This window comes from Pedobacter sp., assembly GCF_031119335.1.
Taxonomy (GTDB): Bacteria; Bacteroidota; Bacteroidia; order Sphingobacteriales; family Sphingobacteriaceae; genus Pedobacter.
Window position 1 is genome coordinate 115344 of sequence record NZ_JAVHXT010000003.1, and the last position, 115343, is coordinate 230686.

Consider the following 115343-nt stretch of genomic DNA (forward strand, 5'->3'; position numbering starts at 1 on the left):
TTGTGCCTGCAGCAAAGCTTCTGTAGCGTTGTCTATGCGCTTGTCAATAAAAGCTAAGCAAAGCTGATATAGTTGGTGTTTCAAGATTTGGTTAATTGTTGAATTGTGGAATTGGTTAATTGATGTTGGATTGCTAAACTGTTAGATTGTTTAATTGTTGGAATGCTACCGCCAACTGAAAACTGCCAACTGTTAACTGAAAACTGCTAACTGTTCATCCACTTCACCTTCTCACTCATTGGTGTACGTTTGGCTTCTCTCGGTTCTGCGCTGTGGTATCCCATGTAAAACAGACCGTAACATTTTTCATTTTCGCTCAAACCTAAGAAATCTCCCAAATGGTCAATCAAAGGAGGAGAACTCCAATAAGCACCAATGTTTAAGGCCTCAGCAGTTAAAGCCATATTTTGAACCGCACAGCCTACCGCAGCAATTTCTTCCCAATTTGGCACTTTATCTTCGTGAAACTGAATACAAATCGCAATAATTACATCGGCTTGTGAGGTTTTCTGAGCAAAACTATCATACTTTTTCTGCAAAAACTTCTCCGCTGGAATAACCCTTTTGTAAATATTACCCAGCTCGGCACCTAACTTTGCTTTGGCATCTTTTCTAATTACTGTAAAACGCCAAGGTTGCGTTAATTTATGTGTAGGTGCATAATTTGCACTTTCTAAAATTTCTTCAATAATAGTCGTCGGGATTTCTTCTTGCGTATAACTTTCAGGAAAAATACTTCTTCTGTTCTTAATAATTTCTGATAGGGTTTCTGCTTTCGTACTCATATTCCAAAAGTAAGGTTTAAGTATTGTTTTAATGTTGTGTGCTTGTAAAATTGGAACTAGATTTTAATCATGACTATTAAATATTTAATATAAAACAAAATAAATTTATTGTTTATCAATAAATATTTGGCAGCTATATATCAGTTGGGACAAGGTATATTTTAAATATTTATCTTGACTAATTGTTTGTAATTCAGTATATTTACATAATGCAAAAAACAAAAAATCTACTTTGTAACAAAAGTGTTACAAAACTATAATAAATTATATTTTATAGTTGTTACCTTTGCTAAGGAATTCAGAAACAGAAAAGACCTGAATAATCACTGATAAGCTAAGTCCATCTAGCCTACTGTACAACCGCTTCAAACGGAGTTACAATGATTATCCAAGTCCATCGGCGAAGATTTAATCTGGATTTAAAAAATGTGTATCGGTGTTACGCGTAAGTTAATGAGATTTACGATTTACCGAAACTCTAATGTGATCGTAAGCATTCAACTACTTACTACACACTTTGTAAAACAATGAAATACGCTCGCTTCCAACGGGCTTTTTTCATTTCTGAACGCTAAGCTAATAAAATATTGAAACATTTTTGTTATTATAACAGACTCATTTTGAGTCTGTTACGAAATTAACACTCAATATCCTCTATATCAGACAAATAAAGTTTAAAATAATTTTGTCCCATTAAGTTATTAATTTTATATTTGTCTTATAAACAAGGAGGCAATATGGCAACTCAATTTAAAAACCTAATTCAAGTACTAGATTTCTTCAAGGAAGAAACAACATGCAAAGAGTATTTAGCTGCTATGAGGTGGGGAACAGAGCCTGCTTGCCCTCATTGTGGAACGGTTGGCGCTTATGTAACTAATAGAGGTTATAAATGTAAATCAAAGGAATGCGCTAAGAAATTTACGGTTACTACCGGAACTGTTTTTGAGAACACTAAGATTTCATTACGTTATTGGTTTGCTGCAATGTATCTGTGTACTGCTCACAAAAAAGGTATTTCTAGCTTACAGTTAAGCCGTGATTTGAATGTTACCCAAAAAACAGCTTGGTTCTTGCTGCACCGTATCCGTGAAATGTTAAAGCAAAACAACGACAAGAAATTAAACGGCGTTGTTGAGGTTGACGAAACTTATGTAGGTGGCAAAAATATCAATAGACACGAAGCAAAGAAGCTTAAAGGTACTCATGGAGGCAGCGGCAAAACTATGGTAGTGGGAGCAGTTGAAAGGGACGGAAATATAAAGACTTTTATTGTTCCGTGTGCTGATGCAAACGTATTGGAGGCTGTTATGGTAGATGCAATTGACGAAAGAGCTACTTTGGTTTCTGACGGATGGGCTGGATATAAAGGTGTTTCTAAGCATGTATCTAAGCACGTTTCTGTTAAACATGGTCGTGGCACAAAGAAATACATTACTTATGGCGATGCTCATACTAATAACATAGAGGGGTTTTGGTCGCACCTTAAAAGAGGTATTGTTGGTATTTACCATTACGTAAGTCCTAAGCATTTGCATAGATATTGTGATGAGTTCGCATTCAGGTACAACACCAGAAAGATAGAAGATGTAGTGCGTTTTGATGATGCAATTAGATTGTGTGATAACAAGCGTTTGAGATATTCTGATTTAATTTCATAATTTTGATAAAATGGCAAAAGAAAAAAAGAAGAAACCGCCTAAAGAACGGTCAGATAAATATGAAGAAAAGGTAAGATTTGAAGGGACTTTAGAGGAAATGATACAGATTGGTGTCAATACTCCAGTTCCAAAGAAGAATACCGATAATAAATAGAAATTGTACTGATTTCGGAGTGCTGCCCTAAATTACCACTTTAACTGCATGCACACATTCGATACACGAGTACGTCTGTAAAGGCGTGGCTGTATCTTTTGTGTGCATAGGCTGTGGTAAGCCTGGGGTAGCAGAAGATTTTCGGTCACGCTTATTTTTTAACCCTTAATTACCACAAACATGGAGATACTTGACAATCTTTTTGCAATTCCAATATTAATTTTAGTTGGAGTTATCTATTTTCTTCCTACTATTATAGGATGGAAAAAACACAATATAGCTTCGATTATGCTTCTTAACCTATTCCTTGGATGGACTTTTATAGGCTGGGTCGTAGCTATAGTCTGGGCTGCTAGTCACGAAAGACCGTATAGATAAAATTAAGCCGACTAAATGTCGGCTTTTCTTATTTTTACACTTGTCCCAACTCGTATATAGCTGCCAAATATTTATTTATAATTGCATATCAAATTAATTATAATGGAAAAGCAAAACAAAACACAGCTTATATTGAAAATCATGAATGTATTATTCTGGATCGTTTTTATAGGTTTATGTATTAAAACAGGAACAAGCATTTTTGCATTGTATACTATAGTTACAAATGATGGGTTACATGAAGTTGTGCATATAGGGTCAAATCCTTTTGAAAAACTAAATTTAAGTATACCTTATTTTATGCCAATAGGAATAATCTATATTATCATAGCATTGCTTAAAACTTATATCGCTTATTTAGTTATAAAAATATCTACTGGATTTAGCATATCATCTCCATTTACTACAACAACATCTAGATTGATAACAAAAATTAGTCATGTAGCCTTAGCAGCAGGTATTTTTCAGCTAAGCGTCCACTCCTACTACGCAAGTTTATTCGATGATGAGCAAAAGGCAACAATTTTAGCAAATCATTTTGGTGAAGGTGGAGAGCTTTTATTTTTAGCTGGAATAATCTTTATCATTGCACAAGTTTTTAAAAGAGGATTAGAAATTCAGTCAGAAAACGAGTTAACGATATAATTATGCCAATAGTAGTAAATTTAGATGTGATGATGGCCAAACGTAAGATGTCGTTAAACGAACTTTCGCAAAAAGTAGACTTAACTTTATCTAATCTTTCTATCTTAAAAACTGGAAAGGCAAAAGCCATTCGTTTTGGCACCTTAGAAGCAATTTGTAAAGCGCTGAATTGCCAACCGGGCGATATTTTGGAATTTGTGGAAGAGTGAGATTGCCACAGATGCACAGATATTAATCTGTATAGTAATTAATTTATTGAATACGCCTTATTTAAGCTAAAACATAGTAAAAATTCCATCATAGTAAATAAACAAGCATCACAGAACTATTGACTATATCATACTTTGGAGATTATACTACAATCAAAATCTGTGTATCTGTGGCTAGCACTATCTACTTTTCAGTTGCTTTCTGATCTGTTTTACTTTGCCAAAAAATGCGACACTTTCCTTGTCTACCAAATAATCCATGGTTTGTGTTAGCTCGTCTTTAATCCAAGGATGTTTTTGGCAAAAGTTAGCAAGAATATTTAAACAGTGTGATTTAACAGCAACTGGAACTTCTTCATCAATTAACCATGCAAAAGTAGTTTCTACAAGTTGGTCTGTATTATAATTTTCTAGAATAGCTTTAATTTCTGAAGGTGCGGTCTTTTTAGTTAGGAGTGCAAGAATTTTTCCGTAGTGTCTACGAGCAGATAGATTATTTTGGCGATGAAAATTATCTAAAAAATAGCTTACAAAAGGAACAAAATTTTGAGGATTATTAGTATAAACGTTCTCTAAAATCCATGCTGCCCTGAAAGCAATCTTCTCGTCTATATGAAATGTTAGGTCGATAATGTCTTTTACAGCATTGGCTTGTTTGGCTGCAATTTGCGCTAATAGTTCTACTTTACTTTTCGATAAAGTGGTTTTGATATCTTCTACAAGCTGTTCTTTCATATTTTCATCGAAATTAATGATTTATTTCAACTAAAGCTTTAAAATGAAACCACATACACACATAGAAATAATTATGTGTCAATGTGCTTATAAAGAAAAGCAAGTTTCGGATTTTTTAATCGCTAGGCTTAACGGATATTTGCTTAAATTTAAGCTTATGAACACGCAGGAGGAATTGAATTACGAGCGGATTGCTAGAGCAATTGACTATATTAAAACCAACTTTAAAAGCCAGCCTAATTTAGATGAAGTGGCAGAAAAAGTGAATTTAAGTCCCTTTCATTTTCAGCGTTTATTTACAGAATGGGCGGGCACAAGTCCGAAAAAGTTTTTGCAGTATGTGAGTGTAAATTACGCCAAAAAGTTACTGCAAACCGAGCAAGCTAATTTGTTTGATGTCGCTTTTGAAACGGGTCTTTCGGGCACGAGTAGATTACACGATTTATTTGTAAATATTGAAGGAATGACACCTGCAGAATACAAAAATGGTGGTATTGAACTAACAATTAATTATCAATTTTCAACCACTCATTTTGGCTCATTATTAACCGCTTCTACGGCAAAGGGAGTTTGTTACATGGCTTTTTATGAGGATGAAACAATTGCCCTGCAACTATTAAAAGCAAAATTTCCTAGTGCTAAATATTTAGAAAAATCGGATGATTTACAACAAAACGCAATGTCTATTTTCCGGAGTGATTGGTCAGAACTGAAGGAGGTTAAACTACATTTAAAAGGTACAGATTTTCAATTGAAGGTTTGGGAGGCGCTGTTAAAAATCCCAATGGGAAAACTTTCTACCTACGGAAAATTAGCGAATGAGATAGGCAATCCGAGTGCATCTAGAGCTGTTGGAACCGCCATTGGTAGTAACCCAATTGCTTTTTTAATTCCTTGCCACAGAGTGATACAAAGCGGTGGAACTTTTGGTGGTTATATGTGGGGCAACACTCGCAAAACTGCAATTATTGGCTGGGAACAAGCATTTATAAACGAAAATCTGTAAAATAACATGGATCTGTTTGGTAATATGTTTAATGCTTCCACCAACTTACTTCCCAAAGATGGAACTGTAAACTACTACGGTAAGGTTTTTAGCAAAGCTGATGCTGATTTTTACTACGATAAATTGCTAAATGGTATTGCTTGGGAAAACGACCAAGCTCTGATATTTGGAAAACTAATTGTTACCAAAAGAAAAGTAGCTTGGTACGGAGAAAAGTCTTTTGAATACACCTACTCTAATATTACAAAGACTGCCCTACCTTGGACTGAAGAACTTTTAGCACTAAAACTAAAAGCAGAAGAACTATCTGGCGAAACATTCAATTCTTGCTTGCTCAACCTTTACCATAAGGGTGATGAAGGTATGGCTTGGCACAGCGATGGAGAAAAAGATTTAAAGAAAAATGGTGCTATTGCTTCATTGAGTTTTGGAGCAGAACGGAAATTCGCATTTAAACACAAAGTGGATAAAAATACCGTTTCGCTACAATTAGCTCATGGCAGTTTGCTAATCATGAAAGACACAACACAAACGCATTGGCTGCATCGCCTGCCGCCTACTAAACTGGTTTCTACACCAAGGATAAACCTAACTTTTAGAACAATTGTTGGATAAGATACCGATTACCAATTCCAAGGATTTTCTATCTTTAAATCATCGATACCTACAAAATCATCTACATTTCGAGTGAGTAAGGTGAAGTCGTTTATAATTGCAGTGGCAGCTAACAACGCATCTGGCAACTTTATCTTTTTTGTTTTTCTAATTGATATTGTCTTGGTAATAGACCACCAATATATTCTATGAGTACATTTGTGTCGATTAAATATCTCTTTCCCATTCCTGCCTACTTTTTCTAACATTTTGTAAAAGTTTGTTAGCTGCTTCTTTGGAAATAGCACCTGCATAATCTGACGGTTTCTTGGCAGTTGAAATGCTTTTTTCATAAGACACCCCAAATTGTTTTAATATCTGCTTAATCAGGGCACTTTTTTCTTCTGGGATATTTATAATCAAAGTTTCCATACTCAATCAAATATAAATAAAATTCTTGGTTTTACCCGTGTTTCTTCTGCTTGTTCATTTTCGCTTTTTCGCCACTGCTATAATTAGTGGTTTTAGCATTGCTTTCTTTTTTCGGCTGAAAAGCTGCATTTCTAAACGCTTCCTCTTCGGCCTGCTCACGCTCTAACTCTTTTGCTCTCTTGCTTTTTTGTTTAGTTGCTTTGTTCAAATCTTCAATTAACAAATCTTCAGGCAACTCAGCTTCTTCAATTTTTTGTCCAATGGCTTGTTCAATTTTCTTTAGTTGCGGCAGTTCCAAATCTGTAATAAAGTTTAGCGCAACAAAATCTACCTCATCCGTTTTTATTACCCTGTTAATGTAAACCATTTTATCTTCTGGCAATTCAAAATGAAATACAAATGGAATATTATTTAAATGTTCTTCCTCAAAATTCTCATTGGCAATAATCAATACCCTAGCTTTATCGTTAATCTTGAAAGCCTCTAAACTTTCGAAACCTGCTTCATCGAAAAACAAAGGTTTATAAACGAAAATATCATCGGCCTTGCCATCAAATAAATCTCTAGAAAGCGTTTGTGCAGTTAAACGGGTATTTACAAAAACAACCACCTTGTCAAAAACCTCAACATCACTTAAAAGCAAGTTCAGTAAGTTAAGTTTTGTACGAAAATTAGGTAAATGATAATTAAGTTGATGTTGTGTTTCTACAATGGTTTCAGACAGTTCGTCTACTTCTATCGTTGCAGGCATCAACATAAAATCCTCGATCATCTTCTCCAATTTATCGTGCATAACTTCTGTAAACACCAAATGCTGGCACTTTTGAATACTCCTAGCCAACTCATTAATAGGCAACTGCAAACCTTGTTTAACCATATCGGCAGCATCGTCAACCACCATCATTTGGATTTTATTGGTATTTAAACCCAGCTTCAAATAAATAGCTCTGGCTCTCGATGGAATTGCAACAACGATATCTACCCCATCAGTTAAATCTTCAACCTGCGTATCAATTGGATCATCAGCGTGGATACCTACAATTCTAAAAGTATCATTTCTGTTCAGCAGTTTAAAACGCTCTAAAACTTCTAATACTTTCTCTTTGGTTGGCACTAAAATCAAAGCTCTTGGCGCATCACCACCGCCAGTTTTTAAGCGCATTAATGTAGCTACCACATAAGTCGTCGTTTTACCACATCCCTCTGGACCAATGGCAATCACATCTTGTCCACCCAAAATTCTAGACATGGTTCTCAACTGTATTTCTTTTGGCGATAAACATCCCAATGCACTCATGGCCGAAACCAATGGCTTACTTAATTTTAACTGCTCTAACGACACGCTTTTTACTTTAATGAAGCTGCAAATTTACAGAAATAAAAAAGAATGCCTTAATTTTTAAATCTTTGTAGCGTTTGCCATGCCATTGCCGTATTAAGTAGTAGTGAAAAGAGCAAGATCAAATTATTTATAACGTTATTGATTTAATTAGATAACGAATGCCGGACAACCAGAGCCTTGTTGAGCTCATTGCTTCTTGTAAAAAAGGTGATTTACGCCAACAGGAATTGCTCTATAAGCAGTTCTATGGCTATGCTTTGGGTATTTGCGTTCGTTATTTAGGTAATAGAGATGATGCTTTAGAGGCTGCCAACGACAGCTTTATCAAAGTTTTTAAATCAATTAACAGCTTTAACGAAAATAACGACTTTAAACCTTGGTTCAGAAAGGTATTGGTAAACACTTCGCTCGACTATAAACGCAGATCGATGCGATTTAGTGAAGCTGTTGAGCTAACCGATACAGTTCAACAAACTACACATACATCTGCCATCGATAAATTGAACGCTCAAGATATTTTATCATTAATGAAGCAGTTAAATGAAATGCAGCGAACGGTTTTCAACCTTTATGAAATTGACGGCTACTCGCATAAAGAGATAGGAAGCATGTTAAATATCCCAGAAAGTTCATCTAGAACTTATTTAACCAGGGCAAAACAGGCTTTACAACAATTATTAACCACCCACTCTATATACACAAAGTAGATATGAAAAAGAGTGAAGAAGACTTGGTACAGCAAATAAAATCTGTTTTCGACGACTATAATGATGGTTTGAGCGACCAGGGCTGGAATGAGCTACGTAAAAAATTTCCAGAAAAGGAAAGTAAAAAGCTGCCAATTTGGTGGCTAAGTGGCATTGCTGCAACATTACTTGTAGTTGCAGGTTTATATTTTTATAATGGTTCGGGTAATGAAAAAGTGATTTTAAGAGCAAATAATACTCAAAAAGACAGCTCTTCGCAAAAAGGCAAAGCCGATGACTTTAAAGTGGAAACTGATATTGCCAATGCAGCAAAACCAACTAACACAATAGAAAACAACGAGAAGGTTGCACCAACTGAAAGCAAAGATTTTAGGAATGCCGTGCAGGACGTAAACAATGGCTTAAAAGTGCTTACCACTGAAAAGTTGATTGCAATACAGCCAAAGCCAGTTATTGCCAGCAAAGATAAAACAGAAACCCTAGGGAATGGCATAACACAAGGTCAGTTGAAAACTAGTACTATAATTGATGAAAATACAATTATCGCATCTGCACAAACAAATACCGACCAAGGTGTTAAAAAGCCAATTGACAACAATGCTACAGCGCTAGAAAAAGACGCAAAATCTAATACAGAAACCAAAAACACCAAATTAACAACTGAAGAATTTTTAACTGAACAAAGCAAAATTTTAGCGGCTAATGATAATACGAAGGACATTCAAAAAAACAGTTCTTCTAAAACAACCTTCGATGTTTTTACTGGAACTTTCTTCAATTATCATGATAATAACGAGGCAAAGTTAAGCGCTGGCGTAGGTTTAAATGCAAATGTAAAAGTTACCAAAAATGTGGTTTTAAGTTTCGGTGCAGGCATTAGTCAAAACAAAGTAAGTTACGAAAACAGCGTTCCAACGGAGATTTCACAAGCAATGTTTGCATCTAAGGACAATGCTTTAAATTCGGCACCAGTTAGCGGCATGGCTTACTCTGCCACAGCTACCAACGACGTAAGTTTCAACGGCAGGTTATTAAGTGTAGATTTACCCATGGTTGTGAAGTTTTTTCCATCTAAAAAGCAAGATTTTTATATATCCACAGGAATTAATTCTAGTACTTATCTTTCCCAAAAATACACTTATAACTACAGCTGGAGCAATTTTGGTTACAGAAATGGCGAAGCACAAACACAGCAACAAACCGATGAAAGTAGTTTAAAAGGTTTTGATTTTGCCAATAGCGCAATCATTGCTATCGGAATTAACCAAAACTTAGGAAAAAACGTATTGATTTTCGAGCCTTATTATAGACCTGCCCTAAGCACCATGGGTGATAAAAATTTAAGGATTAGCTCAGCAGGATTAAATTTGAAATTTAATTTTAATGGCAACTCGAAAAAATAGTTTTAGATATCTTTGCAGTACTAAGCTTCTCCAAAATTTTTGATACAAAAAGCTAAAGTCAATTTCAATATGTAAGTTTATATCATCAATTAAACTTACATATTGAAATGAAACCATGCCGACCTATCGGCATAGCTTCATCTCCATTAAAAAACAAATTATAACAGATGAAAAAAGTTATACTTAACCTATTATTGGTTGGTTTAGGTGGAAGCGTTTTAGCTCAAGATGCTGTAACGTACCAAACGCCTCCAAAAGTAATGGCAGATTTGCTTTTAGCTAAACCTACTCCTGGCGTTAGCATAGATGGCAAGGCCGAGTGGATTTTGTTCAGCGACCGCAATCCGTATCCTTCTATTGAAGAATTGGCGATGCCAGAATACAAATTGGCAGGCATGCGTATCAACCCTAACAATTACTCACCTAGTAGACAAACTTATGTAAACAGTTTTAGCCTAAAGAATATAAAAACGGGCAAAACGAGTACAGTTACAGGTTTGCCTGCTACATTATTTGCTGGCAATGTTCGTTGGAACCCTAGCGAAACCAAAATCGCTTTTACGCAAACAGCTCAAGATAGAATTGACTTATACGTAATTGACGTAGCTACTGCAAAAGCTACAAAAATCAACAAACAACCTTTAAATGCTATTTTAGGTGCAGGTTTAATGTGGGTTGATGACAATACCCTAATTTATCAAGTAGCTACAAAACCAGCTACCGCAGCACCGAAACGTCCATTAGCACCAAAAGGCCCAACTATTCAAGAGAATTTAGGTAAAGTTGCCCCTAGTGCTACTATCCAAGATTTAATTAAATCCCCATACGACGAGCAATTATTTGAATTTTTCGCTACCTCGCAGTTGGTACAAAACAAAGCAGGTGTAGAAACTCCGATTGGCGCACCAGCTATTTACAGTACCATCAGCTTATCTCCAGATAAAAATTATTTGATGGTGCGTACCATTAAAAAACCTTTCTCTTACTTGGTATCTGCTTATGGTTTCCCTTCTACGGTAAAAATTATCGACAGAACTGGCAAAACCGTTAAAGTACTGGCAGAATTGCCTTCTTCAGAAGTTCGTCCTTCTGGTTACGATAACGTACAGAACGTACCTCGTGGTTTCGATTGGAGAGACGACGAAGCGGCAAGCGTAGTTTGGGCACAGCCATTAGACAGTGGTCTAATTAAAAAAGATGTTGAATTTCACGACGGTGTTTACGAACTAAAAGCACCATTTACCGGAGCTAGCAAAGAGTTATTCAAAACTAAAACTCGTTATGCTGGCGTAAGCTGGGGTAACGCAAATTTAGCTTTGGTTAGAGAAATGTCTAGAGCTAAACAAAGTGCCAAAGTAAGCAGATTTAACCCTTCTACTGGCGCTTTAGAAACTCTTTATGAGCTAAACACTACCGATGCTTACAACAATCCCGGTCAGCCTGTTACGGAGAAAAACAAATTCGGTCGCCAAGTAATTTTAACTACCGATAACGGCACCAAACTATTGTTAAACAATACCACAGGTGCTTCTCCAAAAGGCGATTTACCTTTCATCGCTAAATTTGATTTGAACACTAAAAAGAATGAAGTAATTTGGCGTTGTCAAGAAGGCACTTTCGAAGTGGTGACTGATGTTTTAGATCCTCAAAAGTTGGTTTTGTTAACTCGCAGAGAAAGTAAAACTGAAGTTCCTAACTACTTTGTAAAGAACCTAGTACTTCGCGTTGCGGATAAACAAATCACCAATTTTACCAATCCTTATACAGCAATGGATGGTGTAACTAAACAAAAAATCACTTACAAACGTGCCGACGGCGTTGATTTAACAGGCGATCTTTACCTACCCAAAGGTTACAACAAAGAAAAAGACGGACCACTTCCAACCTTGATTTGGGCTTACCCTCGTGAGTTTAACTCGGCTAGCGATGCAGCACAAATTAGAGGTTCCGAAAATAAATTTATCACCATCAGTTCTGGTGGACCTATTTTCTACGTTACTCAAGGTTACGCCGTTTTAGATAATGCCGAAATGCCAATCGTTGCAAAAGAAGGCAAACGTCCTAACGATTCTTTTGTAGAGCAATTGAAATTAAACGCAGAAGCTGCAATTGGAAAATTAAGCGAAATGGGCGTTGGCGATAAAAATCGTATGGCAGTTGGTGGTCACAGCTACGGCGCTTTCATGACTGCAAACTTATTGGCACATACCAACTTATTTAAAGCCGGTATTGCCCGCAGTGGTGCCTACAACAGAACCTTAACGCCGTTTGGTTTCCAAAACGAAGATCGTACGTATTGGCAAGCTCCTCAGTTATATTACGACATGAGCCCATTCAGCTATGCTAATAAAATCAAAACCCCTATCCTATTAATCCACGGCGAAATGGACGATAACCAAGGTACATTCCCAATTAATAGTGAGCGTTTGTTCAATGCTATTAAAGGTCACGGTGGTACAACTCGTTTCGTTTACCTGCCTTACGAAGCGCATGGCTACAGGGCAAAAGAAAACATCTTGCACATGCTTTGGGAAACCAATACATGGTTAGATACTTATGTTAAAAATGCGAAGCCAACAGCAGCTAAGTAGATTTTAATTGAGGTTATAGCAGTTATCAAACATCCGATGGATTTAATTATTCATCGGATGTTTTTTTTATGTTGGTTGCAATTCCCCTCTTAAAGAAGGGTGGTCGAAGACCGGGGTGTTATAAAAATTGACCATATAAGGCTTAATCATCGAACTTAGATGATTAGAAAATCAATTACACTTCTACATTGGCTAAGCTAGTCTTGCTTTCTGCTTTAGTCCCGATATATCCTATCGTGTGGACACAACTATTAGCAAATGTCATTTTCCTCCCCCTGCCCCCTCGAAGAGGGGGATATGCAAAATGCTTAAGCGCTGCGTGTCCCCCTTTGGAGGGGGATTCAAGGGGGAGGAACGAGATGTGTCCACACGATAGGATATATCGGAAGCTATCGCTGCCAATCAAGTTTAAAATGCAAAAACAGTAATCCTTTTGAAGAGTTACATTGCGCCTAAACTATTAATGGTTCTTTTTCTTCCGATCAATCGGTGTCTCATCGACCGATATAAAACTGCTCTTCGAGATTTGTAATCCCGAAGCATTATCCACCGATTTGTAATCCGCTTTAAAACAGGATTAAAAACCGAGCATAGCGAGTTCATGAAATAATCCTGAGATACGGAGTTCGACATTACAAATATCGAACAGCGAATTGCAATGGAACCTAAACATAACACCTCCTAAAACTATCGAACAAATATCCTATCTTAACATCTCAATTAACCACATTATGAACCTCTTATCTAAAAGCATCTTATTTTTAACACTGAGCTGCTTCACCTTAACAGCACAAGCTCAAAAACCAAAATTCAAGGTTATTGCATTTTTTACCGGAAAAAGCGACATGGCTCATGTCAGTTTTGTAAAAGAAGCAAATGAATGGTTTCCAAAAATGGCACAAAAAAACCATTTCAGTTACGACACTACAAGCAATTGGGCAAACATGAATGCCGATTTTCTTTCCAAATATCAAGTGGTGTTGTTTTTGGACACCAGGCCAGAAGATCCAGCACAGCGTACAGCTTTCGAAAACTATGTGAAAAACGGTGGCGCTTGGATGGGATTTCATTTCGCTGCCTTCGCATTAACGCCATCTGCCTTTACACAAAACTGGGATTGGTACCACAATGAATTTCTAGGTTCTGGTCAGTACAGTGGCAATACATGGCGTCCAACATCAGCTATTTTAAATGTAAACAAAAAACATCCAGCTACTAAAAAACTTCCTCAAACCTTGAAATCGCAACCCAACGAGTGGTATAAATGGGAAAAAGATTTAAGCAAAAATCCTGACATCGATATTTTGTTAAGCATCCATCCTTCTAGCTTTCCCCTGGGCACGGGACCAAAAGCTCACGAAATTTGGCACCAGGGAGATTATCCAGTAGTTTGGAGTAATAAAAACTATAAAATGATTTACGTAAACATGGGACACAACGATATGGATTATGAGCGTAAACATGGAAAAGAAATTAAAGCGCTCTCACAAACTTTTGATAACGAATTACAGAACAAAATGATAATTGATGCTTTGCTTTGGCTAGGAAATACTAAAAAAGCGAAGTAATGTCGTAGATAGCATTATTAGTAAATACGTCATTGCCAGCTTGACAGGCAATCGCAGTGCGATAAATGTCAGCCAAAATACTGCTCTTCGGGATTTGTAATCCGTTTTAAAATAGGATTAAAAATTAGGATTGTTCGAAACCTTAACTTAATGTGAATTTGAAATAAAAATAATGTCACCACTTCGTGGTTTATAATTATCTCAACTCATATTTCTATAAAAATATCAGTTCTTCGGACTTTCGATAAACCATTACTGAGTTCTACATTGCAAATGTCGAACAGCAGATGACCTTTCAAACTAAATTCTACTTAAAGATAGCTTTCGTGAAAAACGAGAGCTATCTTTGTTTCATGGATAAAATATTCGAAGTAATTAGAGCAAGCCGTAAAGCATTGTTAACTTTGGTCGAGGATTTAACCACCGAGCAACTTAACAAAATACCAACCGGATTTAGCAATAATTTAGCTTGGCAAATGGGTCATTTAGTGGTTAGCCAACAAGTACTATGCTACAAACTATCTAACAACGAATTGGTCATAGATCCAACTTTGGTAGACAAGTATAGAAATGGCTCTAAACCCGAAAGTTTTATTTCGGCAGAAGAAATAGTGCAAATCAAAGCTTATTTACTAGACACTATTGACCAATTAGAAAAAGATGTAGCTGCGAATAAATTTGATAACTATACACCTTACACCATCAGCACTTATAAAGGTTATAGACTAGAAAAAATTGAAGATGCTATTAAATTTATCGTATCCCACGATGGATTGCATTACGGTTGCAGCTTAATGATGAAAAAATTCATTTAGTTTAAGATGCGCTATTTTTTTCATATTGGTTACAATGGTCACACCTATAATGGTTGGCAGCGGCATCCAAAAGCACACAGCGTGCAAGAAGCCATTGAAAGCAAACTGAGTTCAATATTCAAAATGCCCATTGCCATAAACGGTTGTGGGCGTACAGATACGAGTGTACACGCCAGCCAGTATTTTTTTCACGTAGATATTGAGCGGGAAATTGATTTCGATCTGTTTTTCATCATCAACAGAATTTTGCCCCACAACATTGCTGTATTTGATATCATCCCGATGGATGGAAAACAACATGCCCGTTTTGATGCCGTACAACGAAAATACGATTACTACCTTCATACCTATAAAAATCCGTTTCTAGGTCAGCTGAGCTCTTATTACAACGTAACAAATCTTAATACGCAAGAGATGAAAAAAGCGGTAGCATTATTACCAAAATACAAAGATTACCGAGCTTTTTGTACCGCACCCGATAAAAATGAGCACACCATTTGCAATGTAATGGAAGCTAAGCTTTACTGTTCTGCCGACGAACAACATTTCCGTTTCCACATCGCTTCTAACCGTTTTTTAAGTAAAATGATAAGGATATTGACTGGGAATTTATTGAAAATTGGCAAAAACGAACTCAGTGTAGATCAATTTGAGCATCACCTCTCTTCCCTAGAAATTCCAACGCAGTTCGATATTGCAAAACCAACTGGGCTTTACCTCTCAAAAGTAACCTACCCCTATCTCAATTTAGAACCAAGAACAGAGTTTAACAACTTCTCAAAAAGCGATTGGATAGAAATTTAGCGTTTTAGTATACCTAGCTATTTCTACTAAAAATCTTATTTTTAAAAAAATTAAGATGATGAGCTTTGAAATTGATATCCAAACCTACCAAGATCTAAATATCTTTCAGAGTAGTAGAACTGAATTTTCTGTATATGGCTTGTTCAATAAATGTAAAACTGTAGCTGGCAATCAAAAAATTCAAGAAATGATGCGCAGTCCAACAAACGACTTGGACCTACTTGAAAAACGAACAGCTGCATTCAATTTCCTATCTGAAAATGTTTTCCACCTGGATATCTCAAATGAGCAATTAGATCTAATTTTGCATTACCTGAACTATGGAAAAAAGTTAAAAGGCAACTTGATAGATGCTCTCGCTGTCTTTATCAAAAATAAATTTCACGAAACGCAAGACTATTACGTTGTTAAAATAGGCTTAAAATATCTTCTACATCTAGTTAAAAGCTGTTTTTCATTATACGATTATCTACAGCAACCTCAAGCTCCCATACATTTAAAAGATATAGGTAAAGAAATAGAAGATATTATCGAGAAACTACCCATTGATAAAAAGACAGCATTTTCTATAAAACCAATTAAATTTTACGAGCTGAGCAGATTAGATTCGCTTATAAGAACTAGAGAAAACATTATTTTATTACATCATCTTCTTGATTGTATCTATAGAATTGATGCGCTGCAAACTATTGCAAGCATGTGTTCAGAAAAAAAATTCACTTTGCCAAAATACATTACTGGAACAAACAAATTGAGTGTAAATATCGAAGGAATTTACCACCCTGCAATTCCATCTCCTGTAAATAACAATGTCACTATAAACAACGAGAACCATCTAACTTTTTTAAGTGGCTCAAACATGGCTGGAAAATCATCTTTGTTGAAATCACTCGGTATTGCCATTTATCTGGCTCACATTGGATTTCCCATTCCTGCATCATCTATGCGAACGACTATTTTTAACGGGTTGGCAACCACAATAAACATTGCCGACAATGTGCAAAATGGACTAAGCCATTATTTAAGTGAAGTGCTAAGAGTTAAGTACCTATTAAATATGCTTGTCGAAAGGCAGAAAATATTTGTCATATTAGACGAACTGTTCAAAGGCACCAATGCAAAAGATGCTTCTGAAGCAACCGAAATTGTTGTCGATGGTTTTTCAAGAATTAAAAACTCAGCATTTATAATTTCAAGTCATATTACCGAATTAGCTGATAAATTCGAAAGGTCTAATATTTCTTTGATGCATATGGAACATCTCATGGTGAATGGCCAGCCAATTTTCACCTACCAAATTAAAAAAGGTGTAACTAAAGACGGAATTGGGATGTTTTTTATACATAACGAAAATATTCCAGCACTTCTTGCTGATGCAGAGAAGGTAACATTAAACCATTTGAACTAAAATAACATTTCCAGCAATCTAAGAACATTATCCATTTCCCGTTTGTTATTCATCAAACAATAAACCTAAAAAGATGAACATCACAGGAAACACAAAAGGTGGCAAACCAGAGAAAAATGAACCCGATGTAAATAAACCAGTAAATTCGGTAAAGGAAGATATTGAAGAGGGCAACATAAAGCCAGTTAAAAATCCTAATCCAGCTAAACAGCGAGAACAAAGCGAGCAGCCAGTTCATCCTGTTAAGAAAGCACCAAAGGAATAAAAAAGCCTCAATAGCACAATACTATTGAGGCTTTCTGTGCTCCCGACGAGATTCGAACTCATATCGATGGTACCGGAAACCATAATTCTATCCATTGAACTACGGGAGCAAAGTGTGCAAACTTAGATAAATTCCTTTTGATGTGCAATTTAATTGCTTTACACATCAAAAGGAATTTTCGATCTCTCCTCAACAGATAAGATTATTTACCTAATAGCCAAAATATGGCTAAACAACTTTTGTTCCCTAAATTCAAATCATCAAGAATTTAAACTCCTACTTTCCAAACTATTACCTTCTTAAAAAATGCCGAAAGCAACTTTATTTTTCCTGTTTTTACCAAATAACTGATTAATGCGGCTATCAACATACCTACCTATTTTACAATGCCTGCAAATCGTTGGTAAAACACCGTCGGACTGTTCTCATTCTTAGGCGCATATTTTCCAGCGATAATAGGGATATAAATCACACGTCTTCTACTTCTCTCGCCAGTAACTTCAGATTGTGCCACTCGGTGCCACAACCTACCGTCGTGAATGGTTAAATCGCCCGCTTCTGGGGTAATTGCAATTTCAGATGGGTCTGCTTTATGGTCTAAAAAGTACTTCTTTCTAAACAACATTTGATAAATGCTCTGCTTGTGTGTACCAGGTAATATCTTCAGTCCACCATTTTTTACATCTAGTGTATCTAAATGCACACCAACATTTAACATTGGATTTAACTTCTGTCCGTAAAAGATATCACGTAAACCATCGGTATGCCATCCCATTTTGGTAAACTTACTATCAGGTCCATTCACATAGTGATTAAAAACCATTCCGTCCTTTTCCTCCGTTCCTAACCTCGCTCCTTCTCCAGCCAGCTCTAAAAGCGAGTCAAATCTTGGGTCTAACGTCAAACCGCTTAAAGCTTGGTGATGTTGGTTGATAAACGCAAAACGCTGTACAATAGCAGAGCCGTCTAAATCCGTTCCGTACTTAATAGGTACGCCATTTATCTTTTTAACATCATTGGCCAACCATTGCTCTTGTACCTGCTGCGAAGCCTGTATAATCGCCTTAATGGCGTGAGTATCTAAAAAATTCTTAAAATGCAGAAAGCCATATTTATGAAAAAAGAATTTCTGTTCTTCGGTAAGTTGGTCGGCAAGTGTAAAGGTGCTGTATGAATTAATCATGATAAAAAATTGGTTAAGAAGGTTTAGGAATTTGATTGAAAAGCTATAGTTTACTACATGCAACAGCACATCGGCATTCGATGTGAAAAAGTGATATATTGCATTTTTAACGACATTATCTATAGATTTAGTAGTATTTATTACAAACGTAATATTTTCAGTCAATTAGTGCAAATATTTTATGAAATAAATTTAGAAATCCTTTTAAATTGACGCAGATACTGCATCAATTATCATTACTTCTTTTTATATTTATCACTATTGAGTTTCTCAAAAATCTACCTAGGTTAAATATACCTGTGAATAGATAGGTTAACATTCACTCATAAACCATACAGAAATCATCAAAGATATTATCAGGAAATGCCGCTTAAAAGAGAACTGATATACATTAACGAAATAGACAAGACGAATGAAATTGAAAAATATTCGTATAGAGATGACAGATGTGTTGTTATTTTTAAAAACAGTCCTAAAGAGTTTTCTTATAGTAAGAATAAAGTAAAAATTATCGCAACTGCAGTAAGTAGTGACAGAGCATTTAACGTATTCAATTATTTAAAAGAGATAGCAAACACCGTTGGTTTAAAAACCGAAGAGGGAGACAATATACTTGCAAGAAGTTACGACAGCATTTCCGAAATCCCTACATACTGTATTCTTACAAGTCTTTTAAACGGCTCTTCATCTACAGGAAATGATAATTTCCCAAATCCAGATTTTTTTCCGTTTGGATTTAATTTAAGTCAGAGAAAAGCGGTTAACATTGCGTTCTCTAACAATTTAAGTGTAATTGAAGGTCCTCCTGGAACAGGCAAAACACAAACTATTCTCAATATCATTGCTAATGCTGTTTTAAATGGGCAAAGTGTTGCTGTTGTTTCTAGTAATAACTCTGCGACAAAAAATGTTTACGAAAAACTTGAAAAAAATGGTGTTGAATTTTTAGCAGCACTTCTTGGAAATTCTCAAAACAAGAAAGAATTTATTGATTCTCAAAAAGAAATACCAGATTTATCAAAATTCAATTTAACTGATATTGAAAAGGAAGAGATAAAAACTAAGTCTGTTACACTGATTAATCTACTTTCTGAAAACCTTGATAAGAAAAATGAATTGGCATCTTTGAAAGTACAAATTGACGGCATTGAAACTGAATATGAGCATTTTAAAGAAACATATAAAGGGCGAATAGGAAAAAGCATCGAGCTCAAAAAAAACATCACGGCCGAAAAAATACTTGAATTTTGGGTTTCTCTTGAAACACTTGGGAAAAGACAGAAGAAAATAGGCTTCATTAGAAGATTTATTTACCTACTGAAATATGGAATTATAGATAAATCATTTTATGAAAATCCGCTTGATGAAATGATTTTTATGTGCCAATTAAAGTACTACCCAACTAAAATACATGAACTGAGCAATAGAATAGCATTATTGGAAAATGGCTTAAAAAATTTCGCATTTGATGAAAAAATGAGAGAGTATACTTCAATGTCAATGCAATTACTCAAAGCGGAACTGTGCAAAAGATATAATCAACAAAAGCGAGAACCATACACAATTTCAGAACTCAAGAGAAATTCTGAAAAGTTCATCAAAGATTATCCTGTTATAATGAGCACAACATACTCGTTAAGGCAGAGCTTGTCAGAAAACCTTTTTTATGATTATGTTATTATTGATGAAGCTTCGCAAGTTGATTTAGCAACAGGAGCGCTTGCTTTATCTTGCGCAAAGTGTGCTGTAATTGTTGGGGATGTTAAACAATTGCCAAATGTAGTTGACGCCGATATGCAATTAAAAACGGATTTAGTTTTTGATGCTTACGACCTGAAAAAGCCTTATCGCTATTCAAATCATAGTTTATTATCTTCCATTGTTGAACTAATACAAGATATTCCAAAGACACTTTTGAGAGAACATTACCGCTGCCATCCAAAAATCATAGAATTTTGTAACAAAAAGTTTTACGATAATCAACTTATCGTTCATACAGAGTATACAGATAATCGCCAACCTCTTCTTGTCTATAAAACATCACAAGGAAATCATGCAAGAGAGCGTATGAACCAAAGGCAAATAGATATTATAAAACAAGAAATTATTCCAAATGAAAAACTTGAAAATGTAGATTTAGGCATTGTAACGCCATATCGTAATCAGACAAGTGAATTGCAAAAGACATTTCTAGGAACAACAATAAAAGCAGATACCGTTGACAAATTTCAAGGCAGAGAAAACGAAGTTATCATACTTTCGACTGTTGACAACGAAATTTCTGACTTTACAGACAACCCTAATCGGTTAAATGTTGCTGTTTCCAGAGCCGTTAAACAACTGATATTAGTTGTTAATGGAAACGAAAATCAAAAAGACAATAACATTTCTGATTTGATACAGTATATTGAATATAATAACTTTTCAATTATTCAAAGTGAATTAAATTCAATTTTTGACCTGTTGTATAAAGGTTACGAAGAAGAACGGTCAAAAATCATACTTAAATCTGGCAAAATATCATCGTTTGACAGTGAAAATTTAATGTATGGATTAATCAAGCAAGTTCTGACAGATGAACAGTTTTTGAAATATGACGTTCTTTCGCATTTCCCGATTAGACTACTTATTAAAGATTTTTCTAAGCTAGATGAACAAGAATTAAAATACGCTTCAAATTCGTTAACACACTTAGACTTTTTGATTTATAATAAACTTGGCAAAGTTCCTGTTCTAGGAATAGAGGTTGATGGTTTCGAATTCCATAAAGACGGAACACGGCAAGCAGAAAGAGATAAAATGAAAGATAAAATTTTAGAAAAATATAATTTTCCTCTTTTGCGGTTCAAGACAAATGAGAGCAATGAAAAAGAAAAATTAATGAAAAAGTTAGATGAATTGCAGACAACAAAAGAGAAACTGGGCGAACAGCGAACAAGGGTTTGGCAAATAAAGGCCAACTAAAAAAGCTCCATCCCCCCTAAACCTTATAAATCCCCGCAGCAGTTTTCTCCAAAAACCTCTTCGCTAAAAGCCTAGCGGCAAAAGCTCCAATTTTATTACTAAACCCTGGTATCACTTCCGTTTTTCGCTTAAACATCGCTTTCACGGCCATTTCAGCTACTTCCGCAGGTTGCATATTAAACTTTTGCGCCATTTTATCTAAAGCATTCATTCCTGCCCTACTAGCAAAATTAGTTTCAACAGGTCCTGGACAAATACAAGTAACGCCAACCGAAGTATTTCTCAACTCGTAATTTATCGCCCTGCTAAAAGAAAGTACAAAAGATTTAGATGCTGCATAAATGGCCAAAGTTGGCAAAGCCTGATAAGCCGCAGTGCTAGAAATATTGAGAATGTAAGCAGCCTTTTGAACCTTCAACATCGGTGTAAACAAATGGCAAAGCTTCACCAAAGTGCTCACATTCACATCCACCATTTGCATTTGCGCTGCTAAAGTTAAATCGGCAAAAGCACCCCAAGCGCCAAAACCAGCATTATTTACTAAAATGCTAACCTGATAATTCTTTCCCTCTACCCAATTAAAAACCTGTGCTGCAGAATCTGCCAAGGTCAAATCTATAGCAAAAATGTCAATCTTAACATTGTACTTTTCTCTAATTTCTGCAGCAGTTTGTATCAGCTCTGCTTCGTTTCTCGCCATCAACAGCAAATGATTTCCCCTACTCGCCAGTGCCAATGCAATAGCTTTTCCAATTCCTTTGCTACCACCGGTAACCAACGCATAAACTTCTGGGGTTTTTATCATAACTATAACTTAATAAACATAATACTTACAAAAGTGTTAATTTGAAAGGAGAAAACGCTTCTTGTATAACCGCAATTTCAAAATAAAAACGCAACTTTACACGCCTTTAAAGTATACACCACCAAAATCCAACGCGTATGGAAGAACTGCAAGTAGATGAAGTATTAAATTTGTTGGAAAACGAAAACGATAGACAGTTAAAGGTTTATCTCAACGAACTCAACATATCAGACGTAGAAGAACTGATAGATGAACTTCCTCAACATGCAGTTAAATTTATCGAGACACTATCTATCAAACGTGCAGTAAACGTATTCCGTATTCTCGATTTCCCTACGCAGGAGCGTATCATTAAGAAATTACAGGCCAATAAACTTACCGAAATCATCAGGCAGTTGCCTCCAGATGATAGAACGGCACTTTTTGGTGAACTACAGGGCGAGGCAGTTAAAAAATTGCTTGTGTTACTGCCAGACAACGACCGCAAGGAAGCTTTGAACCTTCTAGGTTACGAAGAAGACAGTGTGGGCCGTATGATGACGCCCGATTTCATCGCAGTGAAAACAGATTGGACAGTGCAACGGGTACTTTCGCACATCCGTCGCTACGGCAAAAACTCCGAAACCATCGATGTGGTGTACGTAATCGACAAAGACGGGGTGCTCTTAGACGATATCCGTATCCGAGAAATACTCCTTTCAGATCCTGAAGCAAAAATTGGGGATCTAACAGATAATCGACTGATTTCCTTGAATGTAAACGACCCACAAGAGGAAGCTATTAACGTCTTCAGAATGAACAATCGAGTGGCACTTCCTGTGGTAGACGATAAAGATATCTTGCTAGGAATTGTTACCGTAGATGATATTTTATGGATTGCCCACGAAGAGTACACCGAAGATATGCACAAAATGGGTGGTACGCAGGCACTCGATGAGCCTTATTTAGACGTTCCCGTTTTCCAGCTCTATAAAAAACGTGTGGTTTGGCTAATTGTACTCTTTTTTGGTGAATTGCTCACTATTGCAGCCATGTCTGGTTTCGAAGATCAAATCGCAAAAGTGGTAATTCTTGCTACATTCATCCCATTAATCATATCCAGTGGTGGCAACAGCGGTTCGCAAGCCGCAACCCTCATTATCCAAGCAATGGCCTTGGGCGAAGTCACCATCCGCGATTGGTGGAACGTGATGCGCCGCGAAATATTCTCAGGTATTTTCCTTGGCACAACACTCTGCCTGCTAAGTTTTTGCGTTATTGGCGCTTGGCACATTTTAATGCCAGGTTTTAGCGAACACTACGTACTTATTGGCTTAGTTGTAGGTTGCTCGCTATTAGGTGTAGTGCTTTGGGGTACGTTAATGGGTTCTATGTTACCGCTGTTACTAAAAAGACTAGGTGCCGATCCGGCTGCTTCTTCTACCCCATTCGTTGCTACGTTGGTAGACGTAACGGGGCTCATCATTTACTTCTCTTTTGCCCTACTATTTTTAGGCGGCGTTTTGTTGTAAAAATTTAGAAAAGCAATATCCGTAGTACTTCGGTCACGAAAGTCCTGCTTTCACTTTTAGTCCTCTCCCGAGGCAAGCTCGGGGATGCGGGCTAAGCCGTTCAATCAGGTTTATTAAACTAAAAACTGTGCATAAAACGCTCCTATCTAAAGCCAAAAACAAAGGTTTTATAGGTTTCACAACTAACGCACAATAAAAAAACTACCTTTGTATTTTCAATACCGATAAATGATAACAATAGGCAAATACAATAAACTGCGAGTAGCGGCAAAAAACAGTCAGGGGTTAAGTTTAACAGATGGACAAAACGAAGTGCTTTTGCCCTATTTGGAAGTACCAAAAAACGTAGAACTCGGCGACGATGTAGATGCCTTCGTTTATCTCAATAAAGATGGTAGCACTGTTGCAACATTGAAAGAAGTTTTGGCAACTGCCGATGAATTTGCTTTACTGACTGTTGTTAGCGTAAATGACGATGGTGCATTTGTAGATATTGGTGTAGATAAAGATGTTTTTATTCCTCGCAGAGAGCAAAAAAAACCAATGGAACTTGGCGAGAGCTATGTTGTTTTTGTTTTCCTAGATGAACAATCTAACCGATTATTGGCTTCGTCTAAAATAGATGATTTTGTAGCTCACGATGGCTTCGGTTTTGATGAAGGTGACACCGTTGACTTATTGATTGTAGATAAATCGGATTTAGGTTACAATGCCATCATTAACGATGAATTTATTGGCTTGCTGTACCACAACGAGGTTTTCTCTAATGTAGAACCCGGACAAAGAACTACCGGCTGGATTAAAACCATAAGAGTAGACGGCAAAATAGATTTAACATTACAGCCATCGGGTTTTGGGCACATATTAGAAACTAAGGACTATATTTTAGAAGAACTGAAAGTAGTTGGCGAGATTAATTTAGGCGATAAAAGTACACCAGAAGAGATTTATAATAGATTCCAGGTAAGTAAAAGTGCGTTTAAAAAAGCAATTGGTGGTTTGTACAAAGAGCGTTTAATTACACTTTCCGACCATCATATTAAACTAGTAAAGTAAAAAACGTGAAACGTTCATCTTCCGTCATCTCGAACGAGGAACGAGGAGAGATCTCGCAACATGCAAATTTTAATACCAGATTTTATGTTGTGTTGTTACAACTTACTTTATTACCCGGAATGTATTATACTTTTTTCAATTTGAAAAACATAACATTCTTACCTATAAGTATTTAAACAAATTAACCACTTTTATTGAACACCCCGGTCTTCGACCACCCCTCTGAAAGAGGGGAATTTCGTTCTCCATTCCCTTCTTTGGAGGGGTGCCTAAAAGGCGGGGTGGTTATTTTGATATTGATTTCATTTTATGGTAATGCACTACGGGTTTTATTAAATTGAACTAGAACAATTACTTCTAATTCATTACTTTTATAGCCTCAAAATTTTCATCTGCCAATGATTGTTAAAAAGACTATTTCCCTAAAAGGCATTTTCGAATTTGCGGGCCATCACTTCTATTGGCTAAGCTGTTACATGCTCATCATCGCAGTTTTGTACAAAATTGTCGGTTGGCATTGGATTTCTATCCCATGGCTACCGGTATCTCTTGTAGGTACTGCAGTTGCTTTTTATGTAGGTTTCAAAAATAACCAGTCTTATGATAGGGTTTGGGAAGCCCGTAAAATTTGGGGCGCTATTGTAAACAGCAGCCGAAGCTGGGGCACTTTGGTAAACAGTTATGTCCGTAGCAGCCAACATCCCGCAGAAGAAATTAAAGCCATACAACATCAACTAATTTACCGCCACATTGCATGGCTGTATGTATTACGAGAGCAGCTGCTTGTACCAACCCAATGGGAACATGTAAGTTTAAAACACCTATTTGGAAAAATTGCAGCAAAACGTAGGGAAAAGATAGGAATTGGGCGGTTTAAAGATTTTTTAAACGAGCATCAAACCCAAAAATATTTTACCGGTAGAGCGCTTTGGGAGAATGCGGCCAACCCTGCTACACAAATTATTCACCAACAGGGACAAGAATTGGCAGCTTTGGAAGAAAGAGAGATGTTGCACATGCGCAAGCAAATTGAAATGCAGAGCGTATTGAATGATTTTTATGACCACCAAGGCAGAGCAGAACGCATCAAGAAATTTCCAATACCGAGACAATATGCCAATATGAGTTTTATTTTCAACTGCATATTTATTGGTTTGTTACCACTGGGTATTGTTGCAGAGTTTGCCAAACTTGGCGAGGCGGGCGTTTGGTTAATGATACCTTTTGGCGTAATAGTTGGCTGGATTTACGTCGTAATGGAACTAATTGGCGACTACTCGGAAAATCCATTTGAAGGCTTAGGCACTGATATCCCAATGCTTTCTATTTGCAGAACCATTGAAATTGACTTATTGCAAATGTTGGGAGAAACGGATATTCCAAAACCAATACAACCTGTCAACGATATTTTGATGTAAGCGAAACGGCTTGTTTATAGCGTTGGTATTCCCTATCCCAACGTGTAAATATTTTTGCTAAATTTATACTAGCCACAAAAACCAAACAACCATTTATTAAAAACATTCTTTCCTAATGCATACCTATTTACCGCTTTTTTTAGCCATGATAGCCGCTATTGTGCTGCTAAACATGTGGGCTACTAAACTTAGAATTGCCTATCCTATCTTATTGGTCATTGCTGGCTTATTGGTCAGCTTTATACCTGGCTTACAAGTTATCAGGGTTAATCCCGATTTAATATTTTTCATATTCTTGCCGCCACTGTTATTTGAAGCTTCATGGGCGGTTTCTTTTAAAGAGATGAAGAAGTGGTGGCGAATTATTGGAAGCTTTGCATTTTTGGTGGTGTTTTTCACTGCTTTATCGGTTGCGCTGGTTACCAATCATCTTATCCCCGGTTTTACTATCGCTTTAGGCTTTTTACTAGGCGGAATTGTTTCTCCGCCAGATGCGGTAAGTACAGGCGCTATTATGAAATTCGTTAAAATCCCCAAATCAACTGCTACCATTTTAGAGGGGGAAAGTTTACTGAATGATGCTTCTTCATTAATTATCTTCCGCTTTGCGTTAGTAGCCGTAGGTACCGGGCAGTTCGTATGGCAAGAGGCGGCATTAAGCTTTTTATGGATGGTAATTGGTGGCTCAGCCATAGGCTTAGTATTGGCTTGGCTATTTGTGCAGGCTCATAAGCGTTTACCTACAGATGCACCTTCGGATATTGCCTTGCTATTAATAGAACCTTATATCATGTATTGGGTGGCCGAGCAGTTACATAGCTCTGGCGTAATGGCAGTAGTTAGTGGCGGTTTATTGATGTCTATGAAGCGCTTAACGTATTTAAATAGTGCCAGCAGAATTAAGGGCTACAGCGTTTGGGAAAGTTTCGTATTTATTTTAAACGGCATTGTCTTTCTAATTATTGGCTTGGAACTGCCCGAAATTGTGGAAGGAATTAGAGCACAGGGTATACCATTAAGCACTGCAATTGGCTACGGAGTATTGGTTACGGCCGTACTCATCGGCGCCAGAATGATTAGTTCTTATGCAGCAATGATTGCAACTTTCCTTTTCAGGCGAAGTGTAATGCCACAGGCCTCATCAAACCGAAGGCGCTGGCTGATGCCTTTAATTTTAGGTTGGACGGGAATGCGTGGCGTGGTTTCGTTAGCTGCAGCCTTGGCAATTCCGGTAGTTTACGATGGAGTTCCCATTCCTCATCGAAACCTTATCCTGTTTATCACTTTTGTGGTTATTTTACTGACCTTGGTAATTCAAGGGCTTACGTTGCCTTACATTATACAACGCAATAGCTTTTTTAAGGAAGCTACTAACGCCCACGATGAGCACGCAGCCAGACAAAAAATGAAGCAGGGATTGATGCAACACGTTTATATTACCCTAAAAGAAAAATATGAAAATGAGCATTTAGGGAATGTTGAGATTGAAAAAGTGCTGAAACAATGGGAAGAAAGAGCTAAAGCAACAGATTATAGCATGATGAGCGAGCAAAACAAAGCCATTTTTGTAGAGTTGTTAGAAAGTCAACGGGAATACTTATCGGAGCTGAATAAAGACCCAAAAATAGATGAAGAAATTATTCGTCAGCAGTTGTATCAAATTGATTTGGAAGAGGAGCGGTTGAAGATAATTTAGGATGAATTGAGGATCTTTTTCCGTCATTGCGAGGCACGAAGCAATCCTACAACTATTGTCAGGCAACAAAACTATCGCTTAAAGATTGCTTCGTACCTCGCAATGACGTAGTGCATAAAAAAGGAGCAAATTGATTTTGCTCCTTTTTTATTTAATGTCAACTAAAAAATGCTAACTGCCTAACGCTTGTTCAATATCCTTCAAAATATCATCGATATGCTCTAAACCAATAGATAAACGGATAGAACCTTGTTCAATTCCAACAATATTACGTTCTTCTTCAGTTAACTTGCTGTGCGTACTCGTAGCGGGATGCGTAGCGATAGACCTTGTATCTGCTAAATTTGCAGAAATAGAAAATAGCTGCAAGCCATCCATAAATTTACGGGCAGCTTCAATTCCACCATCAACAACGATGGTTACAATACCTCCACCCTGTTTCATCTGCTTTTTGGCAATTTCATACTGCGGGTGCGACGGCAAAAACGGGTATTTCACCAACTTAATTTTCGGATGTTTCTCCAAGTACTCCGCAACTTTCAAGGCATTTTCGCAGTGTCTATCCATACGAACCGCCAACGTTTCTAAGCTTTTCGATAAAATCCACGCATTAAACGGAGAAAGAGAAGGTCCACTGTGACGAGCAAAAGCAACTACATCAGCAATTAAAGCTTTGCTTCCTAAAATAATTCCACCTAAAGCACGCCCCTGTCCATCAATATATTTAGTTGCCGAGTGGATAGAAATATGTGCCCCTAATTTGATAGGTTGCTGTAAATAGGGAGTAGCAAAACAGTTATCAACCACTAATAAAGTATTGTATTTCTTTGCCAAACCACCCAAAAACTCCAAATCAATAATATCTATACCCGGGTTAGAGGGTGTTTCTACAAAGATGATTTTCGTGTTTGGCTTAATTAAAGCTTCCCAATCTTCAGGTTTATCTAAATCCGCATAATCGAAAGTTACACCCCATTTAGCAAAAACGTTAGTTAGCAATTGATGTGTAGATCCAAAAACCGAGCGACTAGAAACAATATGATCGCCACTTTTTAGGAATGCAGCAAAAGTGGTAAAAATTGCCGCCATACCTGTAGCCGTTGCAAAACCATCTTCCGCACCTTCCAACAAAGCCATTTTCTCAATAAACTCAGAAGTATTTGGATTAGAATAACGACTGTAAACGTTCCCCTCCTTTTCGTTAGCGAACAAAGCACGCATTTCTTCTGCATCGTCAAACTTGTAGCTCGATGTTAAATAAATAGGCGCAGAATGTTCTTTGTGCGAACTTCTTTCGGTTTGAGTGCGTATAGCGATGGTTTCGAAATTATCAGACATTTTTTAGTATTGAGATATGAGTATTGAGATATGAGACAAGGAGCAAGATAAACCTCATGCCCTAAACCTTAACCTCAACCTTATTAATGATATATGTAAAATTTATAGTTGCCGATCTGCCCAAAATGTTTGAAACAGAACAGTATTTATCAAAAGTCATTTGCAGGGCACGTTCTACTTTTTGAACGCTCAAATCGCCGAAAAGGTTAAATTGGATATCAATTACATCGAAAATTGCAGGTACTTCCTCTTCTTTTCTCGTAGCCTTAATATTGATTTTAATATCGCTAGGTTCTTCTTTTTGTTTAGTAAGGATATTTACCATATCGATACCGCTGCATCCGCCTAAGCCAATCAACAACATCTCCATAGGGCGAAAGCCTTTACCTTCTCCACCTATAGCTGGTTTTGCATCTAACTCAACGGTAAAGCCGCTTTCATTTTCCGCTTCAAAATTAAATTTTCCGCTTTTGCGGATGAGGTTGATTTCCATATTCTTTTTTACCACTAAGGCACGGAGGACACAAAGACATACTTAGTGCACTTTGTGTCTTTGTGGTTAAAACATATTTAAACTCCGTAAAAAACTAAATTATCTTTCTCCAATTCTGGCAGTTTTACTTCTTTTTCAAATATTGCAAATACCGACGAGCCACTGCCGCTCATTAAGGCAAATTTAGCGTCTGCCTGGTAAAGCTTTGTTTTTATTTCGTCAATTTGCGGATATTTTGCGAAAACAGAAGGCTCAAAATCGTTAAGAATATGAGCTGGCCAATCTTGTAGCGGCAAATGTATCAAATCTTTTAAAGAATTGGAAGGTTGTTTTACGTTTACTTTACTGTAAGCCTCTGCGGTTGAAACGTGTACCGAAGGCTTTACCAATACCAAATAGTAGGCAGAAAGGTCAACATTTAGTTCTTCAAATTCATCGCCTTTGGCAAAAGCATAAGTAGGTTGATTTTTAATGAAGAACGCACAGTCTGCACCTAAGGGTCTGGCGTAAGCTTCCATCCGTTCATCTGTTAAACCTAATTCAAATTTCTGATTAACCAGTTTGATAAGAAAAGCAGCATCGGCACTGCCACCGCCTAAACCTGCGCCAACTGGTATATTTTTTAAAAGTACAATCTGCTGATTGGGTAAATTGAAATCTCTTTGCAGTGTCTCGAAAGCTTTGAAACAAATATTATCGGTAGTATCCCCAGGAATATCAATACCTTTAATCAGCATCGATGTCTCTTCGGCATCTACCAATTCTACCACATCATTTATCTTGATGGGATAAAAAACAGTTTGTAGATTATGGTAACCGTCAGCACGTTTTTCGGTAAGGAATAAGCCTAAATTTATTTTTGCGTTGGCAAATGTTAACATCTTTTGATTTACGAAGTACGATTTTAGAATTAATTAAACACAAAGGCACGAAGAGCACTAAGTTTTATCTGCATGAACAAAGTCCGCTTTAGGGGATTTAGGGGTTTATCTTATAAGTATAATGCCCAATAATTTTCCAAGCGAATAGAATATCTTCTGCTACTTGCCCGCCTCCAATGTTATGCACCAGTAAATAACGCTTTCCATCTGCCGATTTTTTATTGATGACCAAACCAATATGCAACTGCCTGCCATTTAAATCCCAACACACAATATCGCCGGGCAAATAATCTGCAGCATTTTTAGTCATTGGTTTTTTAGTACCTTTTCTGCCAAAGAAAACCATCAAATTAGGCACACGTCTATGGTCTATATTTCTATCTGTAGATTTACGGCCCCAGTTTTTAGGATACAACTTGAAATTAGCTTTCATATCTTCATGTACTTCCTTTTGCAAATCAGTTCCTAACTTGCGGTAAGCTCTGATTACCACATCCGTACAAACGCCTGTACCCTCTGGCACATCACCGTTAGGATAAGCTATGCTAACATAAGCAGGGTCGTAAACTATTCTGCTATTGATAATTGAAATTCCGGCATCAGAAAGTTTCAAAGCCGTTACCGACTGCGCAAAGCTAGTAGCAGCAAACCATCCGTTAATTAAAATCGAAAAGATTATTTTTCTAAACATCATCGTGTAGCAAATCTAACGGATTTTCAAGAGAATTTCTTGATTTACAACATAGAAATCTAACAATCATCAACACTGTTGAAAAACAGAAATACAAGGTTGGTTTTTAATGGTTAGATTTGTGTTTCACATTAAAAAGCCCCTTTAGGGGTTTGGGGTTATGAAACAATATTTAGATTTAATGCAGCATGTGCTGGATAACGGCACACAAAAACACGATAGAACGGGAACGGGCACCATCAGCGTATTTGGCTACCAAATGCGTTTCAATTTGCAAGAAGGTTTCCCAATGGTAACCACTAAAAAACTGCATTTAAAATCTATCATCCACGAGTTGATTTGGTTTTTGCAGGGCGACACCAACATCAAATACCTAAAAGATAACGGCGTACGTATTTGGGATGAGTGGGCAGATGAAAATGGAAACCTCGGACCAGTTTATGGCTCGCAGTGGAGAAGCTGGCCAACACCAAACGGTGGTCATATTGACCAGATTACCCAAATCATCAATACGATTAAAACCAACCCCGACAGCAGACGTATTATTGTTTCTGCTTGGAACGTTGCTGAGATTGAGAACATGGCTTTGCCTCCGTGTCACGCTTTTTTCCAATTTTATGTAGCTGATGGAAAGTTGAGCTGTCAATTATATCAACGCAGTGCGGATATCTTTTTAGGCGTACCTTTTAATATTGCTTCTTACGCATTGTTAACAATGATGGTAGCGCAAGTTTGTGGCTTAGAGGCTGGAGATTTCATCCATACTTTTGGCGATGCGCATATTTATAACAACCATTTAGAGCAGGTTAATTTGCAATTAAGCAGAGACCCAAAACCTTTGCCAACCATGAAAATTAATCCAGCCGTTAAGGATATCTTCGATTTTAAGTTTGAAGATTTTGAATTAACAAACTACGAAGCACATCCGCATATTAAAGGAGTAGTAGCAGTTTAAATTATATCGTCATTGCGAGGCACGAAGCAATCTATTTAGCTTTAAGATTGCTTCGTGCCTCGCAATGACGCAAATTCTAAAAAATGAACCAAATAACTATAGTAGTAGCTATTTCCGAGAACAATGCTATTGGCAAAAACAACCAATTACTTTGGCATTTACCTGCCGATTTAAAACATTTCAAGAGCATCACCTCTGGTCATACCATTATTATGGGCCGTAAAACCTATGATTCTATAGGCAAACCGCTTCCAAACAGAAGAAACATTGTAATTACCCGTCAAGAAGGCCTACAGTTAGAAGGCGTAGAAGTAGTTAACTCTCTAGATGAGGCACTAGCGCTTTGTAAAGAAGAAAATCAGGTCTTTATCATTGGTGGTGCCGAAATATACAGACAGGCCATCTCGTTTTGCGATAAAATTGAATTGACACGCGTACACCAAGAATTTGATGCTGATGCTTTTTTCCCAGAGTTAGATAATGAAATTTGGAAAGAGATTTGGAAAGAAGATCATTTACCCGATGAAAAGAACAAATTTGCTTACACTTTTTCAACTTTAGAGCGTAGATAAAGTTTTCTAGCCACAGATACACAGATTTAATATTTCAAAAATCAGTTAAAATCATTTGTGCATCTGTGGCTTAATATATTTCTTATCCCAATAAAATTACAATTAGAGGTTCTATTATTTAAAAAAATAATTAGATTTGCCGACTTGTTAAAAAACAGCTTATTATAAAATAGATTAAACAAACAATGCAAGGTAAAGGTTTTATAAAATTTATGGCGATCCTTTTAGGTATCGTCTGTCTGTATTCACTTTCTTTCAACATCATTACTTACAACGTAGAGAAAAAGGCTAAGGAATTTGCAAAAGGCGATGAAGCAAAAGAGAAAGCATACCTAGACTCAATGGCTACCGAAAAGGTATATCCAGTATTGGGCCTTACCTACCAACAAGTAAAAGGCAAAGAAATTAACTTAGGTCTAGATCTAAAAGGTGGTATGAATGTTACCATGGAAATTTCTTTAGCCGAGTTGACAAAATCATTAGCAGGTAACACTTCTGATGATAATTTCAACAAAGCACTTTCAAATGCACAAACGCAAATGAATGCTGGTGGAAAAGATTTCATTGCATTATTTGTAAGCGAATATGAGAAATTAGTTCCTAATGGTAAATTGGTAGATTTTTTTGCTAACCAAGATAATACGGCACAGTTAAAGGCTAACGCTAGCAACAACGAAGTAAAATCTTATTTGAGTAAAGAAGCTAACAGTGCGATAGATCGTTCATTCATCATCTTACGTAGTCGTATTGATGGTTTCGGTGTAGTTAGCCCTAACATGCAGAAACAAGAAGGTTCTAACAGGATCTTTATTGAGATGCCGGGTATCCAAGATAAAGAACGTGTTCGTAAATTATTACAAGGGTCTGCAGAATTACAATTCTGGCAAGTATACCAGTCGCAAGAGGTATATCCTGTGTTAGATAACATCAACAAAACACTTGCTACAACTTTAAAAGATACAGTAGCTAAAACTGCTGCTGCAGATACTACTGTAAAAGGCGGTAAATTAGCTGGTTTAACAAAAGGCGCTACTACCAAACCTGCAGACACTTCGGCTGATGCTAAAACAGCAGAAGCTCAAAAAGCAAATCCATTATTTGCTGTATTACAACTTCCAGTAGGTTTAGATGCTAACGGACAACAACAGTTTATTCCTGGGCCGGTAGTAGGTAACGCATTGCAAAAAGACACTGCAAAAGTAAATAACTACTTAAGCAAACCAGAAATCAAATCTTTGATCCCAACTAGCATGAAATTCATGTGGGGATTAAAACCTAGAACTGGCACTAAAGTTTTCGAACTTTATGCCATCAAAGTTGCTTCGTTAGATGGCCGTCCAGATTTAAGTGGTGATGCGGTAGCTAACGCTCGTGATGGTTTCGATCAGAACAACAACCCAGATGTAACCATGTTCATGACCAGCGAAGGTGCTGCGAAATGGAAAAAAATGACTGCAGAAGCTGCTGCTGATCCTAACAATAAAAAAGCAATTGCAATTGTATTAGACAACACAGTTTACTCTGCTCCTACGGTACAAAACGAAATCCCTAACGGTGTTTCTTCAATTACTGGAAGTTTCACTAAAGAAGATACAAAAGATTTAGCTAACGTATTAAAAGCTGGTAAGTTACCTGCTCCTGCTAAAATCGTTTCAGATTTCGTAGTTGGTCCTTCATTAGGTCAACAAGCTATTGATAGCGGTTTAGTCTCTTTCGTATTAGCTTTCGTAGTAATTCTTGCTTTTATGGCATTCTATTACAACAAAGCAGGTTGGGTAGCTAACATCGCCTTGGTAATCAACGTATTCTTTATCATGGGTATTTTAGCTGCATTTGGTGCAGTATTAACACTCCCTGGTATTGCAGGTATCGTTTTAACCATTGGTTTATCGGTAGATGCCAACATCCTTATCTTCGAGCGTGTTCGTGAAGAGTTAGCCTTAGGCAAATCAACCAACGTAGCCATTAGAGAAGGTTTCAAACATGCAATGTCTTCTATCTTAGATGCAAACATTACTGTATTCATCTTAGGTGTCATCCTATTTGTTTTCGGTTCTGGTCCGGTGCAAGGTTTTGCAACTACATTATGTGTGGGTATCATTACTTCATTATTTGCAGCGGTATTGATCTCTCGTTTGATTTTCGAATCAATGATGGATAAAAAATCGAACATCACTTTCGATAACAGCATTACCCGCAACGCATTTAAAAACTTAGCATTCAACTTCGTTGGACGTAGAAAATGGTACTATATCATTTCTGCGGTAATTATTGCTTTAGGTGTTGTTTTCTATGTTAAAAACGATGGCTTACACTTAGGTGTAGACTTTAAAGGTGGTAGAACTTACATGGTGAAGTTCGACAAGCAATTGAACACCGAAGAAGTTTCTAAAGCACTATCGGCTAATTTTGAAGGTGAAGAAGCTTTAGTTAAAACTATCGGTACTGATAACTCATTAAAAATCACTACACCTTACCACATCACAGACCAAGCGCCAGATGCAGATAAAGTTGTTGAAAACGCTTTACGTAAAGGTTTAGATGGTTTAGGTGCAAAATATACGATCGAAAGTTCACAAAAAGTAACGCCAACCATTGCAAGTGATATCATTTACAGTGCTTATGGTGCCGTATTGTTCTCTTGTATCGTGATGTTTATCTACATCTTGGTACGTTTCAAGAAATGGCAATATGGTTTAGGTGCGGTAATCGCATTGTTCCACGACGTGTTATTGGTACTTTCATTTTACACTATTTTAGATGGCGTGTTGCCTTTCCCACTAGAAATTGGTCAAGATTTTATTGCGGCAATTTTAACGGTAATGGGTTATACCATGACAGAAACGGTAATCGTATTCGACCGTATCCGTGAGCGTTTAGCAGAAGCGGGTAAAGAAGACATGTATGGCGAAGAGCGTAACAAACTAATCAACTTCGCTTTAAATAGTACTTTAAGTCGTACCATTTTAACATCGTTATCGGTATTCTTCGTATTAATCGTGATCTTCATTTTCGGTGGCGATAGCATCCGTGGGTTTATCTTCGCTTTATTAATTGGTCGTATCATCGGTACATATTCATCATTATGTATCTCTACCCCAATTGTAATCGACTTATCTAACGACGATAAGGCTAAAAAGTAATTGAAAACCAAATCATAAATCTTAGGTCCCGATGCAAATCGGGACTTTTTTGTTTAAAACAAAATTGGAAACATTAAGGAGTTGTAAAGCAAAATACCACAACAAACAGCGTTAGTCCCGCTATCCGCTTTACTTCGAGGGCAGACACATAGGTCTGCCCCTACGTGCTCGCTCCTATCGGGTTTAAAATGCAAGTGCTGTGCACAGGTTTACGTTAACTAAACCCGGTTGAAGCGGAAATACTTTTTGTAGCAGCTAACCTTTAAGACTATGATGCAGGAATTTTCACAAAAAGATTGGAGCGAAAAACGGGGCTGCCGTAATCTAAGAACCACCAAAAAACATTTTCAAAATAATAATGTAGTTTACTTAGCTCGAAATTAATCTCGCAACAACGAGCTAATTTGATTAATTTAGCCAGCATGAGTTTAAATGTTAAAAATCCTAGCCACTCGTTTACGATAATGAATGAATTGGTGTTACCCAACGATACCAATACCTTGAATAATTTAATGGGCGGCAGGCTATTGCATTGGATGGATATTGCAGCGGCAATTTCGGCTCAAAAACATTGCAATAGCATTGTGGTTACGGCATCGGTTGATAACGTATCTTTCAAACAGCCTATTAAACTTGGTGATGTAGTAACAATTGAAGCAAAGGTGACAAGATCTTTTAACACTTCGGTAGAGGTACGCTTAGATATTTGGGCAGAAAATATTCCATCGGGAACTAGGACAAAATCTAACGAAGCTTACTACACTTTTGTAGCTGTTGATCAAACGGGCACCAAACCGGTACCAGAACTAAAACCAGAAACGCCAGAAGAAATAGAACTTTTTGAAGGAGCGCTGCGCCGTAGGCAATTACGTTTGGTATTGGCAGGTAAAATGCAACCAGACGAAGCCATTGAACTAAAAGCATTGTTTTCTAAGTGATAAATTAATGTGATATGACTACCTATACCGTATTAATCATTTTAAGTGCGCTAGTCATTTTCTCCTACCTTTTCGATTTGGTAGCGAGTAAAACTAAGCTGCCTTCGGTTTTACTATTATTGGTATTGGGCATAGGCTTAAGATTATTGGTTGATAAACTACAAATACATACCTACAATTTTTTGCAAATACTACCAACGTTGGGCACGGTGGGTTTAATACTGATAGTTTTTGAAGGCTCTTTGGAACTAAAATATGCAAAGGATAAGAACAGTGTCATTAAAAGTGCTTTTTTATCTGCCTTTTTAATTTTGATTGCAACGGTAGCAGCTATTACATTTATTATTTACCAAATTACTGGCAAAGAGCTTTACATCTGCTTTGTAAATGCCATTCCATTTAGTGTAATTAGTTCAGCAATTGCTATCCCTTCTGTTGCCACCATTAACAAAAAAAGCAAAGAGTTTGTAATTTACGAGAGTTCATTTTCAGACATCCTAGGCATCATCCTTTTTAATTTTGCGGTAGCAAATCAACATATCACGGTCGGTTCGTTTGGAGAGCTAGCGGTTAACACAATTTTAATTTTATTGCTCTCGGTAGTAGCCTGCATTACACTTTTGTATCTAATGGGCAGGTTAAGGCATCATATTAAGTTCTTTTTGATTATATCGATCTTGATTTTGGTTTATGCCATTGGGCAATCATTTCATTTGTCGGCATTGGTGCTGATCTTATCCTTTGGTTTATTTTTAAACAACGCAGACACGATTAAACATGCTTGGTTCAGATCTATTTTCATTTATAAAAACCTAGCTAACGATCTTACGCAACTGCACCAACTTTCGGCAGAAACCGCTTTTATTATTAGAACCTTCTTCTTCGTAATTTTCGGTTTTACAATGAACATCCATCAGCTTAACGATTTTGTGATCATTGCTAATGGGTTAATTATTTTGGGAAGCATTTACATCATCAGATTTGCCTATCTATACTTCTTTAAAAGAGAGCACGTACTACCAGAAGGTTTTGTTACGCCAAGGGGATTAATTAGTATTTTATTGTACTATAATCTACCTCAGCACATGAAATTGATGGAAATAGGAACGCCATTCCTATTTATGGTGGTGTTAGGCTCTAGCTTGGTGATGAGCGTTGGATTAATGGCTACTAAACGTAAAGAGCAAGTTTCGGAATTAGAACAAAGCCACTAATTATTGACATGCTGTATCGGTTCTGAGTGATTAAGATATTTTTCTAAGCGATGAAAATTATTCTTGAAATACTGCTGATTTCCCTTAACTCGCAGCGTAAGTTTCTTATTTGCTAATTCTGAAAAGCCACCTGCTGCAGTGCCAATTACTGCACCACTTGCTGCTAAAATCGCAGTTAGCTTAGCCATGTCAGCTGTGTTTTCGCCGCTTTCGTCTAAAGACCAGATAGCACCGCCAAGTCCAGCGCCAATTAATGTACCACCAGTCAAACCATTAAGCAGTGTAAGCCCACGTTTTTTAACCTTTATTTTTTTAATATCTGCTGTCCTAAAAATAATATAGTTACCCTTTTTATCTTCAATCCCGATACCTTCAGCATTGATCTTCTTTAAAAAGCCCTTAGTGGTTTTAAATTTATAAGAGTAGACTTTTACCTCGTAATCGCCAATATTATCTATTTGTGCGCTACAAGTTAGATGAATTAAGAAGGCGCAGAAAAACGTTAAAACAAATTTCATTTTATTTTGTTTGGTGTATTTTTTTGATTACAATACCAATGCCAACATTACAACATATTGTTTTAGGGCTGGCATTTAACAAAAATTTAACGTTTAATCACATTCATTGAGATTTAGCTTTTGCAGAAATTTCCTTCATCTTCCTAAGTTCGGCTAAAATATTCGGGCTTACTTGGTACACAATTGAGTAGTAGCTTAGTTCGTCTAACTGATTTTTGTTTAACCCTTCTTGAAGATTATATTTAGCTAAATTTGGGTTAATAGCATGAATTGGAAAAGCAATAACGTTAGCTACACCATTTAGAGCTGCAAACCAGAAACTTTCTACTATCTCATCTCTTAAGGTGGGAGCTTTATTTCCGTACCTATCTACCAAATCATCATTACCGTTAAGTTGATATGTTGTAGTTTCCTTAGCCGAATTATCTAAATAAGTTTTTGCTCTATAGGGTCTTTTGTATCTCCTAATTTTGATACACTTTACTTCAGTAATGCTTAAACTGATAAACTTATCGTTAGTATTCAAGACGATTGAGGTGCTATCTACCTTGTGTAAGACACCTCGCTCCGTTCCGTATTTAGTTTTAACAACCGCTTTATATGGAACAACTTTTTGAGCAGTTGCATTACCAATTAAAAGTGTTAAGCAAATGGTAGTTAAAATGTATTTCATTTTAGTTAATGTATCAATAAAATTAATACATCTCAGCAAACTAAGAAATTAAAAAATGTTAAATATGAGCAGCTTACAGCAAAAATTAACTTCCCATTTCTAAGATCTTGTCAAACTCAGTGGCTTTTAACGACATTACAGATAAACGACCTTGACGCACCAAAGAAATATCTTTCAAGCTCTCTTCTGCTTTGATTTGCTCTAAAGTTACCGGATTTTTCAAGGCTTCTACTGGTGCTAAATCTACTACTACCCAATTAGGATCTGATGTAGTTGGATCTTGGTAAAACTCTTTAACTACCTTGGCTACTCCTACTACATGCTTGCCTTCGTTGCTGTGGTAAAACAATACCAAGTCGCCTTCCTTCATCTCTTTCAGGTTATTACGAGCTTGGTAGTTACGTACGCCATCCCAAAAGGTACGGCCATCTTCGTTAAATTTCTCCCAACTGTATTTAAAAGGCTCTGATTTGACTAGCCAATATTGTGTTTTTTTCATGCTAAAACGAATGTTTTGAATTCACCGACAAACTTAAAACTTTGTCTTCATTTATCTACTACTCTTTAAAATTTGCCTTAATAAACAACAGTTGATAATGAATGGCATCTGCCCAATATTGCCAAGTGTGTCCACCAGGATTGGTGATAAACGTATGCGGGATATTATTGTAGGCGAGTTTTTCGTGCAGAGCTACGTTTACTTTATAAAAAAAATCTTCGGTACCACACTGAATAATTAACGCAAGCGAATTAGGTGCTACCAAGTTAGTTAGATTAATAACCGAAGCATTATCCCATTGTGATGGTTTAGCTGCATAAGTCCCCAGTAATTTCGCCATATCCCAATTATTTGGAAAAGGCCTGATATCTACTCCGCCGCTCATGCTACCAGCAATGCTAAACACATCTTGATGTTTAAATGCCAAATACAATGCACCATGTCCACCCATGCTTAAACCTGTTATTGCACGTCCCTTTTTATCGGCGATGGTTTTGTACTTTCCGTCAATCCAATTTACCAATTCTTTAGCTACATAGGTTTCGTATTTAGAATTAGGTTGTTCTGGACTATCCAAATACCAGCTATTAAAATTTCCATCAGGACAAACAACAATTAATTGATGCTGATCTACCAAATTCTTTAAGGCTGGAGCTTTTGTAATCCAATTAGCATAATTACCAGAATAGCCATGTAACAAGTAAACCACTGGAAATTGCTTCTTATCGTTGTAATTTGATGGTGTAATAACTACCGCTTTAATTTCTTTTTTCATCGATTGACTGTAGGTTTTTACAGTATCTACATTGGCTGCAAAAGAATTTAGGCTAAATAAGGTCAGTAGAAAAAAAAAGATCTTGTTCATTTTATATCAAATATTTTTGCTTAGTAGGCTGTTGAATATAAAGATTATTTTGAAATAATTAAGAAATTAGAGCTATATATAAGCAAAAGCATAGCTTTGCAAAAATTCTTTTGATGAAGCTGAAAAGTATCCCTCCTGTTCCGGCAGTTTTAATGGCAATAATTAGTGTTCAAGGTGGGGCTGCCATTGCCAAAGGTATATTTCCGGTAATGGGTGCAGCAGGCACGGTGACACTTCGCATAGCAATTTCAGCTATTATTTTATTGGCAATCCATCGTCCAAACTTTAAAAAAATTACAGGTAGCCAATGGAAGCTGATTGCTTGGTATGGATTAGTGCTAGGTGCTATGAACACTAGCTTTTATCTTTCGCTGGCCAGAATACCTTTGGGTTTAGCGGTAACGCTAGAATTTATTGGCCCGCTGCTTTTGGCTGTTTCTACCTCAAAAAAAACTTTAGATTTCTTATGGGTACTTTTAGCAGCTATTGGTATTGCGTTAATTGCACCCTGGTCGTCGAATAACAATATTGATTTAATTGGTGCCGCATTAGCATTATTGGCTGGTGCATTTTGGGCAGCTTACATTATACTTGGCGGTAAGTTATCAAAAACCATGGATGGAGGAATTGCAGTAAGCATTGGTTTAGTAGTTGCCAGTTTTGTAGCCGTACCAGCGGGAATAATTGAAGGTAATCTACATCATATCAGTCCTACAATATTATTTTGGGGCTTGGGCATTGCTTTATTGTCTAGTGCTATCCCCTACAGTTTGGAAATGAATGCTCTTAAGCATATACCAGCAAAAACCTTTAGCATACTGATGAGCTTAGAACCTGCAGTGGCCGCTTTTTGTGGCCTATTATTTTTGAGTGAGCGACTATCTGTAAATGAATGGGTCGCCATTGTATTAGTGGTTGCCGCCAGCGCTGGCTCCACCTTAACCAAGCCTAAAAAGGAGTAAAAGCATATCTAACTATTAAATTATCAGTTAAATATGTAAAATAATTCACAGGTAATTGCAACAAGTTTTTTACCTTTAGAAAAAATTAAACCAATTATACTATTTAAAAATGAAAAAGAAATTATTAGCTCTATTAGTAATAGGCTCGGCAGTGGTAGTATCTTCTTGCAGCAAAATTAAAGAAGCAACTAATCAAGACATTACTTTAACAACTGCAGCTGTTACTTTAACTATAGAGCAATTAACTACAGCAAATGCTAACAGTGCAGTAATTAGCTCTAAAATATCTAGTGCTGAATTAGATGCATTAATCAAACAAAAAGCATCTGGCTTCGGCATCAAGAATGTTAAATCACTTAAAATAAAGACATTAAAAGCAAAAATAATAAACCCTGTTAATGATGCTTCTAACAATTTCAATAATTTAGGTGCAGTATCTGCAAAATTAGAAGGAAACGGCAAAACTTTTACAGCTAATCATGCTGTAACAACAAGTGCAACTTATGAGCTTAATTTTACAGTTGATAGTTCTGTAGATATCAAAGACATTGTTTCCGCTTCTACTGTATCATACTCACTATCAGCGCCAGTTCGTACACCGACTAATAAACCCATAACCATTGAGTTAGTAGCAACATACGATGCTGTTGTAGGTCTTTAAATAAACTAAACCATACTATTCAAATAGGCCAATCTTTCGATTGGCCTATTTTTTTGTCTCTAATTTTGGTCAAATAAAAAGGAGTTACACACAATGCAACTCCTTTTCTATAATTTTATAAATCTCTAATAGTAACAAAAGTACTAATCGAAATTCTGCCAGCTTATCCCTCCTGGTGTAACCAAGCTTTTTTAGCCAATAATTCTTCTTCCGTTTCGCGGATATCTTCATCATCTACACAGCAATCTACTGGGCAAACCGCAGCACATTGAGGCTCATCGTGGAAACCTTTACACTCGGTACACTTATCTGAAACGATATAATACACCTCATCAGAAACTGCATCTTGCGCAGCACCTGCATCTACTTCCCTACCTCCAAAATCGATAATACCATCTAGGCTAGTTCCATCAGAAAATCTCCAAGCGGTACCAGCATCATAAATTGCATTATTAGGGCATTCTGGCTCACATGCCCCACAGTTTATACATTCGTCTGTTATTTTAATTGCCATCTTTTCGTCTAATTCTAAATGCGAAGCTTAACTTTGCGCCACAAATATAATACATAATCCATTTATAATAGTTCTAAATATGTCTTCAATTCGTAAAGAACAGCTAATTTCCGCTTTTAAACAGTTAGGTAAATACCTAGAACAGCCAGATGAAGCTTTCCAATCGGTTGTTTATTTGGCAAGAAATGCAAATGCTTGGTTTACAGAAGAAGAGGTAAATAAATCGGTTAAAGCATTGGCTGAAATGCTAAACGAAGCAGATTTAGAAAAATGGTTTGAAAAAATAACCGTTGCTACAGAACCTAAAAAAGTTGGTTTAATCTTAGCTGGAAACATACCTTTAGTGGGTTTTCATGATGTGATATGCGTATTAGCAACAGGAAATACTGCACTGATCAAATTATCTTCATCAGACAATAAACTCCTGCCCTTTTTGCTCAATAAACTGATCGAATTTTTACCAGAGCTAAAAAATCATGTGATTTATGTAGAACAATTAAAAGATTTTAATGCGGTAATTGCCACTGGTAGTAATAATACGTCGAGATATTTCGAATATTATTTCGGCAAAGTGCCTAATATCATAAGAAGAAATAGAAATAGTGTGGCCATTTTAACGGGAGATGAAAATGAAGAAGATATAGCGCAACTTGGGCACGATATTTTAGATTATTTTGGTATGGGCTGTCGTAGCATTTCGAAAGTTTTCATTCCTAAAAACTACGAGATTAAGAATTTTTTTGAGCCTTTGGAGCAATTTAAGGATATCATCAACCACTTTAAATACAACAACAACTACGATTACAACAAATCTATTTATCTGGTAAATCAGCAAAAGCATTACGATAACGGTTTTTTATTGTTGAAAGAAGATGAAGGCTTATCATCGCCTTTGGCTGTGCTTTATTACGAAACTTACGAAAATATTGATGAGGTAATTGAAAAGTTGAAACATCAGCAAGAGCAAATTCAATGTATTGTGGGCAACATTTCTAAAGCAGATTTTAATGCATTGCAATTTGGTCAAAGTCAGCATCCAAAACTTTGGGATTATGCTGATCATGTTGATACATTAGATTTTTTAAAGCAATTGTAGGGAAATTAAATAATTATTATCTTGCTTTCTTCCGAAAGAAAACAATGTGAATTTACCTATCGTATCGTTAAGAATTGTACTAACTATTATGTTTTTCGCTTTTCCGAAAGCCTATTCACAAGTGTGCACAGGTGCTTTGGGCGATCCAGTTTTGGGAGCTGGAACAGATTTCGGACAAGGGACCAATGCTTTCGGAAATCCATTACCTACATCAGTAATAAGTTACACCTATGCTTTTAACTCGCCAAGCGACGGACAGTACACACTTGTAAAATCAACCAGAGGACTAAACTCTGGTTGGCATCAAGATGTGGTAAACCGAACACCTAATGACCCTAACGGGTATATGCTGTTAGTTAATGCAGATCATGCTCAGGGTATTTTTTATCAAAAAACAATAGATAACCTTTGTCCAAATAACACTTATGAATTTGCTTCATGGATTATAAATATTCTACGTAATCCGGGTATAAAGCCTAATGTAAAATTCACTATAGAAAACAACTATCAAAATAATATTACTGTACTTAAAGAGTTTTCTACTGGTGATATATTAGAAGGCACTGCTACCGATTGGAAGCAGTATGGTACTGTTTTCACTACACCTATAAATTTAGGAACGATTACTTTAAAAATGACTAATATTAATCCGGGAGGTCTTGGAAACGATTTGGCAATAGATGATATTACATTTCGCCCATGTGGACCAATCATTACTTCGTCGGTTACTAATGTGCTAAATTTTAACAACAACATTGCAAACATCTGTGAAGGAGAAAATAGAGGAAATATTACGTTACAAGCAAATGTTTCGTCGGGCTACAATATTCCTGAATTTCAGTGGCAAGAGTTATCAGGTTCTTTATGGGTTAATAGCAGTAAACCTGGATCAAAAACAACAAGATTAACCGTAAATTCTAACATTCTACCTCTTGGAAGTCATCGTTATCGCTTATTGGTAGCCGAAACCGGAAATATCAATACCATTAATTGTAGGGTAGTTTCTGAGGAAATTACGATAAAAGTAAACGCATTGCCTAGGCCTACTGCTGGTAACTCTGGTATTGCCTGTATTGGCAGCAACGTAAGGCTAACTGCTAGCGAAGGTGCTTCTTTTGTTTGGACAGCTCCCAACGGCGACATCATTTCTACACAACAAAATCCAATAATTAATAATATAACTTTGGCCCAGGCAGGTTTATATACTGTTGTAGCACGTAATGAACATGGATGCGAGGCCGCTCCAGTATCTACCAATGTAGAATTACATCCGGCAATTGTTGTGCAAACAAATATTAATTTCGCTACCTTTTGTGAAGATAGCACACCAATTCAGTTATCAGCATCTGGCGGCACTACTTACCGTTGGTCGCCATCAAATGGACTATCAGATCCTAATATTGCTAACCCCACAGCATCTCCTTCAGAAACAACAATCTACACAGTTACTGTTAGTAATAATTTTTGTACCAGTACCAGCATCATCCCCATTACCATTCAAGTTTTAAAGAAACCTATTGCAGATGCTGGCGAAAACAAAGAAATAGTTGGAAAGAAATCAACCACACTTAATGGACAGGTTTCTGGTGATAATATAACTGTAATGTGGACACCAACCGATTACTTAGATGATCCCACAAAAATAAACCCTATCGCTACCCCACCAACTGACATTACCTATAAGTTAACCGTAGTATCTGAATGCGGCATTGCAACCGATGAAACTTTTGTAAAGGTATATCCAGAGCTTAAAATACCAAATACTTTTACACCTAACGGCGATAATATTAATGACACATGGATAATACCAGCTATTTCCTCATTTGAAAATTTCCAGTTAAAGGTATTTAGTAGAAATGGGCAAATAGTATATGAAGGAACAAAAAACACCTCACCATGGAATGGAAAGTTAAAAAGTACTGATGCAGATTTACCGGCAGGGGTATACTACTACACCCTTTTCCTAGATAACGAGAAGCCTATTTACAAGGGTTGGATTATGATTGTGAGATAATATCATTTAGAATAAGTCAATATCATTTTGAAACACTATTTTTGAAGGAATGTATATCATCAAAGTTAAAGGCATTGCCAAAATACCCGATTACGTACAATTAAGAGACGAAAAATTTACTTTGCTAGCTTACTTTAGGGTAGATAGGCCTGATAAATCTTTAGAGAAATTGGGCTTTGGGGATAAACAAGAGAAAATAATGAACTTTATAAACGAGTTGCCTTTTGGACAGGTAACTAAATTAGACATTTAACATGGCAGTAAACGCAGAAAACGTTATTTCTTTAAACAATGTTGATGTTTTTCAGCAGAAACACTTAGTACTATCTAACGTAAAACTTGATATAGCTAAAGGTGAATTTGTATTTTTAATTGGCGCTACTGGTTCTGGAAAAAGTAGTTTATTAAAAATTATTTATGGCGATTTACACATTGGTAACGGCGAGGGAAGTGTAGCTAATTTCGACCTAAAAAATCTTAAGGAAAAAGAAGTTCCCTACTTAAGAAGAAAGTTAGGTATCGTTTTCCAAGATTTTCAGTTATTGAGCGATAGAACGATAGAACAAAACCTAGAATTTGTTTTAAAAGCTACTGGCTGGAAAGACAAAAATCTCATCACCGAACGCATTAAGGATGTTTTAGAGAAAGTTGGTTTGCGTTCTAAAATTAAAAAAATGCCTCACGAAATGTCGGGTGGCGAGCAACAACGTATTGTAATTGCCAGAGCTTTATTGAACAATCCAGAAATTATTTTAGCCGATGAGCCAACCGGTAACTTAGACCCAGAAACCTCTGAAGAAATTGTGCTTTTATTAAAGCAAATTAGCCAAAACGGTACTGCGGTTTTAATGGCTACCCACGATTACCATATCATTCGTACCTTCCCTTCCCGTATCATTAAGTGCGAAAATGGATTGGTACATGAAGATGTGCAGATTGCTTAGAAAGGCCTGAAGACTAAAGTAGGAAGTTCGAAACAAAATAGCCCATTAAATAACAACCAGCAATTTAACAGCCCATATTCTGACAAAATATTAATTTACAGCCATTCTGTTAGTCTAACTTGACGTAAAACTGACAGCATGGCTGTTTTATTTGCATTGGCAAAAAATTTGTGAACAAGCCTTGCAAAGGAATCCCGTTGGAATAAAATACGAGTATACCATGTTTAACAAGAAGAAAAAGGAAGAAGAACCAGTGATTGAAAATAATACAGCCGAAGAAACAGCGGAAAGCTTAAAAGACAACGTAGAAAATACGGCAGAGCAAGCTAACAATGAAACGGCTGGCGAACCTGCAGTAGAATTATCTGTAGAAGAGAAATTACAACAACAAGTGGCAGAATTGAACGACAAATATTTACGTTTATTTGCCGAGTTCGACAACTTTAAACGCCGTACGCAAAAAGAACGTGTAGAGTTATTGCAAACCGCAGGTAAAGATATAGTTGTTTCGCTTTTACCTGTTTTAGACGATTTTGAACGTGCAATTAAAGCAACTGAAAAATCTACAGAAGTTGCGCCAGTTCGCGAAGGCATTGAATTGGTACAAACTAAACTTAAGAGCATTTTAAGTCAAAAAGGGTTAAAAGAAATTGAAAGCTTAAATACTCCTTTTGATACAGATTTACACGAAGCAATTACTCAAATTCCTTCGCCAACAGACGAGCAAAAAGGAAAAGTAATTGACGAGTTGGAAAAAGGTTACACGCTTAACGACAAAGTAGTTCGTTTTGCTAAAGTTGTAGTGGGGGCATAAAAAATTTTGAATGATTAAATTTTGAATGATTGAATAATAAATTCGTTCATTTTCTCATTTAGTCATTTAATCATTAATAAAAGATGAGCAAAAGAGATTATTACGACGTACTTGGAGTTGCTAAAGGTGCATCGGCGGAAGAAATTAAAAAAGCTTACCGTAAGCTAGCAATTAAATATCACCCCGATAAAAACCCTGATGACAAATCTGCAGAAGATAAGTTTAAGGAAGCTGCCGAGGCTTACGAGGTATTGAGCAGTCCAGAGAAAAAGCAACGCTACGATCAGTTTGGACATGCTGGTGTTGGTGGTGCTGCTGGTGGTGGTTACGGCGGCGGCGGCATGAACATGGAAGATATCTTCAGTCAGTTTGGAGATATTTTTGGCGGCGGCGGTGGCAGCCCATTTGATAGTTTCTTTGGCGGTGGACAATCTAGAGGTGGCCGTAGAGTTACTAAAGGGTCTAATCTACGTATCAAAGTAAAGCTAACCTTAGAAGAAATTGCCAATGGTGCTGAGAAAAAAATTAAAGTTAATAAACAAGTAAGCTGCAAAACCTGCGATGGTACCGGAGCAAAGGATAAAGGTTCGGTAAGCACTTGTAAAACTTGCGGTGGCGCTGGTTCGGTACGTAGGGTTACCAACACCATTTTAGGTCAGATGCAAACCACTGCTACCTGCCCTACTTGTCACGGTAGCGGACAACAGATTACTGCAAAATGTGGTTCTTGCCACGGCGATGGAACTGTTCGTGGAGAAGAAACCATTTCTATCAATATTCCTGCGGGTGTGAGTGAAGGTATGCAATTGAGCATGGCTGGCAAAGGAAATGCCGCTCCAAATGGCGGTGTTCCTGGAGATTTGATTATCTTAATTGAAGAAACTCCGCACGAAACTTTAAAAAGAGAAGGCAATAACGTAGTTTATGATTTGCATGTAAGTATTCCAGAGGCCGCTTTGGGCGCAAGCGTAGAAGTTCCTACTATTGATGGTAAAGCTAAAATTAAAATTGAGCCGGGTACACAAAGCGGAAAACTGTTGCGCTTAAAAGGAAAAGGTATTCCAGAAGTGAATTCTTACCATAGAGGTGACCAAATTATACACGTAAACATTTGGACACCTAAAGCTTTAAACAGTGAAGAAAGAGCATTACTTGAAAAATTGAGAGAGTCTCCAAACTTTAAACCACAACCTGGTAAAAACGACAAGAGTTTCTTCGATAAAATGAAAGAATATTTCGAATAATAATAGAAATCCCGCATCAAGCGGGATTTTTTGTTTAACCACATATACACAAATAATATGAGATTAATATTTAAAAAATCTGTGCATCTGTGGCTAAAAGAGAATAAAAATCTGACAAAAAGTAGACAAAGAATTTTCATCAACTATAAAAAAATATAAATCCTTATTCTACATTTGACGCCATCATGAGAGTTGCGCTTATATTTTGTTTTTCTCTGTTTTTCCTCTTATTTAAGGGTAATGAGAGTGCATATGCAACGGCCACACGCATCTCTCAAGGAAACAAATATCTTCATAAAGCTTCTTCAACACAGAAACATCACAATCCTTTTCATAAAAATACAAGCACTCATATTCAAAAAACTTTTTCTTCGAAAGATGTAAATTACATTGAAGAGTGCCAAGATGAGGATGAGAACAATTCGAAAAAAGCTTTACTTAGCTTTAAACAGGCTGGTTATTTTTGCTATGCTTTATTAGTAGGAAATCTTAAAAGCATTAAAAAGCTTGCACTACCCTATTGCGAGCATCTTTCTTACACCTCAAGTTTCAAATATCTTCTACTGAGAGTTTTCAGGATTTGATACCCTAATTTACTTTAAACGATTATTTATCGAAATAATTCTGCTTGCCTTATACTGGCAATGGCATGTATTATATTGATATCTATCCAAATCATTCTAGTAAATAACAAGAGCCCACAATGATGTTAATGAACCGTTGTGATGCCCATTCATAAAATAAAATCCCGATTACATATAATGAAAAATATTATAATGCTCGCAAGTATATGCGCTGTGCTATTTTCTAGCTGCGCATCAAAACATGAAGAAAAAGAAGAAGAAACCAACTACACTGCAACTAGCCCGATTACTGTTGATACTTCCTTCATTAAAGAATATGTGTCTCAAATTCGCTCGGTTCGCAATATTGAGTTGAGAGCGCAAGAAAAAGGCTTTTTAGAACGAATTTATGTAGACGAAGGTCAAACGGTAAAAGCTGGTCAACTGCTTTTTAAAATTATGCCTAAAATGTACGAAGCAGAAGTACTAAAAGCAGAAGCAGAAGTGAATGCTGCCGAAATTGAAGTAGCCAACACCAAATTATTGGCAGATAAAAATGTAGTAGCACAGAATGAATTGGCTATGGCCAAAGCAAAATTGGCACAAGCCAAAGCAAGTTCATCGCTAGCAAAATTGCATTTATCATTTACAGAAATTAGAGCGCCTTTTAGCGGCACTATCGACCGCTTGCCTAAAAAACTAGGTAGCTTAATTGATGAAGGTGAATTATTGACTACCCTTTCTGATAATAGCGAAATGTTTGCCTATTTCAACGTTTCAGAACCTGAGTATTTGAACTTCCAACAATCAAAATCTAGCCACAACCAATCGGTTGATTTACTGTTAGCCAATGGCGAAACTTTAAACGGAAAAGGTAAAGTAGAAACTATTGAAGGTGAATTTGACCCCGAAACGGGTAACATCGCCTTTAGGGCAAAATTTCCAAATCCTAAACAGTTACTGAGAAATGGTGAAACTGGAAAAGTGCAAATGGTTATTCCTTTGAAAAATGCCTTAATCATTCCTCAAAAAGCCACTTACGAACTACAAGACAAAAATTATGTATTTGTGATTGAGAAAAACGGCACCGTAAAATCTAGAGAAATTAAGATTGGTGGCGAGCTACCAGATATTTACGTTGTAGTAAGTGGCTTGCAAAAAGGCGATAAAATTGTACTTGATGGTGTGCAGAAAGTGAAAGATGACGAGAAAATCAAGTTCACTTTCTTAGAACCAAAACAAGTGTTAAGCCAATTACAATTAAAAGCAGAGTAGACCAATTTCCCTGAAAAAATTATGTTTAGTAAATTCATAAAAAGACCAGTGCTATCCATTGTGATATCACTAGTTATCGTATTTATGGGTGTGCTGGCTTTGGTTGGCCTGCCCGTAACCCAATTGCCAAATATCTCGCCACCCATGGTAAACATTGTGGCCGAATATCCAGGCGCAAACAACGAATTATTAATTAAAGCAGTTGTTATCCCTTTGGAAAGAGCATTAAATGGTATCCCGGGAATGAAATACATGACTTCTGACGCTGGTAACGATGGTGAATGTTCGATACAATTGGTATTTAACCTCGGTACCGACCCAGACCAAGCGACATTGAACGTTCAAAATCGTGTGGCTGCTGTAACTAACAAGCTCCCTCCTTTGGTTATCCGTGAGGGTATCAAAATCAGTCGTCAACAACCTAATATGTTGATGTACGTGAATGTGTTCAGTAAAGACCCGCACATGAACGAAAACTTCTTGTACAACTATGCTGACATCAATGTAATTCCAGAATTAAAACGTGTGGAAGGTGTTGGTTTTGCAGATATTTTAGGTAACCGCGAATATGCCATGCGTATTTGGCTAAAGCCTGATAAAATGTTGGCTTACAAAATCTCTTCTGAGGAAGTTTTAGAAGCATTGAATAATCAAAGTTTCGAAGCATCGCCAGGAAAAACAGGCGAAGCTTCAGGTAAACGTTCAGAATCTTTCGAGTACGTATTGAAATACCCAGGACGTTTCACCAAAGAAGACGACTATAAAAACATCGTTTTACGAGCTAGTGCCAATGGAGAGTTATTGAGATTAAAAGACGTTGCCGATGTAGAATTTGGCAGTGCCATGTACGATTTGTATTCGCACATCAACGGAAAACCTTCTGCAGCCATAGTACTTAAACAATCTTACGGCAGTAATGCGCAAGAAGTAATTGAGAACGTAAAGAAACGTTTGGAGGAAATTAAAGCCGAAAATTTCCCCAAAGGAATGGATTATGAAATCAGTTATGACGTTTCGAAATTCTTAGATGCTTCAATAGAAAAAGTAGTTCATACGCTAATCGAAGCTTTCATCTTAGTAGGTTTAGTGGTTTTCATTTTCTTGGGCGATTGGCGTTCTACTTTAATTCCTGCCATTGCGGTACCCGTTTCGCTGATAGGTTCGTTTATTTTCATGCAGTTTTTCGGCATCACACTTAATCTCATCACGCTTTTTGCGTTGGTGCTGGCTATCGGTATCGTCGTCGATGATGCCATTGTGGTGATTGAAGCCGTGCATAGTAAGATGGAAGCCGACAAGCGCTTATCTGTGCTGAAAGCTACACAGTTGGCATTAACAGATATTGGTGGCGCCATTGTAGCCATCACCTTTTTAATGGCTTCGGTATTTATTCCTGTGGCATTTATGTCGGGTCCAGTCGGTGTGTTTTACCGCCAGTTTTCTATCACTATGGCAACTGCAATTATCCTTTCGGGTGTTGTGGCTTTAACGTTAACGCCAGCTTTGTGCGCCATTATGTTGAAGAAACATAGCGGAAATCATGATAAGAAAAAATCGATTATTGATAAAGGGCTGGATGCTTTTAATGCTTGGTTCTTTAAATTAACTGGTCGTTACCAAAAAGTAATGACTAAAGTGGTTACACGTAAAATGGCCATTTTTGGTACTCTTGGTCTATTTTGCGTGGCCACTTATTTCTTAAGTAATTCCGTACCATCGGGATTTATTCCTAACGAAGACCAAGGGATGATTTACGCCATCATTCAAACTCCTCCAGGTTCTACCCTAGAAAGAACTAATCAGATTTCTGAAAAACTGGAAAAAATTTGTGAGGAAATTGAAGGTGTGAGTTCGGTATCTGCCCTAGCGGGATACGAGGTGTTAACCGAAGGTACAGGCGCAAACTCAGGTACTTGTTTAATTAACCTTAAGGATTGGAAAGACCGTAAAAATACAGCTCAAGATATCATCAAAGAACTTGAAGAAAAATCTAAAGATATGCCAGGGGCGATGGTGGAATTTTTCCAACCACCTGCTATCCCAGGATATGGTGCTGCTGGTGGTTTCGAGTTGCGTTTATTGGACAAAGTGGGAAGAAACAATTATGTAGAAATGGAAAAAGTGAGCAAGGATTTTGTGAAAGAGCTGAACAAACGTCCAGAATTACAATCCGTATTTACTTTCTATAGTGCCAGTTTCCCTCAATACATGCTCAATATCGACAACGACAAAGCCCAACAAAAAGGTGTAACACCTGAGAAAGCACTAGAAACGTTGTCAGATTTAATTGGCAGTAATTACGAAACCAACTTTATCAAGTTTGGTAGGCAGTACAAGGTAATTGTTCAATCGTTGCCACAATACAGAGCTTTACCAGCCGATGTGATGAAACTGTACGTTAAAAACAACAGAGATGAAATGGTTCCTTTTTCGTCATTCATGACTATGAAAAAAGTTTACGGACTTTCAGAAATCACACGTCACAACATGTACAACTCTGCCGAAATCAACGGTTCGCAAGCCATTGGTTATAGCTCTGGCGATGCATTAAAAGCGGTAGCAGAAGTCGCCAAGAAAACACTACCAAGAGGTTATGGTATCGATTGGGCGGGTATTTCCAAAGACCAAACTTCAAGAGGTAATGAGGCTATTTACATCTTCCTGATTTGTTTAGGTTTCGTTTACCTAGTGCTTGCAGCTCAATATGAGAGCTTTATCTTGCCATTGGCAGTTATCGTTTCTCTACCTGCCGGGATATTTGGTGCATTTCTTTTCTTGCAATTGTTAGGATTGGAAAACAACATCTATGCTCAGGTATCCATGGTAATGTTGATTGGTTTGCTCGGTAAAAATGCTGTATTGATTGTAGAGTTTGCGGCACAGAAACATGCAGAAGGCAAAACAATTTTAGCAGCTGCCATGGAAGGTGCTGTAGTAAGGTTCCGCCCTATTTTAATGACATCATTTGCCTTTATTGCAGGTTTAATTCCATTGGTTTTTGCAAATGGTCCCGGTGCTATTGGTAACCGTACCATTGGTTCGGCTGCTGCTGGAGGAATGCTACTGGGTACACTATTCGGCGTAATTCTCATTCCGGGGCTATACTACGTTTTCGGCACTATTGCCAGCAAACGCAAACTCATCAAAATTGAAGACGAACATCCATTAACCGAAGAAATTGAAGGCAATGTTTAATAAAAATCATCATAAAATATTAGGATTTGCTTTATTGACCTTAGTCTATACAAGCTGCAAAATCCCTGCTATTGTTCGAAAAACAGAAAACAAGAGCACCCCTAGTGCTTATGCAAAAAACACTAGCGATACCACCAATGTGGCCAACATCAAATGGAAAGATTTCTTTAAAGACCAATATTTAACCAACTTGATTGACACTGCTTTGCAAAACAATCAGGAGTTGAATATCACTTTACAGGAAATTGAAATTGCTAGGAATGAAGTAAGAGCACGAAAAGGTGAAATTCTGCCAAGCGTTGGTTTAAAAGCTGGTGCTGGTTTAGAGAAAGTAGGCAAGTACACCAGTCAGGGTGCAGGCGATGCCAGTACGGAGATTAAACCTGGCAAAGAAATGCCGGAACCCCTACCCGACTACCTAGTTGGTTTGTACGCCAATTGGGAAGTTGATATTTGGCACAAATTGCGTAATGCTAAAAAGGCAGCTTACACCAGATATCTATCATCTGTAGAAGGGAAAAACTTTGTTGTAACGAGCTTGGTAGCAGAAGTTGCCAACTCTTACTACGAGTTGTTGGCCTTGGATAATCAATTAGATATGGTTCGTAAAAACATCGAGTTGCAAACCAATGCATTGGCAGTCGTAAAAATCCAAAAAGAAGCTACCCGAGTTACTGAATTAGCTGTTCGTAAATTTGAAGCAGAGGTGCTAAGCTCTAGAAGTTTGGAATACGATATTCTTCAAAAGATTACCGAGACGGAAAATAAAATCAACTTTTTATTGGGCAGATATCCGCAGCACATTGCGAGGGATAAAAATGTTTTCGAAACTGGTTTGGCAAATAACTTAAGCACCGGAATTCCTTCACAATTATTGGCTAACCGCCCAGATATTAAACAAGCAGAGTTAGATTTAATTGCAGCAAAGCTGGATGTTAAAGTAGCGAAAGCACAATTCTATCCTTCGTTTGGCATTTCTGCAGCTTTAGGCTTTCAGGCATTTAATCCTTCCTATTTGGTGAAGATGCCAGAGTCGATGTTATATTCTGTAGCAGGTGATATAGCAGCACCTTTAATTAACAGAAATGCGATTAAAGCAAGTTACTTCACGGCTAATGCAAAACAAATCCAAGCGGTTTATCAATACGAAAGAAGCATTTTGAATGGATATATCGAAGTAGCTAACCAATTGGCCAGCATTAGCAATTTAGGAAAAAGCTACGAACTTAAAGATAAGCAAGTGCAGGCTTTAACCCAATCTATCGAGATTTCTAACGATTTATTTAAATCTACCAGAGCCGATTATTTAGAAGTGTTAATGACACAGCGTGACGCTTTGGAAGCCAAATTAGAGCTGATAGAAACCAAGAAACAGCAATTGAATGCGATGGTAAAAGTTTATCAGGCATTGGGTGGCGGATGGAATTAATTAGCCAACTCGTCATTGCGAGGCACGAAGCAATCTTACAACTAATAATTAATAACTAAAGCTTTAAGATTGCTTCGTCGTTCCTTTCCGATCAATCGGAATAAACTCTCGCAATGACGAAAATGCTATAAAAAACCATCCGTAAATCATTTAATTAGTGTCGGGCTAATTATTTACTAGTGGAAAAGCCTCGGGAAACTGGGGCTTTTTTTTATGCTTACTGTTTTTATTCCCTATCTTGTGAACAACACTTAAATTAACTCCAATGAAGAAACTGTTTCTACTTTTACTTTTTATAACAAGCATTAACGCTCACGCACAACAAAAATCAGGTGCGCAACAATTTTGGGATTTGTTAAAACAGCACTGCGGCAAAGCCTACCAAGGTGAAGTAACACAAGGCATGACCGATACTTTTAAAAATGGTCCACTGGTAATGCATGTTAGAAAATGCAGCGATGGTTTAATTAAAATTCCGTTTTTTGTGGGCGATGATAAATCCAGAACTTGGGTTTTAACATTGAAGGATGACAGAATTTTATTAAAACACGACCATAGACATGTAGATGGTTCGGAAGATAAAGTAACGCAATATGGCGGCTTAACTTCTAACAGCGGAACGGCTAATCTTCAAATTTTCCCAGCTGACCAACAAACCGTAGATTTATTACCAGCAGCCGTAGGTAATGTTTGGTGGATTACCATCGACGGAGACAGCTTTACTTACAATCTTCGTCGTATTGGGAGCGACAGAATTTTTACGGTTAAATTTGATTTAAGTAAACCTGTAGCTACCCCTGCCGCACCGTGGGGCTGGAAAGATTAGTTAACCTGTAGGTAGTAAATATTAGGAATATAATTACTTATAATACCGGTTTCAGGCTGTTTTTCTACTCCGTTTACAGTTAGCTTAGCGAACCTAAAACTATCTTTATTTTTTTCGATATTGATTTTAAACGGGTCTTTCTGCCCTAGTTTCAAATAAAAATCCTTAGTTAGCGATGTAGCCAATCTTACAATTTCAGAAGAATGGAATTGATAAAAATCGAACTTGTTATTATTTTAATAAATACGCAGTAAAAGTTGTGTTCGCTACAAGTCAATTTGAAAACTCCTTCAAACTATCAATTAGAAGCGATGTTAATATACTTATTGAAATATGATGTCTAAACATTTTACGATATCGAAGTGTTATCTCCTGCAATGGAAAAACTTCAACACGCTGTTCACGTACTTTTATTTTTTACGTTAGGCTTCGCCGGACTTTACTTTTCTGCGCCTTTTGTGGTACCTATTGTTTTGGCGGCAGTATTATCGATGCTGTTTATTCGCTTAAGCAATTACTTTGAGCGCAAAGGCATGAGTAGAGGCATTGCCGGGCTTTGTTGCATGTTCCTTTTCATTAGCAGTATTTCGATTATCGTGGTATTGCTCTCTATACAATTATCTAGTTTGGCCGAAAACCTAGATGAAATGAAATCTAGGTTACTGAACTTATTTAACAACTTCAGAAACTGGATTAACAATACCGTTGGTATAGATCCAAAACAGCAGAAAGAATTGATAGAAAGTGGCAATGGCAATTCTGGAAATATGCTCTTTAGTTTCGCTTCTGGAATGTTTAGTGTAGCCGTTAATTCAGTTTTAGTGATTGTTTACATGTATTTGTTTTTAATTTATCGTGGACATATTAAACGTTTTATTTTAAAATTGGTTGCCCGAAAAGAGAAGGAAGATACAGATGAAGTTGTACATAAAGCAGGTAAAGTTTCCCAAAAATACCTGAGCGGATTAGCAGCCATGATTGGAATGCTTTGGGTAATGTATGGCATTGGTTTCAGTTTAATTGGTGTGGAAAATGCTATATTTTTTGCAGTGCTTTGTGGTTTACTGGAGATAATTCCTTTTGTAGGTAACATTACTGGCACTTCTATTACGGTTTTGGCAGTACTGGCGCAAGGAAATGGCAACGATAAAATTATTTGGGTTTTAGCTACCTATTTCATTGTTCAGTTTGTGCAAACTTACATTTTAGAACCCTTGGTAGTTGGTGAGCAAGTGAATATCAATCCGCTGTTTACCATTATGGCTATTGTTTTAGGCGAGATGGTTTGGGGCATTCCAGGTATGATTTTAGCAATTCCTTTAATTGGAATGGTAAAAATTATTTGTGATAGCCATCCCGATTTGCAGCCTTATGGTTATTTAATTGGACCCGAAAATCCACGAAAACAAAGAACAAGTGTGATTGATTATGTAAAACGGTTGTTCACGAAGAAGGATTAATTCTATATGTTTTGAACCACCTTAGACACCTAAGTTCATTTTAGTTTTTGGAAGTGTTCCCACCTCGCTTTAGATTTTTCTTTGCGTTGCTTTGCGAATACTTTAAATCCTTTGCGTTGAAATTGAACCGCAAAGAACAGAAGAGCAACGCAAAGGCCGCAAAGCTTTACAATTACTATAAACACCCCGGGCTTCAACCACCCTCCGATAAGTCGCAGGATGCCCAACGGGCGGAGGTTTTTGGCATTAAGGGAACAGTTTTTTGTTCATTAAACCTGATAGTAGTGGAAATACTTTTTGGAGCGTCATTTCGAACGCAGAGAGAAATCTGTCGCATAGATGCACTTAATTTTGAGATTTCTCTCTGCGTTCGAAATGACGGCAACAGAACGCAAAAAGATTGCAACGGATAGCAGGGCCACACCCTCCGATGAAAAACTGACATCCATTTTCTAAAAAAACACAAAATTTAAGTAACAAAACAGCCTTTTTGCTATCTTATCATCGAAACTAAACGATAGATATGTTAAGCGTAAAGAATATTGTAAAGCAGTATGCTACGCACCGTGCCTTAGATGATGTGAGTTTGGAAGTGGAGAAGGGCAAAATTTTCGGACTTTTGGGTCCAAACGGTGCTGGTAAAACCTCCCTCATTAGAATTATTACCCAAATTACAGCTCCCGATAGCGGAGAAGTATTTTTTAATGGCGAACGCCTGAACACCAACCACATTTCGCAAATTGGCTACCTGCCCGAGGAACGCGGACTCTACAAAAAAATGGAGATTGGCGAGCAAGTGCTTTACCTTTCCAAATTGAAAGGACTGAACAGTGCCGAGGCAACCAAACGCATTAAATATTGGTTCGAAAAGCTGGAAATGAAGGATTGGTGGAACAAAAAAGTGGAAGATTTGAGTAAGGGAATGCAGCAAAAGGTACAATTTGTAGCCACGGTTTTGCACCAACCTGAACTGATTATATTGGACGAACCTTTCTCTGGTTTTGACCCTGTGAATGCAGATATCATCAAAAATGAAATCTTAGAACTGAACAAAAACGGCGCTACGTTTATTTTCTCTACACACCGCATGGAAAGCGTGGAAGAGCTTTGCGACAATATTGCACTGATTAATAAATCTAAAAAGATATTGGATGGTGCTGTAGATGACATTAAAGCCAGCTATCGCAGCAATACTTATTGGGTAGAATACGAGGGCGATTACAGCGCTACCAGCAACGAAATTTACAGCGTGCTGCAAAGCGAAAAAGTTAAAGGCCACCAGGTGGTTAAATTGAAATTGAACGAAAACCGTACAGCTAATGAGGCTTTAGCGCAATTGCTGCCGCTTGTGAACATTCATCGTTTAGATGAAGTGATACCAACCATGAACGATATTTTTATTGAAAAAGTGAAAGGACAAAGCCATGAATAAGATTTTACTCATTATCCAAAGGGAATATTTTTCGAGAGTAAAAAAGAAATCGTTCATTGTGATGACTTTCTTAACGCCGCTGTTAATTGCAGGTGTTTATGCGCTAATTGGTTATTTCACGTACAAAGGAATTAAGGACACACACGATAACGTTGCGGTGGTTAGCGATAACAAAACCTTAACCGAGCAGCTACAAACGGACAAAAACACATCGTACACTTACCTTAAATCGAGTTTGGAAGATGCGAAAAAAGACCTCAACAAATCTGATTACGATTATATCCTTTACCTACCTGAATTTACTTTAGAAGCCCCAAAGGGCATTGAATTATTTGGCGCCAAGCAAGCGGGAATGTCGCTAAACAGACGTATTTCTGGCGATATTGAGGAGTTGATTAGGACGCAGAAGCTAAAGCAGTCGGGCATTTCGCAGGCCGATTTAGATAAGCTAAAAACAGACGTGGATATCACTACGAAAAAAATTGCCGAAACTGGCGACGAGAAAGAGTCGAGCGCTGGTGCAAGTAGTTTTATTGCCTTTACCGCAGGTATCATGATGTTTATGTTCATTATGCTTTACGGCGTGCAGGTAATGCGTGGCGTTATTGAGGAAAAAACCAGCAGAATTATTGAGGTAATGGTATCGTCGGTAAAGCCTTTTCAGTTAATGATGGGTAAAATTATTGGCATTGCCTTGGTTGGTTTAACGCAGTTTATGTTGTGGATTGTGCTTACTTTGGCCATCAGCACGGCAGCGGTGAGCATTTTTGTGAATAAAGAAGATGTGAAGGAAATTGCTGCCGCCCAGGCGCAAAGTCAGGTCACGCAGGCTAATCCGCAGATGGCTGCTGCTTCAACACAAGCCGGACCAATTGGTGATATCCAAAAAAGTTTAGCTGGCCTTGATATCGGTAAAATTGTGTTTGTTTTCATCTTCTTCTTTTTGGGAGGATATTTATTCTACAGTGCCTTGTATGCTGCCATAGGTTCTGCCGTTGATAGCGAAACGGAAACCCAACAGTTTATGATGCCCGTAATGTTGCCGCTGTTGTTAGGTTATGCATTATCGCTAAGCGTGGTGACAAACGACCCTTATGGCAGCACCGCATTTTGGTTGTCGATGGTGCCATTTACTTCTCCTATTGCCATGGTAGTACGTATACCTTATGGCGTACCAACTTGGGAACTGGTATTGTCTATGGCGGTATTGGTTGCTGGCTTTGTTGCCACAGTGTGGATAGCTGGCAGAATTTACCGTGTTGGTATTTTAATGTACGGCAAGAAAACTACTTTTAAGGAAATGTTTAAGTGGTTTACTTATAAGAATTAGAGGAAAAACACTACAGCGTAATTTGCTTAAAAGACTTACGAAGTTTCCCAAACTTCGTAAGTCTACTTTAATTCTTGCCGGATGCAGAGAGAGTTTATTCCGATTTTATCGGAAGGTTTTAGAAAAGCAATCGCATAAATTGAATATCTTGGAATAGGTGGGTGTCATCATCCACCTATTTTTATAATAGACTATATTTGAGTAATATTATTGAAAGGACATCGTAACAAATGCCAAAAATGTACCCCACATTAACTACAGATAGATTGGTGTTAAATCAACCTTTACTAAGCGATGCTGATGATATTGTTGAGGCACTTCAAAATGAGATTTACTATCAAAACACAATCAATATCCCGAAACCTTATACCAAAGAAAGTGCAGTGTTTTGGATCAACCTAGCTTCAGAAAATTTTAAAAATGAGGATGGATTTATTTTCGCAATCAGAGCATCAGTAAATGGAAAAATTATTGGTGGCGTAGGTTTAGGCATTGACAAGAAATTTAATAAAGCAGAATTGGGTTATTGGCTGCATCAGAATTATTGGAACAGAGGTTTTGCTACAGAAGCTGTAAAATCCGTCATCAAATTCGGTTTTGAGGAAATAAAACTGAAAAGGATATTTGCTACGCATTTCGATGTTAATATTGCCTCGGGAAAAGTGATGAAAAATGCCGGGATGAAGGAAGAAGGAATACTTAAATGTCATACGAAAAAGGATGGGCAATATCAAGACCATGTTTTGTATGCGATTATTAATGAAAATTTATAACGAAGGTGTTTACTCCATTAGAAAACCTATTCCAAACATTTAATTTACATATTGCTAACGTCGAAAAAGATTTAGAATGTGAAGAATATTGTGGTTATAATTTCCAGCTGGGCACTGCAAATATCAAATTCAGAAAAGCTAAAATCACCCCTAAAAAGATAGGACTGTTTGTAACGCTTTGGAGAAGAAATTCGCGAGGCATTACCGAGCCTTTTCATATCGATGATGATTTCGATTTTTATATAATTTATACAGAAAATGATGAGCAACGAGGTTTGTTTCTTTTTCCGAAGTCAGCTTTGAGCGAAAAACAAATCCTTACCAAAGGCAATAAAGAAGGAAAACGAGGCTTCAGAATTTATCCAAATTGGGATATTCCAGAAAATAAACAAGCTCAGAAAACACAAACTTGGCAAAAGGAGTTTTTTGTTGATTTGAACGATGACAGTGAGCTTGAAAAACTAAAATTAAAACTTCAGGTTTAACACATTTCGTTATTGCCGGTTAAATTAATCGTCATTGCGAGGTACGAAGCAATCTTACAACTCATAAAGTAGCAATTTGCTTTAAGATTGGTTTACTACGTAGCTGCTTCGCGGTCGTACCTCGCAATGACGAAAGATTAAATTACAACCCAAACCTCAAATTAGCACCAAGCGCAAACCATCTTTTTGGCAATGGTACCGCAGCCACTTCAATGTACTCTTTATCAAATAGGTTGGTTACTTCGGTATAAATGTTCCAATTAGCTTTACCATACATCAAACGGAAATCAGTAATTAAATAAGGGTTTTTGAGTTCTCTTTCAATCCACCTATTGCCTAACGTTGCTTGCCAATTGCTATAGCGGTAATTCAATCTCATCAGCGCCTGGTGCTTCAAATTCTCTACCACATATTTAGAAGTAATGTTATTGGCGTAACTCATTTCTCCTGCATGTAAGTAATTATAGCTTAAATCATACTTTAAGGCACTTCTGCTGCTAAAATTCAGCTCCTGTCCTATTGTTAAGTTTACCCCTTGTATTTTGTTATTCCCAAAGTTTTGTGGTTGATACGGCACCGCAGTCGAGTTTCTCACCCAATCAATAAAATCGGAAATGTTACGGTAAAAATATCCTCCTTGAACATAGAAACTTTGAGCTTTATATTGAAGTGAAAACTCGTATTGCCAAGCATTTTCTGACACCAAATTAGGATTACCAATATTTCCCGGACGTTGGTTTAAATACAAATCGGTGAAAGATGGAATACGCTGACTAGAACCAATATTAAAAGCCAGTTTCCATTTTGGCGCAAATAGATAAGCAGCATCTAAGCCCGGAAAAGCTTGCCAACCGTACTGCGTATTGTAATTCACATAAGTACCGATATTTAAAAGTAAATTTTTCAAAGCTTCGGTTTTGTACTCGGCATAAGCACCATGGTTGTACCTCTGTCTGTCGCCAATGTTGGTGCTCTCAATATCTTCCGAACGACTTTCTAAACCAAAACCGAAATCACCTATGGTAGAATGTAGGGTGCTATTTAATTCTGCCGACCACACTTTGGTTTGATGTAGTGACCTAGCTCGTGTTAAATCGTTACGGAAGTAGCGGTAATCGTCCCAGTTGTAACGGGCACTCACTCTTGGGCGAAGACTGAAATTATTGCTCAGTTGATGAGAAGAACCCACGGCAAACAAAGCAGTCTCTACAATTTCGAAAGCTTCTTTATCGCCTGGAGCAGCATAATAACCACTCGCCCCAAATGCATTATCGATGTAGCCGCCCATTAAATTCAGTTTGTTTTTTTCATCAAAATCGATGTTCCCTTGATAGAAAAACTTATGGTCGTAAGTGCTGCTGTTGTAACGCTGGCCATTATAATCACTCACACCAAAGCCAAACAAATGCTGGCTGTTTTTACCAGCCATATTTAAAGCTAGTTGAGTAGAAGCGCCACGGTATTTTCCGCTGCCGTCACCTACTGCTTTAGCCTCAAAAGAAGAACCAGCTTGAACATTTACATCTATAGCAGACTGTTTACTAGTTTTGGTAACGATGTTAATGGCACCCGTTAAAGCATTAATACCATAAATACGAGCTGCTGGCCCTTTTAATACTTCAATACGCTCAATAGCTGATAATGGCACTGGAATATTCATAGAATGATGCGCCGTTTGTACATCAGATATTTTTACGCCGTTCAATAAAATCAAAGTTTGCTCAAAACTTCCACCATCTATACTAATATCTGCTTGTGCGCCAAAAGGCCCACGCTGACGAACGTCTACACCCGCAATGAAACTCAAAACCTCATTAATTGATTTTACGGGCAATTGAGCAATCTGTTCTTTGGTAATTAGCTGGATATTTCTAGCCTGTTTACTAAAAGGTGTTTGCAATCTGTTTTCAGAAATGATGATTTCGTTAAGCTTGGTAGTGTCTTGCTGGGCAAAAGTTAATGCCGGGACGAATGTTAATGCGTATAAAAATTGTTTCATTGTGCTGTTGTTTAAATATTGGAAAGTTGTTTTTGCAAACTGCCAACACTTTGTGTTCTTCGTGTCTTTGTGGTTAAATTAAATTCTTCGCAAAACTCGTATCTTTCCGGAACATTCAAATAGTCCAGTTTTAAGAATATGAGTAGTCCGGTTGATATTCCCTTTTTAAGTTTCATTAGTTTAGATAGAAGTACAAAAACGCCTATCTATTTACAACTTACACAACAGCTCATTAATGCCATACAACGAGGTTATTTGGTAGCAGGAACAAAGATGCCAGGCAGCAGAACTTTAAGCGAGTTACTTGGACTACATCGTAAAACGGTTATTGCCGCATACGAAGATTTGCATCAACAAGGTTGGGTAGCAATTCATCCCAATAAAGGTGCTTACGTAATGGATAATAAAACCAAAATTGCTGAACGACCTTATGATGCATTGGTTTCTTTATCAAATTACCCAACACAAACTGGCTATACTTTTAAGCAATCGAACATCTTGGACAATCCATTTGAACAAACCAATTGTACCTATCAATTTAATGATGGCACTCCAGATATTCGTTTGACGCAAATGAGCTACCTAACCAGCTTATACAGTGCATCGATGAAAAGAAAAAGCACTGTCAAGAAAATCACTAGAAATAAAGAAGATAGTACCTATTTTAAAGAACAACTGAGTAATTACCTGAATATTTCTCGTGGTTTACACATCTCCAAAAACAATTTGCTCATTACACGTAGCACAGAGATGAGTTTGTATATCATTTCGCAACTTTTAATTGAAGCAGGTGATGTAGTAATGGTTGGAGAACTAGGTTTTTTTACTGCGAATATGACTTTCCTTAAAGCTGGCGCAAATGTTAAAACCTTGCCTGTAGATGAACAGGGAATTAACGTAGATGCTTTGGAAGATTTGTTAAAGACTATCAAAATAAGGTTGGTTTACATTACGCCACACCACCACTACCCTACTACCGTAAGTTTAAATGCAAAGCGGAGGGTGCAACTTTTACAATTGGCACAAAAGCATGGTTTCATCATTATAGAAGACGATTACGATTACGATTTTCAGTATGATAAAAGCACGATTATGCCTTTAGCCAGTGCAGATACAAATGGAATGGTGATTTACGTAGGTTCGTTTGGAAAGTCCTTAGCACCGTCTTTCAGTGCCGGTTTTGTGGTGGCTCCACAGAATTTGATTTTAGAAATGCAAAAGTATCTCGGTATCATAGACCGCCAAGGAGATGTGGTGATGGAACAGGTTTTAGGTGAAATGATAGCGGAAGGCGATTTTCATAGACATTTGAAGAAATCTTTGAAAGTTTACCTAGAGCGCAGAAATTATTGCTGTAAATTATTGATTGAGCACTTTAGAGATGAAATATCTTTCGAGGTACCCAACGGTGGATTGGCCATTTGGTTAAAATGGAACAGGCCTATTTCTTTACTACAATTAGCTAAATCTTGCCAAAAACATGATTTGTTTATCCCCAAGAACATCCTTTATCAAAATAGAAAAATTATGGCAATGCGATTAGGCTTTGGCCATTTAACTGTTGAGGAAATGGAAAGGAGTTTGGAGATAATGAGTGGTTGTTTAAACCCCTCTCTGCCTTCGGCATCTCTCCCCAAAGGATAGAGAGAAATACTTAGGAACGGGCATACTAAATCCCACAGCCTTTCATATTATCTTTTCTCTCCCTCTCAGGGAGAACCGTAGTGAAACGAAGTTCATTGATACAAAAACAACTATGAAAACATCAATAGGTGGCCAAAGGGCAGAGAGGGTTTTAACGTAGTAGCGCAAACTTTCGTTATTTAAACGGGATAGCAGCGTATCCCGATTTTTCATCGGGAGTAGCGGATAGCCCGACTAACATTGATAGCTGTAGTAAACTGCTTTTCTATTATTAAATCTAAAACCCGAAACGTTTTTTTCTCTCCCGAAATAAAAGCATCTTTGCAGAAACAAAATTTTAAAATGTCAGACGAAAAAATAATCTTTTCAATGGCTGGGGTAAGCAAAATTTACCCGCCACAAAAACAGGTTTTAAAAAATATATACCTATCGTTTTTTTACGGTGCCAAAATTGGCGTTGTAGGTTTAAACGGTTCGGGTAAATCATCATTATTAAAAATTATTGCTGGTTTAGACAAGTCTATACAAGGCGAAGTAGTATTCTCTCCAGGCTATTCTGTGGGATATTTAGCTCAAGAACCAGAATTAGACCCAGAAAAAACGGTACGAGAGGTAGTTGAAGAAGGCGTTGCCGAAATTACTGCCATACTAAAAGAATACGAAGAAATTAATGAGGCTTTTGGTTTAGAGGAAAACTATTCTGATGCCGATAAGATGGATAAATTGATGGCTCGACAAGGTGAGTTGCAAGATAAAATTGATGCATCGAACGCATGGGAATTAGACAATAAGTTAGAGCGTGCAATGGATGCTTTGCGTTGCCCAGACCCAGATACAAAAATTGCGGTATTATCGGGTGGTGAGCGCCGCCGTGTGGCGATGTGCCGCTTGTTGTTGCAATCGCCAGATGTATTGTTGTTAGATGAGCCTACCAACCACTTGGATGCAGAGAGTATCGACTGGTTAGAACAGTTCTTACAAAATTACGAAGGAACTGTAATTGCGGTTACCCACGATAGGTATTTCTTAGATAACGTTGCGGGCTGGATTTTGGAATTAGACCGTGGCGAAGGTATTCCTTGGAAGGGTAACTACTCATCATGGTTAGACCAAAAAGCGAAACGTTTAGCACAGGAAGATAAGACAGAAAGTAAACGTCAGAAAGCGTTAGAGCGTGAGTTGGAGTGGGTGCGTATGGCTCCTAAAGCTCGTCATGCGAAATCTAAAGCTCGTTTAAGCAACTACGACAAATTAGCTAGTGAAGACGGAAAAGAACGCGAAGAAAAGTTAGAATTGTTCATTCCTGCGGGACCTCGCTTGGGTAATGTGGTAATTGAAGCCAACAATATTTCAAAAGCCTACGATGGCAAATTGCTGTTCGAAAACTTGAGTTTCTCTTTACCTCCAGCGGGTATTGTGGGTATTATCGGGCCAAACGGTGCTGGTAAAACTACTTTATTCCGTTTAATTACTGGTCAGGAACAAACAGATGCTGGTGATTTTAGAGTGGGTGAAACGGTGAAATTGGGGTACGTTGACCAAATGCACAACGATTTAAATCCTGATAAGACAGTTTACGAAAACATTACCGATGGTTTAGACAATATGCTGTTGGGTAACAAGCAAGTAAATTCTAGGGCTTATGTTTCTAAATTTAACTTTAACGGTGCCGACCAACAAAAGAAAGTTGGCGTATTGTCTGGTGGTGAGCGTAACCGTGTGCACTTGGCAATTACCTTAAAAGAGGGTGCTAACGTTTTATTACTGGATGAGCCTACCAACGATATCGACGTGAATACTTTGCGTGCTTTGGAAGAAGCTTTGGAGAACTTTGGAGGTTGTGCGGTAGTGATTAGTCACGATAGATGGTTCTTGGATCGTATTTGTACGCATATTTTAGCATTCGAAGGCGATTCGCAAGTTTATTTCTTTGAAGGAAACTACTCTGATTACGAAGAAAACCGTAAAAAACGTTTAGGCGATGTGTCTCCAAAAAGAATTAGGTATAAGAAATTAGGATAAAGGGATTTTAGATTTTAGAATTACGATTTTAGATTTTAACCACCTTAGACACCTTAGTACACGTAAGACTTAGGTTCTCTTAGGTGTCTAAGGTGGTTAAAAATCGAACTTAGGATAATTTAAAAGATAGCCCCGACCTAAAATCGGGGCTATCTTATTTTATACTTTAAGAAATTGAAAATGAAGAAAGCATTATTACTTAGTTTGATGATTTGTTTCGGCTTTTTTGCTTTTGGGCAAAACACTTGGAACAATAAAAAAGCTGCAATTGTAATTACTTACGATGATGCAATTCCTCAGCACCTTAATAATGCAATTCCAGTACTTGATTCACTAAACTTAAAAGCAACCTTTTATTTAACGGCTTATACCGCTAAAAACAATATATCGGCGTGGAAAAAGGTAGCATCAAACGGTCACGAGCTTGGAAATCATACTTTATATCATCCTTGTATTGGTGATAAACCCGGAAGAGAATGGGTAAAAAAGGAATACAATCTCAATAACTACACAGTTGCACGTTTGCTTGACGAAATAAAGATGAGCAATGCTTTTTTAGAAGCTTTAGACGGCAAAAAAGAGCGAACATTCGCCTATCCTTGTGCAGATACCGTTGTCAATAACATTTCCTTTGTTAAGGATCTTAAAAAAGATTTCGTTGCGGCTCGTTTTGTTAAACACGAGATGAAACCTATTAACAAAGTCGATTTATTCGCCATAGATTGCTACGCTATAAACAAGCATACTTTTGCAGATATGAAAAAATGGGTGGATGAAGCGATCGAGACTAATTCACTTTTAGTCATTTTATTTCACGGCGTAGGTGGTGGCAATCCGATGGACGTCACATTGGAAGATCATAGGAAAATATTAAACTACATTAAAAGTAAGGAGCAAGAAGCGTGGATTGCCCCTATGTTAGATGTTGCCAAATACATCAAACAGAACAATACGAAGAATTGATCTTCAAAATGTCCTATCTTTAAAATTGACATTCCGTTCTCAAACAATAATATATCAGTATGACTGCTAAACCAGTTAAATTTGGAATAGATGTACTTTTAGAAAGCAAAAATCTAGAAGATATCACTATTGGTTTAGTGTGTAATGCTACTTCATTAAGCACTACCGGTACACATGCTAGCGTAGCGTTGCTATCAAAAGGTTTTAACGTCAAAAAATTGTTTTCACCAGAGCATGGTTTTAGTGCCAAAGGCGATGATGGCGCATTCATCAGTGATGATACAGACATTATTACTAAATTACCCATTGTAAGTTTATATGGCGAAAAGCTTGCCCCAACAGCTAATGATTTAGCCGACATAGATTTAGTTATAGTTGATTTACCAGATATAGGTGCAAGATTTTACACCTACCTATGGACCATGACCTATGTAATGGAAACCTGTGCTGCAAATGGAAAAAAGCTACTCATTTTAGACAGACCCAACCCAATAGCCAAACAATTTGAATTTGCAGAAGGTCCTATTCTTGAGGAAAATTGCAGTTCTTTCATTGGTAGGTTTCCCATCCCGATTAAACACAATTGTACTTTAGGAGAATTAGCTCGCTATTTTAAAAGTAGCCAGTATCCATCATTGCAATTAGAGATAGAAGCAATGAAAAACTGGGATCGATACGAAAATAACAATTACCCATTTTTTGCGACTTCTCCTGCCATTCAAAAAAGACATACAACTTACATTTATCCCGGTACATGCTTGTTCGAAGGCTTGAATATTAATGAAGCGAGAGGCACGGAATTTCCATTCGAACAGTTCGGCGCTCCGTGGATAGATGCATCTTTGCTAAGGGACAAGATGTTAGAAAATTCAGACGTCGCAGATTTAGAAATCATTACCTTCAAAGCTACCGTAGCTCCTTATTTAAATGACATTTGTCATGGCTTAAGGATAATTCCTAAAAACCTTCACTCCTTTAAACCTGTTGCTTATGTTATAATGCTGATTAGCTTAATGGCTAGATTATTTCCCAATCATCTAAAAGAAAGAAATTACTTAACCAACGTAAATCCTAACGGCGAAAAACATTTAGATAAACTGCTTGGCCTAAGCAATTCATTAGAGAAAATCATTACAAACAAAATAGATACTAATGTTCCAAACTGGTTAAACACAGTTAAGCCTTACTTAATTTATCCTTGAATTTTTATCGGCTTGAGAAAACTTAGCTACTGAATTACAACTTTTTAAAGTATTAGCCGTATTTTTGCATCAAATTTTAACGTATGGAACCGCTGCACTTCGACTTCAATCAAATCTTATCTACCTCGATGATTTTATTTGCGATTATTGATATTCTGGGTTCTATTCCCATTATCATTTCGCTGCGCAAAAAAGCAGGACATATCCAGTCCGAAAAAGCGACCATCGTGGCAACTGCCATCATGATTTTATTTTTATTTGGAGGAAAGGCTGTTTTGAATGTAATTGGTGTAGATGTGCAGTCTTTCGCTATTGCGGGTTCGTTAGTAATTTTCTTTATTGCCATGGAAATGGTTTTAGGCATCCACTTTTTTAGAGATGAAGCTCCTGAAACGGTTTCTATTGTGCCTCTGGCATTTCCGTTAATTGCAGGTGCTGGTTCATTAACTACGCTTTTATCTTTAAAAACAGAATATCGTACAGAAAACATATTGATAGGAGTTTTACTGAATATGGTTTTCGTTTATTTCGTACTTAAAAACACCGCTAGATTAGAAAAATTATTAGGTAAAACCGGTTTGAACGTACTGAGAAAGAGCTTTGGCGTTATCCTTTTAGCTATTGCAATTAAACTTTTTAGGACAAATACTGGATTGTAACATTAATTGCTTAAATTCATCTAAGATTTAAATAACCGAAGATGAACTTATTTGAGCAATTTACGGTATACATTGGCGCATTAGCTATCTTGTTAGAGGCAATTAGCTATTTGCGTGGGAAGTTGAAGGGGAAAAGTTGATTTTTTCATTACCAATCATAGTGCGTCATCTCGACCGTAGTGGAGAGATCTTTGAACTAGCAAAATATAGAAATTAAATAGATCAAACACCCCGGTCTTCGACCACCCCTCTGGAAGAGGGGAATATAGAGTGCAATTCCCCTCTTCCAGAGGGGTGCCCAACGGGTTGGGGTGTTTTTATAATTTAGATGAAATGCTACTCCTTAATCAACCTTGCTACAAACATGCTATCTGCTTTGTCGTTGTAGCCTTTAATCAATTCCATACTTTCCAATTTCAACGGGAATTTCTCTAACAAATAAGCCACCACATCTTCGTTTTCCTGTTTAAAAACAGAGCAAGTCATGTAAATTAAAGGTTTGCCGGGCTTTAAATACTTCACTACATTCTCAGCGATAGCTTTTTGCAACTTCACATAGTTAGCCACTTTGTACTCTTCAAAGAAATACAACATTTCAGGTGTTCGTCCCCAAGTACCAGCACCAGAGCAAGGCGCATCTAACAAAATGCCATCAAACTCGTAATGATGTAATATCTGGTCGTTGTTTTGCAAAAGATCTATGGTCTTTTTCTGGAAATCCTTAATCCCAGCAGCAATGAAACGCTCTTGCAAATTACCTAAACTAGTTTCCCTTACATCGCTGGCAAGTAATTTAACTTTTGGTTCTAGGCTATGAATGAGTAACGATTTTCCACCAGATGCCGCACAGCAATCCCACCAATAATCGTAAGGTTGCGGCTTAAAGTAATCGCCAGTTTTTTGGGAAGAAAAATCTTGCACTTGGTACAAACGAGCATCATCGATAATCTGCTCTAACTTTGTTCCGTTAGGCAATGCCAAAGTAGTATCTGTCAATTCCTGTACAGCAACACCCGCAGCTTCAATTTTAGATTTAATGGTTGGCAAATGCGTTTCTTTAACGCGAATAAATAAATCTGGCTGAACAAATAACGATAGCAGAAAAGCTTCTTTGTCAACTCCTTCTGAAAGCTCATGCTTAAATGGGAAAACATCCTTCAAATCAAAATCAGGATATTGAGATTTTACAAAAGCTACCTTATCTACCAAAGGCAAAGAAATATGCTCTGCAGCCTTAGGAAAAGTACTTTCAGTAATCAAACTTAAATCGGCGTTACAAAGAAAATCGGCTACAGCCAAACGTTCTATAGTTGACAAATTAGGCAAAGCCTTGCCTAACCTAAAGTAACTATAGAGGTACCTACTTGCCCATCTCCTATCCGAAGAGCCCATTTGCTTATTCTGTTTAAAATAGATAACCAAATGACGATGCAATGGCAACTTACCATCGTAACTTGCTAAAACCTGCTCAAACGCTCGGATATGATGGTGTACTTTCATTAAATTAAATTGTTGTATTGTAGAATTGCTTTATTGTTGGTTAAAAGTTCCTCCGTAAATCCTCAGTCATTGCAAGTTTTGCGAAGCAATCTTAAAGCGTTTTAATAAATAGATTGCTAGTCCTTCCACTTCCAATGCCAAGAACTTTTCTCTCCCTTAGGGAGAGATGCCGACGGCAGAGAGGGCTTTTAATCCACTTGCACTAATGCTGTATTTCTATACTGTAACATCATCAAGTGCTGGTTGTAATAGCCATATTCCGCATCGTAACCGAAATTAAAATCGTTATGCAAACCTTTATAATTTTCTTTTACAATAAAATCTGCATAATTCGCTCCATGCTTAGCAATCAACTTACCAAAATAATAGCCCACATCAAAACCTTTAAAAGCATATTCTGTAGGCTCAAACTCGTACTTAGTTCGATAGGCCTTCACAAAATTAATTACTTTATTATTCTTGTAATCGATATAATATGAAGAACTCAACACCGTTTGCAGGTTCTGCAACTGATCGATATTATAGGTTTGTTTTGCCCAATTGGGGTGACCGAAAACTTGAATTGGATAGCCAGCAATGTTTTTCAAACGATGTAGCTTGGTTAAGCTCGGAGCAACAAACGGAGCATCATCAGAACACACAATAACGGCATACTTTTTACCTTTTACCATCTTCGTTTCAAACACATAGGTGGATGAAAATTCCTGTACCACAAAACTTGGATGTTTCGCTGCAAATTGCTTTCTAATCGGCGCTGCGAAAGCTTCGTCAGATGATTTTTTGGTATTAATGAGCACCACAATAGTTTGATCTGCCTTGTACTGCTTAGCAATATAATCTGCAGCTTTAATTCCATGCTGCTCAATATCGTTCACTACAGAAATTAAGTACGGATTGTTAAACTCACTCGGTTTCGAAGCCGCCAAAGGAGATATCAACGGCATTTTATTAGCTTCCGAAAAGCTCGTCATATACTTAATGCCATCGGGAAATATCGGGCCTATCAGCAAATTACTGCTTTTAACAGCTTCCCGTTTAATCAAGCCAGCCAACTGACTGTTATCATCTCTACTATCAAAAACATTTACCTTAAAATTTAAGCCTTCGTTAGCGGCAGAATCAATGCCCAACATTAAGCCTTGATAGAAATCAATAGCCATATCGGCTTTGCCAATTTGTACTTTGGTAACCGTTTTTAAATTGAATTTATTCAACTGAAAAGGCACAAAAACACTGATATTACCTTGCGTAAATTTGGTAGCAGTTTTTTGTTCAACAGGTTTAGCCGGGGTTTTCACCACCGGCTTAGTTATTTTGGGCGAACAACTCGCCAACACAGCAATAAATGCTAGTATATAAAGCGTTGAAATGTTTCTAACCACATAGGCAGATAGATTTTTATGGAAAAAAAACTTCAAAAATCTACTAATCATATCTATAAAAAATACAACTATGTGTCTATGTGTTTTTAATTTATGCTTATTCCCACTCAATAGTTGCTGGCGGTTTCGAACTAATATCATACACAACTCGGTTAATCCCTCTTACTTTATTGATAATTTCATTGGATATTTTAGCGAGTACCGGATAAGGCAAATGGCACCAATCTGCAGTCATACCATCTAACGATTCTACCGCTCTCAAAGCAATTACGTTCTCATAAGTACGTTCATCGCCCATTACACCTACCGAACGCACCGGTAAAAATATCGCTCCAGCTTGCCAAATTTGGTCGTATAAACCAGCATCTTTCAAGTTTTGGATGTAAATATGATCCGCTTCCTGTAATATCGCAATCTTTTCGGCAGTTACCTCTCCAATAATTCTAATCCCTAAACCAGGACCAGGGAAAGGATGTCTACCTAAAATAAACGATTCTAAACCTAAAGTGTTTCCAACTCTGCGCACTTCATCCTTAAATAACGTCTTAAGTGGCTCAACTACTTTTAGTTTCATAAAATCTGGCAAACCACCTACGTTATGGTGCGATTTAATGGTAGCCGAAGGACCATTCACAGAAACCGACTCGATTACATCAGGATAGATCGTTCCCTGCGCTAACCACTTCACATCTTGAATTTGATGTGCTTCATCATCAAATACCTCGATAAATACACGACCAATGATTTTACGTTTCTTCTCCGGATCTTCAACCCCAGCCAATTCACCTAAAAATCTTTCTTTAGCATCAACTCCTTTAATGTTTAAGCCAAAATCTTTGTATTGCTCCAATACATTTTCGTATTCGTTTTTACGTAATAAACCGTTATCTACGAAAATACAATGTAAGTTTTTGCCAATCGCTTTGTGCAATAAAACCGCAGCAACACTACTATCTACACCGCCAGAAAGTGCTAAAACAACTTTATCATCACCTAACTGCGCTTTCAACTCGGCTATGGTAGTTTCTGCAAAAGCATCCGAAGTCCAATCTTGACTACAGCCGCAAATACCAACTAAGAAGTTGCTTAATAAAGTTTTACCATCGGTACTGTGCGTTACTTCTGGGTGAAATTGGATAGCATAAGTCTGCTCGCCTTTTACCTGATAACCAGCTACTCTAACTTCAGATGTACTTGCAATAATTTCGAAATTTTCTGGCACTTGAGTAATCGAATCACCGTGGCTCATCCATACTTGCGAATCAACTAAAATACCTTTAAACAACGGATTTTCGTTGTTCACAAAGCTCAAATTAGCTCTACCGTACTCTCTCGTTGCCGATGCTTCTACATTTCCTCCGCTTTGTTGTGCAATAAACTGCGCTCCGTAACAAACCGCCAATAATGGGTAAGCTTTAAACAAATTCAAGTCTACAAATGGCGCATTTTCTTGACGCACAGAAGATGGACTTCCCGAAAGGATAACTCCTTTTACTGTTGAATCTAATTCTGGAATGTTGTTAAATGGATGAATTTCGCAGTACACATTTAATTCGCGAACACGACGTGCAATAAGCTGTGTAAATTGCGAACCAAAATCGAGGATAATGATTTTTTCTAGCATGCGCAAAGGTAAGGAAATTTACGATTTTAGAAGTACGATTTTAGATTTGATTACTGATTAATTTATGAAGAGCAATTTTAGTGCTTTTCGGCTGCGAAAGCCCTGCTATCCGCTTTATCCCGATATCCTTCGTCAAACTCAGGATGACATCGGGATGCTCGCTCCTATCAGGTCTATTTAACTCAAAACATTGCTTAAATCAAACGCAGATGTAACTCATGCCGTCATTGCGAGGAACGAAGCAATCTTAATGCGATAGTTTTTTCCTTAACGCACTTGTGAGATTGCTTCGTACCTCGCAATGACGAACTTTTTAATTTTTCATCTGATAGTTAATAAAACATAAAAACTAAAATGAACTAAGGTGGCTTAGGTGGTAAACAAACCTAATTGCCACTCAACAACGTAGTCTTCACCCCAAATCTATTCAAGAAATCTACACCTTCATCGCTAGCTAAACCTTTATAAGCGGCATAAGAATCACGATAGAAAACTTCTCTAATTCCAGATGATAAAATTAACCTGGCGCAAGCAATACAAGGAGACAAGGTAGTATATAACGTAGATCCTTCTATTTTAGAGCCGTTTTTTACAGCATACAGAATGGCATTTTCTTCTGCATGTAAGGCTAAAGAACAGCTACCTTTGCTATCTCTAGCACAACCAGTTTCTGGCCATTCTTCATCACAATTATGCGTTTCTGGCGGTGGACCATTGTAACCAATGGAAATAATTCGGGTATCTTTTGTTAGCACTGCACCTACATGAGCTCTCACACAATGCGAACGACTGGCAAGATCAGATGCCAAGTTCATATAAATTTCATTAAAAGATTTTTTTGCCATGTAGATTGAATAAAAAAGCCCTCCGAGAAATCGAAGAGCTTTCAAAATTAATGTTTTTATTGTGTTCGAAAAATATCTATTTCCGATTTAACTTTTTGCACCAGCTTTATGCCCTTTTGTGGCGAAGTAAATAATGTATAAATAGCCTGGTAACATTGCATACAAGAATGCGTGCTGAAAGTCGATATGCAATTTATCTTTCATAAAGCCGTAAACCAATGGCCAAATTGCACCACCGGCAATACCCATAATCATAATAGCAGAGCCTGTTTTGGTAAATTTACCCAAGCCTTTAATACCTAGTGGAAAAATAGCAGGCCACATCAACGAGTTTGCCAAACCTAATAAAGCCACAAACCAAAAAGAAATAACGCCAGAAGTAAACACCGACAATACGGTAAATAAAATACCAACTATGGTACAAACCATCAATGCCTTTTGCTGGCTTATGAATTTAGGAATAGTGGTCATCCCTATTAAATAGCCCACCAACATAAAACCTAAAGTAAAGGCAGTAGCATTATCTCTAAAAACCTGAGGAACGGTACCTAACTCTCTAGCATAAGTACCAATAATATCACCCGCCATTACTTCTACGGCAACACAAAAGAAAATAGCCAAAGAACCTAAGAAAAGATGAGGGTAATTGAAAATTGTTTTACGGGAAGTACTTGCTCCTGTCTCAGAAACCTCTTCTTCATCCACATTAACTTCTGGAAGCTTAACAAACTTAAGCAGTAATGCAAAAACACCTAGAAATACCGCTAATGCGATGTATGGTGTATGCAATTGATCTAGAAGCTCGTTTAATATCGACTGCTTTTCTGCTTCGGTAGCGGCACTCGCCAATCTGGCTTCTGCTGCGTTAGCACCTTTTAATAACAATGCACCTAAAACTATAGGAGCAATAATACCTGCAGTTTTATTACAAAAACCAGCTATAGAAATACGTTGAGCAGCACTATCTATTGGACCTATGATACTTAAATACGGGTTTACAGCAGTTTGCAACAAAGCCATACCAGAGCCTTGCACAAATATGGCAGTTAAAAACAAAATGTAGCTACTTTGTTCGGCCGCTGGAATAAATAACAACGAACCTAAACCTAGAACAACAACGCTTGCTACTAAACCGTTATGAAAACCAATTTTCTTCAATATCCAAGAGCTTGGAATAGCCAAGAAAAAATAAGCAATATAAGAGGCAAAGGTTACTAAGAATGCTTGCAAGTCAGTTTCGAGATCAAATGCTTTTTTAGCAAACGGAATAAGCGAGCCATTAGCCCAGGTAACAAAACCTAAAATAAAAAAGAAGGCACAACAAATTATCATTGGCAGTAATGCCGTTCTGTTTTGGTTTGGAATAGAAGTCATTGTTAGTTTGGTTTTAAATTTTCACCTAACTTAAACAAAACTGCTAGCATTTTAAATATTTTTAAAAATTTAAAACGCCGCAAACGTTTGATTAGCCAACAAAAAAAGAGCTCTGACTATTAAAATCAGAGCTCTATTCATTGTGCTTTAAAATATTATTAGTGTCCGCCCGAAACTTTTTTATCGAAGCTGATACCTTGAGCTTTTAATACAGAACTAGCCTTTAGTGCATAGAATACTAAGTATGCAAAACAAAGCACGCCCACAACATAGCTATATTGTATTCCTGTGTACTCAGAAACATAGCCCTGCAAATAACTAATAAATCCGCCACCCATAATCATCATAATTAAAAAGCTACTGCCCTGACTAGTATTTTTGCCTAAACCACTAACCGCTAAAGTAAAAATACACGGCCATAAAGTACTACAGAATAAACCTACACTAGTAAATGCATAAACACTTACCATTCCAGACGTAGACATGCCAGTAACTAATGCCAAAATACCTATTAACGAGAAAATCATCAGCATTCTAGCCGGATTACCTTTACTTAAAACGTCTGCTATGATTAACACCAAAATAATCAATCCGTAAACATAAAATGGAGCTAAGTCGTGCTTTGCAATAGCATTAACTAATAAGAAAACGCCAAAAGCTAAATACGGCGCTACAAATCTCAGTACTTTTTGCAGGCTGATTTTATCTGTAAATGCTTCAACTGCACCCGTCCATCTACCAATCATCATGCTTGCCCAATAAAGTGAAATATACGGTGCGATATCCTTCGTTGCGAAACCCAATTTGTGGCTCATGTAATCAGGTAAGTTACTCGCTGTAGATACTTCCACACCTACATAAACGAAAATAGCGATCATTCCTAAAACCAATTGAGGATATTTTAACGCAGATGTTCTACCACCAACTTCTTCTACATCAGCTTCGGCTAAAGCTGGTTTATCAGGCAAAGCCGAAAATTTTAAGAAGATAGCTACCGCTAAAAACGCAGCGCCGAGAATTAAATAAGGAATTTTAACACTTTCAATATCAAGCGTTGTGCTTTCGCTTGTAGCTGTACCAAAAATTGCAAAACTTACAATTAACGGTCCAATGGTTGTACCGAAATTATTGATACCGCCAGCCATTGTTAAACGTTGAGAACCCGTTTTTACCGGACCTAACGCAATAGCCAATGGGTTTGCTACCGTTTGCTGCAGAGAGAAACCTAAAGCTACTGTAAATAAACCAGCAAGCATTAAAGGAAATGAGCCCAAGTTTGCTGCCGGATAAAACAACAAAGTACCTATTGCTGAAATAGCTAAACCTAACGCTAAACTGTTTTTATAGCCAATTTTGTTAATTAAATCAGTTTTCATTAACGCTGAGATACCGATATAGATTAAAGAACCAACGGTGTAGGCAATATAAAATGCCAAAGAAACCAACTGGCTCTCGCTTTGAGATAGATGAAATGCTTCTTTAAATACAGGGATGAGAATGTCGTTACTTGCTGCTACGAAGCCCCAAAAGAAAAACACAGTTACTAAAGGGATAAACTGCGCCCAGTTGGTCTTTACATTTTGTTCCATATTTGGTTAAATATTTAAGGTTTGAAAATTTTGACTAACATAGGAATTTTTTACGAAAAATATAGTGTACAAAATACACTTTGATGCAAGCAGCACTACCAATAGTTTTAGCAAACTTTAGAAATCTAGATTTGTAAAAACTGAATAAAAATTGAGGTTTTAAAGCTGAAAATCGCATATTAGCAGAAATTACGAAAGCAAACATGTTTGAAGCAGTCATTTTGGGTATTGGTGCGGGATTGATTTCATCGTTTTTAACAGGTCCGGTTTTCTTCGCTATGATTAAAACCAGTATAGAAAGAGGTTTTAAAGCAGGCTTTTCTTTAGCCTCTGGCGTAATTGTTAGCGACCTTATTTTAATCACCATTGTACTTTTTGGTTCACATTTTTTTGAGTATAAAAGTGAGTTTGATAAATACGTAGGTATTATTGGCGGTATTTTTATTGTTGGTGTAGGTATGTACTACCTCCTATCAAATGTAAAAATTAACTACTCAGAAGGCGATCACATCAAAGTGAGTAAACGTGGTTATGTGCTCAAAGGCTTTTTAATGTGTATCCTTACGCCCTCTACGTTAATGTTTTGGGTGGTGGTTAGTGGTATTATCTCTGTAAAACTAGCTTCGCTGCCAGAAAAAATCTTCTGTTTCCTTATTGCTATGGCTACACAGTTGGCTATTGATGCTTTGAAAACCTTTTATGCCAGCAAACTCCGCTATCGGATCAAAGAGAATACCCTAAAAAAACTGAACAAAATTGCCGGAGTTGTCATCATCGGCTTTGCTATTTGGCTCATTGTAAAAACTTATTTCCAGTTTTACCAATAAAACAAGTCCTACATTGCATTGTTAATTTATAACAAATTATGTTGTTATGGAACCTTTTGAAATTAACTTAGTAGGGCAAACGTTAACTATCCAACCACGTTTAGATGGCGCTTATGATATTTTTGAAGGCAGCAAATTAATTGGCACTGTTATTTCCGTTGCGGTTAATGAACAAACCAACTGGACTTCGGAAGAGTTAGGAAATGATTATGCTAAACAGATTGGGGAGTTGATTGATGAGTATAAGCTTTAGTTTAGTTGCTAAAATGTCGTCATTTCTACATCAACTTCTTTTTCACTTTCCCTTTAAAATTAGCCGACTTCACCACTTCTCCATCATCAGTTACCATTACACAACTATAATCAGGAAACTTTTTGATCAATTCCAAGCCCTTTGTTTTTCCCAACACCATAATAGATGTACTGAAACCATTGCACAGCTCTGCATTTTCGCCAATTACAGTAACGCTAATTAAACCTGTTGCTGGGTAGCCAGTAACCGGATTGATGATATGTGCGTATCGTTTTCCATCAAATTCTACATATTTTTCATAGCTGCCAGATGTTGTAACCGCTTGTCGTTTTAATGGAATTACAGCAAGGTACTTTTCTTCATCAAACGGATTTGCAACACCTACATTCCAAGCTTTGCCGTTGGGTTTTGTGCCCCATGTAGTCATGTCGCCAGCCGCATTTACAATACCTGCTTTAATGCCTTTTTGTTCCATCAGTTCTCTTCCCTTATCCGCAGCATAACCTTTTCCGGTTGCACCAAAGCCAATCTTCATTCCTACTTTTTTCAGGAAAATGGTTGAATTTACGCTATCTAATTCGATGTTTTGATAACCAACTTTCGCTACCGAATTTTTAATTTCTTCAGGTGTAGGCATTTCCTTCATCGAACCATCAAACTGCCAAATTTTATCCATTGCAGCATAGCTGATATCGAACGCACCATCCGTAATTTTAGAAAGATAAATTGCTCTTTTAGTGAGATCGAACACTTCCTTATCTACTTTAATTGGTTTAATTCCGGCATTACGGTTTACATCCGAGATTTGAGAGCTAGGTTTCCAATCGGATATTAATTCCTCTATCCTACTTATTTCTGCTATAACTTCGTCAATGTGTTTTTCCGCTTGTGCTTCATTAGCGGCTACAATAGTAATATCAAAGCGGCTGCCCATTAAGGTTACTGGGCGTTGGCACTGGATTTGGGCGTTCGATTGACCGTTATAAACAAAAAAAAACGTTAAAAGCATGAGAGATTGCTTCGTCATTCTTCTCCGAAGAATCGGAGCAAGTTCTCGCACTGACGAACAAAAGACCGTCATTGCGAGTTTACGAAGCAAGCTTAAAGCGCTATATAAGTTTGAATTTATCATGTTCTTTTAACCCTCTCTGGCTACGCCATCTCTCCCTAAAAGGGAGAGAGAAGCGAAATGCCTAATAAACTTTGCTATTCTCTCCCTTTTAGGGAAAGATCCTCATTTATCCTATCGTATGGACACATCTCGATCCTCCCCCTTGAATCCCCCCTCCAAAGGGGGACACATCATGCTTAAGCAATTTGCCTATCCCCCTCTTCGAGGGGGCAGGGGGAGGAAATCTGCTATTTTCAATAAATGTTGTCCACACGATAGGATTTATCGGGAGAGAGGGAATTTAATAACAATCTGTCAATAACTGTCCTTTTTCTTTATAAAACGAAAGTGCATTGCCATTTATTTCCAAACAAACTTCGTGCAGTACTTTTTCTACATCTTGCTGCATCAACAACGAGCCGCAAATCATTATTAAGCCACCATCTTTTAATAATTGTGCTAAATGTTGGGCATCATTACGGATTAGATCCATCACATAACAATGATTTTGCTCACGCGAAAAAGCAATCTGATAACTCTTAAGTCTATGTTTTTTAATCTGCTGATCTAAAAACGATTTGTGCTGTTTTACAATTGCAGTTTCTTTACGGAAACCGATGTATAAGCGATTATCTGCATTTTTAGCACTTTGCGAAATCATTCCTAAAAATGGTGCAATGCCTGTTCCATTACCAATCATGGCGATAGCTTTATTTTTTGGTCTATGGAAAGAAGCGTTCGTAACCATACGGGCTTTGAATACGTCGCCAACCTTTAGGTTATTCAAGTAACCAGAACCCAAACCTGGCTGATGAAGTTTCACGACCAACTGCACATTTCCATTACAACGAGCTACCGAATACAAGCGTTCCCTGTTATCATCTGCTGGATAAATGGCCAATAAATCTCCCGATGTAAATTTGGTTCTGGCAGGAATGCGGATAGTAAGCATGAAAGTTTGCTCATTCTCATTAACTTCAGTTCTTTCTAAAACCATCATTTTCTGCAAACCTTTCGGCTTTTTAGCGTATAAGGCTGGTGTTGTTGCCAATTCTATATCAGTTTCCTCGCTCCAAGCTTTAACCCAGTTCACAAATTGTACGGCAGATTTATCATCGACAGTATGTAATGCGGTAAGTTGATTTGCCCAAGTTTGAACGGATAATTTTTGGTCTATCTGTTTAGCAAACTCACAAAAATCTGGATAAGCATGAGAACCAAAACCAATTACAGAGAAACTAAGCTTGTGTTTTTGTGGATATTTGTCGATCAATTGTAGAAACTTGCTGCCGTTAGAAGGCGGATCTCCCAAACCGTACGTTGATGCAAAAACCAGCAAGTGTTTTGCATTGGGATAAACCTCATATTGATTTAACTGCGCTAAATATGAAACTTTACCTTGCGCATTTAACTGCTCGTGTATTGCATTAGCAAAACGAAGCGTACTTCCATTTTCAGAGCCTACCAATAAAATAAACTCGGCGTCTTTTCCTTTGTGCTTATTCTTGATTTTGGTTGCTCTGCGTTTAAGGGTAATTGCAAATCCAGAATATATGAAGAACAAGATATTTAAGCAGGCAATGCCTAAAATAATTGCCCATATGATATTGGTACGACCAGTATGTAGGTCTAAGCTCAGATGTTCTAAAAGTAAGGTTGTTGGATATTTAATTTCACTTTCTATCTTCCCTGTAAATTGATTAACGATCAACTCTCTGTTGTTCAACTTCAGGTTATAGTACTCTTCCGGATCATCAGCAAATGGAAATTCGATCTTCTTTACCTCTGACAGTTTAGTATTTTTGAAAAGTTCGAAATCTGCAATATTAGCTTGCGCAGGAATTTCCTCTAGCGCTACAATTTCTTTATGTTCAGTATTTTGCTGTGGAAATAACTGGAACCTTGCCATAGAAAGGTAAGTTCCAGTAAGTGCGATAATCAGCACTGGAATTAGTATTATTCTGCCAGTAATAATATGGTAATACTGTGCGAAATATTCTCTAATTACTTTGGTAAAAAACCTGCGCATTCCACGCTGCCGCTGGATAACCAAAGCTAAGCCAGAAATCGCGATAAGCACCAATAGAAAGGAGATTACACCTATAATTGCTCGTCCTGTTTCTTTTAAAAACAGCGAACGGTGCAAGGCGATATTCCAAGTTACAAATTCGCTTTTTTCAACAGGCTTCCCTAAAACTTTACCGCTCGTAGGATCAATGTAGTTATCGATCTCATTGCCTTCATCATCAAAACCTTTTAAGCGAACAAAACCATTATGGTCAACATCAATTTCGCTGATTTCGGAGAAACTTTTCTTTAAAACCGGCACCGTTTGCGCCAAGGTAATTTCTTCAAAATTAGCAACTTTATAAGGCGGCATCTTCTCTTGCACTGCGTCTATAGCAAGTATGGCACCGGTAACCGATGCCATAACTAGAAAAAGCGATGAAATTAATGCCAGTGCCAAATGGGCATAACGCCAAATGGATAGGGTCATCTTATTTTTTTACGGTTGTACTTTACTAAATCTAATGTATTTGATATAACCTTTACCATCGGCTTTGCCAGCAAGCGCTTCGGTAGTTAATGGAATTTCAACATCGGCCATGTGATATTTCTGAGCTTCTACAGCACTTTCGAAACGCAGTTTATAGCCTTTATTTACTACAGCATCATCTATATCTATGGTAATTAATGCTCTATCGCCACCGCCAACAGATGCACTTGTTTTACCGTCTATCTTTTTGTTTTTATTGAAGAATTTAAACCACTCCTTAAAACCATTATACCACTTCTTTTCATCGCCCATCATATAAACAGTTTTCTCGTAATCTCCTTTTGGGTTCATTAAAGATACCACAATATAAGCCTCTTCACCTGTATAGGCAATCATTTGCACCATACATTTATATTTAGAAGTTTGCGCTTGCGTTTGCAAACCAACCGTTAGTAGTAAGCCTAGCGCACAAATCTTTAGAAAGTTTTTCATATATATTCTAAGTATTACAATTATTTTAAGAAGCTAACAGAAATGTTCTTTTGTGATAAAAACTTGTTTTCAGCAGCTAAATCATAGGCAGTTTCGTCAAAATCTGTTTTTACTGCTTTGTCAGCACCAATTGAAAGCAAATATTTCAAAATCTCATCATCTTTCGAAATTAACGCCGCTCTGTGTAAAACAGTATTTCCTTCTTTGTTTTTTGCGTTTACGTTAATTTTCAAATCAGTAAGTCTTTTCAGCAAAGCTAAGTCTAGTCTGGCAATAGCTACGTGATATAATGTACTACCATCTTTTTGAGCAGCATTCACATCTAAACCCTTAGCCGTTAGAAGTGCTAATTTTTCGGAAAATTCATCTTTTGCAGGTGCAGCACCAGGGCCAGCTGGTCTTCCCGCAGGTCTGTAACTTTGCACTAAGTAATAAGCTAAATTGTTACCAGCAGCATCTTCCACTTTTACGTTTGCGCCCTTACCAATTAAATAAGCAACCACTTCTGGAGAACTAGCACTTACCGCCTGAGTTAATGCCGACTCACCTTTTTTATTCACCGCATTAATATCTTTCACTTTTGGTGCTAACAATTCTAACAAAGCTACATTTCTACCACCAGCAGCAGTCATAAATACCGTATTGCCCTCTTCGTTAGCTTTGTTTACATCCACACCTTTTGCTAAGAAATAGTTAATGATTTCTTCTTGGTTTGGTCTGCGAACGATGTTGTGCAATACATTATTACCTTCTTTATTGGTTGCTGTAGGGCTTAATTTCAAATCCTCTACTAAATATTTATACAACTCTAGCGAAGCTGATGACATACGACCGCCTTGCGATGCGAATGAAAGTGCCATATTTGTTGGTTTAGCGCCCTTAGCTAAAATAGTTTTCAGAAAATTGATGTCACCACTCCTAGCAGCATAGTCAAAAGCAGTAGCGCCATCAGCATCAACATCCTTTATAGACATTCCTTTACTGGTGAAATATTCAACCAATTTCAAATCCTTATCGCCAGCTATGCTTAACAACAACAAGTTTGCTCCGTTTGCATATTTTTTCTTCGCATCAATACCTAATTTGAAGAAAGTATCGTAAAGTGCAGTATTAGCCTGACCCGTAGATGCCGCATAAGCAACTATTGGTGTACCATAACTATCTGCCTTTTCTTTATCAGATCCACGTTTTAATAATTCATTTACCAAATCTACATTACCTCTTGCTGCTGCCCAGTGTAAATAAGTACGACTGTGGTGTGTACCTTTAGTTACCGGATTACCTGGTTGGTCTAACAAAAATTTGATAGTTTCTAATGGTGCATCAGCATTAATTGCCATAGCGGTCGCATCAAATGCTCTTTGATCAGATTCTGCTGGATTGCTACCTTTTGCTATTTCTGCTTTAACAGCATCTACGTTAGGTTTTTGTTTCCAAAAATCACCTTGTAACAAGGTATTTCTATTTTGCGCATTTGCCGAGCCTAAAGCAAAAACGAACGAGGCGATAAGTGCTATTTTCTTCATTTCTAATGGATATCTTTATGAATATGCCTGCGAAATTACTTATTTAGACTAAATCTACATAATGTATTTTGCTATTTTTTCGCTTTACGTGCTATTTTTTCCGATTACAACAGATGTTCTAGCCAAAAAGTTACTTAACACTAATCCTTAGTTACCATAATCTTATCAATACGCTGCCCATCCTTATCTACTACTTCGAGTGTTAGTGTATCAATGGTAAGCTTATCTCCTACTTCTGGAATGCGCTGCAGATGATAAATAATCAGTCCCGAAACCGTGGTGTACTGTCTACCTGCCTCTGGATCTATATCTAAAGCGAAAAACTTCTGAAATTCTCCTAAGTTATAGTAACCATCTACCAACCAAGAATTTTCATCCCTTTGGGTAATGGCATATTCCTTTTGATAATGTTGCGTTACATCTCCAATAAGAGCGTCGAGCACATCATCCATGGTTACCATTCCTGCAGTAGTTCCATATTCGTTAATCACGATAGCGTAGTGCATTTTCTCCTTCTTAAAATGCTCAATTACTTGATAAGCTGAGCGGTTCTCGGTGATGAATAATGGCTGCCTAAGGATACGAGTTAAGGAGAATGGCTGATTAGCATCATCAAATAAATCCTTCAAAAGCACCAAACCTTTAATATGGTCTAAGTTGTTTTTGCTGCAAACTGGATACGCGGAGTGTTTGTCTTCATTTATTTTCTTTCGTACGGTTTCGAAGTCATCATCTTCATTAAAATAAATCAAATCGCTACGATGGGTATAAAGTGCACTCACTTTTTTATCGCCCAACTCAAAAACACGTTCTACAATATGCTGCTCAATCTCTTGGATTTCGCCGCCCGCAGCACTGTCCTTTACTATTGCTTTAATTTCTTCTTCGGTTACCCTACTATCGCTAGTGGCTTTAATTCCAAAAACTTTTAACAGAATGTTATTAGAGGTAGTTAATAACCATACAAATGGTGATGTAATTTTAGAAAGGATCAGCATCGGTCTTGAAACCAAAATTGCAACAGGCTCAGGAAATGTTAGTCCCACACGCTTGGGAAACAATTCGCCTAACACGATAGAAAGATAGGTGATAAAAATTACAGAAAGTGCTGTACCTATCTGCGAGGCATAAGGAGCCAACATCTCTATTTCCGCTACATATTGAGCTATGTTTTTGGTAATGCTCTCACCACTGTAAACCCCTAACAAAATTCCAATTAGGGTAATTCCAATTTGTACCGTACTTAAAAATCTTGTTGGATTATCGGAGAGCTCTAGTGCAGTCTTGGCTCCACTGTTTCCCTTTTTAGCGGCATTTTCAAGTTTATATCTTCTTGATGATACCAAAGACAGCTCGCTCATCGCAAATATACCGTTAAGCAGCACCAGCACAAAAATGATCAGAATTTCCATCGCTTATAATTGTTTTACGGTCACAAATTAGTATTAATCTCAATCAATTTGTTCGTGTAACTAAAAAATCGCCCCAGCTATTAAACACAAATAATTGACAATTAATATTTTGCATTTTTTTCAATCTTTTAAAGAAAAAATATTTGGTTTGAATGTATAAAGTTGTACTTTTGTGACACTAAAAAATACGGTGGCTGTAGCTCAGTTGGTTAGAGTATTGGTTTGTGGTGCCGAGGGTCGTGGGTTCGAGCCCCATCAGCCACCCATCGTTTTAAAGCAGTTCTGAAAAGAGCTGCTTTTTTTGTTTAAGCTTTTTACTTACCATCAAAAAACATCTCTTCAAAGTCTGAATTTTCGTAGATACCTAAATTTAACTTCTATCTAAATTAAACAAATTAGCCCATAGGTATGGCCAATGTAAATATGGTACCCTTTCCTACTCGGCTTTGGAAACTCATATCAACACCTTGCAAATCGGCAAATTCTTTGCAAAGTGCAAGTCCTAGCCCCACTCCCTTTTCTCCCTCAGTGCCAAAACTAGATTTAATATTCAGTGAAAAGATATCTTGCTGAGCCTCTTCAGCTATGCCTGCTCCCGAGTCCCTAATATGCAATTGGCAAACATCCGCACTCAGCTCAGCACTTAGGGTAATATTGCCGCCACTAGACGTAAACTTTAATGCATTATCCATTAAGTTGCGAACCATTAACTGTAACATAGCTGGGTTAACCCGTACATTTATTTCCTTCGGCAGTTTATTTTCGAAGTTAACAAGCTTAAAATTGGCTGCACGGGCAAAATTAGATAATTGATCTTTTAGGCAATCCGTTAGGTTAACCGAAAGTAGTTCTATTTTGCCATCTTCCAAGTGTTTCGTTGTCCATGATAGCAGGTTATCTAACAAGTGTTGGGTCTCTGTTGTACTCTTTTCCAGTTCTACTTCTAGCCTAGCCCTTTCGTTACTCTCCAAATCTGTTCTTTTTAGTATATCCAGATAACCTTGCACATTGCGCAGCGGCGTGCGAAAATCATGAGAGATCATGGAAATAAGCTTACTTTTCTCCTGACTGAGTCGCTTCATAGCCATTTCATTTTCTCTCGCTATTTTTTTCTCTCTATCGTAATTATTAATGATGTAGGTCAATCCTCCAAAAATAAGCAGTAAGTCTACAGTATATGTAGAGGCCACATCGATGAATTGACTACGTCTGCTACCATATCTATTGAAAATAAGTTCTGGATGGTAGTATTCATATACAATAAGCGCCCCCACAACTACAAGATTACCCAGTGTCCAGTACCAATAATGCTGTCTTTTCGCAATTGCAATAATTAAAAAGTAACTAATCGTAAAAGAATGTAGTGCTGTACCCTGTATGCCCGAGGATAGATAAAAATTGATGGCAAAAAAGATATGTATGATTACCGAATAGATAACCATACTGGTATAAAGGTGATTTTTAAACCTAGAAAGGTAATAGAAAAACAGTTGTAGCAGGAAAAGAATAGTAGATAAAATTGTCATCTTATACAGCCCAACTATCAAACTAAAAGGAATATTATAAAATATAACCAGCATAGTTGCTATGCAAATAGAATGATAAATTCTATGCTGTAGGGAGAAAGTTTGGTCGGAACCCTTGAGATATTCCCAAGCGTTTCTAATTTGATGTACTGTACGAGCGATTATAGACATATCTTGTCTGAGGAATTTAGCTATTACTAATGCCGCAAAGGTAGCATATTTCGTAGCGAAGAAAGTGTAAAATCTACAATATGTAAAATTTGAACAGCTTAAATCTAACCTAGTAACAATCACTTATATTTGCATTTATATTTTAGCCCATACCCGAATTTTATATTATGCAGATCAAAATTGCGCTTACAGACGACCAATACCTCTTTAGAATGGGAATGGCCGCTATCTTAAATTCTTTAGAAAACACCAAAGTTATTCTTGAGTGCGCTGATGGACAAACATTGGTTGATGAGCTTGCAAAGTCGAGTGAAAATCCGGATTTAATTATTTTGGATGTAATAATGCCTGCTCCTGATGGTATTGCAACGCTTAAACTAATTAGAAAGATGTCTCCAACGCTACCTGTGTTAATGCTTTCCTCACATGAAGACCAAGATGCTGTCTTTGCTGCATTAAGAGCCGGCGCAAATGGCTACCTCTCAAAAAATGCCTCGGCAGAAGAGCTGCAGCAAGCTATCACAAATATACTAAGAGATGGCTTTTATTTGCAGGTTCCTAGTCCCGACCTTAGTCATTTGAAAATGGATTTTGCCCCAAATAACTTAGGTGCGGAACAGCTTATCAGCAAAAGAGAAAGGGAGATTTTATCGTTGATTTGCCAGCAGTACACCAATGCACAGATTGGCGAAAAGTTATCTATCAGCGAACGTACAGTAGAAGGTCATCGCAACAATCTTATCAATAAAACAAACAGCAAAAACGTAATTGGGCTCTTGGTTTTTGCGCTAAAACACCGCTTAGTTAGTTTAAATGACATTCTAGGGAAATCCAATTTTTAGGCGTCTAACCTCTTTCAAATAATAGATAGCAAAACGTACAAGGTATTATCACATCCTGCAATTAGTTTGTATCAAACAATCCCGAACAATTAGTGTTTAATCGGGCGGAGCTTATCAACATCAAACGCTCCTAAAAATATCAATGGAAAACTACACCATGCTACAGTACTTCGAATGGTACTACCCTGCCGATGGCAGCTTATGGAAAAAACTAACTCAAGACGCAAATACACTAAAAGAAAAAGGCTTTGACACCATTTGGCTCCCACCTGCACACAAAGGAATGACAGGCGAAAATTCGATAGGTTATGATTCTTATGACCTTTACGATTTGGGAGAATTTGACCAAAAAGGAAGTGTCCGTACTAAATACGGCACCAAAGAAGAACTTATTAAAGCTGTAAAAGCTGCACAAAATGCAGGGCTGAAAGTCTACGTTGATATTGTATTGAACCATTTAGGTGGCGGAGACGAAACGGAAACAATTACTGTTCGCAAGGTAGATCCTGCCAACCGTAATGAGTTTATATCTGAACCTTTCGAAATTGAAGCATTTACCAAATTTCACTATCCTGCCCGTGCAGGAAAATATTCTAAGTTCCAATGGGATTTCCAATGTTTTAGTGGTGTAGATTATGATCATCGTAGTGGCGAAACGGCACTTTACAGTATCTTAAACCAATATGGCGAGGGCTGGGAAGATGTTTTGGATAAAGAAAACGGCAACTACGATTACCTAATGCTTTCTGATATTGACTTTCGTAATCCAGCCGTTCGTGAAGAGCTAAAAGCCTGGGGCAAGTGGTTTTATGAAACTGTAGGCTTCGACGGCTTTAGGTTAGATGCCATTAAACACATGCCAGCAGGTTTCTATAATGAATGGCTCGACTTTTTAAGAGGAGATTTGCAGAAAGATTTTTTTACCGTTGGTGAATATTGGGCTCCCGGAGATTTAGGAAGTCTTTTAGCTTACATTGATGCTACCGATGGAAGAATGTCCTTGTTCGACACCTGCTTGCAAGCAAATTTTTCAAATGCTTCAAAAACTGGTAGCGACTACAACTTAGCTAGCATTTTTGAAAATACATTGGTAAGCACCAAACCCGAATTAGCCGTTACCTTTGTAGAAAATCACGATACCCAACCCTTACAATCTTTAGAACAAGTGGTAGAGCCCTGGTTTAGAGCACACGCCTATGCTATGATCCTTTTAAGAGAAGCTGGATATCCATGTGTATTTTATACAGATCTATACGGATCTGCCTATACCGATAAAGGTCAGGATGGACAAGATCACGAGGTTACCATTGGATACCTACCGCAGCTAGAAATCTTACTTCAGCTCCGCAAGCATCAAGCTTATGGTTTGCAAAGAGATTATTTCGATCATCCCAACTGCATAGGTTGGACAAGAGAAGGCATTGCCGAAAGAGAAAATTCTGGTCTCGCTGTTGTACTTTCTAACGGAGAACAAGGTTATAAAAGAATGGAAATGGGTGCTCAATTTGCAGGAAGGAAAATGATTGATGCTTTAGAACATATTGATCAGGAAATTATAGTGGACGATGATGGTTGGGCAGATTTTTTATGTGATGCAGGCTCTGTTTCTGTTTGGTTTTTTGCTTAAAAAGCAGTAAAATCTTAGCCTTTTTATTTGAAAATCAGCCACTACATTTAAGAATATAAAAAACCTTTAAACACAAAAAAGCCGGCAATCCACCGGCTTAGCATTAACATATTTGGTTGTAAAGAGAGTACTGATTATAAGTGCTTATCTACATCGCCAACGTAAACTTGACGTGGTCTGCCGATAGGCTCTTTGTTTTCCCTCATTTCTTTCCACTGTGCAATCCATCCTGGTAGACGGCCTAATGCGAAAAGAACAGTAAACATTTCTGAAGGGAAACCTAAGGCTCTGTAAATGATACCTGAGTAAAAATCTACGTTTGGATATAATTTACGATCGATAAAATATTGATCTGTTAAAGCTGCTTGCTCTAATTTTTTAGCAATTTCCAATACTGGATCATTTATACCTAAGCTTTCTAAGATATCGTCGCAAGCCTTTTTGATGATTTTTGCTCTTGGATCAAAGTTTTTATAAACGCGGTGACCAAAGCCCATCATACGGAATGGATCATTTTTATCTTTCGCTTTTGCAATCCATTTATCGGTATCACCACCATCTTCTTTAATACGCTCTAACATTTCGATTACTGCTTGGTTAGCACCACCGTGTAATGGTCCCCAAAGTGCAGAAATACCTGCAGAAATAGAAGCATAAAGGTTACAATCTGATGAACCTACAATTCTCACCGTAGATGTAGAGCAGTTTTGCTCGTGGTCTGCGTGAAGAATTAACAATTTATTCATTGCACTTACTACCACTGGGTTTGGCTCGAAATCTTCGGTACGTTGACCGAAAGTCATCCAAAGGTAGTTAGTAATATAATCGTATTTGTTTTTAGGGTAGATCAATGGATGTCCCAAAGATTTTTTATAAATGAAAGCTACGATGGTGGTCATTTTAGCTAACATTTTAATGATGGTATCATTTTTTTGCTCTTCAGATTGGTTAGCTTCTAAGCTTTCTGGGTAAAATGTAGAAAGTGAGCAAACTAACGAAGATAATTGAGCCATTGGATGAGATTTTGAAGGATAGCCATCAAAAAACTTCTTCATATCCTCATGGATCAAGGTGTGCATGCTGATATCTTTTTGAAACTTTTCTACAGTCTCTTTAGAAGGTAACTCTCCATAAATCAATAAATAAGCAACTTCTAAAAATGATGCTTTTTCAGCTAGTTCTTCGATAGGATAGCCACGATATTTTAAAACACCTTCTTCTCCATCTAAAAACGTAATGGCACTTTTGGTAGCGCCAGTATTCTTATATCCAAAATCTAAAGTAATGTGACCTGTAAGATCTCTCAATTTTGAAATATCAATAGCCTTCTCGCCTTCCGTTCCAGTAATTACTGGAAATTCATAAGTCTGTCCGTCTATCTTAATTTCTGCAGTAGTTGACATATATCTAAAATTTATATAATTATAAGTAGTTATTTTCGTTTATTAAAATTTAAGCCCAAACAATTATAGACTTGTTACATTTTTTTCAGATTTTCTAATGCCGTTTTAATTTCTGGGCTTATTTTGCCTTGATTTCTTCGGCAACCCTGCCACATTCCATCATCTCATCTCCATAATACGGATTTTGGATTTTCTTTTCTGATGAAAGCCAATCTCCACCATCGCCATTGTTTGCCATTGGACAATGTTGCACATAAATAGTACCCGATGTTAGTGCAGCGTGTTTAAAAACTGGAATGAGTTCCACGTTTAAATCTGTAAAAGACGCTCTTTGTGTTTTAATGTCTTTAGCTTCGGCTATTTTAGCCGCAATTTTAGCTGCATTTTCACAACCTTCAAATCCTTTTAAAGCTGCTGATAAATCGCTAGCTGCTGGTTTTGCAGTTTCATACTTAGTACCCACCAACTCATCTTTTAATTTGATATAAGCAGTATAGATGACTTGCAATTTCTCGTCGCTAAAGCTAAGCGCATTAACTACCGTTGTGTCTGCCACGGTTAAAGCTGTGGTATCTTTGGTTTCGGTAGATTGTTGACTGCTGTTACATGCCATTAACGCAGATAAAGCTATGGTTACCAAACCAATGTATTTTTTCCCTTGCATACGTGTTTTTATTTTAGATTGCTATTTGGAAACAATCAACTATAGGTATGTTCTGTTTTGTGCTCAAAATAGCATTTATTATTCTAAAAACACAAAAAAGCCCCGATAAATTTACCGGGGCTTAATAATATTATATTGCGATTATAATTTGTTAACGCAAATTATAGTTTGAAACCATAAGCTAAACGTAAACCTACATAGCCGTTGTTCATACCGTCTCTGCTTAAACCTTCATATTTTACGCCTAAATCTAAACCATTATCCCATGCATACCCCACAGCTGGCGAATATACAAACGAGGTTTTTGACCCTTCATTAGTACCAAATGCAGCACCAGCTTCTGCTAAGGCGTATGCTCCGGCTCCCGATGGGCTGAAGAAATATTTTAAACCTGCCTTTGCTGGAATGTAGCCAACGCTTCCTCCACCCCACTCATCTTTAACTTTTAAATTAGTATAACCCGCAGTAATTGGAATAGATAATTGTCTATCTATATCTACTTGGTAACGTAAATCACCACCTATCGCAAAACTAAAACCGTCTTGTGTAGGCACACCTACATTTAACCCTATACCTAATTTTTGTCTAGACGGATTAGTTGGTTCTGAAGCAGTTTGAGCGTTAGCATTTGTTGTCACGAAGATGGCTAATGCAGCTACTGCGCTTGCCATAAATTTTGTATACTTTTTCATTGTGTTCTTTATTTGTTTTTATTAGTAATGAAGCTATCCTAACGGATGGTTTCATTATGTTTCTGTTAATGTAATGAGCTATCAACAAGTGGTAGCATCATTATGTTTTTAAATTTATTTTAATTTTTTCGACTGTGATTTTCGCATCATCAGTCGTCACAAAAACATTCAAACAGTATGCCACTAAGCAATCAAAAAAGGCTAAAAAACAATCATAAAAAACTGTATTATAAATAGTTAAAAATATTTAATTTGTAAAAAAGATGATATATTTCACAACTAAAAGGTGTACTAAAAAATAAACACTTTGATTAGGTAAGTTCGTTATTCCAAACTTTAAGTTCGTTCAAGCTGAAGTGGTAATTTACAGTGACGCCTAAATGTTTTCCATCAACTTCATCGCCGTCACCACTTTTTCGACGAAATTTTCTTTTATCATTTTCCTTTTGCCAAATAGGTTTTAGGTCTGATGCTAATCGGTAAAAGAATTGACTTTCCTTTTCTCCTAACACACAGGGTCTATTGAGCAATACCCAAAAGATAAAAACGTGGATTTGTTTTGTTTGCTGTAACTCAAAATAACGATTGAGATCGCTGAGGTTTAACGCAACAGTTTCTGACGGCTTTAAACCACTTTGCGGAAGTATTTTTTCTACGCTCATAAAGGTGCGTCGTTGAACTTTTACTTCAATATAAAAATGCGCCCCGGCCTTGTTTTGCACTTTAATATCAGGATAACCTTTTTCCTCAGCTTTTTCGGCTTTAAACGGGGTAAATTTATTGATATGATCGATGAGCAACTGTTCGTAGTGTTCGGAAAATGCCGCATCGTCAGCAAACTGGTAGTTCATTTTGCTGATGCCATCGCAAGGAGTTGGGCAAACCTTGCAATTGAACACATTGGGTTCTATTTGCAAGTACTTATTCATAGGTTTAGTAGTTGGTAATGATAAGATGCGTTACTTTTCTATCGTTACGCCCCCGCACATTGTAAGTGTAATTCTTTCCAAAAGTTACGATTTTTATTTGAGGATGCGTATAAATCTTTCGGATAAATTCAGTTTCCTTGATCACAACCATCCATTTTGAAGGGCAATTTATTAGAAAGTTAGCTAACCTGGTTTGATCTGCTTGCGTAAAAGCGTTCTGATCATACTCTGAAAATTCGCTATCGTACGGTGGATCTAGAAAGATAAAATCTGTGGAAGTTAGCTTTTGGCTACTTAGCAATACTTCAAAATCTAAGTTAAAAATTTCAGCTTTGCTAAAAAGGGCTTTGGTAGGTTCGGCAAAAATGAGATCAACCTTTTGCCTAAAATTTTTCTTGTTGTAGGCAATACCTCCGTAAGGAATATTGAACTCGCCTTTGGCATTAAACCTAAACATAGATGCATAGCAAAACTCTCTTACAAAATACCAGTTTGCAGCAGCTTGGGCATCCGAAAAAAATTGCTGATTGGCATTTTTGTTCATCAATATTCTAAAGAACAGATACATACCACTTTTAAGTCCGGTTTCGAAATGATCTTTTAACTCGGCATCATTAAAAACTCTATTTTCTTTTTTACAGATGCGCTGGATGCGTATTGCTTTATCTAACAAACTATCTTTTAAAGATGCTGTAAACTGGACTGGCTCAACAATGAACTTTTCATTTTTTAAGGTATCGTTATTACTGATCAATTTCGGCATCTTCAATGCTATTGCATCAAACAATGACTGTGTATTTGCTTCTTGATTTACTACTTCGACAAATAAGGTACCTAATGTTTTCCAAAACTGTTTAGCAAGCTCGGTAATTTCTTCCCAAGCGCTTGCATATTGATAAAGCTCAAGCTTAAATTGAGGTTGATTGATTTGCTGATAGAAACGAATAAGGTCGGTACTTTTATCATTAATTATGACCGGAGTTTTAGGTTGTAGTGCAAAAAAAACGCCACCGCCGCCAAAAAATGGCTCAATATAACGTTCGAAAGCTGGAATATGATCTTTGAATAAAGCAAACTCTCGGTACTTCCCTCCTGTCCATTTAATTATTGGCTTTATTTTCTGATCCATAAAACGAAGATGCAATAATTTTAGAAATTCTTACTTACCAATTCGATTGCTTCTTCTGTCAATGCCTTTCTATCTTCTCCTGCCAACAACCATTGAATTTTAACGCCATCCTTCTCCATCTTCCTAAAAAAAGTCATTTGACGTTTTGCAAATTGACAAATTGCTATGCCCAAGCGTTCTCTCAGTGTATCAAAATCTATTTGTTTGTTTAAGTAAGCCGTTACAAACTTATACTCCAAGCCGTAGAAAACAAGCATTTCTTTACTTACACCTTTGGCTAACAATACTTCTACTTCTTCTATTAAACCATTAGATAAACGAGCATCCAGGCGATTTAGAATTTTACTACGACGAGTTTCTACTTCATTGTACAGACCAATTACAAATGGTTTTAAAACAGGTCGTTCTTCGGGTTGATAATCGTTTTCACTGAGAAATTTAGCAATTTCGATGGCTCTTATTAAGCGTTTCGCCGAGCTGTAATCAACATTCTTACGTAATTCTTGCGGATATACATTTAATCTTTGTTGAAGCTCAACTTTATCAAGCATTAATAACTCTTGTCTTAAATCTGCATCAACAGGAATTGAAGTTAAGTCGTGATTTTGCAATAAGCTATGGATATACATTCCTGTACCGCCGCACAACATAGGCAGCTTGCCTCTGTTGCTTATATCTTCGAAAGCTTGGTAGAAATCTTCTTTGAAGGCATTAACGTGGTAATGATCGCCCGCCTCCCTAATGTCAATCAAGTGGTACGGAATTTTTACTCCATCAACTAAATACTCAGAGAGGTCTTTTCCTGTCCCAATATCCATCCCCTTAAAAACTTGTCTGCTATCTGCACTAATAACCTCACCATTAAATGATTTTGCCAATTGTACTGCTAGCTGTGTTTTTCCAACTGCTGTTGCGCCAAGTACAATGAGCAAATTGTGTTCAGACATTTGTGTACAGTAGATATTTGAGGTTTCCTGTGTTAAACGCTTTTACGGAACCTTGCTGGCTCATAAAATCATCCAAATTTAATACATTTTGTTCGGCAAAAGCCGATGATATTTTTTTTGGCAAGCGATGTGGCTGTTGTCTTTGCATAGATTTTTCGTCTACATAGAAAAACAATGGCTTAGTTTGCCCCATAGCTGCAAAGCCAAGCTTATCATAACCTTTACCCAAAGACCAATCTCTATCTGCGTAAGTCATTAAATCGTTAACAGGAACTTCTTCCAAAAACGCCTTGATTAACTTACCTAAGCCACCAACTATGGTAAAACCACTTTTTGTAGCGAACCTTACCAACTCTGCAGATTTGTAGTTTGCACCTTTACTTTTCATAGGTCTGGGTGCTGCGAAACATGCCGCAGCCACCAATTCAGCGCCTAAAAAAAGCCCGTAATTGTGTTTGGTTTTGATGTAGCCCTGCAAATGGTTTACGTCTAAAAAAGTGCGTGTTTCGCTTACATCCAAAATGTCTACTTTAGTTTTCCTACCATGTATAGATTGATTTAAACCGCAGAAGGAATATATACGGCTAAGCACCTGATTTCTTCTGCTAGCCCAAACATCTTCCCATAAATGAACCAAAAAAATACCCTGCTGCTGATAAGCTATCTGTAAAGAGAGCAATTGTTGAGGAGTAAAATTACTGTTTAAAGGCACCAAATGTACATAGACCTTTTGCTGCAAGGCAACAATATAAAATGGATTTGCACTAATGGTTTCTACAGCATGATATTTATCCTGAATAGTTAAAAAGAAATCTTCCTGAAATAACGGATTTATACCCATTCGTTTTGTTTATACGCTTTGTAACCTACTTCTAGGGCTATCGCGATGTGATCCATTAAAGTTTCGTCTAATTTTTTAATATGAAAACACGATTTGCCTTTCAATAATTTCAATAAATCTGGATGCAATAGTTCCTTAACTTCTGGCTGAATGTAGATGAGCATAAAATGAAGTGTAACGCTACTTTTCATGATTTTTAAGCCAGCAAAGTAGATTTCGTTTCTTTGCTTGCCCATTAAAGTCACGTTTTTATCGCTCCAAAGGTCATATTCTGTATCCGAATTTATTCTCGAATTAAAGCCTAGTGTTTCGTAAGGCTGCATTGCCGCCCTAACGGTTTGAAATATTTCAATTAAATCGGTCTTCATTTTATAATATCTAGATGTTTAGGTTTACAAAGTAAATGCTTTTGCTAAGGAAACAAACCGCAAACTCAAAATGTTCAATATTTTTCCAAATAAAAACGCCCAAACTTTTAGGCTTGGGCGTTTACATATATGATGGAGTTTATTATTGTTTTGGTTGTACTCTACCGCTTTTTCTATCTTCTGCTCTACCAATTGCATAACCAGCACCTGCACCAGCTAAACCACCGATAATGGCGCCTCTTCCTTTCTTTTTATCAATTAAAGCGCCACCTATTGCTCCTACTCCGGCACCAATTGCCGTACCTTTTGCAGCATCACTCCAGCCTTTCTTCTGAGCTTGCGTACTTGTTACCCCTGCAGATGATGTGGTAACCGTACCACCACCAGAACTGTAGCTTCTTGTTGCACTACGTCTTGCAGCAGCCAACTCAGCTTGGTGTCTTTCTTCTACCCTACGTTTTTCGGCTTCTACTTCTGCACGTCTAAAACTATCTAACTTGATACTATCTCTATAGGCGGCTAATGCTTGTTGTTTCTCTAAAGCTACTTGCTTTTCGCTTTTACCGCAAGATGCCAAAACTGTTGCACCAATTGCAGCTATCATTAATATCTTTTTCATTGTTTTTAGTTTTAATTATGTAGCAACACCAATTGCTCCAAATAGTTTTTAAAAGATGTTGCTAAGTTTTTAATATCTCAACACGGGGATAATTGAAAAAACTGTGCCAAACGAATTATCAAAACATGCCAAAATATTAATCCCCATCTCTATTTTTTTTCACAATGACAGCCTAAAAGTTCATTCTCCTCTCAAAAAATTAACTTTTTTTAATGATTTTCATGATGTGGATAAAAATCTTAAATGTCAGTTATAGCTGACCAAAAAAAGCGTTTACATTGTCGGGTATTGGATACAAAAACATATATTGTGCACTTATTTTTGATAGGAATAAATGAAACTAACGATATGGGGTGCTGCACAACAGGTTACAGGAAGCATGCACCTTTTGCAGACAGATAACTACAATATACTGATAGATTGCGGGATAGATTATGAAAAAGGAACCTATCAAGAAGACAATTTAGCCTTTCCTTTTAATCCATCAGAGATCGATTTAGTGATATTAACTCATGCCCATATCGATCATTCTGGAAACCTGCCTACTTTAATTAGGATGGGATATAGCGGTCAGATCCTTTGTACTGGTCCAACAGCTGATCTTACAGAGATATTGCTTTACGATTCGGTTAATATTTTTCTGAGCAAGCAAAACAAACGTCCTAAGGGCAGAAGAAAACATTATAGTGGCCCGCAGCCATTATATCTTCAAAAGCATGTAATGGAAACCACGGAGAGGTTTGTTACCATCGGTTTCCATAAACCATTTAAAATTACGGGAGCTATTGAGCTGACCTTTGTTCCTGTTGGTCATTTATTGGGTGCCGCAGCTGCTGTGCTAAAAATCAACGACAATGGTGTAGAAAAGAAAATTGCCTTTACTGGAGATATTGGACGGAAAAGCTACCCGGTGTTGGTTAATCCGCAAAGCCTACCTGCAGTAGATTATTTAGTATGCGAAGCAACCTACGGCGGTCGTCTGCATAGCAAGGATGTTTCTTTAGATGATACACTAATCAAAGTAATTGAAGAAACCTGCATCAAAAATTCTGGAAGGCTGATTATTCCTGCGTTTAGTATTGGCAGAACACAGTCGTTAATATTTAAGCTGAACCAAATTTTCAGTAAGGGATTATTACCTCCTGTAGAAATTTTTGTTGATAGTCCTTTGGCAAACCATGCTACTGATATTTATCGAAGGCATCATCAATATGTAAATGAGGAAGCGAAAAGTTTTTACGAAGCCAAAGGCGATGAATTTGAGTTCGACAACCTCACTTACCTGCAAAGCCAGAAAGAAAGTTTGGCCGTGAGTAATTACCTAGAACCGTGTATCATCATTTCTTCTGCAGGAATGTTGGAAGGAGGTCGAATTCAAGACCATATTTACTACAATATTCAAAATTATTACGCTACCATATTGTTTATCGGCTACTGCGCAAAAGGAACTTTGGGCGACAGGCTTTTGCGAGGCGATCCAATTATTCGTTTGCGAAACCGCGATTTAATGGTTTATGCTAAAATCTTAAAAACGGATTTACTGAGCGGCCACGGCGACCATGAAGATTTAATGGACTACATAAGACAACAGAACAAGACTACTTTAAAGAAAATTTTTCTTGTTCACGGAGAAATTAACAGCCTAACTGCTTTAAAAAGTGCTTTGGAAGCTGAGGAATACCAAGCGGAAATAGCAGAGCGAGGTGTGATTTACGAGTTGTAGTTCATTTACAAAACACTGATAGTCAGATATTTTATTGCTTTACAACAAAGAAACCAATTACATTATTTGCTTATCAATACACCCCGCCCGTTGGGCACCCCTCTGAAAGAGGGGAATTGCGACCTACATTCCCCTCTTTCAGAGGGGTGGTCGAAGACCGGGGTGTTAACGCGAAGAAAAAGACAAATGCATCAAGCTATCAATTAAAAATAACAGAAATTCACGCGTCGTTCTCTTTCATTCATAAAATTCCAGCTGATGGATATTTCGTGTGTAGAACCTCCGTAACCAGCCAAGCCGCTAGTTGCATGATCATACGAATAACCTAAACGTAACTTATCGCTAATGAAAAGCTCTGCCATGCCAATAAGTCCATTTCTATTGTTAACATTACCAACTAAAGCAGGTTTATTGTAAAGTTTAATGCCCGTTCTATACCCTGCGCCAATCCATACTTTTTGCTTAAACAAGAAAAATGCGTTTAAATCTAAAACAGTTGGTCCAGAGATATCATCCTTAATTAAAAAAAACGGCTTAAAATCTATTTCGTACTCTACCAACGGAATTAACACGCCGCCAGTTAGATAGTAATGCGGTTCTGGGGTTGGAAAGTTAAAATTCAGCTTTGCTTTATCAAGAATGTATTTACCTATCAGGTTATTTACCGAAGCACCGATGTACATCTTTTGTGTAGAAAAAAATACACCAGCACGAATGTCAGGAATGATTGTTTTTTCCATCCCAATTGGAATGTATTCGTCATTTGCATCGCTGGCATCTAACATGGTGCCATCTATGCCAGACTGCATTACACCTGCCCCTAAACCGAAAGAAAGCTTAGAGGTTTCGTCTTCATTTACTGGAAAACGATAGGCGTAGTTTGCGTAGGCAGAAAGATTTTTCTGTGCCCCTAATTGATCGGAACCAACTATGAGCGATAGCCCTACTCTTTCGTTAGGCATTAACGCATCGGCGGCAAAAGAAAAACTTTTTGGCGATCCGTTAATGCCGGTCCATTGGTTTCTATAAGTTAAATTAAGGTTTACCCGCTCCCGATAACCCGCATATGCAGGATTGATGTAAACCGCATTAAAAATATATTGACTGTATTGTGCGTCTTGCTGGGCAAAGCCCCCAAAACTGATGAACGTTAATAAAAAGATAAAATATCGCCTTCTTCTTTCCATTCTATTTATCTCTTAATAAAGTAATCCACCCGGTTACGCTGCTGTCTACACCTTCTTTTGAAACTAGTTTGAGCACATAGTAATAGGTTCCCTCGCTTAGCCCATCACCGTTCCAGTTATTTTTATATCCGCCAGCACTTCTAAATACTTCATTACCCCATCTGTTAAATATGGATAGCGTGTTTTCTCTGTAGAGTTCTATCCCATCTATTTTAAACACATCATTTTTACCATCGCCATTTGGCGTAATTACATTTGGTGTTTTAATGTTACCTATGATTTTTTTAGTGTCGGTAGAAGTATTGTTACTTAGATCTGGGTCAATCAACGTCGGATCTCCACCATTTACTTCGGCCGTATTCACCACTGTACCAGCCACTTTTCCTTGAACCCTCAAATTCAATTCTGCTGACTGCTGGTCGGCCAATAAAGGTATCGTCCATCTTACTAAGCCATTGTCATAGCTGGCATTACCTAATTGAACTGGTTCGATATTTACAAAGGTTAAGTTAGAGGGCAAGCGATCTAACACGGTCACGTTTGGATTATCGGTATTACCTTTATTCCTAACGCTTATCGTGTATAAAAAAGGCTCATTCGGACCAACAAATCTAGCTTCAGATGTTTTTTTTACTTCTAAATCTGAAGTTTCTAAAATCACCCTAAAAATATCTGACATATCAGATAGGCACTCACCATTTGTAGCTCTAACCTGATAATCTCCTGGCTCTCTAGCGGTGTACATAAATGTATTTGCACCGGGTATAGCTCTCCCATTCCTATACCATTGGTAAGAAAAAGTATTAGCTGTGTTATCAATCCTAAGAGAAACAACACCACCAGACCTAATCCTTACATCGCCGGCAACGGTTTGCGCTTTTGCAAAAATAACCTGCAAGAAAAGCACAGCCACGTATGTTAACCTACGGAGAACCATTTTTTAGGCAAAAGCCTGCTATTGTTAGTTAACCAAAGAAATGGTAGGTTTAAGTGGCTTAGGTGTAACAATTACGGTTTGTGTACTTGCAGCAGCAACACTACATCCATCTGTATCTGCAGCTACTAAAGTACCCGTATTGGCTGCCGTTAACACATATTTTACTGTTGCGTTAAATACATAAGTTCCTGCTGTTGTGGTGTTCATTGTGTACAAGCTCGTAGCGCTGCTGCTGTTATCTGCCGTACCTGGTGTAGCCGGATTTCCACTTTCAGTTGCCGACCAAGTATAAGCGTAGGCAATTCCGTCTGGAAGTGTAGCTGCAGGCGTGGTAGTAGCCGTAATAACCGATCCAGATGTTCCGCCACTGTTAGCACCGCAATATGTAGCTACAGATTTTGTAAGGGCAAGATCTTTCGTTGGAAGTTTATAAACCTCATACGGATCAGAAGGATCACCCAAACACCCCCCAGCAGATTCTATTGCGGTGGTATATTTGTGAAGGCCGACAGCTAAATTTGCCGGTACAGTTAAATCAGCAGTTCCAGATGCAGTATAAGTAAAAGGACTTCCGGCAACTTCTACTCCTTCTAAATACCAATGTACTTTATCATTTACATTTATAATACTTTCTTGTGGACGAAGTTTTACCGAAGTGCTGCCACAAATGTAAACGTCGTAATAAGTTTGTGCATAGCTAGAGAAAGTTAAGCTTAATAGCAAAACCAAAGTAGCTAAAGCGGTGCGGGTAATTGTTTTTTTCATCGTTTTGAGGGTTTTTAATATTTGTCTATTTTTTATTGAACTAATTGTATATGTGCTTTTAATGGATAAGGCGTAATAGTGATATAGAAAGGTATATCGCCACTGGCATCTCCAGCTGCATTTTTCACTCTTAATATGCCGTTATAAGTATTTACTGTGATATTTGCTGGTACAGAAATGTTAATATTGGCACTAGTAGCTGGCGGTACTACTGAAGGCAAAGTAGCATCTGTAACATTAGCCAAACCCCCAGCCAACGCTGCACTATCCCAAACTATACTATAGGTGGTTGGATTTACCCGTGGAGTAGTGTAAGGCAAAACCACTGTAATTTCACCAACGCAAACAGAAGGCGAAGGCAGCAAGGTTACCAAAGGCGGCTCTCTTATAATGTAAGGCTCTGTGTATTCGCAATTGTTTTCGTCTTTAATGGTTAGTTCATATTGCCCAGGAGCAAGATTACTAATGTTTTGACTAGTATTTACTGAGCCATCTGGATATAACCAACTGTAAGTGCGAACGCCTACACCACCACTAGAAACTACAGAAATAGCGCCATCATTTGCTCCGTAAGCAGATATATGGGTAATTGTTTCGGTTATATTTAATAGCGGTTGGGGTTGGTTGATAGTTAACTCACCAATATGATAAGCCCCTAGCGGATCTGTTACTCGAAACTGGATAGTGATGGTTCCGAAAAACCTTGTTGCGGGTACAAAAAGAAATGTTCCATCTGTATTTAAAGTTAAAGCACCCTTTGATGTATCATAGGTGCCTTCTAGTGTATAAGTTAATGTTGCAGCTGTATGCGCAGCATCAGGATCTGTAGCTGTAAGTGTTCCTTCTGCTTTGGTATCGCATTCTATTACATCAACTTCAAGATCAGCAGGTATGGGTTTCGCATTAATATGCACATCTTCTCCAGTTGCCGCTACCAAATCGCCGTTGTAATTAAGTCCATCTACATCGCCAGCATTACCCGTTTCGTAAGAGGTATTACTAGCAGCAAACGCATTGCTTTTTGCAGTAACTCTTCTATTAGGATTTAACGATGTGCGGGTTGGATCTAAATAAGTACTTTGTGCGCTAGCGTGATGCATTCCCTCGGCTACATTGTTTGCAATATCTACATTGATGGTAAAGCTTACCTGACCACCTGGCGGGATATTGTAAGCATCTACTAAATTGGTAGAACCGATATAATAAATACCTCCGGATAAATTCACAGTTGGATTGGTAGCTCCGGTAGTTCCACCTGATAGATTTGCAGTGATAGATGTTACTGTAAATCCGACAGGTAATTTTAATTCCGTTTGCACTCCACCAGCATTACCTCCAGTGGCACTATTAGATAAGGTTAAAGTATAGGTTGCTGTAGTTCCAGGGTTTCTACTGCCCGGAATACCCGGATTTTGTTCTGTTAAAACAGTTGTTAGTTCTGGATAGCAGATTTGACCGCCACCTTGCAGGTGTATAGGCAAACTCGCGTTTGTAAAAGGAACTATTTGCCCTACGGTTCCATGCTCGGCACCGTGGCTTGTGCCATTACCATCGTCGGCCATACCGGCATTACCTCTGGTTACTGTAGCGTTAACTACGGCACCCGGTACGTTGTGATAAACTACGCCGCCGCCGCCGCCGCCACCAGGTCCATGTTCATTGCCATTGTCGTTTAAAGTATTCCCGCCTTTACCACCATGTGCCTGAATGGTTAAGGTTGCTCCTGCACTATTTGCCAAAGCCCTAACAAAAATAGTACCTCCAGCACCACCGCCACCTGCTCCGTCTGGAGCGCTTCCATAAACGCCCGGCTGTCCTTCTCCACCATTAGATATTATTGTACCAGCGCCTGTAATTTTCTCTACGTTAACCAAAATAATACCACCACCAACACCGCCTTTTACCCCGGTAGTAGCATTATTAGCATCGCCACCACCACCACCGCCGCCCATAATTAAACGGGTGATATCTAAAGGAACCAAACTGCCAGGCCTACCACCATTAGGATAAGTATTAGGTGCTGTGTGACCTTCCCAACCCAAACCACCTACTCCTCCATGCCCTCCATTTCCACCGCCACCGCCACCAGCATTATGATCGTTACCACCGCCACCGCCATTAGCTGGCGCACCTTTTCCGTAAGAACCTCCCGGCAGTCCTTCGTCTATATTGTCAAAATCTTTGTAACCATCAAACATATAACGTGGAGTACCCGCTATCCCTTCCCCCTTACCTACCGAAGTGGTACTACCCGAACCCGTTACATAGACACTATTGGTATTATTTGCAGAACCTGCAACGGGACCAAATCCACCCCTAAAACCTTTTTCAGAGGCATCTATTTTAAAGCCGTTGAAATTCATATCGCCCGCCACATCGAAAGCGATGACACCGCCTGCTTTACCATTGTAAGGTACAGTTGTTACATCTGATGTTAGCGTAAGGTTCGAATATTGGGGCACTCTCACAATCTGAAATCTTCGTTGCCCTCTAGTATTTGTAGGAGCAGCATTAACGTACTCATTGACAATGCCACCACCAACGCCACCGCCCCTAAAATTTAATGTACCACCAGTAATTGGCACGGCGTTTAGTGCAATTACATATTCAAACTTCCCTGAAAAACCAATATCCGTATAACCGGTACCGCCTAGATTATCGGTTCCGCTATTTGTTAAACCACTTCCGTATCTATTATCATTGTTATAGTTGATAAGCGCATCTTGCATTTGGATAATCAATATCAGATCTCCGGGGCGTATACCAATATTCCCATAATTGTTGCTATGCGCATCTGTAGGTGGAACGGCTTCTAATAGAATTGATTTTTCTCCTGAGAGTAAACTTCTATTACCAGCAACAGGAAAATAAGTGTTGATTGGATTTGTGTTTGTGCTAGGCCCATCTATACCCGATGTACCACAAACCTGGGCGTTGGCATTGAGAAAAAAACAGGCAGAAACGAGCATCGTCCATAGATATCTACCTACGGAATCAAAACATTTTGGCAAAGAAATTTCGATAGTATATGTTCGGTGCATAGGCTATCGAAATTTCTTTACAGCGTAATGTAATGAACTCATTTCTAAAGCCATAAAATTACTGGAATACGCAAATTTCAATTATTGTGTTTGGGTAATAACAACTATAAGTATTACAACTTTTAGGAATTATTGTTTCGAAAATAATTTTATTTTCCCAAATAGCGAAATATTTTCTACAGTTATTTTATAATTAACAATAAAGCAATATTAAATGGGAATTATTTTACACAAAAAAGCTTACCACCAATGCAACGACTACCGTTTAAACGGTAGTCAAATTCCCCAACTTTAAGCATAAAAAAATGCCGTTACCTCAACAATAGGTAACGGCTTAATTTAGAGCTACTAATTAAAATTAATTTTCTTGTATAACGTGGTAGGACACTTCTATTCCGTCAGAGGTATCAAACCATACTAAATAGTTTTTTCCTTCCTGAAATTTAGTTTTGTCTAATAATGTAGTTTTGTTACTATCTCTTAAATTCACCCTTAGTTCTGTGTTTATCGCTAGTTCCGCGTAGCTTGGATTATCCCCAAAGTTCAAACTATTTAGAAAAGCATTATTATTAGCGCTAATTACTAATGGCTTATCATTGAACATTATACTTAAATTAACAAACCGCACTTTAAATTTACCTGCTGCAGGTGCTCCAGCTTGATTAATGTATCCAACAATAGATGGTTTAGAATCTTGATTTTTATAATACAGAAGCGTGTAGGCATTATTGCCATAAAGCACCGCTTCAATTGCTGATGTTGCTTTGTTCTCTACCGCTCCGTTAGACCAAAAAACACTTCTACCCGAATTTACCTCAGCATAACCACTGTAAGCTCCATAAACAATTGCTTGTGGCGTAAGTTTGTTATTTTCCTGATACAGCTCTTGCGGATCGGAATTGAGATAAGCATTTACAAAACGTACTTTCGCTTTCCCTTCTTCCATCACTGGTTGTTCCTTTTTACATCCCAACGCAACCGTGATGATCAACGTTAATAGCAAACAAAAAACCTTAGAAATTTTATTATTCATCTATCTGCTTTTATAACTATATCCATACCATTTATTAAGGAAATTGATGATTGCCCTATTAAACCGCTCGGCAGAAATTTCTCTAATTGCCTCATTATTTCTAACGGTAATACCCGGAGTTTCTGCTTGTATAGACGAAATGTTATCACGATATCCCTTTGTAGCGCCATAAACTGCAGTACCATATTTACGGGTACAGTATCCACCATTAAAGTAAGGACGTTTTTTAGGGTTTCCGTTTGCATCTGTACCAAAAAGCTCTGCATTTGCCTCTATGGTTTTAATCCTAGTTCCTGGCACTGCAATTACCTTTTCAGCCTCTAACAATCCGCCGAAGCTGTAAGGCCCTCTTATTAATTGCGAAAATGGCACTTGAGGATTTGCTTTCGCAATGGCAGCAATAGAAGATGAATCCGCTAGTTTATCCAAATATTCATCGCTCTGCGAAATAGCAGCCGCACTTAAACCATAACCCAATTCCGTCTGATCAATAAACTTACTATTTAGCTCTTTGCCACTTACTGAAATATAAGGCTGTGGATTTTGATAAGTGTGTGCCTGGCCGTGCAAATCTAAAAACAGCGCACCTTTTCCATTTTTCTGCACTTCAGCCATTCTTTCTCGGGCAGCTTTTAACAAATTATGGTAGCTCAAGTAAGTATTTTTAGCATCTTCGTTGGTATATCTTTTGTCCACCTCGTTCGGATAAGTGTTTGGATCTACCCTTTTCCGCCCAATCGCGTTGATTACAATCCAAGCCCTCTTTTTAGTAGATGATTTAAAATTAGCAGCTATCTCAAAAGCCAATGGCAGCGTATTGATATCTCTTCCAGTAGTGCCAGTTTCGGGAATTTCTGGATTTCCTATCGCCACACCATCATGAGGCACGCCCAACAATAAGGGCGCATCATCGTCGCCAACCACTAACTTTGTATAGTTTTTAAAACCGTAGACCGTGTCGCCAGGCTTATAGGTTTTTCCTTCGTAGGTGAACAACGTATCGTTTGTTTTATCACCGCTTTTAAATGATAAAGCGATAACCAACAAAGCAGGCAATACAAGGCATACCTGCAAGGGCTTTAGTTTTGTAGTTTTCATCTATAACCGTTTTTATTATAGACTGCATTTGCGGCAAGAAGGCTCGAATAATTTTATTTTTTTTCTCAATTAATCAACTCTAACACGAAATGATTAACATTCTTAGATAAATTTGAAAATCTACGGCAATAACTCTTGCTATATTCGTCCCTCTTTCCGCTTTACTGCGTTGGCAAACATAGGTTTGCCAAACGTTTTCGCTACAATAGGGTTTATTTAACAACAGCTTTTCTATCATGGCTAAAATCCAACCGTAAAAGCAATGCTATTTATGAAATGTAACGGAAACCTTTGTCCACCGTACCAAATCTGGGATATCGTAATACGACAATACATTATGAACTACCAGATTGTATCTATCTTTCGCCAAAGGCTGTTGTAGTATTTGCTGGTAACTTTCTAAGCATTCGTACAAATTTAAATTGACTATATTTTCTCGGAACAAAGACGCATACAGCCCCGCCAACCCTATATTACCTTTGGCGTTCAGTTCTAAAGCAGCATTTTTCAATTGCGAGTGCAGAGATACAAACTCCAGCAGCGAAAAAACATCTGTAGTTCTCTGGCCCAAAAGCGGCTTACCAATGTGTAGCGCCAACATTGCGTTTCGATAATCTTTACTAAAATATTTCGGATCGTTCAATTCCAATTTATCAGCAGTTTCTCCCGTACCACGCAAATCAGCAAAAATAACAGCCACATCCTGCTGATCAATGTACTGTTGCATTAAACCTAAACTATCAACAAGTTTGTTTTTGCCATCTTCGCTTATCCAAACTATTACTTTTTTCACTGGCTTTTGCGAATAATAAACCAAAGCAGGTATGGGCACTTCATCTTCTTTTCTGATAATCACTTTGTGGAAAACAGCAAATTTAGCTTTTACTTGCCCAAGTTCTTCCACCTCAACTTTACGCTCTTCGGTGTTAATATTCAAAAGCTTTCGAATTACTTTTTGACGTTCTGCTGAACCTTGTTTTTTAAACTTTTCTCTACTTTCTGCGTATGCACTAAATAGTAATTCGTTTTGTTGTTGTACGTTAATCTCATTGGGAAAGCTGAGACTTACTTTGTGTTTTGTACTTGAAAAAAGTTCTCGGTCTGTAAGTGTTTTAAACTCGGGTTCAACAATAGTTTTATCATCGTTGTAAAACCATTTCCGGAACCACTGCACGGCTTTTTCTCTTTTTGGCCTTGAAATTCCATGTCCATCATCGTAAGTGAACAATGCTATTTTTTCTGCCTCGCCAATACTAGCGTAAACTTTTTCAAGGTCATCAAAAGATTGCAGCGTACCATTGTAATCTATAAAATCGTAACGACCAGCTAAAATCAATGTCGGCTTTGGAGCTGCAGCAATGAGGTAATCGCTCATTTCAAGCAATTGCGCACCTTCGTTCGGGATTTGCGCACAACCATCGGCAGCGCCAGTGGCAGCAAAAGTGTTTTCTCTGCTTGCCAAGTAGCTGCATGGAACTATCGCTCTCACTCTATCATCAATCGCCGCAAAATAAATGGCTTGCATCCCTCCGCCACTATTGCCCAACACGCCAATTTTTGCGGGATCCACTTCCTTTCTTGTCACTAGGTAATCTAAACCGCGTTGATTATCGAACAATTCATAAGCAGCCACCGAAGTTCCCAATAAATTAGAAGAAAGGTTGAGTAATGTATGTTCTGTGGTAGATCCTCTCGTTTGCGCTTTTCCATTTTCATCAGTTAACTGCACTCGCTCACTCTGCGAAATTGGATCGATCACAAAAACCACAAAGCCATTTTTTGCTAAAAGGATAGCTGTTTTCTGGTAACTTTCTGTCGCTTTTGAAACATCCTCGTGACCACAGAACAACAGCACGGCCGGGAACTTACCGCTTCCATTAGGTAAATATAAATTAGCAGTAACACGGTGTTTTTCAAAGCTTTGATAAACGATTTTCTCTATCCGATAACCGTCTTGTTTTACTTCGCCAGTAACTTGAGGGTTTAATGCAGCTTTTTCGGGTAATTTACCGAAGACTTGCTTTGCTTTCTGTTTTACAGCTTTAATATAAGTTAACGTCTGTTCTTTGGATTTCAAAGCATTATTAAAATCAGCTCTGCGTTCATCATATTGTTGATGCATTTGTTGCACCAAATAGGTATTTAAGCTTACATCGGCTTTCCAATCTAATACGTTGTATTGTTTTTGGGCATTGGTTTTTATCGAACCTAAAAATAAAATAATTATAATGTTAGCTGTATTCACCAAGCTTTTACATCTTCCCACAAATCTTTCCATTCTGGATTAAGTTTTTCAATGAGTTTAATTTTCTTTGATCGGCTTCCCCCTTTAATCCTCTTCTCTTCCGCAATCGCCTCTTCTATATTAGAATACGATCAGAAATACACAAGTTTATTTACATTATATTTGGAAGAGAATGATTTTGGAAATAATTTCTCTCTATGTTCTATCATCCTAAAAAGCAAATCCGAAGTTACTCCAGTATATAGAGTAGTGTGCGTATAATTTGTTAGGATGTAAACTACTCCGCCTCTTTGCATACTTCAATATAAGAAAAAAATTAAAGCGATAAAGATTGCTTCACTCTCCAGCTCATCCCTTCCCTTCTATTCGCAATGACGGTAAAACGTTCGTCATTGCGAGGAGGCACGACAGCCTGCTCCGATAGTTCTGAGAACCAATCTTTCATGCTTTACTATCTATAAAGATTGCTTCACGCCATTGCTCATTCCAACGCTTCAGTTCGCAATGACGCTCCTATTTTCGTCATTGCGAGGAGGCACGACGAAGCAATCTTTCATGCAAAAATGCACGAACAATTCCACCACTTTCCATCCGTATATCCTTTAGAATTATAAGTACTTCTGCAATAACAAACCATTAAAAATTATTCGCCTTTAACCACTTCGGATATTCCTTCGCCAATAAGTTTTGAGCAAAAGTGCCATACCAAGCATATCCGTACCTGCGTTCTTGACTAACGTCTTCAATTCTATCTTTAATGGAGTTATCACGATCGCCGAATATAGGCTTGTTGGTTTGTAAATCGTAAAAACGGGCCCAACTCACAGCATCTGGATCTTTAACTAAACCCCTATCCTTTTCTGCTATTTTATCGTACCTAACTCCTACTATCTTCGTGCTTTCGAACCATGCCACTGCGTTTGCAATTGCAGTTTTCACTTCTGCCGATGGATTTTTCAGCTTCATTAGAAATCGCACCACTCCTACCGACTCGCCCGTACTTAATGATGCAGGTTCGAATGCTCTTGCCTTAGCTGGGGTCAACTTATTTTCGTCGTATTGTGCCGCCCAAATAGATGGCTTTCCATTTTGCACAAATTGTGTTTTTAAGATACACTCTAGGCCTCGCTTCACAGCTTCTTCAGCTTTAGCAATATATTTGGCGTCTACCAATTCGAAACCATTTGTTTTGTAAGCAATGTTTAGCATCACTGTTAAAGCATTGATCATTGCATTATCATTAAAAGTAATTTCTGCTCGGTAACTGCTTCTATCTGGATAATATTGCGGCCAACCGCCGTTAGCGTATTGTGCTTCTAATAAATAGTCGATGCCTTTTTTTGCTGCTTTTAAATAAGCTTGGTTTCCTGTATTTTTAAAAGCTAGCATCAAAGCGTTAATTTCTCTTGTAGTTGCTGCATTATCAATAGTTGCATGTAACGAAGATGTAGCCTTGATTTTCTCCAACAACGCATCTGTAATTGGAAGTTCGTATTTCACCACACTTTTATCCTGCAGTTGTTTTGGCCAACCACCATTACTTAACTGATACACCAACATTTTTTCAGCAACGGTATCGGTTTTTACCTCGGCAGTTTTACTGACGTTTTGTGCCGTAGCGCAACTGCTTAAACAAATACAAGATATAAGGATGATAATGATATTTTTCATTGCCGTTTGTTTTGCCACAGATACACAGATATAATTTGCAATGGATAGTAAGTAAATCATCTGTGCATCTGTGGCTAATTCCTATTTCTTAGCTAACGCTTGTTTTGCCAACCAATTCACCAATTCTTGTCCGGCTTCGTAGTTTTTATAATTAGAAGGAAGCCTTCTACCGTCTACGTATTCGTTGTACAACCAAGGGTCGCCAATTACGAAAACAGTTCCTTTGCCATGCTTAGTTACCGACATTACATCGTCGCCATCCTTATCTTTTAAGATTGATTTTGCAGCACCAGATAATTTCAAACTACTGTACTCTTTAATGAATAAATCTTTTGGTTTGAAAATTGCATTGCCAGCCGGAACAACCACCTTTGCGGTTTCGTAATTACCTGCTACCGGCACAGTACCTTTGCTATCGCCATTAAAATGAACGCCAAACACGTTGGCTAGCTTATTGAAATTCGTTAGCTCAACATTTGGTGCATCGTTACCCATCAAAACTAAAACACCACCTGCTTTAACCCAAGCCTCAATTTGTTTGATATCGGTAGCGGAAACAAACTTAGGATTAGGGTTTTCCTTTTCAAAATCTGGATCTACGATAATGTAAACCGAAGCATTTTTCAAATTAACCGCTGTTGGTGCTTGATATAAGGTGCTCAACTTAAACCCCGAGTTACTAAATTGATCTCTCCAGAAAGAAAACCCCGGATTTGGACGTTCGTCCCATTTGTAATGCCAAGATTGGTCGTTATTGTTCTGGTCTTTCTTTACTTCGTTATTGAAATACGAATCTAACACCACGGTTTTACCTTTACCTGGCTTCGGCATTGCCGCAATTTCCATTTCATTAAGCGCCAATAAAAATGCACCTACACCTTTCGGATCGTTGGTAATTACTTTCTCGCTGATGTAGTACTCGTAACTGCCATCGCGATATGGTTTACCGCCCAAGCCAGACACTTCTACTGTGCCTTTCAGACTAATTTTACCAGGCGCATCTTGCTGTACAAACTCCTTTTGTATGCCTTTGTAACCCTTATCTGCCACTGCAAAATAAGAAGCAGGCAACCAACCATTTCTTACTGCTTTGGCAATAGCATACACAAACATGCTCGATGCAGATGCCTCTACATAGTTCCCTTTAGCTGTAGGTTTATCTAAAATATCGAACCATAAACCTGTTTTGGGGTCTTGTACTTTTTGTACCGCAGTTGCAAAACGAGTTAAAATGCTTATGATTTCTTTTCTACGTGGATGGTTTTCGGGGAAGTTCTCCAAAACATCTACCATAGCCATACCGTACCAACCCATTGCCCTGCCCCAGAAGTTTGGCGATCGGCCAGTAGTTTTGTCTGCCCAAGCTTCTGCTTTCGACTCATCCCAACCATGGTACATTAAACCAGTTTTAGCATCTCTTGAGTTTTTCTCCATCCAAACAAATTGGTTGGCAATATCATCAAATGCTTTATCCTCTTTAATTAAAGCGGCATACTCTGCATAAAAAGGTTGCCCCATGTACAAACCATCTAACCACATTTGGTAAGGATAAATTTTCTTATGCCAAAAACCACCTTCTTTGGTACGCGGATGTTGTTTCAACTGCTCCCAAAGTGTTGTAGCAGCTTTAAAGTATTTTTTCTGACCAGTTACTTTGTATAAAGTCAATAATGTACGACCGTTTTTAACATTGTCGATATTGTAATCGCTCTGCTTATAACGTTGTATCTCTCCATATTTGGTTACGAAAAAATCCATGCTCTTCTGCATGTAATTAAAATATTCGCCATTTGCTGTACGTTTCCAAATCCCCTCTATTCCTTCTAAAACCACACCTTGGTCATAAGCCCATTTTACCCTTTTTGGCTTAGCTGGATTTAGGTTCAAAGAATCTTTCCAAATTTCCATTACCGTAGCCGCCATTTGCTGCGAAAGAGGCTGCACTTGAGCTGCTGCACTAAATGATAAAGCGGTTAATGAAAATGCTACTACACTATATTTAAAGATGTTATTCATGTACTACTTATTAATTTGCAATGATTTTTCTTGTGCACCAGCTAAAAATTCGGCTTGCTTTTGTGCTTTAGAAACGTCTAAACCTGAGGTTTTAATATTACTGTTTCTATCTCCAGAAATTCTGAACAATAAATCTGCACTATTATAACTGATATTTTTCAGGTTCACATCATTTCCATTTTGGATATTGATTAGCGGATTGCCATGTTCAATAGTCAATTTTACATTATTTAGATTGATATTTTTACCTTCTTGGATATCAATTCCTTTCTTAGACTTAATGTTGATGTTATTTAAGTTGATGTTTGCAATGCTCATTTCTGGCAAACCACGAACAAAAATTGCTTTATCTGCGCCATCGCAAACTACATTATTGATAAAGAAGTCTTTAAAAACTGGGGTTTCTTCCGTAACAGGCAATGTTTCTACTTTTGGTGCATCACGCTTATCGCCTACCAAAGGTATTGGATCTACGGCTGCATAATACATATCAAACAAAATGGCTTCTCCTGGAATATCCATCATGTTAATGTTTTTAATGTGGATATTTTCTACCACACCACCTCTACCGCGGGTAGTTTTGAAACGCAAACCAATATCGGTACCAATAAAAGTACAATCAGACACAAAGATGTTTTTAGCACCACCGCTCATTTCGCTACCAATTACAAAACCTCCGTGTGCATGGTAAACGGTGCTGTTTCGGATAATTACGTTTTCAGTTGGCATGGCACGTTTTCTGCCCCAAGCATCGCGACCAGATTTGATACAAATTCCATCATCACCAACATCGAAAGTACTGTTTTCTACTAGCACGTTTTTACAAGATTCGATATCTAAACCATCACCATTTTGCGCATACCAAGGGTTTTTAGCATAAACATTTCTAATAGTTACATCTTCACACATTAGTGGATGAATGTTCCAAGCTGCCGAATTTTGAAAGGTAACACCTTCTAGTAACACTTTCTTGCATGAGGTAAACACCAACAAATTCGGTCGGAAGAAATCTTTCA

The 115343-nt window shown here is 37.6% G+C and carries 101 protein-coding genes and 2 tRNA genes (2 of these 103 cut by a window edge); 53 read left to right on the plus strand and 50 right to left on the minus strand.

The window, feature by feature from the left end; translation table 11 throughout:
- A protein-coding gene (locus REI64_RS04415; protein ID WP_308848892.1) for a 3-oxoacyl-ACP synthase crosses the window boundary here: on the minus strand, positions 1–84 show its beginning. It extends 360 nt beyond the left edge of the window; 84 of the gene's 444 nt are visible here — the first part of the coding sequence; its start codon is at positions 82–84; its stop codon lies off the left edge, out of view.
- Positions 85–206: 122 nt separating this feature from the next.
- Entirely contained in the window at positions 207–785 is a 579-nt protein-coding gene (locus REI64_RS04420) for a nitroreductase (RefSeq protein ID WP_308848893.1), read from the minus strand.
- Between the two features lie 737 nt (positions 786–1522).
- Here REI64_RS04420 and REI64_RS04425 point away from each other — a divergent pair.
- The 5 genes from REI64_RS04425 (at position 1523) to REI64_RS04440 (ending at position 3832) form a co-directional block, all read left to right on the plus strand.
- Positions 1523–2446 (plus strand): IS1595 family transposase, encoded by a 924-nt coding sequence (locus tag REI64_RS04425; RefSeq protein WP_308848894.1) that lies wholly within the window; start codon positions 1523–1525, stop codon positions 2444–2446.
- Between the two features lie 10 nt (positions 2447–2456).
- Complete coding sequence (locus REI64_RS04430; RefSeq protein WP_308848895.1) at positions 2457–2600, plus strand: hypothetical protein; 144 nt, start codon at positions 2457–2459, stop codon at positions 2598–2600.
- Positions 2601–2780: 180 nt separating this feature from the next.
- The gene (locus REI64_RS18295; protein ID WP_375141990.1) at positions 2781–2978 is read left to right on the plus strand and encodes a superinfection immunity protein; all 198 of its coding nucleotides are present in this window, start codon (positions 2781–2783) and stop codon (positions 2976–2978) included.
- Between the two features lie 102 nt (positions 2979–3080).
- Positions 3081–3623: a DUF2975 domain-containing protein gene (locus REI64_RS04435; protein ID WP_308848896.1), complete on the plus strand. Its 543-nt coding sequence runs from the start codon at positions 3081–3083 to the stop codon at positions 3621–3623.
- 2 nt (positions 3624–3625) lie between these two features.
- A complete protein-coding gene (locus tag REI64_RS04440; protein ID WP_308848897.1) occupies positions 3626–3832 on the plus strand; it encodes a helix-turn-helix transcriptional regulator in 207 nt (68 codons plus the stop codon).
- A 180-nt stretch (positions 3833–4012) separates the two neighbouring features.
- On the opposite strand, the gene REI64_RS04445 is transcribed toward REI64_RS04440, so the two are convergent.
- Entirely contained in the window at positions 4013–4567 is a 555-nt protein-coding gene (locus REI64_RS04445) for a hypothetical protein (RefSeq protein ID WP_308848898.1), read from the minus strand.
- A 157-nt stretch (positions 4568–4724) separates the two neighbouring features.
- Between REI64_RS04445 and REI64_RS04450 the strand changes: the two genes are divergently transcribed.
- Together REI64_RS04450 and REI64_RS04455 are read left to right on the plus strand one after the other, a co-directional pair.
- The gene (locus REI64_RS04450; RefSeq protein WP_308848899.1) at positions 4725–5573 is read left to right on the plus strand and encodes a methylated-DNA--[protein]-cysteine S-methyltransferase; all 849 of its coding nucleotides are present in this window, start codon (positions 4725–4727) and stop codon (positions 5571–5573) included.
- A 6-nt stretch (positions 5574–5579) separates the two neighbouring features.
- On the plus strand, positions 5580–6188 hold the full coding sequence (locus tag REI64_RS04455; protein WP_308848900.1) for an alpha-ketoglutarate-dependent dioxygenase AlkB: 609 nt from the start codon (positions 5580–5582) through the stop codon (positions 6186–6188).
- A 207-nt stretch (positions 6189–6395) separates the two neighbouring features.
- Here REI64_RS04455 and REI64_RS04460 read toward each other — a convergent pair whose 3' ends face one another.
- Both REI64_RS04460 and REI64_RS04465 read right to left on the minus strand, forming a co-directional pair.
- Positions 6396–6599, minus strand: coding sequence for a hypothetical protein (locus REI64_RS04460; RefSeq protein ID WP_308848901.1), 204 nt, complete (start codon positions 6597–6599; stop codon positions 6396–6398).
- Between the two features lie 31 nt (positions 6600–6630).
- The gene (locus REI64_RS04465; protein WP_308848902.1) at positions 6631–7941 is read right to left on the minus strand and encodes a DEAD/DEAH box helicase; all 1311 of its coding nucleotides are present in this window, start codon (positions 7939–7941) and stop codon (positions 6631–6633) included.
- 158 nt (positions 7942–8099) lie between these two features.
- Here REI64_RS04465 and REI64_RS04470 point away from each other — a divergent pair, with 158 nt between their 5' ends.
- The 8 genes from REI64_RS04470 to REI64_RS04505 all read left to right on the plus strand — a co-directional run bounded on the left by REI64_RS04470 (position 8100) and on the right by REI64_RS04505 (position 17502).
- Positions 8100–8648, plus strand: a complete 549-nt coding sequence (locus REI64_RS04470) for an RNA polymerase sigma factor (RefSeq protein WP_308848903.1) — start codon at positions 8100–8102, stop codon at positions 8646–8648.
- A gap of 2 nt (positions 8649–8650) precedes the next feature.
- Complete coding sequence (locus REI64_RS04475; RefSeq protein ID WP_308848904.1) at positions 8651–10051, plus strand: hypothetical protein; 1401 nt, start codon at positions 8651–8653, stop codon at positions 10049–10051.
- A 167-nt stretch (positions 10052–10218) separates the two neighbouring features.
- Entirely contained in the window at positions 10219–12642 is a 2424-nt protein-coding gene (locus REI64_RS04480) for a prolyl oligopeptidase family serine peptidase (RefSeq protein ID WP_308848905.1), read from the plus strand.
- A gap of 731 nt (positions 12643–13373) precedes the next feature.
- The gene (locus REI64_RS04485; RefSeq protein WP_308848906.1) at positions 13374–14210 is read left to right on the plus strand and encodes a ThuA domain-containing protein; all 837 of its coding nucleotides are present in this window, start codon (positions 13374–13376) and stop codon (positions 14208–14210) included.
- A gap of 353 nt (positions 14211–14563) precedes the next feature.
- Positions 14564–15025 carry a DinB family protein gene (locus tag REI64_RS04490; protein ID WP_308848907.1) on the plus strand — a complete coding sequence of 154 codons (462 nt, stop codon included), beginning with the start codon at positions 14564–14566 and terminating at the stop codon, positions 15023–15025.
- Between the two features lie 6 nt (positions 15026–15031).
- Positions 15032–15829: a tRNA pseudouridine synthase A gene (locus REI64_RS04495; RefSeq protein WP_308848908.1), complete on the plus strand. Its 798-nt coding sequence runs from the start codon at positions 15032–15034 to the stop codon at positions 15827–15829.
- Positions 15830–15884: 55 nt separating this feature from the next.
- Positions 15885–17237, plus strand: coding sequence for a hypothetical protein (locus REI64_RS04500; RefSeq protein WP_308848909.1), 1353 nt, complete (start codon positions 15885–15887; stop codon positions 17235–17237).
- Between the two features lie 73 nt (positions 17238–17310).
- Complete coding sequence (locus REI64_RS04505) at positions 17311–17502, plus strand: hypothetical protein (protein ID WP_308848910.1); 192 nt, start codon at positions 17311–17313, stop codon at positions 17500–17502.
- 37 nt (positions 17503–17539) lie between these two features.
- Here REI64_RS04505 and REI64_RS04510 read toward each other — a convergent pair.
- Together REI64_RS04510 and REI64_RS04515 are read right to left on the minus strand one after the other, a co-directional pair.
- Positions 17540–17611: transfer RNA gene (locus REI64_RS04510), tRNA-Arg, on the minus strand.
- A gap of 267 nt (positions 17612–17878) precedes the next feature.
- Positions 17879–18685: a phytanoyl-CoA dioxygenase family protein gene (locus REI64_RS04515; RefSeq protein ID WP_308848911.1), complete on the minus strand. Its 807-nt coding sequence runs from the start codon at positions 18683–18685 to the stop codon at positions 17879–17881.
- A gap of 363 nt (positions 18686–19048) precedes the next feature.
- Here REI64_RS04515 and REI64_RS04520 point away from each other — a divergent pair, with 363 nt between their 5' ends.
- Entirely contained in the window at positions 19049–21649 is a 2601-nt protein-coding gene (locus tag REI64_RS04520) for an AAA domain-containing protein (protein ID WP_308848912.1), read from the plus strand.
- Between the two features lie 16 nt (positions 21650–21665).
- Here the strand turns inward: REI64_RS04520 and REI64_RS04525 are convergent, their stop codons facing one another.
- Positions 21666–22454, minus strand: a complete 789-nt coding sequence (locus tag REI64_RS04525) for an SDR family oxidoreductase (protein ID WP_308848913.1) — start codon at positions 22452–22454, stop codon at positions 21666–21668.
- 137 nt (positions 22455–22591) lie between these two features.
- Here REI64_RS04525 and mgtE point away from each other — a divergent pair, with 137 nt between their 5' ends.
- The 4 genes from mgtE (at position 22592) to REI64_RS04545 (ending at position 28135) form a co-directional block, all read left to right on the plus strand.
- On the plus strand, positions 22592–23965 hold the full coding sequence (gene mgtE / locus REI64_RS04530) for a magnesium transporter (RefSeq protein ID WP_308848914.1): 1374 nt from the start codon (positions 22592–22594) through the stop codon (positions 23963–23965).
- A 228-nt stretch (positions 23966–24193) separates the two neighbouring features.
- Complete coding sequence (locus tag REI64_RS04535; RefSeq protein ID WP_308848915.1) at positions 24194–25021, plus strand: S1-like domain-containing RNA-binding protein; 828 nt, start codon at positions 24194–24196, stop codon at positions 25019–25021.
- 398 nt (positions 25022–25419) lie between these two features.
- Entirely contained in the window at positions 25420–26439 is a 1020-nt protein-coding gene (locus REI64_RS04540) for a bestrophin family ion channel (RefSeq protein WP_308848916.1), read from the plus strand.
- Between the two features lie 115 nt (positions 26440–26554).
- Positions 26555–28135 carry a Na+/H+ antiporter gene (locus tag REI64_RS04545; protein WP_308848917.1) on the plus strand — a complete coding sequence of 527 codons (1581 nt, stop codon included), beginning with the start codon at positions 26555–26557 and terminating at the stop codon, positions 28133–28135.
- Between the two features lie 171 nt (positions 28136–28306).
- Here the strand turns inward: REI64_RS04545 and REI64_RS04550 are convergent, their stop codons facing one another.
- The 4 genes from REI64_RS04550 to REI64_RS04565 form a co-directional block, all read right to left on the minus strand.
- Positions 28307–29473, minus strand: coding sequence for an aminotransferase class I/II-fold pyridoxal phosphate-dependent enzyme (locus REI64_RS04550; protein WP_308848918.1), 1167 nt, complete (start codon positions 29471–29473; stop codon positions 28307–28309).
- Positions 29474–29534: 61 nt separating this feature from the next.
- Positions 29535–29966, minus strand: coding sequence for an OsmC family protein (locus REI64_RS04555; RefSeq protein WP_308848919.1), 432 nt, complete (start codon positions 29964–29966; stop codon positions 29535–29537).
- A 77-nt stretch (positions 29967–30043) separates the two neighbouring features.
- On the minus strand, positions 30044–30847 hold the full coding sequence (gene ispE / locus REI64_RS04560) for a 4-(cytidine 5'-diphospho)-2-C-methyl-D-erythritol kinase (protein ID WP_308848920.1): 804 nt from the start codon (positions 30845–30847) through the stop codon (positions 30044–30046).
- A 97-nt stretch (positions 30848–30944) separates the two neighbouring features.
- Positions 30945–31541, minus strand: a complete 597-nt coding sequence (locus REI64_RS04565) for a DUF1287 domain-containing protein (RefSeq protein WP_308848921.1) — start codon at positions 31539–31541, stop codon at positions 30945–30947.
- A 157-nt stretch (positions 31542–31698) separates the two neighbouring features.
- Here REI64_RS04565 and REI64_RS04570 point away from each other — a divergent pair, with 157 nt between their 5' ends.
- The 5 genes from REI64_RS04570 to REI64_RS04590 all read left to right on the plus strand — a co-directional run bounded on the left by REI64_RS04570 (position 31699) and on the right by REI64_RS04590 (position 38360).
- The gene (locus REI64_RS04570; protein WP_308848922.1) at positions 31699–32493 is read left to right on the plus strand and encodes a thymidylate synthase; all 795 of its coding nucleotides are present in this window, start codon (positions 31699–31701) and stop codon (positions 32491–32493) included.
- A gap of 83 nt (positions 32494–32576) precedes the next feature.
- The gene (locus tag REI64_RS04575; protein ID WP_308848923.1) at positions 32577–33065 is read left to right on the plus strand and encodes a dihydrofolate reductase; all 489 of its coding nucleotides are present in this window, start codon (positions 32577–32579) and stop codon (positions 33063–33065) included.
- Between the two features lie 185 nt (positions 33066–33250).
- On the plus strand, positions 33251–36208 hold the full coding sequence (gene secDF / locus REI64_RS04580) for a protein translocase subunit SecDF (protein ID WP_308848924.1): 2958 nt from the start codon (positions 33251–33253) through the stop codon (positions 36206–36208).
- 422 nt (positions 36209–36630) lie between these two features.
- On the plus strand, positions 36631–37146 hold the full coding sequence (locus tag REI64_RS04585) for an acyl-CoA thioesterase (protein WP_308848925.1): 516 nt from the start codon (positions 36631–36633) through the stop codon (positions 37144–37146).
- Between the two features lie 14 nt (positions 37147–37160).
- Positions 37161–38360, plus strand: coding sequence for a sodium:proton antiporter (locus tag REI64_RS04590; RefSeq protein ID WP_308848926.1), 1200 nt, complete (start codon positions 37161–37163; stop codon positions 38358–38360).
- Here the strand turns inward: REI64_RS04590 and REI64_RS04595 are convergent.
- The 4 genes from REI64_RS04595 to REI64_RS04610 all read right to left on the minus strand — a co-directional run bounded on the left by REI64_RS04595 (position 38357) and on the right by REI64_RS04610 (position 40915).
- On the minus strand, positions 38357–38878 hold the full coding sequence (locus REI64_RS04595) for a hypothetical protein (protein WP_308848927.1): 522 nt from the start codon (positions 38876–38878) through the stop codon (positions 38357–38359). The two genes, REI64_RS04590 and REI64_RS04595, sit on opposite strands and share 4 nt — an antisense overlap.
- A gap of 103 nt (positions 38879–38981) precedes the next feature.
- A complete protein-coding gene (locus tag REI64_RS04600) occupies positions 38982–39551 on the minus strand; it encodes a hypothetical protein (protein WP_308848928.1) in 570 nt (189 codons plus the stop codon).
- 85 nt (positions 39552–39636) lie between these two features.
- Positions 39637–40050: an EVE domain-containing protein gene (locus tag REI64_RS04605; protein ID WP_308848929.1), complete on the minus strand. Its 414-nt coding sequence runs from the start codon at positions 40048–40050 to the stop codon at positions 39637–39639.
- 58 nt (positions 40051–40108) lie between these two features.
- A complete protein-coding gene (locus REI64_RS04610) occupies positions 40109–40915 on the minus strand; it encodes an alpha/beta hydrolase family protein (RefSeq protein ID WP_308848930.1) in 807 nt (268 codons plus the stop codon).
- Positions 40916–41028: 113 nt separating this feature from the next.
- Between REI64_RS04610 and REI64_RS04615 the strand changes: the two genes are divergently transcribed.
- Both REI64_RS04615 and REI64_RS04620 read left to right on the plus strand, forming a co-directional pair.
- Positions 41029–41877, plus strand: coding sequence for a DMT family transporter (locus REI64_RS04615; protein WP_308848931.1), 849 nt, complete (start codon positions 41029–41031; stop codon positions 41875–41877).
- Positions 41878–41986: 109 nt separating this feature from the next.
- The gene (locus REI64_RS04620; protein ID WP_308848932.1) at positions 41987–42538 is read left to right on the plus strand and encodes a hypothetical protein; all 552 of its coding nucleotides are present in this window, start codon (positions 41987–41989) and stop codon (positions 42536–42538) included.
- A 163-nt stretch (positions 42539–42701) separates the two neighbouring features.
- Here the strand turns inward: REI64_RS04620 and REI64_RS04625 are convergent, their stop codons facing one another.
- Positions 42702–43052, minus strand: coding sequence for a 4Fe-4S dicluster domain-containing protein (locus REI64_RS04625; protein WP_308848933.1), 351 nt, complete (start codon positions 43050–43052; stop codon positions 42702–42704).
- Between the two features lie 79 nt (positions 43053–43131).
- Between REI64_RS04625 and REI64_RS04630 the strand changes: the two genes are divergently transcribed.
- From REI64_RS04630 to REI64_RS04700, 15 genes are all read left to right on the plus strand, one after another.
- Entirely contained in the window at positions 43132–44148 is a 1017-nt protein-coding gene (locus REI64_RS04630) for an acyl-CoA reductase (RefSeq protein ID WP_308848934.1), read from the plus strand.
- 46 nt (positions 44149–44194) lie between these two features.
- Entirely contained in the window at positions 44195–46162 is a 1968-nt protein-coding gene (locus tag REI64_RS04635) for a gliding motility-associated C-terminal domain-containing protein (RefSeq protein WP_308848935.1), read from the plus strand.
- 49 nt (positions 46163–46211) lie between these two features.
- Positions 46212–46415, plus strand: coding sequence for a fructose-6-phosphate aldolase (locus REI64_RS04640; RefSeq protein ID WP_308848936.1), 204 nt, complete (start codon positions 46212–46214; stop codon positions 46413–46415).
- A 1-nt stretch (position 46416) separates the two neighbouring features.
- Complete coding sequence (locus REI64_RS04645; RefSeq protein WP_308848937.1) at positions 46417–47106, plus strand: ATP-binding cassette domain-containing protein; 690 nt, start codon at positions 46417–46419, stop codon at positions 47104–47106.
- A gap of 220 nt (positions 47107–47326) precedes the next feature.
- The gene (locus REI64_RS04650; protein WP_308848938.1) at positions 47327–47920 is read left to right on the plus strand and encodes a nucleotide exchange factor GrpE; all 594 of its coding nucleotides are present in this window, start codon (positions 47327–47329) and stop codon (positions 47918–47920) included.
- A gap of 83 nt (positions 47921–48003) precedes the next feature.
- Positions 48004–49164 carry a molecular chaperone DnaJ gene (gene dnaJ / locus REI64_RS04655; RefSeq protein ID WP_308848939.1) on the plus strand — a complete coding sequence of 387 codons (1161 nt, stop codon included), beginning with the start codon at positions 48004–48006 and terminating at the stop codon, positions 49162–49164.
- Between the two features lie 761 nt (positions 49165–49925).
- Complete coding sequence (locus REI64_RS04660) at positions 49926–51002, plus strand: efflux RND transporter periplasmic adaptor subunit (protein ID WP_308848940.1); 1077 nt, start codon at positions 49926–49928, stop codon at positions 51000–51002.
- 21 nt (positions 51003–51023) lie between these two features.
- Positions 51024–54197, plus strand: coding sequence for an efflux RND transporter permease subunit (locus REI64_RS04665; RefSeq protein WP_308848941.1), 3174 nt, complete (start codon positions 51024–51026; stop codon positions 54195–54197).
- The gene (locus tag REI64_RS04670) at positions 54190–55626 is read left to right on the plus strand and encodes a TolC family protein (RefSeq protein ID WP_308848942.1); all 1437 of its coding nucleotides are present in this window, start codon (positions 54190–54192) and stop codon (positions 55624–55626) included. Before REI64_RS04665 ends, REI64_RS04670 begins: the two co-directional genes overlap by 8 nt.
- A 265-nt stretch (positions 55627–55891) precedes the next feature.
- Complete coding sequence (locus REI64_RS04675; RefSeq protein WP_308848943.1) at positions 55892–56452, plus strand: hypothetical protein; 561 nt, start codon at positions 55892–55894, stop codon at positions 56450–56452.
- A gap of 377 nt (positions 56453–56829) precedes the next feature.
- Positions 56830–57912 carry an AI-2E family transporter gene (locus REI64_RS04680; RefSeq protein WP_308848944.1) on the plus strand — a complete coding sequence of 361 codons (1083 nt, stop codon included), beginning with the start codon at positions 56830–56832 and terminating at the stop codon, positions 57910–57912.
- A 523-nt stretch (positions 57913–58435) separates the two neighbouring features.
- Positions 58436–59344, plus strand: a complete 909-nt coding sequence (locus REI64_RS04685) for an ABC transporter ATP-binding protein (RefSeq protein ID WP_308848945.1) — start codon at positions 58436–58438, stop codon at positions 59342–59344.
- A complete protein-coding gene (locus REI64_RS04690) occupies positions 59337–60674 on the plus strand; it encodes an ABC transporter permease (protein ID WP_308848946.1) in 1338 nt (445 codons plus the stop codon). The genes REI64_RS04685 and REI64_RS04690 overlap by 8 nt, the downstream gene beginning before the upstream one ends.
- 239 nt (positions 60675–60913) lie before the next feature.
- Positions 60914–61447 carry a GNAT family protein gene (locus tag REI64_RS04695; protein WP_308848947.1) on the plus strand — a complete coding sequence of 178 codons (534 nt, stop codon included), beginning with the start codon at positions 60914–60916 and terminating at the stop codon, positions 61445–61447.
- 5 nt (positions 61448–61452) lie between these two features.
- A complete protein-coding gene (locus tag REI64_RS04700; RefSeq protein ID WP_308848948.1) occupies positions 61453–61932 on the plus strand; it encodes a MepB family protein in 480 nt (159 codons plus the stop codon).
- Between the two features lie 142 nt (positions 61933–62074).
- Here the strand turns inward: REI64_RS04700 and REI64_RS04705 are convergent, their stop codons facing one another.
- Complete coding sequence (locus REI64_RS04705; RefSeq protein ID WP_308848949.1) at positions 62075–63931, minus strand: TonB-dependent receptor domain-containing protein; 1857 nt, start codon at positions 63929–63931, stop codon at positions 62075–62077.
- 138 nt (positions 63932–64069) lie between these two features.
- Here REI64_RS04705 and REI64_RS04710 point away from each other — a divergent pair, with 138 nt between their 5' ends.
- From REI64_RS04710 to REI64_RS04730, 5 genes are all read left to right on the plus strand, one after another.
- Positions 64070–65575, plus strand: coding sequence for a PLP-dependent aminotransferase family protein (locus tag REI64_RS04710; protein ID WP_308848950.1), 1506 nt, complete (start codon positions 64070–64072; stop codon positions 65573–65575).
- 342 nt (positions 65576–65917) lie between these two features.
- Positions 65918–67597 (plus strand): energy-dependent translational throttle protein EttA, encoded by a 1680-nt coding sequence (gene ettA, locus REI64_RS04715; RefSeq protein WP_308848951.1) that lies wholly within the window; start codon positions 65918–65920, stop codon positions 67595–67597.
- A gap of 180 nt (positions 67598–67777) precedes the next feature.
- On the plus strand, positions 67778–68560 hold the full coding sequence (locus REI64_RS04720; protein ID WP_308848952.1) for a polysaccharide deacetylase family protein: 783 nt from the start codon (positions 67778–67780) through the stop codon (positions 68558–68560).
- 59 nt (positions 68561–68619) lie between these two features.
- Positions 68620–69762 (plus strand): DUF1343 domain-containing protein, encoded by a 1143-nt coding sequence (locus REI64_RS04725; protein ID WP_308848953.1) that lies wholly within the window; start codon positions 68620–68622, stop codon positions 69760–69762.
- An 83-nt stretch (positions 69763–69845) separates the two neighbouring features.
- Complete coding sequence (locus REI64_RS04730) at positions 69846–70421, plus strand: MarC family protein (protein ID WP_375141991.1); 576 nt, start codon at positions 69846–69848, stop codon at positions 70419–70421.
- Positions 70422–70757: 336 nt separating this feature from the next.
- Here the strand turns inward: REI64_RS04730 and REI64_RS04735 are convergent, their stop codons facing one another.
- The 6 genes from REI64_RS04735 to REI64_RS04760 form a co-directional block, all read right to left on the minus strand.
- A complete protein-coding gene (locus REI64_RS04735; RefSeq protein ID WP_308848954.1) occupies positions 70758–71921 on the minus strand; it encodes an RsmB/NOP family class I SAM-dependent RNA methyltransferase in 1164 nt (387 codons plus the stop codon).
- 188 nt (positions 71922–72109) lie between these two features.
- Positions 72110–73354, minus strand: coding sequence for an ABC transporter substrate-binding protein (locus tag REI64_RS04740; RefSeq protein ID WP_308848955.1), 1245 nt, complete (start codon positions 73352–73354; stop codon positions 72110–72112).
- A 46-nt stretch (positions 73355–73400) separates the two neighbouring features.
- A complete protein-coding gene (gene guaA / locus REI64_RS04745; RefSeq protein WP_308848956.1) occupies positions 73401–74927 on the minus strand; it encodes a glutamine-hydrolyzing GMP synthase in 1527 nt (508 codons plus the stop codon).
- A 386-nt stretch (positions 74928–75313) separates the two neighbouring features.
- Positions 75314–75772: a dCMP deaminase family protein gene (locus REI64_RS04750; RefSeq protein ID WP_308848957.1), complete on the minus strand. Its 459-nt coding sequence runs from the start codon at positions 75770–75772 to the stop codon at positions 75314–75316.
- An 87-nt stretch (positions 75773–75859) separates the two neighbouring features.
- Complete coding sequence (locus REI64_RS04755) at positions 75860–77146, minus strand: sugar MFS transporter (RefSeq protein WP_308848958.1); 1287 nt, start codon at positions 77144–77146, stop codon at positions 75860–75862.
- A 158-nt stretch (positions 77147–77304) separates the two neighbouring features.
- Positions 77305–78735 (minus strand): MFS transporter, encoded by a 1431-nt coding sequence (locus tag REI64_RS04760; protein ID WP_308848959.1) that lies wholly within the window; start codon positions 78733–78735, stop codon positions 77305–77307.
- A gap of 203 nt (positions 78736–78938) precedes the next feature.
- Here REI64_RS04760 and REI64_RS04765 point away from each other — a divergent pair, with 203 nt between their 5' ends.
- Both REI64_RS04765 and REI64_RS04770 read left to right on the plus strand, forming a co-directional pair.
- Positions 78939–79562 (plus strand): LysE family transporter, encoded by a 624-nt coding sequence (locus tag REI64_RS04765; protein WP_308848960.1) that lies wholly within the window; start codon positions 78939–78941, stop codon positions 79560–79562.
- Positions 79563–79608: 46 nt separating this feature from the next.
- Positions 79609–79815 (plus strand): hypothetical protein, encoded by a 207-nt coding sequence (locus tag REI64_RS04770; protein WP_308848961.1) that lies wholly within the window; start codon positions 79609–79611, stop codon positions 79813–79815.
- 25 nt (positions 79816–79840) lie between these two features.
- Here REI64_RS04770 and REI64_RS04775 read toward each other — a convergent pair whose 3' ends face one another.
- The 5 genes from REI64_RS04775 to REI64_RS04795 form a co-directional block, all read right to left on the minus strand.
- Positions 79841–80824: an FAD:protein FMN transferase gene (locus REI64_RS04775; protein ID WP_308848962.1), complete on the minus strand. Its 984-nt coding sequence runs from the start codon at positions 80822–80824 to the stop codon at positions 79841–79843.
- Positions 80825–81227: 403 nt separating this feature from the next.
- Entirely contained in the window at positions 81228–83423 is a 2196-nt protein-coding gene (locus REI64_RS04780; RefSeq protein WP_308848963.1) for a PepSY domain-containing protein, read from the minus strand.
- Between the two features lie 9 nt (positions 83424–83432).
- A complete protein-coding gene (locus tag REI64_RS04785; protein ID WP_308848964.1) occupies positions 83433–83915 on the minus strand; it encodes a DUF2271 domain-containing protein in 483 nt (160 codons plus the stop codon).
- A gap of 20 nt (positions 83916–83935) precedes the next feature.
- Positions 83936–85441, minus strand: a complete 1506-nt coding sequence (locus REI64_RS04790) for an ankyrin repeat domain-containing protein (RefSeq protein ID WP_308848965.1) — start codon at positions 85439–85441, stop codon at positions 83936–83938.
- Between the two features lie 140 nt (positions 85442–85581).
- Positions 85582–86853: a hemolysin family protein gene (locus REI64_RS04795; RefSeq protein ID WP_308848966.1), complete on the minus strand. Its 1272-nt coding sequence runs from the start codon at positions 86851–86853 to the stop codon at positions 85582–85584.
- A gap of 190 nt (positions 86854–87043) precedes the next feature.
- On the opposite strand from REI64_RS04795, the gene REI64_RS04800 reads away from it, so the two are divergent.
- Positions 87044–87117, plus strand: a tRNA-His gene (locus REI64_RS04800).
- Positions 87118–87248: 131 nt separating this feature from the next.
- Here the strand turns inward: REI64_RS04800 and REI64_RS04805 are convergent.
- The gene (locus REI64_RS04805; RefSeq protein WP_308848967.1) at positions 87249–88550 is read right to left on the minus strand and encodes a HAMP domain-containing sensor histidine kinase; all 1302 of its coding nucleotides are present in this window, start codon (positions 88548–88550) and stop codon (positions 87249–87251) included.
- A 167-nt stretch (positions 88551–88717) separates the two neighbouring features.
- Here REI64_RS04805 and REI64_RS04810 point away from each other — a divergent pair, with 167 nt between their 5' ends.
- Together REI64_RS04810 and REI64_RS04815 are read left to right on the plus strand one after the other, a co-directional pair.
- Complete coding sequence (locus tag REI64_RS04810) at positions 88718–89392, plus strand: response regulator transcription factor (RefSeq protein WP_308848968.1); 675 nt, start codon at positions 88718–88720, stop codon at positions 89390–89392.
- 142 nt (positions 89393–89534) lie between these two features.
- Positions 89535–91019 (plus strand): alpha-amylase, encoded by a 1485-nt coding sequence (locus tag REI64_RS04815; protein WP_308848969.1) that lies wholly within the window; start codon positions 89535–89537, stop codon positions 91017–91019.
- 134 nt (positions 91020–91153) lie between these two features.
- On the opposite strand, the gene REI64_RS04820 is transcribed toward REI64_RS04815, so the two are convergent.
- From REI64_RS04820 to REI64_RS04860, 9 genes are all read right to left on the minus strand, one after another.
- Positions 91154–92422 carry a citrate synthase gene (locus REI64_RS04820; protein WP_308848970.1) on the minus strand — a complete coding sequence of 423 codons (1269 nt, stop codon included), beginning with the start codon at positions 92420–92422 and terminating at the stop codon, positions 91154–91156.
- 118 nt (positions 92423–92540) lie between these two features.
- On the minus strand, positions 92541–93086 hold the full coding sequence (locus REI64_RS04825) for a DUF3347 domain-containing protein (RefSeq protein ID WP_308848971.1): 546 nt from the start codon (positions 93084–93086) through the stop codon (positions 92541–92543).
- 161 nt (positions 93087–93247) lie between these two features.
- The gene (locus REI64_RS04830; protein ID WP_308848972.1) at positions 93248–93778 is read right to left on the minus strand and encodes an outer membrane beta-barrel protein; all 531 of its coding nucleotides are present in this window, start codon (positions 93776–93778) and stop codon (positions 93248–93250) included.
- A 311-nt stretch (positions 93779–94089) separates the two neighbouring features.
- Positions 94090–94707, minus strand: a complete 618-nt coding sequence (locus tag REI64_RS04835) for a hypothetical protein (protein ID WP_308848973.1) — start codon at positions 94705–94707, stop codon at positions 94090–94092.
- A gap of 4 nt (positions 94708–94711) precedes the next feature.
- A complete protein-coding gene (locus tag REI64_RS04840) occupies positions 94712–95836 on the minus strand; it encodes a DNA adenine methylase (protein ID WP_308848974.1) in 1125 nt (374 codons plus the stop codon).
- A gap of 20 nt (positions 95837–95856) precedes the next feature.
- A complete protein-coding gene (miaA, locus tag REI64_RS04845; protein ID WP_308848975.1) occupies positions 95857–96783 on the minus strand; it encodes a tRNA (adenosine(37)-N6)-dimethylallyltransferase MiaA in 927 nt (308 codons plus the stop codon).
- Entirely contained in the window at positions 96776–97624 is an 849-nt protein-coding gene (locus tag REI64_RS04850) for a hypothetical protein (protein WP_308848976.1), read from the minus strand. Before REI64_RS04850 ends, miaA begins: the two co-directional genes overlap by 8 nt.
- Positions 97615–97992 carry a hypothetical protein gene (locus REI64_RS04855; protein WP_308848977.1) on the minus strand — a complete coding sequence of 126 codons (378 nt, stop codon included), beginning with the start codon at positions 97990–97992 and terminating at the stop codon, positions 97615–97617. The genes REI64_RS04850 and REI64_RS04855 overlap by 10 nt, the downstream gene beginning before the upstream one ends.
- Positions 97993–98134: 142 nt before the next feature.
- Positions 98135–98611, minus strand: a complete 477-nt coding sequence (locus REI64_RS04860) for a YMGG-like glycine zipper-containing protein (RefSeq protein ID WP_308848978.1) — start codon at positions 98609–98611, stop codon at positions 98135–98137.
- Between the two features lie 334 nt (positions 98612–98945).
- Here REI64_RS04860 and REI64_RS04865 point away from each other — a divergent pair, with 334 nt between their 5' ends.
- Positions 98946–100334, plus strand: coding sequence for an MBL fold metallo-hydrolase (locus tag REI64_RS04865; protein ID WP_308848979.1), 1389 nt, complete (start codon positions 98946–98948; stop codon positions 100332–100334).
- Positions 100335–100537: 203 nt separating this feature from the next.
- On the opposite strand, the gene REI64_RS04870 is transcribed toward REI64_RS04865, so the two are convergent.
- From REI64_RS04870 to REI64_RS04920, 11 genes are all read right to left on the minus strand, one after another.
- A complete protein-coding gene (locus REI64_RS04870; RefSeq protein ID WP_308848980.1) occupies positions 100538–101521 on the minus strand; it encodes a type IX secretion system membrane protein PorP/SprF in 984 nt (327 codons plus the stop codon).
- 1 nt (position 101522) lies between these two features.
- Positions 101523–102458 carry a gliding motility-associated C-terminal domain-containing protein gene (locus REI64_RS04875; protein WP_308848981.1) on the minus strand — a complete coding sequence of 312 codons (936 nt, stop codon included), beginning with the start codon at positions 102456–102458 and terminating at the stop codon, positions 101523–101525.
- Positions 102459–102482: 24 nt separating this feature from the next.
- On the minus strand, positions 102483–103223 hold the full coding sequence (locus REI64_RS04880) for a hypothetical protein (protein WP_308848982.1): 741 nt from the start codon (positions 103221–103223) through the stop codon (positions 102483–102485).
- 32 nt (positions 103224–103255) lie between these two features.
- Positions 103256–106264 carry an Ig-like domain-containing protein gene (locus REI64_RS04885; protein WP_308848983.1) on the minus strand — a complete coding sequence of 1003 codons (3009 nt, stop codon included), beginning with the start codon at positions 106262–106264 and terminating at the stop codon, positions 103256–103258.
- Positions 106265–106622: 358 nt separating this feature from the next.
- Positions 106623–107297: a DUF4397 domain-containing protein gene (locus tag REI64_RS04890; RefSeq protein ID WP_308848984.1), complete on the minus strand. Its 675-nt coding sequence runs from the start codon at positions 107295–107297 to the stop codon at positions 106623–106625.
- Positions 107298–108395, minus strand: coding sequence for a hypothetical protein (locus REI64_RS04895; RefSeq protein ID WP_308848985.1), 1098 nt, complete (start codon positions 108393–108395; stop codon positions 107298–107300).
- Between the two features lie 265 nt (positions 108396–108660).
- The gene (locus REI64_RS04900) at positions 108661–110673 is read right to left on the minus strand and encodes an acetylxylan esterase (protein WP_308848986.1); all 2013 of its coding nucleotides are present in this window, start codon (positions 110671–110673) and stop codon (positions 108661–108663) included.
- A 98-nt stretch (positions 110674–110771) separates the two neighbouring features.
- The gene (locus REI64_RS04905) at positions 110772–110936 is read right to left on the minus strand and encodes a GIY-YIG nuclease family protein (RefSeq protein WP_308848987.1); all 165 of its coding nucleotides are present in this window, start codon (positions 110934–110936) and stop codon (positions 110772–110774) included.
- A gap of 340 nt (positions 110937–111276) precedes the next feature.
- Positions 111277–112311, minus strand: a complete 1035-nt coding sequence (gene pelA / locus REI64_RS04910) for a pectate lyase (RefSeq protein ID WP_308848988.1) — start codon at positions 112309–112311, stop codon at positions 111277–111279.
- An 81-nt stretch (positions 112312–112392) separates the two neighbouring features.
- The gene (locus REI64_RS04915; protein ID WP_308848989.1) at positions 112393–114327 is read right to left on the minus strand and encodes a glycoside hydrolase family 88 protein; all 1935 of its coding nucleotides are present in this window, start codon (positions 114325–114327) and stop codon (positions 112393–112395) included.
- A gap of 3 nt (positions 114328–114330) precedes the next feature.
- On the minus strand, positions 114331–115343 hold the 3' portion of the coding sequence (locus tag REI64_RS04920) for a glycoside hydrolase family 28 protein (protein ID WP_308848990.1). 661 nt of this gene lie beyond the right edge of the window; the window shows 1013 of its 1674 coding nt (coding positions 662–1674); its start codon lies off the right edge, out of view — the gene reads right to left on this strand; its stop codon occupies positions 114331–114333.

Excerpts from the sequence above, each read along its gene's own strand:
- REI64_RS04420 (WP_308848893.1), bottom strand. The coding sequence starts at position 785 with ATGAGTACGAAAGCAGAAACCCTATCAGAAATTATTAAGAACAGAAGA.
- REI64_RS04425 (WP_308848894.1), top strand. The coding sequence starts at position 1,523 with ATGGCAACTCAATTTAAAAACCTAATTCAAGTACTAGATTTCTTCAAG.
- REI64_RS04430 (WP_308848895.1), top strand. The coding sequence starts at position 2,457 with ATGGCAAAAGAAAAAAAGAAGAAACCGCCTAAAGAACGGTCAGATAAA.
- REI64_RS18295 (WP_375141990.1), top strand. The coding sequence starts at position 2,781 with ATGGAGATACTTGACAATCTTTTTGCAATTCCAATATTAATTTTAGTT.
- REI64_RS04435 (WP_308848896.1), top strand. The coding sequence starts at position 3,081 with ATGGAAAAGCAAAACAAAACACAGCTTATATTGAAAATCATGAATGTA.
- REI64_RS04440 (WP_308848897.1), top strand. The coding sequence starts at position 3,626 with ATGCCAATAGTAGTAAATTTAGATGTGATGATGGCCAAACGTAAGATG.
- REI64_RS04445 (WP_308848898.1), bottom strand. The coding sequence starts at position 4,567 with ATGAAAGAACAGCTTGTAGAAGATATCAAAACCACTTTATCGAAAAGT.
- REI64_RS04450 (WP_308848899.1), top strand. The coding sequence starts at position 4,725 with ATGAACACGCAGGAGGAATTGAATTACGAGCGGATTGCTAGAGCAATT.
- REI64_RS04455 (WP_308848900.1), top strand. The coding sequence starts at position 5,580 with ATGGATCTGTTTGGTAATATGTTTAATGCTTCCACCAACTTACTTCCC.
- REI64_RS04460 (WP_308848901.1), bottom strand. The coding sequence starts at position 6,599 with ATGGAAACTTTGATTATAAATATCCCAGAAGAAAAAAGTGCCCTGATT.
- REI64_RS04470 (WP_308848903.1), top strand. The coding sequence starts at position 8,100 with ATGCCGGACAACCAGAGCCTTGTTGAGCTCATTGCTTCTTGTAAAAAA.
- REI64_RS04475 (WP_308848904.1), top strand. The coding sequence starts at position 8,651 with ATGAAAAAGAGTGAAGAAGACTTGGTACAGCAAATAAAATCTGTTTTC.
- REI64_RS04480 (WP_308848905.1), top strand. The coding sequence starts at position 10,219 with ATGAAAAAAGTTATACTTAACCTATTATTGGTTGGTTTAGGTGGAAGC.
- REI64_RS04485 (WP_308848906.1), top strand. The coding sequence starts at position 13,374 with ATGAACCTCTTATCTAAAAGCATCTTATTTTTAACACTGAGCTGCTTC.
- REI64_RS04490 (WP_308848907.1), top strand. The coding sequence starts at position 14,564 with ATGGATAAAATATTCGAAGTAATTAGAGCAAGCCGTAAAGCATTGTTA.
- REI64_RS04495 (WP_308848908.1), top strand. The coding sequence starts at position 15,032 with ATGCGCTATTTTTTTCATATTGGTTACAATGGTCACACCTATAATGGT.
- REI64_RS04500 (WP_308848909.1), top strand. The coding sequence starts at position 15,885 with ATGATGAGCTTTGAAATTGATATCCAAACCTACCAAGATCTAAATATC.
- REI64_RS04505 (WP_308848910.1), top strand. The coding sequence starts at position 17,311 with ATGAACATCACAGGAAACACAAAAGGTGGCAAACCAGAGAAAAATGAA.
- REI64_RS04515 (WP_308848911.1), bottom strand. The coding sequence starts at position 18,685 with ATGATTAATTCATACAGCACCTTTACACTTGCCGACCAACTTACCGAA.
- REI64_RS04520 (WP_308848912.1), top strand. The coding sequence starts at position 19,049 with ATGCCGCTTAAAAGAGAACTGATATACATTAACGAAATAGACAAGACG.
- REI64_RS04525 (WP_308848913.1), bottom strand. The coding sequence starts at position 22,454 with ATGATAAAAACCCCAGAAGTTTATGCGTTGGTTACCGGTGGTAGCAAA.
- mgtE (WP_308848914.1), top strand. The coding sequence starts at position 22,592 with ATGGAAGAACTGCAAGTAGATGAAGTATTAAATTTGTTGGAAAACGAA.
- REI64_RS04535 (WP_308848915.1), top strand. The coding sequence starts at position 24,194 with ATGATAACAATAGGCAAATACAATAAACTGCGAGTAGCGGCAAAAAAC.
- REI64_RS04540 (WP_308848916.1), top strand. The coding sequence starts at position 25,420 with ATGATTGTTAAAAAGACTATTTCCCTAAAAGGCATTTTCGAATTTGCG.
- REI64_RS04545 (WP_308848917.1), top strand. The coding sequence starts at position 26,555 with ATGCATACCTATTTACCGCTTTTTTTAGCCATGATAGCCGCTATTGTG.
- REI64_RS04550 (WP_308848918.1), bottom strand. The coding sequence starts at position 29,473 with ATGTCTGATAATTTCGAAACCATCGCTATACGCACTCAAACCGAAAGA.
- REI64_RS04555 (WP_308848919.1), bottom strand. The coding sequence starts at position 29,966 with ATGGAAATCAACCTCATCCGCAAAAGCGGAAAATTTAATTTTGAAGCG.
- ispE (WP_308848920.1), bottom strand. The coding sequence starts at position 30,847 with ATGTTAACATTTGCCAACGCAAAAATAAATTTAGGCTTATTCCTTACC.
- REI64_RS04565 (WP_308848921.1), bottom strand. The coding sequence starts at position 31,541 with ATGATGTTTAGAAAAATAATCTTTTCGATTTTAATTAACGGATGGTTT.
- REI64_RS04570 (WP_308848922.1), top strand. The coding sequence starts at position 31,699 with ATGAAACAATATTTAGATTTAATGCAGCATGTGCTGGATAACGGCACA.
- REI64_RS04575 (WP_308848923.1), top strand. The coding sequence starts at position 32,577 with ATGAACCAAATAACTATAGTAGTAGCTATTTCCGAGAACAATGCTATT.
- secDF (WP_308848924.1), top strand. The coding sequence starts at position 33,251 with ATGCAAGGTAAAGGTTTTATAAAATTTATGGCGATCCTTTTAGGTATC.
- REI64_RS04585 (WP_308848925.1), top strand. The coding sequence starts at position 36,631 with ATGAGTTTAAATGTTAAAAATCCTAGCCACTCGTTTACGATAATGAAT.
- REI64_RS04590 (WP_308848926.1), top strand. The coding sequence starts at position 37,161 with ATGACTACCTATACCGTATTAATCATTTTAAGTGCGCTAGTCATTTTC.
- REI64_RS04595 (WP_308848927.1), bottom strand. The coding sequence starts at position 38,878 with ATGAAATTTGTTTTAACGTTTTTCTGCGCCTTCTTAATTCATCTAACT.
- REI64_RS04600 (WP_308848928.1), bottom strand. The coding sequence starts at position 39,551 with ATGAAATACATTTTAACTACCATTTGCTTAACACTTTTAATTGGTAAT.
- REI64_RS04605 (WP_308848929.1), bottom strand. The coding sequence starts at position 40,050 with ATGAAAAAAACACAATATTGGCTAGTCAAATCAGAGCCTTTTAAATAC.
- REI64_RS04610 (WP_308848930.1), bottom strand. The coding sequence starts at position 40,915 with ATGAACAAGATCTTTTTTTTTCTACTGACCTTATTTAGCCTAAATTCT.
- REI64_RS04615 (WP_308848931.1), top strand. The coding sequence starts at position 41,029 with ATGAAGCTGAAAAGTATCCCTCCTGTTCCGGCAGTTTTAATGGCAATA.
- REI64_RS04620 (WP_308848932.1), top strand. The coding sequence starts at position 41,987 with ATGAAAAAGAAATTATTAGCTCTATTAGTAATAGGCTCGGCAGTGGTA.
- REI64_RS04625 (WP_308848933.1), bottom strand. The coding sequence starts at position 43,052 with ATGGCAATTAAAATAACAGACGAATGTATAAACTGTGGGGCATGTGAG.
- REI64_RS04630 (WP_308848934.1), top strand. The coding sequence starts at position 43,132 with ATGTCTTCAATTCGTAAAGAACAGCTAATTTCCGCTTTTAAACAGTTA.
- REI64_RS04640 (WP_308848936.1), top strand. The coding sequence starts at position 46,212 with ATGTATATCATCAAAGTTAAAGGCATTGCCAAAATACCCGATTACGTA.
- REI64_RS04645 (WP_308848937.1), top strand. The coding sequence starts at position 46,417 with ATGGCAGTAAACGCAGAAAACGTTATTTCTTTAAACAATGTTGATGTT.
- REI64_RS04650 (WP_308848938.1), top strand. The coding sequence starts at position 47,327 with ATGTTTAACAAGAAGAAAAAGGAAGAAGAACCAGTGATTGAAAATAAT.
- dnaJ (WP_308848939.1), top strand. The coding sequence starts at position 48,004 with ATGAGCAAAAGAGATTATTACGACGTACTTGGAGTTGCTAAAGGTGCA.
- REI64_RS04660 (WP_308848940.1), top strand. The coding sequence starts at position 49,926 with ATGAAAAATATTATAATGCTCGCAAGTATATGCGCTGTGCTATTTTCT.
- REI64_RS04665 (WP_308848941.1), top strand. The coding sequence starts at position 51,024 with ATGTTTAGTAAATTCATAAAAAGACCAGTGCTATCCATTGTGATATCA.
- REI64_RS04670 (WP_308848942.1), top strand. The coding sequence starts at position 54,190 with ATGTTTAATAAAAATCATCATAAAATATTAGGATTTGCTTTATTGACC.
- REI64_RS04675 (WP_308848943.1), top strand. The coding sequence starts at position 55,892 with ATGAAGAAACTGTTTCTACTTTTACTTTTTATAACAAGCATTAACGCT.
- REI64_RS04680 (WP_308848944.1), top strand. The coding sequence starts at position 56,830 with ATGGAAAAACTTCAACACGCTGTTCACGTACTTTTATTTTTTACGTTA.
- REI64_RS04685 (WP_308848945.1), top strand. The coding sequence starts at position 58,436 with ATGTTAAGCGTAAAGAATATTGTAAAGCAGTATGCTACGCACCGTGCC.
- REI64_RS04690 (WP_308848946.1), top strand. The coding sequence starts at position 59,337 with ATGAATAAGATTTTACTCATTATCCAAAGGGAATATTTTTCGAGAGTA.
- REI64_RS04695 (WP_308848947.1), top strand. The coding sequence starts at position 60,914 with ATGTACCCCACATTAACTACAGATAGATTGGTGTTAAATCAACCTTTA.
- REI64_RS04705 (WP_308848949.1), bottom strand. The coding sequence starts at position 63,931 with ATGAAACAATTTTTATACGCATTAACATTCGTCCCGGCATTAACTTTT.
- REI64_RS04710 (WP_308848950.1), top strand. The coding sequence starts at position 64,070 with ATGAGTAGTCCGGTTGATATTCCCTTTTTAAGTTTCATTAGTTTAGAT.
- ettA (WP_308848951.1), top strand. The coding sequence starts at position 65,918 with ATGTCAGACGAAAAAATAATCTTTTCAATGGCTGGGGTAAGCAAAATT.
- REI64_RS04720 (WP_308848952.1), top strand. The coding sequence starts at position 67,778 with ATGAAGAAAGCATTATTACTTAGTTTGATGATTTGTTTCGGCTTTTTT.
- REI64_RS04725 (WP_308848953.1), top strand. The coding sequence starts at position 68,620 with ATGACTGCTAAACCAGTTAAATTTGGAATAGATGTACTTTTAGAAAGC.
- REI64_RS04730 (WP_375141991.1), top strand. The coding sequence starts at position 69,846 with ATGGAACCGCTGCACTTCGACTTCAATCAAATCTTATCTACCTCGATG.
- REI64_RS04735 (WP_308848954.1), bottom strand. The coding sequence starts at position 71,921 with ATGAAAGTACACCATCATATCCGAGCGTTTGAGCAGGTTTTAGCAAGT.
- REI64_RS04740 (WP_308848955.1), bottom strand. The coding sequence starts at position 73,354 with ATGATTAGTAGATTTTTGAAGTTTTTTTTCCATAAAAATCTATCTGCC.
- guaA (WP_308848956.1), bottom strand. The coding sequence starts at position 74,927 with ATGCTAGAAAAAATCATTATCCTCGATTTTGGTTCGCAATTTACACAG.
- REI64_RS04750 (WP_308848957.1), bottom strand. The coding sequence starts at position 75,772 with ATGGCAAAAAAATCTTTTAATGAAATTTATATGAACTTGGCATCTGAT.
- REI64_RS04755 (WP_308848958.1), bottom strand. The coding sequence starts at position 77,146 with ATGACTTCTATTCCAAACCAAAACAGAACGGCATTACTGCCAATGATA.
- REI64_RS04760 (WP_308848959.1), bottom strand. The coding sequence starts at position 78,735 with ATGGAACAAAATGTAAAGACCAACTGGGCGCAGTTTATCCCTTTAGTA.
- REI64_RS04765 (WP_308848960.1), top strand. The coding sequence starts at position 78,939 with ATGTTTGAAGCAGTCATTTTGGGTATTGGTGCGGGATTGATTTCATCG.
- REI64_RS04770 (WP_308848961.1), top strand. The coding sequence starts at position 79,609 with ATGGAACCTTTTGAAATTAACTTAGTAGGGCAAACGTTAACTATCCAA.
- REI64_RS04775 (WP_308848962.1), bottom strand. The coding sequence starts at position 80,824 with ATGCTTTTAACGTTTTTTTTTGTTTATAACGGTCAATCGAACGCCCAA.
- REI64_RS04780 (WP_308848963.1), bottom strand. The coding sequence starts at position 83,423 with ATGACCCTATCCATTTGGCGTTATGCCCATTTGGCACTGGCATTAATT.
- REI64_RS04785 (WP_308848964.1), bottom strand. The coding sequence starts at position 83,915 with ATGAAAAACTTTCTAAAGATTTGTGCGCTAGGCTTACTACTAACGGTT.
- REI64_RS04790 (WP_308848965.1), bottom strand. The coding sequence starts at position 85,441 with ATGAAGAAAATAGCACTTATCGCCTCGTTCGTTTTTGCTTTAGGCTCG.
- REI64_RS04795 (WP_308848966.1), bottom strand. The coding sequence starts at position 86,853 with ATGGAAATTCTGATCATTTTTGTGCTGGTGCTGCTTAACGGTATATTT.
- REI64_RS04805 (WP_308848967.1), bottom strand. The coding sequence starts at position 88,550 with ATGTCTATAATCGCTCGTACAGTACATCAAATTAGAAACGCTTGGGAA.
- REI64_RS04810 (WP_308848968.1), top strand. The coding sequence starts at position 88,718 with ATGCAGATCAAAATTGCGCTTACAGACGACCAATACCTCTTTAGAATG.
- REI64_RS04815 (WP_308848969.1), top strand. The coding sequence starts at position 89,535 with ATGGAAAACTACACCATGCTACAGTACTTCGAATGGTACTACCCTGCC.
- REI64_RS04820 (WP_308848970.1), bottom strand. The coding sequence starts at position 92,422 with ATGTCAACTACTGCAGAAATTAAGATAGACGGACAGACTTATGAATTT.
- REI64_RS04825 (WP_308848971.1), bottom strand. The coding sequence starts at position 93,086 with ATGCAAGGGAAAAAATACATTGGTTTGGTAACCATAGCTTTATCTGCG.
- REI64_RS04830 (WP_308848972.1), bottom strand. The coding sequence starts at position 93,778 with ATGAAAAAGTATACAAAATTTATGGCAAGCGCAGTAGCTGCATTAGCC.
- REI64_RS04835 (WP_308848973.1), bottom strand. The coding sequence starts at position 94,707 with ATGAATAAGTACTTGCAAATAGAACCCAATGTGTTCAATTGCAAGGTT.
- REI64_RS04840 (WP_308848974.1), bottom strand. The coding sequence starts at position 95,836 with ATGGATCAGAAAATAAAGCCAATAATTAAATGGACAGGAGGGAAGTAC.
- miaA (WP_308848975.1), bottom strand. The coding sequence starts at position 96,783 with ATGTCTGAACACAATTTGCTCATTGTACTTGGCGCAACAGCAGTTGGA.
- REI64_RS04850 (WP_308848976.1), bottom strand. The coding sequence starts at position 97,624 with ATGGGTATAAATCCGTTATTTCAGGAAGATTTCTTTTTAACTATTCAG.
- REI64_RS04855 (WP_308848977.1), bottom strand. The coding sequence starts at position 97,992 with ATGAAGACCGATTTAATTGAAATATTTCAAACCGTTAGGGCGGCAATG.
- REI64_RS04860 (WP_308848978.1), bottom strand. The coding sequence starts at position 98,611 with ATGAAAAAGATATTAATGATAGCTGCAATTGGTGCAACAGTTTTGGCA.
- REI64_RS04865 (WP_308848979.1), top strand. The coding sequence starts at position 98,946 with ATGAAACTAACGATATGGGGTGCTGCACAACAGGTTACAGGAAGCATG.
- REI64_RS04870 (WP_308848980.1), bottom strand. The coding sequence starts at position 101,521 with ATGGAAAGAAGAAGGCGATATTTTATCTTTTTATTAACGTTCATCAGT.
- REI64_RS04875 (WP_308848981.1), bottom strand. The coding sequence starts at position 102,458 with ATGGTTCTCCGTAGGTTAACATACGTGGCTGTGCTTTTCTTGCAGGTT.
- REI64_RS04880 (WP_308848982.1), bottom strand. The coding sequence starts at position 103,223 with ATGAAAAAAACAATTACCCGCACCGCTTTAGCTACTTTGGTTTTGCTA.
- REI64_RS04885 (WP_308848983.1), bottom strand. The coding sequence starts at position 106,264 with ATGCACCGAACATATACTATCGAAATTTCTTTGCCAAAATGTTTTGAT.
- REI64_RS04890 (WP_308848984.1), bottom strand. The coding sequence starts at position 107,297 with ATGAATAATAAAATTTCTAAGGTTTTTTGTTTGCTATTAACGTTGATC.
- REI64_RS04895 (WP_308848985.1), bottom strand. The coding sequence starts at position 108,395 with ATGAAAACTACAAAACTAAAGCCCTTGCAGGTATGCCTTGTATTGCCT.
- REI64_RS04900 (WP_308848986.1), bottom strand. The coding sequence starts at position 110,673 with ATGGAAAGATTTGTGGGAAGATGTAAAAGCTTGGTGAATACAGCTAAC.
- REI64_RS04905 (WP_308848987.1), bottom strand. The coding sequence starts at position 110,936 with ATGCAAAGAGGCGGAGTAGTTTACATCCTAACAAATTATACGCACACT.
- pelA (WP_308848988.1), bottom strand. The coding sequence starts at position 112,311 with ATGAAAAATATCATTATCATCCTTATATCTTGTATTTGTTTAAGCAGT.
- REI64_RS04915 (WP_308848989.1), bottom strand. The coding sequence starts at position 114,327 with ATGAATAACATCTTTAAATATAGTGTAGTAGCATTTTCATTAACCGCT.